At 71.6% G+C, this 112625-nt stretch carries 105 protein-coding genes and 2 tRNA genes (2 of these 107 running past the window's edge); 61 read left to right on the forward strand and 46 right to left on the reverse strand.

The features are described from left to right. On the reverse strand, window positions 1-578 hold the 5' portion of the coding sequence (locus tag FXF65_RS29540; protein WP_148353311.1) for a hypothetical protein. 43 nt of this gene lie to the left of the window's left edge; only the first 578 of its 621 coding nucleotides appear in the window; the start codon lies at window positions 576-578; its stop codon lies off the left edge, out of view. Between the two features lie 95 nt (window positions 579-673). Between FXF65_RS29540 and FXF65_RS29545 the strand changes: the two genes are divergently transcribed. The 8 genes from FXF65_RS29545 to soxR all read left to right on the forward strand — a co-directional run bounded on the left by FXF65_RS29545 (window position 674) and on the right by soxR (window position 8451). Further along, entirely contained in the window at window positions 674-1876 is a 1203-nt protein-coding gene (locus tag FXF65_RS29545) for a nucleoside 2-deoxyribosyltransferase domain-containing protein (protein ID WP_148353312.1), read from the forward strand. A gap of 59 nt (window positions 1877-1935) precedes the next feature. Further along, complete coding sequence (locus tag FXF65_RS29550) at window positions 1936-2337, forward strand: TOBE domain-containing protein (RefSeq protein WP_148353313.1); 402 nt, start codon at window positions 1936-1938, stop codon at window positions 2335-2337. 39 nt (window positions 2338-2376) lie between these two features. Beyond that, complete coding sequence (modA, locus tag FXF65_RS29555; RefSeq protein WP_148353314.1) at window positions 2377-3168, forward strand: molybdate ABC transporter substrate-binding protein; 792 nt, start codon at window positions 2377-2379, stop codon at window positions 3166-3168. Beyond that, on the forward strand, window positions 3165-3965 hold the full coding sequence (gene modB, locus FXF65_RS29560; protein WP_148353315.1) for a molybdate ABC transporter permease subunit: 801 nt from the start codon (window positions 3165-3167) through the stop codon (window positions 3963-3965). Before modA ends, modB begins: the two co-directional genes overlap by 4 nt. 10 nt (window positions 3966-3975) lie before the next feature. Next, the gene (locus FXF65_RS29565) at window positions 3976-5022 is read left to right on the forward strand and encodes an ABC transporter ATP-binding protein (RefSeq protein WP_148353316.1); all 1047 of its coding nucleotides are present in this window, start codon (window positions 3976-3978) and stop codon (window positions 5020-5022) included. Window positions 5023-5200: 178 nt separating this feature from the next. Then, on the forward strand, window positions 5201-7018 hold the full coding sequence (locus FXF65_RS29570) for a phosphoenolpyruvate carboxykinase (GTP) (RefSeq protein ID WP_246199192.1): 1818 nt from the start codon (window positions 5201-5203) through the stop codon (window positions 7016-7018). A 287-nt stretch (window positions 7019-7305) separates the two neighbouring features. Next, window positions 7306-7881 (forward strand): HdeD family acid-resistance protein, encoded by a 576-nt coding sequence (locus FXF65_RS29575; RefSeq protein ID WP_148353318.1) that lies wholly within the window; start codon window positions 7306-7308, stop codon window positions 7879-7881. 39 nt (window positions 7882-7920) lie between these two features. Then, complete coding sequence (soxR, locus tag FXF65_RS29580; protein ID WP_148353319.1) at window positions 7921-8451, forward strand: redox-sensitive transcriptional activator SoxR; 531 nt, start codon at window positions 7921-7923, stop codon at window positions 8449-8451. 32 nt (window positions 8452-8483) lie between these two features. Here the strand turns inward: soxR and FXF65_RS29585 are convergent, their stop codons facing one another. Then, window positions 8484-10886, reverse strand: a complete 2403-nt coding sequence (locus FXF65_RS29585; protein ID WP_148353320.1) for a glycoside hydrolase family 65 protein — start codon at window positions 10884-10886, stop codon at window positions 8484-8486. Continuing rightward, complete coding sequence (locus tag FXF65_RS29590) at window positions 10883-11632, reverse strand: HAD family hydrolase (RefSeq protein WP_148353321.1); 750 nt, start codon at window positions 11630-11632, stop codon at window positions 10883-10885. The genes FXF65_RS29585 and FXF65_RS29590 overlap by 4 nt, the downstream gene beginning before the upstream one ends. A gap of 159 nt (window positions 11633-11791) precedes the next feature. On the opposite strand from FXF65_RS29590, the gene gndA reads away from it, so the two are divergent. Further along, complete coding sequence (gene gndA, locus FXF65_RS29595) at window positions 11792-13216, forward strand: NADP-dependent phosphogluconate dehydrogenase (protein WP_148353322.1); 1425 nt, start codon at window positions 11792-11794, stop codon at window positions 13214-13216. 67 nt (window positions 13217-13283) lie between these two features. On the opposite strand, the gene FXF65_RS44000 is transcribed toward gndA, so the two are convergent. Further along, window positions 13284-13457: a hypothetical protein gene (locus FXF65_RS44000; protein WP_187412547.1), complete on the reverse strand. Its 174-nt coding sequence runs from the start codon at window positions 13455-13457 to the stop codon at window positions 13284-13286. Between the two features lie 141 nt (window positions 13458-13598). On the opposite strand from FXF65_RS44000, the gene FXF65_RS29600 reads away from it, so the two are divergent. The 5 genes from FXF65_RS29600 (at window position 13599) to FXF65_RS29620 (ending at window position 22599) form a co-directional block, all read left to right on the forward strand. Further along, the gene (locus FXF65_RS29600; RefSeq protein WP_148353323.1) at window positions 13599-17765 is read left to right on the forward strand and encodes a wHTH domain-containing protein; all 4167 of its coding nucleotides are present in this window, start codon (window positions 13599-13601) and stop codon (window positions 17763-17765) included. 19 nt (window positions 17766-17784) lie between these two features. Continuing rightward, a complete protein-coding gene (locus tag FXF65_RS29605; RefSeq protein ID WP_148353324.1) occupies window positions 17785-18375 on the forward strand; it encodes an HD domain-containing protein in 591 nt (196 codons plus the stop codon). 290 nt (window positions 18376-18665) lie between these two features. Next, window positions 18666-21173, forward strand: a complete 2508-nt coding sequence (locus FXF65_RS29610) for a DEAD/DEAH box helicase (protein ID WP_148353325.1) — start codon at window positions 18666-18668, stop codon at window positions 21171-21173. An 18-nt stretch (window positions 21174-21191) separates the two neighbouring features. Beyond that, the gene (locus tag FXF65_RS29615; RefSeq protein WP_148353326.1) at window positions 21192-21992 is read left to right on the forward strand and encodes a carbon-nitrogen hydrolase family protein; all 801 of its coding nucleotides are present in this window, start codon (window positions 21192-21194) and stop codon (window positions 21990-21992) included. A gap of 91 nt (window positions 21993-22083) precedes the next feature. Next, a complete protein-coding gene (locus tag FXF65_RS29620) occupies window positions 22084-22599 on the forward strand; it encodes a hypothetical protein (protein WP_148353327.1) in 516 nt (171 codons plus the stop codon). Window positions 22600-22613: 14 nt separating this feature from the next. Here the strand turns inward: FXF65_RS29620 and FXF65_RS29625 are convergent, their stop codons facing one another. Genes FXF65_RS29625 through FXF65_RS29640 form a run of 4 tightly spaced genes read right to left on the reverse strand, consistent with a single transcriptional unit; the run spans window position 22614 to window position 25828 of the window. Continuing rightward, a complete protein-coding gene (locus FXF65_RS29625) occupies window positions 22614-23162 on the reverse strand; it encodes a Clp protease N-terminal domain-containing protein (RefSeq protein ID WP_148353328.1) in 549 nt (182 codons plus the stop codon). 4 nt (window positions 23163-23166) lie between these two features. Beyond that, entirely contained in the window at window positions 23167-23403 is a 237-nt protein-coding gene (locus tag FXF65_RS29630) for a helix-turn-helix domain-containing protein (protein WP_148353329.1), read from the reverse strand. Between the two features lie 59 nt (window positions 23404-23462). Further along, window positions 23463-24482 (reverse strand): CNNM domain-containing protein, encoded by a 1020-nt coding sequence (locus tag FXF65_RS29635; RefSeq protein ID WP_148353330.1) that lies wholly within the window; start codon window positions 24480-24482, stop codon window positions 23463-23465. Continuing rightward, window positions 24479-25828, reverse strand: a complete 1350-nt coding sequence (locus FXF65_RS29640; RefSeq protein WP_148353331.1) for a hemolysin family protein — start codon at window positions 25826-25828, stop codon at window positions 24479-24481. The genes FXF65_RS29635 and FXF65_RS29640 overlap by 4 nt, the downstream gene beginning before the upstream one ends. Window positions 25829-25981: 153 nt before the next feature. On the opposite strand from FXF65_RS29640, the gene FXF65_RS29645 reads away from it, so the two are divergent. Both FXF65_RS29645 and FXF65_RS29650 read left to right on the forward strand, forming a co-directional pair. Continuing rightward, window positions 25982-26941 carry an MBL fold metallo-hydrolase gene (locus FXF65_RS29645; RefSeq protein WP_148353332.1) on the forward strand — a complete coding sequence of 320 codons (960 nt, stop codon included), beginning with the start codon at window positions 25982-25984 and terminating at the stop codon, window positions 26939-26941. Window positions 26942-27036: 95 nt separating this feature from the next. Next, window positions 27037-28041 (forward strand): hypothetical protein, encoded by a 1005-nt coding sequence (locus tag FXF65_RS29650; RefSeq protein WP_148353333.1) that lies wholly within the window; start codon window positions 27037-27039, stop codon window positions 28039-28041. A 10-nt stretch (window positions 28042-28051) separates the two neighbouring features. On the opposite strand, the gene FXF65_RS29655 is transcribed toward FXF65_RS29650, so the two are convergent. The 3 genes from FXF65_RS29655 to FXF65_RS29665 all read right to left on the reverse strand — a co-directional run bounded on the left by FXF65_RS29655 (window position 28052) and on the right by FXF65_RS29665 (window position 30897). Next, complete coding sequence (locus tag FXF65_RS29655) at window positions 28052-29893, reverse strand: CASTOR/POLLUX-related putative ion channel (RefSeq protein WP_148353334.1); 1842 nt, start codon at window positions 29891-29893, stop codon at window positions 28052-28054. A gap of 300 nt (window positions 29894-30193) precedes the next feature. After that, a complete protein-coding gene (locus FXF65_RS29660) occupies window positions 30194-30523 on the reverse strand; it encodes a histone-like nucleoid-structuring protein Lsr2 (RefSeq protein WP_067885554.1) in 330 nt (109 codons plus the stop codon). Between the two features lie 17 nt (window positions 30524-30540). Next, window positions 30541-30897 carry a histone-like nucleoid-structuring protein Lsr2 gene (locus FXF65_RS29665; RefSeq protein WP_148353335.1) on the reverse strand — a complete coding sequence of 119 codons (357 nt, stop codon included), beginning with the start codon at window positions 30895-30897 and terminating at the stop codon, window positions 30541-30543. Window positions 30898-31145: 248 nt separating this feature from the next. On the opposite strand from FXF65_RS29665, the gene FXF65_RS29670 reads away from it, so the two are divergent. After that, window positions 31146-33248: a catalase gene (locus FXF65_RS29670; protein WP_148353336.1), complete on the forward strand. Its 2103-nt coding sequence runs from the start codon at window positions 31146-31148 to the stop codon at window positions 33246-33248. Between the two features lie 52 nt (window positions 33249-33300). On the opposite strand, the gene FXF65_RS29675 is transcribed toward FXF65_RS29670, so the two are convergent. Both FXF65_RS29675 and FXF65_RS29680 read right to left on the reverse strand, forming a co-directional pair. Then, on the reverse strand, window positions 33301-34488 hold the full coding sequence (locus FXF65_RS29675; protein WP_148353337.1) for a zinc-dependent alcohol dehydrogenase: 1188 nt from the start codon (window positions 34486-34488) through the stop codon (window positions 33301-33303). A gap of 84 nt (window positions 34489-34572) precedes the next feature. Beyond that, a complete protein-coding gene (locus FXF65_RS29680) occupies window positions 34573-35025 on the reverse strand; it encodes a YbhB/YbcL family Raf kinase inhibitor-like protein (RefSeq protein WP_148353338.1) in 453 nt (150 codons plus the stop codon). A 132-nt stretch (window positions 35026-35157) separates the two neighbouring features. On the opposite strand from FXF65_RS29680, the gene ctaD reads away from it, so the two are divergent. Next, complete coding sequence (gene ctaD, locus FXF65_RS29685) at window positions 35158-36831, forward strand: aa3-type cytochrome oxidase subunit I (RefSeq protein WP_148353339.1); 1674 nt, start codon at window positions 35158-35160, stop codon at window positions 36829-36831. A 13-nt stretch (window positions 36832-36844) separates the two neighbouring features. Here the strand turns inward: ctaD and qcrB are convergent, their stop codons facing one another. Further along, entirely contained in the window at window positions 36845-38467 is a 1623-nt protein-coding gene (gene qcrB / locus FXF65_RS29690) for a cytochrome bc1 complex cytochrome b subunit (RefSeq protein ID WP_148353340.1), read from the reverse strand. Between the two features lie 80 nt (window positions 38468-38547). Then, window positions 38548-39525 carry a LysR family transcriptional regulator gene (locus tag FXF65_RS29695; protein ID WP_246199193.1) on the reverse strand — a complete coding sequence of 326 codons (978 nt, stop codon included), beginning with the start codon at window positions 39523-39525 and terminating at the stop codon, window positions 38548-38550. Between FXF65_RS29695 and FXF65_RS29700 the strand changes: the two genes are divergently transcribed. Further along, on the forward strand, window positions 39524-40906 hold the full coding sequence (locus tag FXF65_RS29700; RefSeq protein ID WP_148353341.1) for an MFS transporter: 1383 nt from the start codon (window positions 39524-39526) through the stop codon (window positions 40904-40906). The two genes, FXF65_RS29695 and FXF65_RS29700, sit on opposite strands and share 2 nt — an antisense overlap. Here FXF65_RS29700 and FXF65_RS29705 read toward each other — a convergent pair. The 4 genes from FXF65_RS29705 to FXF65_RS29715 form a co-directional block, all read right to left on the reverse strand. Beyond that, window positions 40872-42023: a PrsW family intramembrane metalloprotease gene (locus tag FXF65_RS29705; RefSeq protein ID WP_187412548.1), complete on the reverse strand. Its 1152-nt coding sequence runs from the start codon at window positions 42021-42023 to the stop codon at window positions 40872-40874. The genes FXF65_RS29700 and FXF65_RS29705 overlap by 35 nt on opposite strands. Before the next feature lie 2 nt (window positions 42024-42025). Then, window positions 42026-42589, reverse strand: coding sequence for a hypothetical protein (locus tag FXF65_RS44005; protein WP_187412549.1), 564 nt, complete (start codon window positions 42587-42589; stop codon window positions 42026-42028). A gap of 67 nt (window positions 42590-42656) precedes the next feature. Further along, the gene (locus FXF65_RS29710; protein ID WP_246199194.1) at window positions 42657-43478 is read right to left on the reverse strand and encodes a pentapeptide repeat-containing protein; all 822 of its coding nucleotides are present in this window, start codon (window positions 43476-43478) and stop codon (window positions 42657-42659) included. Between the two features lie 76 nt (window positions 43479-43554). Next, entirely contained in the window at window positions 43555-44265 is a 711-nt protein-coding gene (locus tag FXF65_RS29715; protein ID WP_148353343.1) for a 2OG-Fe(II) oxygenase, read from the reverse strand. A gap of 61 nt (window positions 44266-44326) precedes the next feature. On the opposite strand from FXF65_RS29715, the gene FXF65_RS29720 reads away from it, so the two are divergent. The 5 genes from FXF65_RS29720 to FXF65_RS29735 all read left to right on the forward strand — a co-directional run bounded on the left by FXF65_RS29720 (window position 44327) and on the right by FXF65_RS29735 (window position 46981). Next, window positions 44327-45112, forward strand: a complete 786-nt coding sequence (locus FXF65_RS29720; RefSeq protein WP_246199195.1) for a putative protein N(5)-glutamine methyltransferase — start codon at window positions 44327-44329, stop codon at window positions 45110-45112. Between the two features lie 52 nt (window positions 45113-45164). Beyond that, window positions 45165-45335, forward strand: coding sequence for a hypothetical protein (locus tag FXF65_RS44010; protein WP_187412570.1), 171 nt, complete (start codon window positions 45165-45167; stop codon window positions 45333-45335). Window positions 45336-45484: 149 nt separating this feature from the next. After that, a tRNA-Gly gene (locus tag FXF65_RS29725) sits at window positions 45485-45556 on the forward strand. An 87-nt stretch (window positions 45557-45643) separates the two neighbouring features. Further along, window positions 45644-45714: transfer RNA gene (locus FXF65_RS29730), tRNA-Gln, on the forward strand. A 100-nt stretch (window positions 45715-45814) separates the two neighbouring features. After that, the gene (locus FXF65_RS29735; RefSeq protein ID WP_148353344.1) at window positions 45815-46981 is read left to right on the forward strand and encodes an acyl-CoA dehydrogenase family protein; all 1167 of its coding nucleotides are present in this window, start codon (window positions 45815-45817) and stop codon (window positions 46979-46981) included. Here the strand turns inward: FXF65_RS29735 and FXF65_RS29740 are convergent. Together FXF65_RS29740 and FXF65_RS29745 are read right to left on the reverse strand one after the other, a co-directional pair. Continuing rightward, on the reverse strand, window positions 46974-48395 hold the full coding sequence (locus FXF65_RS29740; protein ID WP_148353345.1) for a sensor histidine kinase: 1422 nt from the start codon (window positions 48393-48395) through the stop codon (window positions 46974-46976). The genes FXF65_RS29735 and FXF65_RS29740 overlap by 8 nt on opposite strands. A gap of 10 nt (window positions 48396-48405) precedes the next feature. Beyond that, a complete protein-coding gene (locus tag FXF65_RS29745; protein ID WP_148353346.1) occupies window positions 48406-49086 on the reverse strand; it encodes a response regulator transcription factor in 681 nt (226 codons plus the stop codon). Window positions 49087-49211: 125 nt separating this feature from the next. Between FXF65_RS29745 and FXF65_RS29750 the strand changes: the two genes are divergently transcribed. Both FXF65_RS29750 and FXF65_RS29755 read left to right on the forward strand, forming a co-directional pair. Further along, the gene (locus FXF65_RS29750; protein ID WP_148353347.1) at window positions 49212-49898 is read left to right on the forward strand and encodes a PepSY domain-containing protein; all 687 of its coding nucleotides are present in this window, start codon (window positions 49212-49214) and stop codon (window positions 49896-49898) included. 110 nt (window positions 49899-50008) lie between these two features. Further along, the gene (locus tag FXF65_RS29755; protein ID WP_148353348.1) at window positions 50009-50803 is read left to right on the forward strand and encodes an ArsR/SmtB family transcription factor; all 795 of its coding nucleotides are present in this window, start codon (window positions 50009-50011) and stop codon (window positions 50801-50803) included. Between the two features lie 3 nt (window positions 50804-50806). On the opposite strand, the gene FXF65_RS29760 is transcribed toward FXF65_RS29755, so the two are convergent. The 4 genes from FXF65_RS29760 to FXF65_RS29775 form a co-directional block, all read right to left on the reverse strand. Further along, on the reverse strand, window positions 50807-52783 hold the full coding sequence (locus tag FXF65_RS29760; RefSeq protein ID WP_148353349.1) for an SNIPE associated domain-containing protein: 1977 nt from the start codon (window positions 52781-52783) through the stop codon (window positions 50807-50809). Window positions 52784-52959: 176 nt separating this feature from the next. Then, a complete protein-coding gene (locus FXF65_RS29765; RefSeq protein WP_148353350.1) occupies window positions 52960-53235 on the reverse strand; it encodes a hypothetical protein in 276 nt (91 codons plus the stop codon). A 342-nt stretch (window positions 53236-53577) separates the two neighbouring features. Beyond that, on the reverse strand, window positions 53578-53766 hold the full coding sequence (locus tag FXF65_RS29770) for a DUF5999 family protein (protein ID WP_148353470.1): 189 nt from the start codon (window positions 53764-53766) through the stop codon (window positions 53578-53580). Window positions 53767-53925: 159 nt separating this feature from the next. Beyond that, complete coding sequence (locus FXF65_RS29775) at window positions 53926-54423, reverse strand: hypothetical protein (protein ID WP_246199196.1); 498 nt, start codon at window positions 54421-54423, stop codon at window positions 53926-53928. Window positions 54424-54903: 480 nt separating this feature from the next. Here FXF65_RS29775 and FXF65_RS29780 point away from each other — a divergent pair, with 480 nt between their 5' ends. From FXF65_RS29780 to fdhA, 4 genes are read left to right on the forward strand one after another with little or no spacing between them, the layout of a single operon-like run. After that, entirely contained in the window at window positions 54904-55599 is a 696-nt protein-coding gene (locus FXF65_RS29780) for a DedA family protein (RefSeq protein WP_148353351.1), read from the forward strand. After that, window positions 55583-56770 (forward strand): sensor histidine kinase, encoded by a 1188-nt coding sequence (locus FXF65_RS29785; protein ID WP_246199197.1) that lies wholly within the window; start codon window positions 55583-55585, stop codon window positions 56768-56770. Before FXF65_RS29780 ends, FXF65_RS29785 begins: the two co-directional genes overlap by 17 nt. Before the next feature lie 7 nt (window positions 56771-56777). Further along, window positions 56778-57449, forward strand: a complete 672-nt coding sequence (locus FXF65_RS29790; protein ID WP_148353352.1) for a response regulator — start codon at window positions 56778-56780, stop codon at window positions 57447-57449. A gap of 55 nt (window positions 57450-57504) precedes the next feature. Next, on the forward strand, window positions 57505-58719 hold the full coding sequence (fdhA, locus tag FXF65_RS29795) for a formaldehyde dehydrogenase, glutathione-independent (RefSeq protein ID WP_222868774.1): 1215 nt from the start codon (window positions 57505-57507) through the stop codon (window positions 58717-58719). Between the two features lie 51 nt (window positions 58720-58770). Here the strand turns inward: fdhA and FXF65_RS29800 are convergent, their stop codons facing one another. Then, complete coding sequence (locus FXF65_RS29800) at window positions 58771-59514, reverse strand: FadR/GntR family transcriptional regulator (RefSeq protein WP_148353353.1); 744 nt, start codon at window positions 59512-59514, stop codon at window positions 58771-58773. A 96-nt stretch (window positions 59515-59610) separates the two neighbouring features. Here FXF65_RS29800 and FXF65_RS29805 point away from each other — a divergent pair, with 96 nt between their 5' ends. Beyond that, the gene (locus tag FXF65_RS29805; protein ID WP_148353354.1) at window positions 59611-60129 is read left to right on the forward strand and encodes a YbaK/EbsC family protein; all 519 of its coding nucleotides are present in this window, start codon (window positions 59611-59613) and stop codon (window positions 60127-60129) included. A 22-nt stretch (window positions 60130-60151) separates the two neighbouring features. Here FXF65_RS29805 and FXF65_RS29810 read toward each other — a convergent pair whose 3' ends face one another. Both FXF65_RS29810 and FXF65_RS29815 read right to left on the reverse strand, forming a co-directional pair. Further along, entirely contained in the window at window positions 60152-61261 is a 1110-nt protein-coding gene (locus FXF65_RS29810; protein ID WP_148353355.1) for an FAD-binding protein, read from the reverse strand. Between the two features lie 52 nt (window positions 61262-61313). Beyond that, window positions 61314-61790 (reverse strand): MarR family winged helix-turn-helix transcriptional regulator, encoded by a 477-nt coding sequence (locus FXF65_RS29815; RefSeq protein ID WP_148353356.1) that lies wholly within the window; start codon window positions 61788-61790, stop codon window positions 61314-61316. Between the two features lie 116 nt (window positions 61791-61906). Between FXF65_RS29815 and FXF65_RS29820 the strand changes: the two genes are divergently transcribed. Both FXF65_RS29820 and FXF65_RS29825 read left to right on the forward strand, forming a co-directional pair. Further along, complete coding sequence (locus FXF65_RS29820; RefSeq protein WP_148353357.1) at window positions 61907-62368, forward strand: DoxX family protein; 462 nt, start codon at window positions 61907-61909, stop codon at window positions 62366-62368. Between the two features lie 321 nt (window positions 62369-62689). Continuing rightward, window positions 62690-64165, forward strand: a complete 1476-nt coding sequence (locus tag FXF65_RS29825; RefSeq protein ID WP_148353358.1) for an alpha,alpha-trehalose-phosphate synthase (UDP-forming) — start codon at window positions 62690-62692, stop codon at window positions 64163-64165. Here the strand turns inward: FXF65_RS29825 and FXF65_RS29830 are convergent. Further along, a complete protein-coding gene (locus FXF65_RS29830; RefSeq protein WP_148353359.1) occupies window positions 64095-64775 on the reverse strand; it encodes an ATP-binding protein in 681 nt (226 codons plus the stop codon). The two genes, FXF65_RS29825 and FXF65_RS29830, sit on opposite strands and share 71 nt — an antisense overlap. A 203-nt stretch (window positions 64776-64978) precedes the next feature. On the opposite strand from FXF65_RS29830, the gene FXF65_RS29835 reads away from it, so the two are divergent. Together FXF65_RS29835 and FXF65_RS29840 are read left to right on the forward strand one after the other, a co-directional pair. After that, window positions 64979-65209 (forward strand): DUF397 domain-containing protein, encoded by a 231-nt coding sequence (locus FXF65_RS29835; RefSeq protein WP_148353360.1) that lies wholly within the window; start codon window positions 64979-64981, stop codon window positions 65207-65209. Between the two features lie 68 nt (window positions 65210-65277). After that, on the forward strand, window positions 65278-66810 hold the full coding sequence (locus tag FXF65_RS29840; protein WP_148353361.1) for an AMP-binding protein: 1533 nt from the start codon (window positions 65278-65280) through the stop codon (window positions 66808-66810). Between the two features lie 345 nt (window positions 66811-67155). Here the strand turns inward: FXF65_RS29840 and FXF65_RS29845 are convergent, their stop codons facing one another. From FXF65_RS29845 to FXF65_RS29855, 3 genes are all read right to left on the reverse strand, one after another. Beyond that, window positions 67156-68700, reverse strand: a complete 1545-nt coding sequence (locus tag FXF65_RS29845) for a DHA2 family efflux MFS transporter permease subunit (RefSeq protein ID WP_246199198.1) — start codon at window positions 68698-68700, stop codon at window positions 67156-67158. A gap of 465 nt (window positions 68701-69165) precedes the next feature. Continuing rightward, window positions 69166-72420, reverse strand: a complete 3255-nt coding sequence (locus FXF65_RS29850) for an NACHT domain-containing protein (RefSeq protein WP_148353362.1) — start codon at window positions 72418-72420, stop codon at window positions 69166-69168. Window positions 72421-72555: 135 nt separating this feature from the next. Continuing rightward, complete coding sequence (locus FXF65_RS29855) at window positions 72556-72903, reverse strand: VOC family protein (protein WP_148353363.1); 348 nt, start codon at window positions 72901-72903, stop codon at window positions 72556-72558. A gap of 187 nt (window positions 72904-73090) precedes the next feature. Here FXF65_RS29855 and FXF65_RS29860 point away from each other — a divergent pair, with 187 nt between their 5' ends. Then, the gene (locus FXF65_RS29860; protein ID WP_187412550.1) at window positions 73091-73891 is read left to right on the forward strand and encodes an MBL fold metallo-hydrolase; all 801 of its coding nucleotides are present in this window, start codon (window positions 73091-73093) and stop codon (window positions 73889-73891) included. A 5-nt stretch (window positions 73892-73896) separates the two neighbouring features. Here FXF65_RS29860 and FXF65_RS29865 read toward each other — a convergent pair whose 3' ends face one another. Beyond that, complete coding sequence (locus FXF65_RS29865) at window positions 73897-74292, reverse strand: ATP-binding protein (protein WP_187412551.1); 396 nt, start codon at window positions 74290-74292, stop codon at window positions 73897-73899. A 186-nt stretch (window positions 74293-74478) separates the two neighbouring features. Here FXF65_RS29865 and FXF65_RS29870 point away from each other — a divergent pair, with 186 nt between their 5' ends. Then, window positions 74479-75327, forward strand: a complete 849-nt coding sequence (locus FXF65_RS29870; protein ID WP_148353366.1) for a helix-turn-helix domain-containing protein — start codon at window positions 74479-74481, stop codon at window positions 75325-75327. Further along, window positions 75324-75539 carry a DUF397 domain-containing protein gene (locus tag FXF65_RS29875; RefSeq protein ID WP_148353367.1) on the forward strand — a complete coding sequence of 72 codons (216 nt, stop codon included), beginning with the start codon at window positions 75324-75326 and terminating at the stop codon, window positions 75537-75539. The genes FXF65_RS29870 and FXF65_RS29875 overlap by 4 nt, the downstream gene beginning before the upstream one ends. An 82-nt stretch (window positions 75540-75621) precedes the next feature. Here the strand turns inward: FXF65_RS29875 and FXF65_RS29880 are convergent, their stop codons facing one another. From FXF65_RS29880 to FXF65_RS29895, 4 genes are all read right to left on the reverse strand, one after another. Then, a complete protein-coding gene (locus tag FXF65_RS29880; RefSeq protein WP_148353368.1) occupies window positions 75622-76104 on the reverse strand; it encodes a hypothetical protein in 483 nt (160 codons plus the stop codon). Window positions 76105-76159: 55 nt separating this feature from the next. Continuing rightward, window positions 76160-77056 carry a phosphotransferase enzyme family protein gene (locus tag FXF65_RS29885; protein ID WP_148353369.1) on the reverse strand — a complete coding sequence of 299 codons (897 nt, stop codon included), beginning with the start codon at window positions 77054-77056 and terminating at the stop codon, window positions 76160-76162. A gap of 35 nt (window positions 77057-77091) precedes the next feature. After that, on the reverse strand, window positions 77092-78300 hold the full coding sequence (locus tag FXF65_RS29890; protein ID WP_148353370.1) for an MFS transporter: 1209 nt from the start codon (window positions 78298-78300) through the stop codon (window positions 77092-77094). Between the two features lie 203 nt (window positions 78301-78503). Further along, window positions 78504-79079: a MarR family winged helix-turn-helix transcriptional regulator gene (locus tag FXF65_RS29895; RefSeq protein ID WP_148353371.1), complete on the reverse strand. Its 576-nt coding sequence runs from the start codon at window positions 79077-79079 to the stop codon at window positions 78504-78506. Between the two features lie 66 nt (window positions 79080-79145). Between FXF65_RS29895 and FXF65_RS29900 the strand changes: the two genes are divergently transcribed. Continuing rightward, window positions 79146-79727 carry a protoglobin domain-containing protein gene (locus FXF65_RS29900; RefSeq protein WP_148353372.1) on the forward strand — a complete coding sequence of 194 codons (582 nt, stop codon included), beginning with the start codon at window positions 79146-79148 and terminating at the stop codon, window positions 79725-79727. Window positions 79728-79762: 35 nt separating this feature from the next. Here the strand turns inward: FXF65_RS29900 and FXF65_RS29905 are convergent, their stop codons facing one another. Continuing rightward, complete coding sequence (locus FXF65_RS29905; protein WP_148353373.1) at window positions 79763-80698, reverse strand: NAD-dependent epimerase/dehydratase family protein; 936 nt, start codon at window positions 80696-80698, stop codon at window positions 79763-79765. A gap of 159 nt (window positions 80699-80857) precedes the next feature. Between FXF65_RS29905 and FXF65_RS29910 the strand changes: the two genes are divergently transcribed. The 4 genes from FXF65_RS29910 (at window position 80858) to FXF65_RS29925 (ending at window position 84510) form a co-directional block, all read left to right on the forward strand. Beyond that, entirely contained in the window at window positions 80858-81304 is a 447-nt protein-coding gene (locus FXF65_RS29910; protein WP_148353374.1) for a MarR family winged helix-turn-helix transcriptional regulator, read from the forward strand. A 98-nt stretch (window positions 81305-81402) separates the two neighbouring features. Next, a complete protein-coding gene (locus tag FXF65_RS29915) occupies window positions 81403-82494 on the forward strand; it encodes an NAD(P)/FAD-dependent oxidoreductase (protein ID WP_148353375.1) in 1092 nt (363 codons plus the stop codon). Between the two features lie 14 nt (window positions 82495-82508). Then, window positions 82509-83453, forward strand: a complete 945-nt coding sequence (locus FXF65_RS29920) for an LLM class flavin-dependent oxidoreductase (protein ID WP_148353376.1) — start codon at window positions 82509-82511, stop codon at window positions 83451-83453. A gap of 4 nt (window positions 83454-83457) precedes the next feature. Continuing rightward, window positions 83458-84510, forward strand: coding sequence for a hypothetical protein (locus tag FXF65_RS29925; RefSeq protein WP_148353377.1), 1053 nt, complete (start codon window positions 83458-83460; stop codon window positions 84508-84510). A gap of 7 nt (window positions 84511-84517) precedes the next feature. On the opposite strand, the gene FXF65_RS29930 is transcribed toward FXF65_RS29925, so the two are convergent. The 3 genes from FXF65_RS29930 to FXF65_RS29940 form a co-directional block, all read right to left on the reverse strand. Further along, window positions 84518-85270: an FkbM family methyltransferase gene (locus tag FXF65_RS29930; RefSeq protein ID WP_148353378.1), complete on the reverse strand. Its 753-nt coding sequence runs from the start codon at window positions 85268-85270 to the stop codon at window positions 84518-84520. Window positions 85271-85310: 40 nt separating this feature from the next. Then, entirely contained in the window at window positions 85311-86129 is an 819-nt protein-coding gene (locus tag FXF65_RS29935; protein ID WP_148353379.1) for an SAM-dependent methyltransferase, read from the reverse strand. A 312-nt stretch (window positions 86130-86441) separates the two neighbouring features. After that, window positions 86442-87269: a DUF4394 domain-containing protein gene (locus FXF65_RS29940; protein WP_148353380.1), complete on the reverse strand. Its 828-nt coding sequence runs from the start codon at window positions 87267-87269 to the stop codon at window positions 86442-86444. Window positions 87270-87801: 532 nt separating this feature from the next. On the opposite strand from FXF65_RS29940, the gene crtI reads away from it, so the two are divergent. Genes crtI through FXF65_RS29955 form a run of 3 tightly spaced genes read left to right on the forward strand, consistent with a single transcriptional unit; the run spans window position 87802 to window position 91164 of the window. Beyond that, complete coding sequence (gene crtI / locus FXF65_RS29945) at window positions 87802-89271, forward strand: phytoene desaturase family protein (RefSeq protein ID WP_148353381.1); 1470 nt, start codon at window positions 87802-87804, stop codon at window positions 89269-89271. After that, window positions 89268-90173: a phytoene/squalene synthase family protein gene (locus tag FXF65_RS29950; RefSeq protein ID WP_148353382.1), complete on the forward strand. Its 906-nt coding sequence runs from the start codon at window positions 89268-89270 to the stop codon at window positions 90171-90173. Before crtI ends, FXF65_RS29950 begins: the two co-directional genes overlap by 4 nt. A gap of 1 nt (window position 90174) precedes the next feature. After that, a complete protein-coding gene (locus FXF65_RS29955; protein WP_148353383.1) occupies window positions 90175-91164 on the forward strand; it encodes a phosphate acyltransferase in 990 nt (329 codons plus the stop codon). 5 nt (window positions 91165-91169) lie between these two features. Here the strand turns inward: FXF65_RS29955 and FXF65_RS29960 are convergent, their stop codons facing one another. Next, complete coding sequence (locus tag FXF65_RS29960; RefSeq protein ID WP_246199201.1) at window positions 91170-91901, reverse strand: spheroidene monooxygenase; 732 nt, start codon at window positions 91899-91901, stop codon at window positions 91170-91172. On the opposite strand from FXF65_RS29960, the gene FXF65_RS29965 reads away from it, so the two are divergent. Further along, window positions 91876-92472 carry a glycerol-3-phosphate acyltransferase gene (locus tag FXF65_RS29965; protein WP_148353384.1) on the forward strand — a complete coding sequence of 199 codons (597 nt, stop codon included), beginning with the start codon at window positions 91876-91878 and terminating at the stop codon, window positions 92470-92472. The two genes, FXF65_RS29960 and FXF65_RS29965, sit on opposite strands and share 26 nt — an antisense overlap. On the opposite strand, the gene FXF65_RS29970 is transcribed toward FXF65_RS29965, so the two are convergent. The 3 genes from FXF65_RS29970 to FXF65_RS29980 are packed head-to-tail and all read right to left on the reverse strand — an operon-like array spanning window position 92423 to window position 95852. Further along, window positions 92423-93547 carry a glycosyltransferase family 2 protein gene (locus FXF65_RS29970; RefSeq protein ID WP_246199202.1) on the reverse strand — a complete coding sequence of 375 codons (1125 nt, stop codon included), beginning with the start codon at window positions 93545-93547 and terminating at the stop codon, window positions 92423-92425. The two genes, FXF65_RS29965 and FXF65_RS29970, sit on opposite strands and share 50 nt — an antisense overlap. Beyond that, window positions 93544-95007 carry a phytoene desaturase family protein gene (locus FXF65_RS29975; protein WP_246199203.1) on the reverse strand — a complete coding sequence of 488 codons (1464 nt, stop codon included), beginning with the start codon at window positions 95005-95007 and terminating at the stop codon, window positions 93544-93546. The genes FXF65_RS29970 and FXF65_RS29975 overlap by 4 nt, the downstream gene beginning before the upstream one ends. After that, a complete protein-coding gene (locus FXF65_RS29980; RefSeq protein WP_148353477.1) occupies window positions 94995-95852 on the reverse strand; it encodes a carotenoid biosynthesis protein in 858 nt (285 codons plus the stop codon). The genes FXF65_RS29975 and FXF65_RS29980 overlap by 13 nt, the downstream gene beginning before the upstream one ends. 457 nt (window positions 95853-96309) lie before the next feature. On the opposite strand from FXF65_RS29980, the gene FXF65_RS29985 reads away from it, so the two are divergent. The 11 genes from FXF65_RS29985 (at window position 96310) to FXF65_RS30035 (ending at window position 109145) form a co-directional block, all read left to right on the forward strand. After that, window positions 96310-97470: an ABC transporter substrate-binding protein gene (locus FXF65_RS29985; RefSeq protein WP_246199221.1), complete on the forward strand. Its 1161-nt coding sequence runs from the start codon at window positions 96310-96312 to the stop codon at window positions 97468-97470. Between the two features lie 5 nt (window positions 97471-97475). Further along, window positions 97476-98204 (forward strand): ABC transporter ATP-binding protein, encoded by a 729-nt coding sequence (locus FXF65_RS29990; protein ID WP_148353387.1) that lies wholly within the window; start codon window positions 97476-97478, stop codon window positions 98202-98204. Continuing rightward, a complete protein-coding gene (locus FXF65_RS29995; protein ID WP_148353388.1) occupies window positions 98201-98914 on the forward strand; it encodes an ABC transporter ATP-binding protein in 714 nt (237 codons plus the stop codon). The genes FXF65_RS29990 and FXF65_RS29995 overlap by 4 nt, the downstream gene beginning before the upstream one ends. A gap of 5 nt (window positions 98915-98919) precedes the next feature. Continuing rightward, entirely contained in the window at window positions 98920-99792 is an 873-nt protein-coding gene (locus FXF65_RS30000) for a branched-chain amino acid ABC transporter permease (RefSeq protein WP_222868775.1), read from the forward strand. Continuing rightward, complete coding sequence (locus FXF65_RS30005; protein WP_148353390.1) at window positions 99789-101051, forward strand: branched-chain amino acid ABC transporter permease; 1263 nt, start codon at window positions 99789-99791, stop codon at window positions 101049-101051. The genes FXF65_RS30000 and FXF65_RS30005 overlap by 4 nt, the downstream gene beginning before the upstream one ends. Before the next feature lie 94 nt (window positions 101052-101145). Continuing rightward, window positions 101146-103227: a hydantoinase/oxoprolinase family protein gene (locus tag FXF65_RS30010; RefSeq protein WP_148353391.1), complete on the forward strand. Its 2082-nt coding sequence runs from the start codon at window positions 101146-101148 to the stop codon at window positions 103225-103227. After that, window positions 103224-104939: a hydantoinase B/oxoprolinase family protein gene (locus FXF65_RS30015; RefSeq protein ID WP_148353392.1), complete on the forward strand. Its 1716-nt coding sequence runs from the start codon at window positions 103224-103226 to the stop codon at window positions 104937-104939. Before FXF65_RS30010 ends, FXF65_RS30015 begins: the two co-directional genes overlap by 4 nt. Window positions 104940-105035: 96 nt before the next feature. Then, window positions 105036-105590 carry a cysteine hydrolase family protein gene (locus FXF65_RS30020; protein ID WP_148353393.1) on the forward strand — a complete coding sequence of 185 codons (555 nt, stop codon included), beginning with the start codon at window positions 105036-105038 and terminating at the stop codon, window positions 105588-105590. Next, complete coding sequence (locus FXF65_RS30025; protein WP_222868776.1) at window positions 105587-106771, forward strand: glycine C-acetyltransferase; 1185 nt, start codon at window positions 105587-105589, stop codon at window positions 106769-106771. The genes FXF65_RS30020 and FXF65_RS30025 overlap by 4 nt, the downstream gene beginning before the upstream one ends. Further along, window positions 106768-107562 (forward strand): SDR family NAD(P)-dependent oxidoreductase, encoded by a 795-nt coding sequence (locus tag FXF65_RS30030; RefSeq protein WP_148353394.1) that lies wholly within the window; start codon window positions 106768-106770, stop codon window positions 107560-107562. Before FXF65_RS30025 ends, FXF65_RS30030 begins: the two co-directional genes overlap by 4 nt. 59 nt (window positions 107563-107621) lie before the next feature. Continuing rightward, window positions 107622-109145 carry a CoA-acylating methylmalonate-semialdehyde dehydrogenase gene (locus FXF65_RS30035; protein ID WP_378233985.1) on the forward strand — a complete coding sequence of 508 codons (1524 nt, stop codon included), beginning with the start codon at window positions 107622-107624 and terminating at the stop codon, window positions 109143-109145. Between the two features lie 316 nt (window positions 109146-109461). Here the strand turns inward: FXF65_RS30035 and FXF65_RS30040 are convergent, their stop codons facing one another. Next, window positions 109462-110232 carry a GntR family transcriptional regulator gene (locus tag FXF65_RS30040; RefSeq protein WP_148353395.1) on the reverse strand — a complete coding sequence of 257 codons (771 nt, stop codon included), beginning with the start codon at window positions 110230-110232 and terminating at the stop codon, window positions 109462-109464. A gap of 107 nt (window positions 110233-110339) precedes the next feature. On the opposite strand from FXF65_RS30040, the gene FXF65_RS30045 reads away from it, so the two are divergent. The 3 genes from FXF65_RS30045 to FXF65_RS30050 form a co-directional block, all read left to right on the forward strand. Further along, window positions 110340-111512, forward strand: coding sequence for a pyridoxal phosphate-dependent aminotransferase (locus FXF65_RS30045; protein ID WP_148353396.1), 1173 nt, complete (start codon window positions 110340-110342; stop codon window positions 111510-111512). Window positions 111513-111996: 484 nt separating this feature from the next. Next, window positions 111997-112137, forward strand: coding sequence for a hypothetical protein (locus tag FXF65_RS44015; protein ID WP_187412553.1), 141 nt, complete (start codon window positions 111997-111999; stop codon window positions 112135-112137). Window positions 112138-112321: 184 nt separating this feature from the next. Next, a protein-coding gene (locus FXF65_RS30050; protein WP_148353397.1) for a hypothetical protein crosses the window boundary here: on the forward strand, window positions 112322-112625 show its 5' portion. 62 nt of this gene lie beyond the right edge of the window; 304 of the gene's 366 nt are visible here — the first part of the coding sequence; it begins with the start codon at window positions 112322-112324; its stop codon lies beyond the right edge, outside the window.

The raw sequence follows: 112625 nt of genomic DNA on the forward strand, positions 1-112625 counted from the left end.
GGCGCCCCGGTCGTGCTGGCGGGGGGCCGCTGGTTCTCCCGGGCGTACCGCCCGTACACGAGCGGCTGCGTCGTGCCCGACCCGGACTTCCCGTCCTCGGCTTCGGCGGACGCGGCGTCCGCCTCGCGGGCGCCGACGACGGCGAACCGTCCGAGCGCCAGCGCCGCGAAGAACACGACGACGACGCCGAGGCCGGTGAACCCGGCGAGCTGTTCGGCGAGCCGCCGTCCCTGTTCGGTGCCGAGCGGGGCGCCGACGCCGTCGACGTCCCACAGCTGGGCGACGGACGGCCCGACGGCGAACCAGGCGCCGCCGAGCGCGGCGAGCCAGCCGCCGAACATCGCGAACGCCCGGTTCGCGGCGCCGAGCACGATCAGCCCGCCGAGCACGACGGCCGCGGCGGGCGCGATGGCGAGCTGGAGCCGGTCGGTGTCGTAGACCCACGTGTCATCCGGGGCGAAGCCGAAGTCGAAGTAGGGGCCCACGAAAGGCAGCAGGCCGCCCCACAGGCCGAGCAGCACCAGTAGCGTCCCGGACAGGCCGCCCCGTGAGCGTGGTGCGCGCATGGTCCCAGTCATGATCATTCCTCCTGACCGGGCGTGTGATTCTGATTTGAATCCCCCTTTACCCCCACCGGACCACTCCACACGGGCCGGACGAGAGGAGCCACGTCATGGAATCCGGATTCGGCGCGAGGGCCGAGGTCACCGTCGTCTACGCGCGGGAGGAGCCCCCGGACCGCTGGGACGCCGCCGTCTTCCTCGCCGGGCCGACGCCCCGTTCGGCGGACGTGCCGTCATGGCGTCCGGACGCGGTCGCCGCCCTGCGCGAACGCTGGCGTGGCCCTGGGCGGCTGGCTGTGTTCGTGCCCGAGCACCGGCACGGCGTCCACGACGACTACACGGGACAGGTCGACTGGGAGGAGCGCTGCCTGCACCTGTCCGACGAGGTGGTGTTCTATGTCCCGCGCGACCTGGACACGTTGCCCGCGTTCACCACGAACGTGGAGTGGGGGATGTGGCACGACAGCGGGCGCGCCGTCTTCGGCGCCCCGCCGGACGCGCCGAAGAACCGCTACCTGCTGCACTACGCGGCCAAGTCGGGCGTGCCGACGGCGTCCGACATCGGCGGGACGGTCGCGGCGGCCCTCGACCGGATCGGCGCCGGGGCGGCGCGGGCGGGCGGCGAGCGGGAGGTCCCGCTGCTGCTGTGGCGGGACGCGTCGTTCCAGAGCTGGTACGCGGGCCAGCGGAGCGCCGGGAACGCGCTGGTCGGCGCGCGGGTGGTGTTCCGGTTCGGCATGCTCTGGGGGCTGCACGTGCGGATGCACGTCGCCTCCGAGGACCGGGTCAAGGACAACGAGGTCGTCATCGGACGGGCGGACGTCTCCGCCGTCGTCCTGCACCGCCCCGGCCGGACGCTCGACGAGACGGAGGTCGTCCTCGTCAGGGAGTTCCGCAGCCCGTGCGTGAACGGGTTCGTCCACGAGCTGCCGGGCGGGTCCGGGGCGGGCACGCCGTCCGAGGTCGCGCTCGCCGAGGTCGCGGAGGAGACCGGCCTGCTGCTGGACGCGGCGCGCCTGCGCGAGCACGGGCCGCGGCAGGTGAACGCGACGCTGTCCGCGCACCGCGCGCACCTGTTCTCGGCCGAGGTCACCGGCGCGGAACTGGCGGCGCTGCGGTCGACCGGCCCGCAGGGGGTCGCGGCGGACGGCGAGCGCACCTACGTCGAGGTGTCGGCGTTCGGCCGGATCAGGCGGGAGCGGCTCGTCGACCACGCCGCCCTCGGCATGATCGCCGAGGTGCTGCTGGACGGCGACGTCGTCGGCGCGGACGGCACTGTCGCGACTGCGAGAGACATCGATCCCGTCGGCTAGCAGTTTCTCCACCTGTACCGGTCTTCTCCTGGTATCTGCGGGTCGTTACGCTGGGCGGCGTGACGACGTTCAAGATCAGTGAGGCGGCGGCGCTGCTCGGGGTCAGCGCGGACACCGTCCGCCGCTGGGTGGACGGCGGGCGCCTCCCCGCGTCCCGCGACGAGCTCGGGCACCGCCGGGTGCCGGGTGCCGAGCTGGCCGCGTTCGTCCGCGACCAGGCGCGCGGGAACGGCCCGTCCGACCAGGGCGCGCGGTTCTCCTCGGCGCGCAACCGGATGCGGGGGATCGTGACGGACGTCGTCCGCGACGGCGTGATGGCCCAGGTGGAGATCCAGGCGGGCCCGTTCCGCGTCGTGTCGCTGATGAGCCGGGAGGCGGCGGACGATCTCGGCCTGCGCGTCGGGGTGGTCGCGGAGGCCGTCGTGAAGTCCACGAACGTCGTCGTCGAGCTGCCGGACTGAAGTTGCCGGACTGAAGGCTGCCGGACCGAGGGAGGAACCGTGCTCAGGTCGATCACGGCGGCGGCGTCCGCCGCCCTGCTGCTCACGGCCGTCGCGGGCTGCGGCGACGTCGACGACGGCGGCGAGGCGTCCGGGAAGACCGCCGCGACGGGGAAGGGCGGCACGCTGACGGTGTTCGCCGCCGCCTCGCTCACCGAGACGTTCGGCGCGCTCGGCAAGGCGTTCGAGGCCGCGCATCCCGGCGTGAAGGTCAGGTTCAGCTTCGGCGGGAGCTCGACGCTCGCGCAGCAGATCACGCAGGGCGCGCCCGCGGACGTGTTCGCCGCCGCGAGCCCCGCCACGATGAAGACGGTGACGGACGCGGGCGACGCCGCCGGGACGCCCCAGGTGTTCACGAAGAACCGCCTGGTCATCGCCGTCCCGAAGAACGACCCGGGCAAGGTGCGCGAGCTCGGTGATCTGTCGCGGCCGGGGCTCAAGGTCGTCCTGTGCGCGGTGCAGGTGCCGTGCGGGGCCGCCGCCGAGAAGGCGCTCGGCGCGGCCGGGGTCAAGGTCAAGCCCGCGTCGCGGGAGCAGGACGTGAAGGCCGTCCTGACCAAGGTGTCCCTGGACGAGGCCGACGCCGGGCTCGTCTACCGCACCGACGCCAAGGCGGCGAGCGGCAAGGTCGAGGGCATCGAGTTCCCCGAGTCCGCGCAGGCGATCAACGACTATCCGATCGTGGAGGTCGCGAAGGCGCCGCGGTCCGCGCTGGCGAAGGAGTTCATCGGGCTCGTGCTCGGCCCGCGGGGGCGGGACGCGCTGACCCGGGCGGGCTTCGAGGCGCCGTGAGGCGGGCGCCCGAGTCCCCGCGGCCGCCGCTGATCCTGGTGGCGCCCGCACTGGCCGGGCTCGCGTTCCTGGTGCTGCCGCTCGCGGGGCTGCTCGCCCGCGCGCCGTGGACGACGCTCGGCACTCGCCTCGCGCAGGACCAGGTGCTCGACGCGCTGCGCCTGTCCCTGCTCACCGCGACCCTCGCGACCTGCCTGTGCGTGCTGTTCGGCGTCCCGCTGGCGTGGATGCTCGCGCGGGCGCCGGTCCCGGGCGTGCGGCTCGTCCGGGCGCTGGTGACGGTGCCGCTGGTGCTGCCACCGGTGGTCGGCGGCGTGGCGCTGCTGCTCGTGCTCGGCCGCCGCGGCCTCGTCGGCGAACACCTGGACGCCTGGTTCGGGATCACGCTCCCGTTCACCACCGCCGGGGTCGTCCTCGCCGAGACGTTCGTGGCCATGCCGTTCCTCGTGATCAGCGTCGAGGGCGCGCTGCGCGCCGCCGACCTGCGCTACGAGGAGGCCGCCGCCACCCTAGGCGCGAGCCGCTGGACGATCTTCCGCCGGGTCACGCTGCCGCTCGTCGCGCCCGGCGTCGCGGCCGGGGCGGTGCTGTGCTGGGCGCGGGCGCTCGGAGAGTTCGGCGCGACGATCACGTTCGCGGGCAACTTCCCCGGCCGCACGCAGACGATGCCGCTCGCCGTCTACCTCGCGCTGGAGACCGACCCGCAGGCCGCGATCGTGCTGAGCCTCGTCCTGCTGGCGGTGTCGGTCGCCGTCCTCGCCGCCCTCCGCGACCGGTGGGTGAGCACGGGCACATGAGAGCGTCCGCATGAGAACGGGACTGGACGCGCGGCTCGTCGTGCGGCGCGCCGCGTTCGACCTCGACCTCGCGCTCGCCGCCGCGCCCGGCGAGGTGGTCGCGCTGCTCGGCCCGAACGGGGCGGGCAAGAGCACCGCGCTGCGGGCGCTGGCCGGGCTCGTCCCGATGACGGGCGGGCACGTCCGGGTGGACGGCGACGACCTGCGCCCGCTGCCGCCCGACCGGCGCGGCATCGGCATGGTGTTCCAGGACTACCTGCTGTTCCCGCACCTCAGCGCGCTGGAGAACGTCGCGTTCGGGCCGCGCTGCCAGGGCGCCGGACGCCGCGCCGCCCGCCGGATCGCCGCCGAGTGGCTCGACCGGGTGGGGCTCGCGGAGTTCGCGTCCGTCCGGCCGCGGGCGCTGTCGGGCGGGCAGGCGCAGCGGGTCGCCCTCGCGCGGGCGCTCGCCGTCGAGCCGGGGCTGCTGCTCCTGGACGAGCCGCTCGCCGCCCTCGACGCGCACACCCGGCTGGAGATCCGCGCCGCGCTGCGCCGCCATCTCGCCGGGTTCTCCGGCGCCGCCGTGCTCGTCACGCACGACCCCTTGGACGCGATGGTGCTCGCCGACCGCATCGTCGTCGTGGAGGGCGGACGGCTCGTCCAGCAGGGGACGCCCGCCGAGGTGGCGCGCCGTCCCCGCACCGGCTACGTCGCGCGCCTGGTCGGCCTGAACCTCTACCGGGGACGCGCGGACGCGGGCCGGGTCGCGGTCGCGGACGGCGCCGCCACCCTCGACACCGCCGACCCGCTCGACGGCGACGTGTTCCTCGCCTTCGCGCCCGCCGCCGTCGCGCTGTACCGGACGCGCCCGGACGGCAGCCCCCGGAACCTGTGGCGCGCCCGCGTCGCCGCGGTCGAACGCCAGGGGGACCGCGTCCGGGTGCAACTGTCCGGGCCGCCTTTCGACGCCGTCGCGGAAGTCACTCCCGCCGCCGTCGCGGAACTCCAATTGTCGGAGGGCAGCGAGATTTGGGCGGCGGTCAAGGCCACCGAGACCCACGTTTACCCAGCTTGAGCACGCCTTGGCGGACGGGTGACCCGGCCGCCCGGACGATCTTCCGGCATGCGTGATATCGGTCACAAAAGCGGGCACGATGCCCCAAAAGCGGACGGGATTGGTCCAGACCAAATGGCAAAAACAGCGGGTCTTGTTCATCATGCAAACATCCTGCGAACAGCTGAAGGAGTTGCCCGTGTCCAACCAGGTCCCCGGCCTCGACCAGGCCCCTACAGGCCACACCGAACTTACTGAGTGGGTGCGCGGGATCGCCGAGCTGACGAAGCCCGACCGCGTCGAGTGGTGCGACGGCTCTGACGAGGAATGGGAGCGCCTGACCGGCGTCCTCGTCGAGCAGGGCACCCTCACGCGGCTCGACCCCGCCAAGCGTCCGAACAGCTTCCACGCGGCGTCCGACCCGACCGACGTGGCCCGTGTCGAGGACCGCACGTTCATCTGCTCGGAGAAGGAAGAGGACGCCGGCCCCACCAACAACTGGGTCGCGCCCGGCGAGATGCGCGCGACGCTGGACGGGCTCTTCGACGGCTGCATGAAGGGCCGCACCATGTACGTGGTGCCGTTCTGCATGGGTCCGCTGGGCGGCAACATCTCCCAGCTCGGCGTCGAGATCACCGACTCCGCCTACGTCGCGGTGTCGATGCGGATCATGACGCGGATGGGCACGGGCGCGCTGCGCCTCATCGAGGAGCGCGGGACGTTCGTCAAGGCCGTCCACTCCGTCGGCGCCCCGCTTGAGCCGGGCCAGGCGGACGTGAAGTGGCCGTGCAACTCCACCAAGTACATCACCCACTTCCCCGAGACCCGGGAGATCTGGTCCTACGGGTCCGGGTACGGCGGCAACGCGCTGCTCGGCAAGAAGTGCTACGCGCTGCGGATCGCGTCCACCATGGCCCGCGACGAGGGCTGGATGGCCGAGCACATGCTCATCCTGAAGCTGACGCCGCCGGAGGGCGCGACCCGCTACGTCGCCGCCGCGTTCCCGTCCGCCTGCGGCAAGACGAACCTCGCCATGCTGGAGCCGACCATCCCCGGCTGGAAGGTCGAGACGATCGGCGACGACATCGCCTGGATGCGGTTCGGCGACGACGGCCGCCTCTACGCGATCAACCCCGAGGCCGGGTTCTTCGGCGTCGCGCCCGGCACCGGCGAGAGCACCAACGCCAACGCCGTGAAGACGCTCTGGGGCAACAGCATCTTCACGAACGTCGCGCTCACCGACGACGGAGACGTCTGGTGGGAGGGCCTCACCGACGAGCCGCCCGCGCATCTCACCGACTGGCGGGGCGACGACTGGACGCCCGGTTCCGACACCCCGGCCGCGCACCCGAACGCCCGCTTCACCACCCCCGCCGGGCAGTGCCCGATCATCGCGGACGAGTGGGAGGACCCGAAGGGCGTCCCGATCTCGGCGATCCTGTTCGGCGGACGGCGCGCGTCGGCCGTCCCGCTCGTCACCGAGTCCTTCGACTGGCAGCAGGGCGTGTTCCTCGGTGCGAACGTCGCGTCCGAGAAGACCGCCGCCGCCGAGGGCACCGTCGGCGAACTGCGCCGCGACCCGTTCGCCATGCTGCCGTTCTGCGGCTACAACATGGGCGACTACTTCGGCCACTGGCTCGACATCGGCAAGGCCACCGACCCCGAGAAACTCCCGCGGATCTACTACGTCAACTGGTTCCGCAAGAACGCCGACGGCAAGTTCATCTGGCCCGGGTTCGGGGAGAACAGCCGCGTCCTGAAGTGGATCGTCGACCGCCTGAACGGCCGCGCCGACGCCGTCAAGACCCCGATCGGCCACCTCCCGACCAGGGACGCCCTCGACACCGACGGCCTCACCCTGGACGACGCCGACCTCGAAACCCTGCTCTCGGTCGACACCGAAGTCTGGAAGCAGGAGGCAGCCCTCGTCCCCGAGCACTTCGAGAAGTTCGGCACCCACATGCCCAAGGCCCTGTGGGACGAGTACCACGACCTGGTACGCCGCCTGGAGCACTGAGTTCTCCCAGGGGGGCGACCCCCTGGAACCCCCGTTGCGCACGGCGGGCCGTTTCCCGATTCGCGTTCGCTTCTCGGGAAACGGCCCGCCGTGCGGCGGTTCGTGCGGCCTCCGGCGCTGGGGCGCCTCCGGCCGCACGAACCGTGGGGTCCGGCTGAGGTTCGAGCGTGGGTGAAGGCCGCGCCGGAACCGAGGCTCGGACTTTGCCGAGTTCTCGACTGGGCTTGGCGGTGTTTGTGGGGGAAAGCGGCTGAAATGGGGAGGGATCTCGGTTTCGGGGAGGCCGCATGTTCGAGTTGATGGCGAGGCACTGGTGGGTGCTCGCGGTACGTGGTGCGTTCGCGATCCTGTTCGGGATCGTCGCGTGGGTGTGGCCGGGTATCACCGTGGTCGTGCTGGTCGCCCTGTTCGGCGCGTATGCGCTGCTGGACGGGGTGATCGCGGTGGCGCAGGCGGTCCGGGGGACGACCGGGGCGCCGCGCGGCGTGCTGCTGGTCGCGGGGGCCGCCGGGATCGCGCTCGGCATCGCCGCGCTCGTCTGGCCGGGCATCACGGCGTTCGTGCTGCTGATGCTGATCGCCGCGTGGGCGGTCGCCACCGGCGTGCTGGAGATCGTCGCGGCGATCGCGCTGCGCAAGGAGCTCCAGGGCGAATGGGCGTACGCGCTGACCGGGGCGATCTCGGTGCTGTTCGGGATCCTGCTGTTCGTGTGGCCGGTGTCCGGGGCGCTCGCGGTCGTCTGGCTGATCGGGCTCTTCGCGATCCTGTTCGGCGCGGCCATGGTCGGCGCCGCGTTCCGGCTGCGGCGGCTCGCCGGAACGGCCGAGCGGCGCGGCGGGGCGGGCTCGGCCGTCCAGTACTGAAAGCCCAGTACGGGCCGCGGTTCGCATAAGGTGCGTGGCATGACGCGGCTTGAGCACCGGGTGCACGAACTGACCGTCGGCCAGCTCGCCGAGCGCAGCGGCGTGGCCGTCTCGGCGCTGCACTTCTACGAGTCCAAGGGGCTGATCACGAGCCGCCGCACGGCGGGCAACCAGCGGCGGTTCAGCCGCGACACGCTGCGCCGCGTGTCGTTCATCAAGGTGGCGCAGCGGGTCGGGATCCCGCTCAGCGAGATCCGCGACGCGCTCGGCACCCTGCCCTGCGAGCGGACGCCCACCGTCGAGGACTGGGCGCGCCTCTCCGAGCACTGGCGCGGCGACCTCGACGCCCGCATCCGCCAGCTCGAACGGCTCCGCGACGACCTCACCGACTGCATCGGCTGCGGCTGCCTGTCGATCAGCAAGTGCGCGCTCGCCAACCCCTACGACCAGCTCGGCGACGAGGGCCCGGGGCCGCGCCGCCTGCTCGCCGGACGGGGCGCGGACGGCGCCCCGTCCCGCCCGGCGGGGGCGGCGGCGTCCGCGCCCGGCTGCGGCGCCTGCGCGAGCTGACCGCCCCCGGCCAACGTCCCCGGCAATGAGCCTCAGCCGCGGCGGCGCGGGTCGCGGCCGTGCGGGTCGATGCGGCGCGGCAGCGGCTCCCGCCCGGCGGGCTGCGCCGGCGCCGGACGCGCCGGGATCTGGTCGATCGGCAGCTCGACGGGCTCGTCCGCGAGCGTGAACTCCTCGCCGTGGTGCGACAGCTTGATCGACGGGCCGTCCAGCAGCTCGTAGAGGGCCGACTCGGCGGTGACGTTGACCCGGACGCGGCTGCCCCGGTACGTCATCCGGAACGCCAGCCTGCTGATGCCGCCCGGCAGCCGCGGCGCGAACCGCAGCTCGCCGCGACCCGCCCGCATCCCGCCGAACCCGGCGACGAGCCCGCTCCACGCGCCCGCCATCGACGCGATGTGCAGCCCGTCGCGGGTGTTGCGGTTCAGGTCGTGCAGGTCCATCAGGGCGGTCTCGCCGAGGTAGTCGTGCGCCAGCTCCAGCTGCCCGACCTCCGCCGCCACGACCGCCTGCGTCTGCGCCGACAGCGACGAGTCGCGGACGGTCAGCCCCTCGTAGTAGGCGAAGTCGCGGGCCTTCTGCTCGTCGGTGAACGAGTCCCCGCACAGGTGCAGCGCCAGGACGAGGTCGGCCTGCTTCACCACCTGCTTCCGATATAGGTCGAAGTACGGGAAGTTCAGCAGCAGCGGGTAGTGGTCGGGCTTGGTGGCGGCGAAGTCCCACCGGTCGTGGTTGGTGAACCCCTCGCTCTGCGGATGGACGCCCAGCCGGTCGTCGTAGGGGATCAGCATCGCGGCCGCCGCGTCCCGCCACGACGCGGCCTCCTCGGCGTCCACGCCGAGGCGGTCGGCCACGTCCGGATGGCGCATCGCCATCTCCGCGGCCTCCTGGAGGTTCCGGCGCGCCATCAGGTTCGTGTAGACGTTGTTGTCGACGACCGCGCTGTACTCGTCCGGGCCGGTGACGCCGTCGATGCGGAACACGCCGCCGACGTCGTGGTGGCCGAGGCTCCGCCACAGCCGCGCCGTCTGCACCAGGATGTCGAGCCCGATCTCGCGCTCGAACTGCTGGTCCTCGGTGGCGTCCACGTACCGGACGACCGCGTCGGAGATGTCGGCGTTGATGTGGAACGCCGCCGTGCCCGCCGGCCAGTACCCCGAGCATTCGTGGCCGCGGATCGTCCGCCACGGGAACGTCGCGCCCTCAAGGCCGAGCTGTGTGGCGCGCTCCACCGCGAGCGGCAGCGTCATGTGCCGCCAGGCCAGCGCGTCCGCCGCCGCGCCCGGCGACGTGTAGGTCAGCACCGGCATGACGAAGGTCTCGGTGTCCCAGAAGGTGTGGCCGTCGTAGCCGGGGCCCGTCAGCCCCTTGGCCGGGATCATCCGCCGCTCGGCGCGCGCGCCCGCCTGGAGGACGTGGAACAGCCCGAACCGGACGGCCTGCTGGATCTCCGCGTCGCCCTCGACCTCGACGTCCGCGCCCTCCCAGAAGTCGTCCAGGTACTCGCGCTGCTCGGCGAGCAGACCGTCCCAGCCGGTCTGCCGCGCGCCCGCGAGCGCCCCGACCACCTGGTCGTGCAGCGCCGGACGGGACCTGCGGCTCGACCACCCGTAGGAGAGGTACTTCACGATCCGGAGCTTCTGCCCCGGCTCCAGCCGCGTCGCGACCGTCAGCCGTCCCACGTCGGCGGAGCTCTCGGTGTCGATCGCCATCGACTTCGGGCCCTCGATGTCGTGCGACATGCCCGCCGCCATCCGCAGGCCGCTGCGCCGCGTCCGGTGCAGGAGCAGGACCTTCGTGCCGTTGGCGACGTGCTCCTCGCTGACGAGGGGGCAGTCCAGGATGGCGGAGGCGCGCGGGTCCTTGCCGCCGCCGGGCAGCGCCTCGTTGGTCACGAGCTCGGACTGCGCCACGACCCGGACCGCTCCATCGACGGGCTCGACCTCGTAGCAGATCGCCGCGACGGCGCGCTGCGTCAGCGACACCATCCGGACGGACGTCACCTTGATGGTCTTGTCGGCGGGGGACGTCCACTCCACGTGCCGGGTGAGCGTCCCCGCCTGCATGTCCAGCACCCGCTCGTGGTGGTGGACGCGCCCGTACCGGACGTCGAACGGCTCGTCGTCCACCAGCAGCCGGATCACCTTGCCGTTGGTGACGTTGATGACCGTCTGCCCCGACTCGGGATAGCCGTAGGCCGTCTCCGCGTGCGGCAGCGGACGCTGCTCGTAGAAGGAGTTCAGGTAGGTGCCCGGCAGCCCGTGCGGCTCGCCCTCGTCGAGGTTGCCGCGCATCCCGACGTGCCCGTTCGACAGCGCGAACACCGACTCGGTCTGCGCCAGCCGGTCGAGCCGGAGCTCGGGCTCCCGCACGCACCACGGCTCCACCGTGAACACGGGCCTGTCGGCCGCGAGTTGCCCGTCCGCGTTGGTCACTTGTCCTCCAGGAGCTCGGACAGGTCGGAGACGACGATGTCGGCGCCGTGCTCGGCGAGCGCCTTGGCGTGCGCCTCGTCGACCCGGTTGACGCCGACTACGTAGGCGAAGCCGCCCGCGCGGCCGGCCTGGACGCCGGCCAGCGCGTCCTCGAACACGACGGCCCGCGCCGCCTGGACGCCCACCTCGCGGGCGCCCTCGATGAACATGTCGGGGGCCGGTTTGCCCGGCAGCCGCCGCTCGGCCGCGACGACGCCGTCGACCCGCGCGTCGAACAGGTCGGTGATGCCGACCGTCCGCAGCACCTGGACGGTGTTGGCGCTGGACGACACCACCGCCGTCCGCAGCCCCGCCGCGCGCGCCGCGCGCACGTAGTCGATGGAGCCGTCGAAGGTCTCGACGCCGCGCTCCTCGATGATCTTCAGGACGAGCGCGTTCTTGCGGTTGCCGAGCCCCCGGACGGTCTCCGCCTCGGGCGGGTCGTCCGGATCGCCCTCGGGCAGCTCGATGCCGCGCGAGTGCAGGAAGGAGCGTGTGCCGTCCTCGCGCTTCTTGCCGTCGACGTACCGGCCGTAGTCCTTCACCGTGTCGAACTCGGTGAAGGGCTCGCCGGTGCGCCGGGCGCGCTCACGCAGGTAGCCGTCGAACATCTCCTTCCAGGCGGCCGCGTGGACCGCGGCCGTGCGGGTCAGTACCCCGTCCAGATCGAAGAGGCACGCAGCCGCCTCGTCCGGCAGTCCCAGCATCCAAACCCCCTGGCCAATGTCACCATCGAAGAGACACGCAAACGCGTCCCGTCCGCTCGGCCGCACCGTGCACACCAGCGGTGTCGCCCGCTCGAACGGGGGGATCATGCCATGCGTACAACCCCTTGATCAGGGTGGCATACGAGGAGGACCGAGCCAATGGAAATGGCGCGTATCGGGGTCACGGGCCTCGCCGTGATGGGCCGGAACCTGGCCCGCAACCTCGCCCGGCACGGGCACTCCGTGGCCCTGCACAACCGCACTTCCGCCAGAACGAAAGCCCTGGTGGAGGAGTTCGGCGGCGAGGGGACTTTCGTGCCCGCCGACACGCCGGAGGCGTTCGTCGCCGCCCTGGAGCGGCCCCGCCGTTTGGTGATCATGGTGAAGGCGGGCGGCCCGACCGACGCCGTGATCGACGAGTTCGCGCCGCTGCTGGAGCCCGGCGACATGATCGTGGACGGCGGCAACGCCAACTTCGTCGACACCCGCCGCCGGGAGGCCGCGCTGCGCGAGCGCGGGATCCACTTCGTCGGCACCGGCATCTCCGGCGGCGAGGAGGGCGCGCTGCACGGCCCGAGCATCATGCCGGGCGGATCCGCCGAGTCCTACGCCGCGCTCGGCCCCCTCCTGGAGGACATCGCCGCCGAGGTCGACGGGACGCCTTGCTGCACCCACGTCGGCCCCGACGGCGCCGGGCACTTCGTGAAGATGGTGCACAACGGCATCGAGTACGCCGACATGCAGCTGATCGCCGAGTCCTACGACCTGCTCCGGCACGCCGCCGGGCTCGCGCCCGCCGAGATCGCCGAGGTCTTCCGGACGTGGAACACCGGCCGCCTGGAGTCGTACCTGATCGAGATCACCGCCGAGGTCCTCGCGCACACCGACGCCGCCACCGGACGCCCCTTCGTGGACGTCGTCCTCGACCAGGCCGAGCAGAAGGGGACCGGGCGCTGGACCGTCCAGACCGCGCTCGACCTGGGCGTTCCGGTGAGCGGCATCGCTGAGGCGGTGTTCGCGCGGTCGGTCTCGGGGCACGCGGGTCTGCGCGAGGCCGCCCAGAACCTCCCGGGTCCTTCCCGCGGCCTGGTCGCGGGCTCCGGCCTCGCGGACGCGGTGGAGAAGGCGCTCTACGCCTCCAAGATCGTCGCGTACGCGCAGGGCTTCCACCAGATCCAGGCGGGCAGCGCCGAGTACGGCTGGGACATCGACCTCGGCGCGATGGCCGCGATCTGGCGCGGCGGCTGCATCATCCGCGCCCGCTTCCTGGACCGCATCCGCGCCGCCTACCAGGCCGACCCGGAGACGCCCACCCTGCTCACCGACGCCCATTTCACCGAAGCGGTCGGCGACGCCCAGGACGCCTGGCGCGAGGTCGTCGGCACGGCCGCGCGGCTCGGCATCCCGGTGCCCGGCTTCTCCACGGCCCTGGCCTACTACGACTCGCTCCGCGCCGACCGCCTCCCAGCGGCCCTCACCCAGGCCCAGCGCGACTACTTCGGCGCCCATACGTATCGGCGTGTCGACCGTGAAGGGTCGTTCCACACGCTCTGGGGCGGCGACCGCACCGAAGTGACCGCCTGACGGTTCCAGGCGCCGGGTGTTGACCCGCCCGGACGCCCGGAGACCGCCATACTGTCGGCGCACTGCGTCACGGTTCGTCGGGGTCACGCTCGACGCCCGCGATCGGGTTGCCTTGGCGGGTGCCGCCCTCCGCGTCCGACTCGTAGCCCTCCTCCGCGCTGTCGGTGCCGGGGACGACGCGCTGATGCGGCTGGTCCTCCAGACCTGAACTGGCTCCGGGTTCTTCGTCCCTCTTGCTCATGCCGTGCCCCTTTCGAGTCGGTTCGCTCCAGCGGGTTGTTGCCGGGCAGCCCGTCCCTAACCGGTCGTCGCGCGATTCTGGTGGTCTGCCGGTCTATGGGCGGTGTAGATACGTTCCCGGGGGCGGCGACGGGAGGCGGACGTGGCGGGCGGGCACCGGATCGATCGCACGGCATGGCCGGAGGACGGCCCGTACCGGCGGCTGCTGGAACTCCTCGACGGCGTCCACAGGGACAACGGCGGAAAGAGCCTCCGCGAGATCGCCGCCGCCATGAACCTGGCCTCGGCCTCGCGCGTCAACGACTTTCTTCGCGGTCGGCGGCGGCCGGTCGACGACCAGCAGTTGGCGTTGCTGGTAAAGGCCCTGGGCGGGGGAGAGGACGACGTGCGCGCGGCCGTCCGGCTGTACGGGCAGGTGCCTGTCGCGAAAACGGTTGCGCGGTCTCCGTGGGCCGAGCACGTCTCCGAACACATCGCCTGGGAACTGGTCGACGAGCAGCGCGATGCCTCCGCCTTCCGGGACGCGACCATCGACATCGCCGAACGCCTGGGACGGCTGAGCGGTACGGCCGAAGCGGCATTGGACGACGATCTCTGGCTCGATGCCGAGCTGGCCGTCCGCTTCGCCAAACGGACGGATTGGCTGCTGCGCACCCCGCTCGCGGAGTTCCTGCGCGATCTCTCCCCGGCCGAGGCCGCGCTTCTGGTGCTGGTTCCGCTGCTGCACCACACCCATATGGTCAAGACGCTTGCCGGGCTTCGTGACATCGCCCCGCTCGACCTCGGCGCGGAGGGTGGCGAGGGAGCGCGGCGCGAATACGAGACCTTTCTCAGAGGGCAGCGTGAACTGGTCGACCGCGCACAGGCCCGGACCTTGCCGGACCGAGACCCAGCCACCACGGAAATCGGCTGGTGGCTGTTCCATCGTTGGGTAGCGCGGTATCCGCAGGCTTACGCCTTGGGCGCCGTGCACGCTCTGCTGAGCGGCATCGAGATCGCCGACCACCGCATGCGGGACGAGGTGCTCGACGCGAAGACCGTCCAGCGATTCCTAGCCGCGCTGCGCCTCGACCTCTCCGAACTCGGCGACACCGATCGGAAGAACGCGCCGCAGTTCGAGACCGTCCTGTTCGCTGGGGAGCCGCATGAGCAGCGCGTGCGGGAACTACTGATCGGACAGATCCTCACGGTCGCCTACGCGCTGACGCTCGACCTCGTCCGGCTCCCGGACATCGTGGTGCGACACCTCGGCATCCCGCATCCGGTGGATCTGGGCGAGCTCCGGGAAACGGTGTCGTCCCGGGCGAAATGGGTGCTCCAGTCGGACTGCCTCGTCCTGCGCGCCGACTGCCATCACGCCGCCGAACTCGAAGGGCTGCGCCAGTACGCGAGCCAGGTCGACGCCCTTCTGCACACGATCCGGCAGGGGTGCGGCGACCATTCCACGATGCAGGTGCTCACGCGGCTGCCGTCCCGCGCGTCCGCCGACGACGTCCGCCCCGGAACCAACGATGACGGCCGCCTCCTTTTCCAACGCGTCAGCCGATTCCGCTTGGACGAGCGCCGCGTGCAGGACCTGCTCATGGGCGAACAGCTCTACCAGGATCGCGGTCTCGCCATTCGCGAGCTGTATCAGAACGCGCTGGACGCCTGCCGCTACCGCCGGGCCCGTCACGCCTACCGCAGCCGAGGCGACTGGCTGGACGAGTGGAACGGCCGCATCCACTTCACCCAGGGCGTGGACGAGAACGGCCGCGCCTACCTGGAATGCCGCGACAACGGAATCGGCATGACCGAGTCCGTCCTCACGGAGGTCTTCTCGCAGGCCGGTGCCCGCTTCACCGACACGACCGAGTTCCTGATCGAGTCGGCCGACTGGAAGAACGCCGACCCACCCATCCCGTTCCACGCCAACAGCCGTTTCGGCATCGGCGTCCTCAGCTACTTCATGATCGCCGACGAGATCGAGGTCGTCACTCGACCCCTGGACCGGGGCCACCGCTCGAACCCTACGCTGATGGTTTCGATCTTCGGCCCGGGTCATTTGTTCCACATCGAGCATCTGCCCACCGACCGCTCTCCAGGCACCTCGGTAAAGCTGTACCTCCGCGAGAGCGAGGACGCTCTGTCCTGCGTGGAAGAGTTGCGCCGCTTCCTCGGCATCGCCGAATTCCGCACTACTGCTGAGCACGAGGCGCAACGTGAGACGTGGGAATCCGGCGTATTGCGACCCCGCGCACGCCCGTCCTGGGAAACTGATGGCCTTGATGCACACGGCAAACTCGTCCCCTGGAAGGACGACGACGGCGGCCAGGTCGTCTGGTGCGAGAAAGGTGGCGGCCTTCTGGTCGACGGCATCTATGTCAAGCCAAGCGTGCGCCGTGGAGTTTTCGCAGGATTGGAAGACGGCACCCTGTATGGCGCGGTCGTCAATCTTACTGGCGCACACGCGCCGGAACAAATCTCCGTGGACCGAAGGAAGGTCCTCTCCGACGTCTCTGACCAGTCTGAGAAATTGCTGGTTTCGGCGCTGAGCGAACTGATTTCAACGGGACGTGATCTGCTGGACGTCTGCTGGCTGAGCAACGTCGCGTGGGCCAGCCCCAGGCTGGGAGATCTTATCAGCGAGGCGTCTGCCGAATCCAGTGCGGGCCTCATGACGCGAGAGGGGACGGTGGATGTCGCCCACACCGGCTGTCTCCTCCAAGACTCCTATCTCGCTTTAGAGGGTGATCGCGTCGAACAGCGTTCCGAAGGTGAAGGGCTCAATTTCTGGAACGTGGATTTTGGTCCATACGTAAGTGACCACGTGGCGATATGGCGTATGGCGGCGCATGGGCGGCTACCTGATTTTATGAAGGAGTCAGTAGTCGGTCGCGGGAGATTGCGGCGTGCCCGGCCATCCGACACTTTTCTCTTAGGGGGTATCTCCAGATATGTTCAGCCGGACCGAAGGGTTAGTCCGAATGACTGGGCCTGGGAGAGGAAGAGTGTCGAGCGCTTTCCGGGTCATGTACTTTGGGTGGCGCTGCTGACTGGAGTAACGCCACGTGAGGTGGCGCAGCGAGCAGTCGACGTGGGCGTCGAGGAAATCCAGCCAGAACGGTTTCCGGCTTCTGGTGGCAACGAGGTCGACCTCACGTTACTCAGCGAGCGACGTACCGGCAGGCCCCAATGGTGGGAAGTGACTGATGTCGTCCCCTATGGACACATAGCTGCAGTGGCACTTCAGTTCGGCTGCGGATTGCGAGACCTGATGAGCCGACTGGAACGATACGGCCATCTGATACCGCCGGGCAGGCCTCCGGAAAAAGCGATCTCTGCTCAGGAACTGCGCATGCTGTGTTGGAGTTCGGATGATGTCAACCCGATCAACAGCAGGCCGCAGCCATTGCCGAGCAGTCATGTCGTGAAAAGTGCGTGGGATCTAGGAATTTCGACCAGTGAGGTGTGCGAATGGATTCGTGAATTCGGCTTCCATGTTGATGATCTTGCTCTGCCAGCTCGGCCATCCGAAGCTGACTATGCGTTGTTCGACTGGAGATTCGGCTATGAAGAGCAAGATGAAATTGATCCCACGCTAACGCTTTCTCCTGCTCATCTAGTCCGCGCGTCACTCGCGCTCAACATTTCGATTCCGGAAGTCGCCGCCCGCCTAGCTGCCTACGGTGTCCCTGTGCCCTCCCCCCGGCGGCTACCTGAGCGTGCCTCTAACGGAGATCTAAAACTGCTCAGCCGAGATGGAGACGGTTTTCCACCCTGGTGGCCGATCGAGCAAGAGATTCCGCTGTCGAATTTTTTGATCGTGAGCAGTCGGGCGGATCTCGAACCGGAGCAGGCAGCGGCGCGTCTTGCTGAATATGGAATGAGAGTCCCGAACGGACCGTTCCCTGCCAAACTCGACGAGCCGCGGATGCGGCTGCTCTCGAAGAGGTTCTTTACCGGTGCGTGGCTCGATCCGAGGTGTGTTGTGCACCGGGCCCATCTGGTCCGAGCTTCTGTCGAGATGGGCATCAGTCCCGGAGAGGCAGCCGGGCATTTGATCGAGTGCGGACTGACCGTTCCGCCTGGTGAGATCGCGAATGCACCCGATCCGGTGGATCTAGTGCTGCTGCGCTATGGCCATTCAATTTCCGACCGATGGCTTGACGTAGAGCAGCCCGTGCCGCTGCTTCATTTACTGCGCGTCTCTCGGCGGCTCGGGATGAGCGTATGGGCGGCGGCTGAGCGACTGCGGTGGCTTGGTATGGACGTGTCCGACGTCGATGACAGCATCGCGGAAGCGCTGCGTCGGGTGCCGTGGGCATAGTTAGCTGTAGAATTGCCGGGTGTGGATTCCGGGGGACGATGAGATCCGGGCCTTGCATGAGCGGTATGCGCCGAGCCCGCAGGCGTTCGATCTCGTCTGGACGCACTGCGTCATCGTGTGTCGCATCGCCGAGCAGGTCGTCGACGGGCTCGACGTGGACAAAGACCTCGTCCGGGCCGGATGTCTGTTGCACGACATCGGCGTCTACCGCCTGTACGACGTCACCGGCGAACTCGACCACAAGCAGTACGTCCGGCACGGCGTCCTGGGACACGAGATCCTGAGCAGCGAAGGGTTCCCCGAGGAGATCTGCCGGTTCTGTTCGCATCACACCGGGATGGGCCTCACCGCGGACGACATCGAGAGCCAGCGTCTTCCCCTCCCCAAAGGTGACTACGTGGCCGAGTCCGACGAAGAGCGGGTCGTCATGTACGCGGACAAGTTTCACAGCAAGTCCATCCCGCCGAGGTTCGTGTCGGCTGACTCGTTCGCGCTGCATGTGAGGCGATACGGCGAGGACAAAGTCACTGCCTTCGAGGCGATGCGCGAGACGTTCGGGGAGCCCGATCTCGCGCCCCTCGCAGTTGAGTACGGCCACGCCCTGGTGTAACCCCACTCGTGCGCCCGCGTACCGCGTCCCACCACGAAGCCCCAGGTCAGCAACAGGCTCCGCAGAGCGCACAACGCACGTCACGCAAGCGCACGCCCACCGGATGCGCGTCCGGCGCAGGCTGCTCTCGTTCGCAGGACGACGGGAGTGGGCCATGCAGACGATCGTGGAATTGGCGCCGGTGATCGGCGGGGTGCTGAACGTGGTGGCGGCCGCTGTCGGGGCCGTCACGGCGCTCACCGTGAAGAGGCGGTGACGCGGCAGTGCGCGAACGGGGGCAGGATGGAGGGGTGAGCCTTATCGATGAGCTTCCCACCGGAAACGACGCCGACGCCGATTCGCTGTTCGAGGCGTTCGAACGGTGGGTGTCGGGACGCGGGATCACGTTGTATCCCGCACAGGAGGAAGCGCTCATCGAGGTCGTGTCCGGGGCGAACGTGATCCTGTCCACGCCGACCGGGTCGGGCAAGAGCCTGGTGGCGGCGGGCGCGCTGTTCGCGGCGCTGGGCCATGACAAGGTCGGCTTCTACACCGCGCCGATCAAGGCGCTGGTGTCGGAGAAGTTCTTCGACCTCTGCGAAATGTTCGGACGCGACAACGTCGGCATGATGACGGGCGACGCCAGCGTCAACGCGGACGCGCCCATCGTGTGCTGCACCGCCGAGGTGCTCGCCAACATCGCGCTCAGGGACGGCGCCGACGCCGACATCGGCGTGGTCGTCATGGACGAGTTCCATTTCTACGCCGAGCCCGAGCGCGGCTGGGCGTGGCAGATCCCGCTGCTCGAACTGCCGCAGACGCAGTTCCTGCTGATGTCGGCCACGCTCGGCGACGTCACGTTCTTCCAGAAGGACCTGACGCGGCGGACGGGACGCCAGACCGCGCTGGTGACGTCGGCGGAGCGGCCCGTCCCGCTGATCTACGACTACCGGGTGACGCCGCTGCACGAGACGATCGAGGAGTTGCTCGCCGAGCAGAAGGCGCCGATCTACCTGGTGCACTTCACGCAGGCGGCGGCGATCGAGCGGGCGCAGTCGCTGATGAGCGTCAACGTGTGCACCAAGGCGGAGAAGGCGCGGATCGCGGAGCTGATCGGGAGCTTCCGGTTCACGACGAAGTTCGGACGGAACCTGTCGCGGTTCGTCCGGCACGGGATCGGGGTGCACCACGCGGGGATGCTGCCGAAGTACCGGCGACTCGTGGAGCGGCTCGCCCAGGCCGGGCTGCTCAAGGTCATCTGCGGGACGGACACCCTCGGCGTCGGTGTCAACGTCCCCATCCGCACGGTCGTGTTCACCGCGCTGAGCAAGTACGACGGGCATCGGGTGCGGCGGCTGCGCGCCCGCGAGTTCCACCAGATCGCCGGACGCGCCGGACGCGCCGGTTTCGACACGGTCGGCTTCGTCGTCGCGCAGGCCCCCGAGCACGTCGTGGAGAACGAGAAGGCCCTCGCGAAGGCGGGCGACGATCCGAAGAAGCGCCGGAAGGTGCAGCGGAAGAAGCCGCCGGAGGGGTTCGTCGGCTGGGACGAGGACGTCTTCGCCAAGCTCCAGAAGGCCGAGCCGGAGATGCTGAGGTCCCGGTTCCAGGTCAGCCACGCGATGCTGCTGTCGGTGATCGCGCGTCCAGGCAACGCGTTCCAGGCGATGAAGCGGCTGCTGACCGACAACCACGAGGAGCCCGCGGCGCGCCGCCGCCACATCTCCCGGGCGATCGCGATCTACCGGTCGCTGCTCTCGGCCGGGGTGGTGGAGGTGCTGGCCGAGCCGGACGAGCTGGGCCGGTACGCGCGGATCACCGTCGACCTCCAGGAGGACTTCGCGCTCAACCAGGCGCTGTCGACGTTCGCGCTGGCGGCGTTCGAGGTGCTCGACCCGGCGTCGCCGTCGTACGCGCTGGACGTCCTGTCGGTGATCGAGGCGACTCTGGAGGACCCGCGGCAGATCCTCGCGGCGCAGGTCAACAAGGCGCGGGGCGAGGCCGTCCAGGAGATGAAGGCGGAGGGCATCGAGTACGAGGAGCGGATGGAGCTGCTCCAGGAGGTCGACCACCCGAAGCCGCTGGAGGAGGTGCTCGACGCCGCGTACGGGATCTACCGGGCGGGCCATCCGTGGGTCGGCGACCATCCGCTGCGCCCGAAGTCGGTGGTGCGCGACATGTTCGAGCGCGCGATGACGTTCACCGAGTACATCGGGTTCTACGAGCTGGCGCGGGCGGAGGGGCTCGTCCTGCGGTACCTGTCGGGCGCGTACAAGGCGCTGCAGCAGACCGTCCCGGAGTCGATCAAGACGGACGACCTGATCGACCTGATCGAGTGGCTGGGCGAGCTGGTCCGGCAGGTCGACTCCAGCCTCCTGGACGAGTGGGAGCAGCTCGCGAACCCCACCGACGAGGAGCTGGACGCGCCGATCCAGGAGCGGATCACCAGGGTGACGGCGAACGCGCGGGCGTTCCGGGTGCTGGTGCGCAACGCGATGTTCCGCCGGGTGGAGCTGGCGGCGCTGGAGAAGTACGCGGAGCTGGGCGACCTCGACCCGGACTTCGGCGCGGCCGGGTGGGCGGACGCCATGGACGGGTACTTCGCCGAGCATGACGAGCTGCTCACCGGCCCCGACGCGCGCGGTCCGAAGCTCCTCCAGATCGAGGAGGTCCCCGAGGACGAGTTGTGGCGCGTCCGGCAGGTGTTCGACGATCCCGAGGGCCACCACGACTGGGGGATCAGCGCCGAGGTCGACCTCGCGGGCTCGGACCAGGAGGGCGAGGCGGTCGTCCGCGTGACCGCCGTCGACCGGCTCTGAAAGAGGAGGGACATTCGCATGGTGCAGGTCGCGGTGGCGCAGTTCGCGCCGGGCGTGAACAAGGACGAGAACCTCGCGACGATCGGCAAGCTGGCGGGCGAGGCGGCCGGACGGGGCGCGGCGGTCGTCGTGTTCCCCGAGTTCGCCATGTTCACCGCGCCGAAGCTCGACCAGCGGTTCCTGGACTCCGCTGAGCCGCTCGACGGCCCGTTCACCACCGGGCTCGCGGAGCTGGCGACCCGGCTCGGCGTCCACGTCGTCGCGGGCGTCAACGAGCGGCTGGACGACCCCGACCGCATCTCCAACACGCTCCTCGCCATCGGCCCCGGCGGCGACGTCGTCGCCGAGTACCGCAAGCTCCACCTGTACGACGCGTTCGGGTACAAGGAGTCGGCGGTGGTCCGTGCCGGTGAGATCGGGGAGCCGCAGACGTTCGCGGTCGAGGGCGTCACGTTCGGCATGCAGACCTGCTACGACGTCCGGTTCCCGGAGGTGACGCGGCGGATCGTGGACGCGGGCGCCGACGTCCTCGCGCTGCCCGCCGACTGGGTGCCGGGCCCGCTGAAGGAGGACCACTGGCGGACGCTCGTCCGGGCCCGCGCGATCGAGAACACCGTCTACGTCGCCGCCGCCGGGCAGTGCGCCCCGACCGGCGCCGGGAACAGCATGGTCGTCGACCCGATGGGCGTGGTGGCGGCCGGGCTGGGCGACGGGACGGGCGTGGCGTCCGCGGAGGTGTCGCCCGAGCGGATCGCGGCCGTCCGGAAGACGAACCCGGCCCTGAGCCTCCGCCGCTTCACCGTCGCGCCCGCCCGCTGAGGAACCGCACGAGACGCTCGCCGGTATCGAGGCGGCAACAGTAGCGGCGTTTCTGCGTGTCCGTTCGGATGCGGAGCGTGACCATCGGTGGGTGCGTCTTTCGTCGAAGGTTCCGCCCGCCGGGTACACCCGCGCCGGGCCGAGGCCGCCGCGCCGCCGTCCGCCGCTCCGGGCGGTCGTGGCGGCGGCGGTCGCGGCCGTCCTGGGAACGGGGGTGCTCGCCGCCGTGCTCGTCACCGTGCACGGGGCGGCGGGCCGCCCGGCTCCCGTCCGTCCCGCCGCGCCGGACACGGTCACGCCGTCGTCCGTCCCGGCGCCGCCGCCCGCCCCGAAGAGCGGCGCGGCGGAACCGGGACGCGTCGGCGCCAAACCGAAACGAGCGGGCGGCGGGTCCGCGAAACCGCGCGGCACCCGGGCGGTTCCGACGCGGAGGCGTCCCACCGCCAGCGGGCGCCCGCGCTCGCGTCCCTCGAAACGGCCGAAGGCCAGGCCGCGGCCGGGCGTGCCGCCGTGGGTGCGGTCCGAATGCGCCCGCCGCTTCCCGGACGACCCGCGCCGCCGGGCCGCCTGCGTCGCCGTCCTCAGCGGCCGGTTCGGCGGACGCTGACCGGCCGCGGGGGGTCAGGCGGCCTTCGACCGCGTCAGCCGCTCGGCCTCGGCGCGGAGCGCGGGGAGGTCGGCGCCGGCCTCGGCCGCGAGCCGCGCCGACAGGGACTTCTCGTCCTGGAGGAGGCCGAGCAGGAGATGGCCGGCGCGGATGTCCCCCGACTTGAGCCGGAGCGACTGCCGCAGGCTCAGCTCCAGGGCCTTCTTCGCCCTCGGCGTGAATGGGATGTGGCCCTTGCGGACGGCGCCGCGCTCGCCCGCCGGGGCGTCGAGGGCGCCCTCGCCGAACGTCCGCTCCGTCGCCTCCCGGACGGCGTCGAGGTCGATGCCGAGCGTGCTCAGCGCCTCGGGGTCGAGGGGGTCGGCCGACCCGTGGACGAGCCGTGCCCGGACGTCGCCCGCGGTCAGCCCGTGCGCGGCCGCGGCCCGCGCCTCCGGGCCGTCCGAGGCGAGCAGGGAGAGCAGCAGGTGCTCGGTGCCGATGTGGTGGTGCCGCAGCCGCCGGGCCTCCTCCTGCGCCCCGGCGACGATCTCCCGCGCGTCGGCGGTGAAGCGCTCGAACATCCCGCTAGTCCTCCTTCTTCAGAATGCGGCGCCTGCCGCCGCCGTGCTTCTTGTGGACGGCCTGCCTGCTCACCCCGAGGCACACCGCGATCTCCTGCCAGGACCAGCCCTGCTCGCGGGCGCTCGCGACCTGCAGCGCCTCCAGGCGCTCGGACAGTTCGCGCAGCGCCCGGACGGCCCGCAGCCCCACCGCGGGGTCCCGGCTGCTCGCCTCCTGGGCGAGCGTCACTCCATCGCTCATGCCTGTCAATGTAGGTTGACGCCTGCCCGAGTGTCAACCCACGTTGACGCGCGCCGTGCCTAGCGGACGGCGATCAGGGTCGTGAGGAGATCGTCGAGGTTGACGAGACCTGCGGCGCGCCCGTCCGGGGTGACGGCCAGGCCGAGATGGCTGTGGTGGCGTTTCAGGATCGCGACCGCCTCGCCGACCGGCGTCGCGATCGGCATCGCGGGCACCGGGTGCGCCAGCTCGTCCGCCGGGGTCTTCCGGCCCCGCGCGCGGGCCAGGTAGGCGTCCCGGACGTGCACCATCCGCGCCGAGCCGGACCGCCTGCCGCCGCGCAGCACGATCCGCAGGCTGCCGGTCTGGACGGAGGCGTCGATCACCTCCTGCGGAGTCGCCGCCGCGGGCACCGACACCACCTCCGAGACCGGGACGACGAGCTCGGCGAGCGGGGCGCGCGGCGCGTCCAGCGCGGCGGTGAGCAGGGTCAGCTCGGTGTCGCCGATCAGCCCGAGCCGCCGCGAGTCCTGCGCGATGCTGCGCAGCTGCTCCGGCGTCCGCGACACCTCCCGCGCGTTCACCGGTTGGACGCCGACGAGCCGCAGCAGCAGGTTCGTCGTCCCGTTCAGCGCGGCGAGCAGCGGCCGGACGACGGTCGCGAACCCGCGGAACGGCAGCCCGAGCACCGCCGCCGACCGCTCCGGATCGGTGATCGCCACCGACTTCGGCGCCATCTCGCCGACGACCATGTGCAGGAACGTCACGAGCGCCAGCGCGATGACGAACGCGACCGCATGCGCCGCGCCGGACGGCAGCCCCGCCGCGTGGAACGGCGGGAGGAGCGTCTCCGCGAACACCGGCTCGGACACGAGCCCGAGGCCGAGCGAGCACATCGTGATGCCGAGCTGCGCCCCGGCGAGCGTGAGCGACAGCTCGTCGATCCCGGCGACCGCCGCGGCGGCGGCCCGGCCGCCCCGCGCGGCGGCGCGTTCCAGCCGCGGCCGCCGGGCCGCGACCAGCGCGAACTCGGTGGCGACGAAGAAGCCGTTCGCGGCGAGCAGCGCGAGCGTGACGGGCGCGCCGAGAGCCAGGTTCATCGCTGCTCCTCCCTTTCGTCCTCCGACGCCCGCACGACGGTGCGGACGCGGATCAGCCCCGGCACGTGCCGCCGGACGGTCAGCACCTCGATCACGGCGGTGCGGGCGGGCTCGTCCAGCCGGTCCGGCTGGAGGTCGATCGTCACGACGTCGCCGCGCCGCGCCACCCGTCCGAGCCGTTTCAGCAGGAGGCCCGCGACGGTCTCGTAGTCGCCCTCGGGGAGCCCGATGCCCGTCTCGTGGGCGACCTCGTCCATCCGGAGGCCCGCGTCGGTCGTCCACCACTCGCCGGTGCGGATCGCGACGTCCTCGTCGGGCTCGTTCTCGTCGGCGATCTCACCGACCAGCTCCTCGGACACGTCCTCCCAGGTCACGATGCCCGCGAAGCCGCCGTACTCGTCCACCACGCAGGCGAACGGCGCGGCGGCGCCCTGCAGCCGGAGGACGACGTCCGGCAGCGGCAGCGAGGACGGCAGCAGCAGCGGCTCCCGCGCGATCGCGCGGACCTCGGTGCGCTCCGCCTCGGCCGGGGCGAGCCGGATCAGCTCCGCGAGGCCGACGACGCCGACGAGGTCGTCGACGCTGTCGCCGACGACCGGGTACCGGGAGTGCCCGCTCGCCAGGATCACCTCGTCGAGCTCGGCGGCGCGGGCGGACGCGGGCACGGTCACCACGTCCACGCGGGGGATCATCACCTCCTCGGCGTCCAGCTCGGCGAACACGAGGGCGCGCTCCAGCAGGTCGGCGTGGCCCGCCTGGAGCTTCTCGCCGGACTCGCCGATGATGTGCCCGAGCTCCTCCAGCGTCGCGCCGTGGTGCAGCTCCTCGACCGGCTCGATGCCGACCGCGCGGACGAGCCGGTTCGCCGCCGCGTCGAACAGCCTGATCAGCGGCCCGGCCACCGTCAGGTACGCGAGCGTGGACGCGGCCAGCGCCCGCGCCATCGGCTCCGCCTTCGCCAGCGCCAGGTTCTTCGGGAACAGCTCGCCCAGCACCATCTGCAGGACGGTCGCGAACCCGAACCCGAGCGCCACCGCGAGCCCGCCGGACAGCGCCGCCGGGACCCCGGCCGCGTCCAGCGCCGGGTCGATGAGGCCGCCCAGCGCGGGCTTCGCGATGAACCCGACGACCAGGGCGGTGACGGTGATGCCGAGCTGCGCCCCGGACAGCATGAACGACAGCCGTCCCATGACCCGCACCGCCCGCTCGGCGGCCCGGTCGCCCTCCGCCGCGCGGGCGTCGAGCACCGGACGGTCCGCCGTGACGAACGCGAACTCCTGCGCCACGAAGTAGCCCGTCGCGACGGTCAGCACGAGGACGGCCAGCAGCCCCAGCCCCGCGATCACCCTGTCTCCCTTCGTCTCCGGTCGATGTGCGAGATCTACCTACCCGTCATGCGTCCCTCTCCCATCGGAAGATCAGGACGGTTATCTACCGCTCTGCGTGGAATGAACCATGAACGAGCAGAGGCCGCGGCCACCGGATGCGAGGGGGCGCCCATGCCCAAGCCGTTCGCGTCGTCCGCAGATCTGGGCGACAAGACCCCGACCCTGGAGATCCTGGCCGACGGCGTGTACGCGCTCACCGCCGAGGGCGACCCGAACATCGGCGCCGTCGAGGGCGAGGACTTCCTCGTCTGCTTCGAGGCCCTCGCCACGCCCGCCGCCGCCCGGGACTGGCTCACGGTGCTGCGGGCGCACACCGACAAGCCGATCCGGTACCTCGTCCTGTCGCACTACCACGCCGTCCGGACGCTGGGCGCCAGCGCGTTCAACGCCCCGGTGATCATCGCCCACGACCGCACCCGCTCGCTGATCGCCGAGCGCGGCAAGCAGGACTGGGAGTCGGAGCTCGGCCGGATGCCCCGGCTGTTCAAGGACCCGGACGGCATCCCCGGCCTCACCTGGCCGACCACGACGTTCTCCAGCACGCTCACCATCGACCTCGGCGGCGACCGCGGCGACCTCGACCTCGCCTACTGCGGACGCGGCCACACCGAGGGCGACATCGTCGCCTGGCTGCCCCGGCACCGCATCCTGTTCGCCGGGGACCTCGTCGAGACGCAGGCCGCCCTCTACACCGGGGACGCCTTCCACCGCGAATGGGCGACGGGCACGCTCGACCACGTCGCCTCGTTCGGCGCGGAGACGCTCGTCGGCGGGCGCGGCGCCGTCGCGCACGGCCGGGACGAGGCGGCCGCCGCCGTCGCGCAGACCCGCGACTTCCTGGACACGATGATCCGCGAGACCGGCCGCGTCAAAGACGCGGGCGGTGCGCTCAGGGACGCCTTCGAGGCCGTCCACGCCGCGCTCGCGCCCGCCTACGGCCGCTGGCCGATCTTCGAGCACTGCCTGCCGTTCGACGTGTCCCGCCTCTGGGACGAGATGGACGGCGTCGAACGTCCCCGGATCTGGACGGCCGACCGCGACCGCGAGGTCTGGGCCGCGCTACAGGACTGACCCGGCGATGGGCCCGCGGCAGCGTCCGATGTCCGGATCCCGTGACATTCGTGGAGCCGGGCCGCCCGCCTGCCTAGGGTCGGTGGGGAGTGCCCATGAATGAGGAGATCCGCCCCCGTCCGGTGTTCGACCCCGGCGTCCCCGGCGACGACCGCGCCGTCCTCGCCGCCGCGCCGGAGCGGCTCGTCCCGGCCTGCCAGCCCGCGCCGCCCCTGCCCCGGCTCCGCCCCGCCACGGTCGTCGCGCGGCTGCTCTGGATACCGGCGTTCGCGTTCTTCTACGGCGTGCTGCCCGGCGGGTGGCTGCGGCTGTTCCTGCTCGCCTCGCTCGACGGGGACGACCTCGTCGGCGGCGCCGCGCGGTGGGGGAGGGCGCCCGTCGTCGCGATGATGGTCACGCCGGCCCTGCAGATCCTCCTGCTGCTCCTCGGGCAGGACGAGGCGGCCCTCCTGCTCGCCGCCGTGAGCTTCACCGGGTGGACGGCCGGCGCGCTGCGGTACGTCCGCGAGCCCGCCGCCGCCCGCGCCGCGCGCGAGCACCACGGCTCCTACCTGCTGCCGGGCGACTTCGACGGGCCCGCGGCGCGGCTGCTCGTCCGGGCGCAGCGGGCCGTCGACGCCGTCCTCGGGTCGCGGTCGCACGGCGCCGGGCTCCTCGACGACGTCAACAACACCGTCGTCCTGCCACGGCAGGAATGGGAGATCGCGTGCGTGCTCGCCGAGCACACCCGGCTGCGCGGGGAACGCGTCGCGCAGCAGCCCGAGCGGCTGTCCCCGCGCGTGCGCGCCCTGCTCGAACCGCAGGACCGGGCGCTGGCGGCGTCCGTCCGCTCCGTCACCGGGCGGATCGAGGCGCTGGAGGCGTACGCGCGGCGGGCGGGGGAGGCCGACGACGCCTACCACGAGTCGCGCGTCCTGCAAGGGCTGCCCGAGCAGAACGCCCGCTACCGCGACCTGCTCGCCGGCACGGTCGGGGACGAGATGGCGGGCGCGGAGATCCGCGGGATGGCCGACGACGCGCACCACGCCGAGCGGGCGCTGCGCGACCGCGTCACGAGCGCCCTGCGCGCGGGCCGCGACCTCACGCTCCCCGGCGAGTGACGCGCCGCGGTCAGTTCTCGGCGAGCACGATCACCCGGTCGTCGGCGGACAGCGTCAGCGGGGCCGTCTTGTCCGGGTTCAGGACGACGCCGTAGCCGGGCGGCTCGTGGAACCGCGCGGTCAGCCGGTACCCGAGCGCGACCTCCCCGCGCCGCCGCGCCGACTCGATCAGCGTCGCGAAGTCGGCCTCGACGCCCGGCGCGAGGTAGTCGCAGGCGGGCTTGAGGTAGATCTCGGACCCGGCCGGGTCGAGCAGGTCGGCGAACACGTCGTACAGGTGCCGGTTCTCGCTCAACTGGGTCAGCATCAGGCTGATCAGCTTCTCGCTGACGACGAAGTCGTCGGCCTTGGTGACCTGCGCGATCTCCCGGTTGGCGTCGTCGTTGATCTCGCTGACGATCGCGAACGGGTCGGGGGACGAGGGGTCGCCCAGCGCGTCCTCCATGTCGCGCAGGTGCAGCAGCGTGACCAGGGTGCGGGCGTCGGCGTGCTCCCGGTCGTAGCCCTCCTCGGACAGGACGATCACGCGCTGGTAGGAGCCGACGTCCAGGGATTCGAGGGACGGCCGCTCGGTCGGCTCGGCGCGGGTGAAGCCGAGCTTGAGGTTCGCGGGCGGGCGCAGGTCGTCGGTCGGGTCCTCGCGCGGCGCGGCGACGACGAGGGCGGAGCCGGGCGCGAGGAACTCGTCCAGCAGCTCGATGATCTTCGGGGCGCGGTGGTTCCAGCCGAGCATCAGCGTCCGCTCGGGCACCGGCGGCCGGACGGTCGCCGTCGTGATCGCCGACTCCCTGACGGGCGGCGCGGGCGTCGCGGCCAGCCGGATCAGCAGGTCGTCCTCGGCCAGGACGATGACCTCGTCGTCCTCCCGGATCACCGTGTCCATCGGCGGGTTCAGCAGGACCGTCCCGTCGGCGCGGCGCAGCCCGGACGGGACGCCCAGCTCGTACGCCGACAGCGACTCGCCGAACGTCGACCCGGTCAGCGCGGGCTCGGCGCGCATGTAGAACTCGTGGCCCGCGAAGTCGAGCAGGTCGGTGCACACCTGAGACAGCCCCGACTGCCGGTGCGACTGGACGATCAGCCGGATCGCGACGTCGTCGGCGTCGATCACGTGCGCGGACGGACCGCCCGCGAGCCGCGCCGCGGGCAGGTTCGCCGAGTCGTGCACGGCGGCGACCACGTGCGGGCGGCTGCGGCCCCACGTCCGGGCGCCGAGCGACAGGAGCACCTTGATGACGCGCGTGTCGGCGTCGTCCGCCTCCGGCGTGACGATCATGATGGAGCGGGCGGTGCCGGGGGAGACGAGCTCCACGTCCGCGACCTTCAGCGGGTCGCCGGTGCGGCACACGATCCGGGTGCGGCCGAGGTCGCCGACGCGGGCGCGGATCGCGTCCTCCATCTCGACCTTGTCGCGGTCGGCGAGGATCGCCACGCACGAGCGGCGCTTGCTCTGGTTCGCCTCCACCAGCTCGGCGACCACCGTGAACACCTGCTCGGACCAGCCGAGCAGCACGGTGTGCCCGTGCTCGACGATCCGCGACCGGCCCTTCCGCAGCTCGGTGATCTTGGCTTCCAGGCCGGTGGTGAGGACGCCGATCAGCGAGCTGACGATGAAGATCCCGCCGATCGTGGACACCAGCATCAGCGCGAGGAACGGTCCGGTGCCGCTGTCGCCGCCCATCGTCCCCGGGTCGAGCGTGCGGAGCAGGCTGCGCCACACCATGCCGGGCCAGTGCCCGTTCTCGTCGCTGTCGCGCGGCGCGACGAGCACCGCCGCCGTCGCCACCACCAGCACGAGCCCCGCCGACGCGAGGGCGAGCCAGCCGATCAGCGCCGGCGTCCCCTTGGACATCGTGGTGTCGAACCAGTAACGGACACGGTCCCGTCGCGTCGCGCCTCTCAAGCCGGTCTGCCCCCTCGGCCGTTCCCCTGCGGCGAGCCTATTGTGTTGTCTCGCACCATTCCCGGCATTCTCCCCCTTCTGGAGCGGTTCGGTGCCGCCGCCGGTTCGCGGCGCGGTCCCGGCGCGGGGAATGCGGTACCGAAAAGGCGATTTGCCCGATGCGCACGCAAGGGGCCGGGGTGCGGAGAAAATTCCCCACCCCGGCCCCTGACGCCCTGCCGGAACTTCGCCCGGCGGCGCGCGCGACCGCTAGTGCGCGGCCTCGTACTGCTCGATCACATTGGCGGGGATACGGCCCCGCTCATTGACCTTGATGCCGCGGCTCTTCGCCCACTCTCGAATCTCGGCGGAGCGCTCGCGGCTGCCCGCGGTGCGGGTGGCGCGGCCACCGCGTCCGGCGGGCCTGCGCGCCTTGCGGGCGCCGGCGACGAACGGCTCCAGGCCGTTGCGCAGCTTGGCGGCGTTCTTCTTGCTCAGGTCGATCTCGTATGCGGTGCCATCGATGGAAAAGCTGACGGTCTCGTCGGCCTCTCCTCCGTCGATGTCATCCACGAGAAGGACTTCGACCTTCTGTGCCATGCGGGGACTCCCTCTAGCTATGCCTCCGGCTTCGCGTCCGGATGTGCCTCGATGAATGCAGCATAGACCTCATCCGATATCTTGCCACGTTCGGAGACTTCGATGTCACTTCGCAATGCCCAAGCCCGGACATCGCCGTTCGTGTAGCCCTTGATCTTCGCGGCGGGCGACTTGCGGCCCTTCCCCGCGGGCTTCACCTCGACGGCGTTCTCGATGAAGGGCGCGAGCGCGTCCAGCGTCCCGTTCAGGCGGCTGAAGTTGTCGTCGCTCAAGTCGATCGTGAACGTCCGGCCCAGGACTTGGAAGTCCCGCTTTGCGACATCGCCGCCTTCGGCGCCGTCGATGTCGTCCACCTTAATGACCTTCTCGGCCATGTGTACTCAGTCTTCCTTCCCCTGGCCTGCGCGGCAGCCCCGACCGTAGCGGATTCCAGCGGAAGGGGGCGGGAAGGGGCGAGGAAGGCGAGGTCGGCCGGTGCGGACGCCGGGCGCGTCCGGCCGCCCGGTCGGCGGCGGACCGCCCGGCGGGCGGGGGGGGAAATCAAAGTCCGGTCAAAGCCCGCATGTCCCCGATTTGGCGGGGTAGCCGCCCCAGTGTCCATTCACCACCGAGGGAGCTGACAATGGCCAACCCCGCCGGCCGGGAGGACCGCAAGCAGGAGCAGTTGCAGCGTCGGCGGGTGAGCCCGGAGGACGCGCGGCTCACCACCGACCAGGGAATCAGGGTCGACGACACCGACAACTCGCTGACCGTGGGCGAACGCGGCCCGACCCTGATCGAGGACTTCCATCTCCGCGAGAAGATCACCCATTTCGACCACGAGCGGATTCCGGAACGGGTCGTCCACGCGCGCGGCGCGGGCGCCTACGGCCATTTCCAGTTGCACGAGTCGCTCGCCGACTACACGACCGCCGAGTTCCTGCGCGACACGTCCTTGTCCACGCCGGTGTTCGTACGGTTCTCAACTGTCGCGGGTTCGCGCGGGTCGGCGGACACGGTCCGCGACGTCCGCGGCTTCGCGACGAAGTTCTACACGGGGCAGGGGAACTTCGACCTCGTCGGCAACAACATGCCGGTGTTCTTCATCCAGGACGGCATCAAGTTCCCCGACTTCGTGCACGCGGTGAAGCCGGAGCCGCCGAACGAGATGCCGCAGGCGTCGTCCGCGCACGACACGCTGTGGGACTTCGTTCAGCTCCAGCCCGAGACGATGCACATGATGATGTGGCTGATGTCGGACCGCGCCCTGCCGCGCAGTTACGCGATGATGCAGGGGTTCGGCGTCCACACGTTCCGGCTGGTGAACGCCGAGGGGCGTCCGACGTTCGTGAAGTTCCACTGGCGGCCGAAGCTCGGTACGCATTCGCTCGCCTGGGACGAGACGCAGAAGATCGCGGGCAAGGACCCCGACTTCAACCGCCGCGACCTGTGGGAGCGGATCGAGACGGGCGACTTCCCGGAGTACGAGTTCGGCGTCCAGCTCGTCCCGGTCGAGGACGAGCACCGGTTCGGGTTCGACCTGCTCGACCCGACCAAGATCATTCCGGAGGAGGAGGTGCCGGTGCGGCCGGTCGGCACCCTGACCCTGGACCGCAACCCGGACAACTTCTTCGCCGAGACCGAGCAGGTCGCGTTCTGCATCGGCAACGTCGTGCCCGGCATCGACTTCACCAACGACCCGCTGCTCCAGGCGCGGCTGTTCTCCTACCTGGACACGCAGCTGATCCGGCTCGGCGGGCCGAACTTCCCGCAGATCCCGGTGAACCGCCCGGTGGCCGACGTCCGCAACCACCACCGCGACGGCTACCACCAGATGGACATCCACCGGGGCCAGGCCAGCTACCACAAGAACTCGCTGTCGGGCGGGTGCCCGGTGGTCGGCGGCGAAGGCTCCTTCACCCACTACCAGGAGCGGGTGGACGGCGACGTCGTCCGCAAGCGGAGCGAGAGCTTCGCCGACCACTACTCGCAGGCGACGCTGTTCTGGAACAGCATGGCCGACTGGGAGCGGGAGCACATCATCGGCGCGTTCCGGTTCGAGCTCGGCAAGTGCGAGCGGAAGCACGTCCGGGAGGGGGTCGTGGAGCAGCTCAACCACGTCGACCACGACCTCGCCGTCGCGGTCGCGGAGGGCGTCGGGGTGGAACCGCCGCAGGCGCCCGCGGGCGCCAACCACGGCCGCAGCTCGCCCGCGCTCAGCCAGGCGCACGCCCGCGCCGACTCGGTGCGCGGGCGCAAGATCGCGATCCTCGCCGCGAACGGGGTCGACTCGGCGGCGGTCGCGGCGGTCGGCGAGGCGCTGACGGACGCCGGGGCCGTGTGCGAGGTCCTCGCCGCGAAGGACGGGTTCCTCCAGGCCGCGAACGGCGGCCAGGTCGAGGTGACGCGGGCGATGCCGACCGTGGCGTCCGTCCTGTACGACGCGGTGCTCGTGCCGGGCGGCGACCAGAGCGTCCAGACGCTCTCGGAGGACGGCGACGCCGTGCACTTCGTCGCGGAGGCGTTCGTCCACTGCAAGGCGGTCGGCGCGCTCGACGCGGGCATCGGGCTGCTGCAGCGCGCCGGGATCAACGGCGTGCAGATCGCCTCGGACGGCGGCGGGACGGTCAGCGACAGCGGCGTCGTCACCGCGACGGGGCCGAGCGGCGACTTCGCGGCCGAGCTGCTCGACGCGGTCAAGGAGCACCGGCACTGGACGCGCAAGAAGGACCACGTGCCCGCCTGAACGGTCGGGTGTGCGAGAGCCCGGGCGCGTCGCGCCCGGGCTCTCGCGTGTGTCAGGTGCTCGGCTGGAGGAGGATCTTGATCGCGCCGTCCTGCTTCTTCTGGAACATCTCGTAGGCGCGCGGCGCGTCCGCGAGCGGCAGCCGGTGGGTCGCGAGGTCCATCACGCCGAGCGGATCGGCGTCGTCGGTCACCAGTGGGAGCAGGTCGCCGATCCACTTCTTGACGTGCGCCTGGCCCATCCGGAGGGCGATGCCCTTGTCGAACATGCGCAGCATCGGCAACGGATCGGTCATGCCGCCGTACACGCCGATGACGGAGATCGTCCCGCCCCGGCGGACGGTCTCGATCGCGGTGGTCAGCGCGGCGAGCCGGTCCACCCCGACGCGCGACATCAGCGGCGCGGCGGAGTTGCCCGGCAGCAGCCCGGTGAGGGTCTGCGCGAACTTCGCGCCCGGCGAGCCGTGCGCCTCCATGCCGACCGCGTCGATCACCGAGTCGGGGCCCCGGCCGCCGGTGGTCTGCCGGACCGCGTCCGGGACGTCGTCCGCGTCGTCGGCGTCGATCACCTCGATGCCGTGCCGCCGCGCCATCTCCAGCCGCTCCGGGACGAGGTCCACCCCGATCACCCGGTGGCCGAGCACCCGCGCGATGCGCGCCGCCATCTGGCCGATCGGGCCGAGGCCGAGGACGGTGAGCGTCCCGCGCTCGGGGAGGTCGGCCCAGTCGACGGCCTGCCACGCGGTGGGCAGCACGTCCGACAGGTAGACGAAGCGCTCGTCGGGCGGGCCGTCCGGCACCTTGATCGGGCCGAACTGCGCCTGCGGCACCCGCAGGTACTCGGCCTGCGCGCCCGGCACCTGCCCGTACAGCCGGGTGTAGCCGAACAGCGCCGCGCCCATGCCCTCCTCGCGGACCTGCGTGGTCTCGCACTGCGCGTAGAGCTGCATGTCGCACATGTGGCAGCGGCCGCAGGAGATGTTGAACGGGATGACGACGCGGTCGCCGGGCCTGACGTGCGTGACCTCGGGCCCGGTCTCCTCGACGACGCCCATCGGCTCGTGGCCGAGGATGTCGCCCTCGCCCATGAACGGGCCGAGCACCTCGTACAGGTGCAGGTCCGAGCCGCAGATCCCGGACGAGGTGATCCTGATGATCGCGTCGTCCGGCTCCTTGATCGTCGGGTCGGGCACGTTCTCGACCCGGACGTCCCGTTTGCCGTGCCAGGTGACAGCCTTCATCGAGCCTCCTCCGACTCCGAACACGCGGAAACACGCGGCCAGGGGACCGCTCCAGGGCCCTACCCGGCCGGGCGGCGCGAAACGTCAGCGGGCGTAGGTGCCGACCAGCTCGGCGGTCGCCAGGACGTTGTGCCGGACGGCCGCGCGCAGCTCGTCGATCGCGAACCCGGACGTCAGCCCGGACGGCCTGCGCAGCGCGTACAGCGTGAAGACGTACCGGTGCGGCGGGTCGCCCACCGGCGGCTGCGGGCCGCCGTAGCCGTTGTCGCCGTAGTCGTTGCGGCCCCGCGCGATGCGCGGGCGCTGCTCGTCGGCGCCGAGCCCGTCGCGCTCCGGCGGGATGCCGCCGAGCGCCCAGTGCAGGAAGGTCCCGCCGGGAGCGTCCGGGTCCTCGCAGGTCAGGACCAGCTCCAGGCAGGCTGCGGGCACGCCGGTCCAGCGCAGCGCCGGGGAGACGTCCCCGGCGGCGTGGGAGTGGGCGGCGGGGATCGGGCCCTGGTCGGCGAACGCGGGGCTCGTGAGCGTCATCTCCTCCATGTCTCCTCCATGCCGCCGTCGTGCCCGGTGACCGGCGAACGATGCCGCCCGCGCCCCGCGCGGGCCCGCGTTTGAAACGGGTCTCCGGGGCAACCGGTCCGATGGGCTCGTGAGCAGGGGGAGGGGACCGGGATGACGGCCGTGCGGGACGAGACCGACACCAGCGCCGCCGACGCGCTCGCGCGGCACCGCAAGGGCACCCGGATCGGGGACGTCCTCGCGACGACCGACCACAAGGTCGTCGGCTACCTCTACCTCGCCACGTCGTTCACGATGTTCCTGATCGCCGGGCTGATGGCCATGCTGATGCGGGCGGAGCTGCTGGAGCCCGGCACGCAGCTGATGGGCGCCGAGCGGTACAACGAGCTGTTCACCATCCACGGCACGATCATGATGCTGCTGTTCGCGACGCCGCTGTTCGCCGGGTTCGCGAACGTGATCGTCCCGCTCCAGATCGGCGCGCCGGACGTGGCGTTCCCGCGGCTCAACACCCTCAGCTACTACCTGTTCCTGTTCGGCGCGCTCCTCGTCCTCGCCGGGTTCCTGATGCCGGAGGGCGCCGCGTCGTTCGGCTGGTTCGCCTACTCGCCGCTCACCTCGGCGACGTTCTCGCCCGGCCACGGCAAGGACCTGTGGGTGATGGGGCTGGTCCTGTCCGGGGTGAGCACGACGCTGACCGGCGTCAACATGATCGCGACGATCGTCGCGATGCGGGCGCCCGGCATGGTGATGTTCCGGCTGCCGATCTTCTGCTGGAACGTCCTGCTCACCGCGCTGATGATCATCATCGCGTTCCCGGTGCTGGCGGCGGCGCTGTTCGCGCTGGAGGCCGACCGGAGGCTCGGCGCGCACATCTACGACGGCGCGACCGGCGGGGCGCTGCTCTGGCAGCACCTGTTCTGGTTCTTCGGCCATCCGGAGGTCTACATCGTCGCGGTGCCGTTCTTCGGGATCGTCACCGAGATCATCCCGGTGTTCGCGCGCAAGCCGCTGTTCGGCTACCTCGGCATGGTCGCCGCGACCATCGCGATCAGCGGGCTGTCGATGACGGTCTGGGCGCACCACATGTTCGCCACCGGGCAGGTGCTGCTGCCGTTCTTCTCGATCACCTCGTTCATGATCGCCGTGCCGACCGGGATCAAGTTCTTCAACTGGGTCGGGACGCTCTGGAAGGGCCAGCTGACGTTCGAGACGCCGATGCTGTTCGCGCTCGGGTTCCTCACGACGTTCCTGTTCGGCGGGCTGACCGGGGTGATCCTCGCGTCCCCGGCGCTGGACTTCCACCTCACCGACTCGTTCTTCGTCGTCGGCCACCTGCACTACGTCCTGTTCGGGACGGTGGTGTTCGCCATGTTCGGCGGCTTCTACTTCTGGTGGCCGAAGATGACCGGGAAGATGCTGAACGAGACCTGGGGGAAGATCCACTTCTGGACGCTGTTCATCGGCTTCCACACGACGTTCCTCGTCCAGCACTGGCTGGGAGCGGAGGGCATGCCGCGCCGGTACGCCGACTACGCCGACCAGTTCGCCACGCTGAACCTCGTCTCGTCGGTCGGGTCGTTCATCCTCGGCGCGTCGACGTTCGCGTTCCTGTGGAACGTCCTGCTCACCTGGCGGCGCGGCGCGAAGGTCTCCGTGGACGACCCGTGGGGCGCGGGCGGCTCGCTGGAATGGGCGACGTCGTGCCCGCCGCCGCGGCACAACTTCACGTCGATGCCGCGGATCCGGTCGCTGCGCCCGGCGTTCGACCTGCACTACCCGCCGAAGGAGCCGCCCGGGCAGGCCGAGCTCGCCCTGCCCGACTGACGCGCTCCGCTCGCTACTCACCGTCCCGGTGGGAGTCGTGGCTCAGGTCGCCCTGGCCGCCGCCGTCGGCCTCGCTCTGGTAGTTGAGGTAGAAGCGGTTGACGCGCGTCCGGATCTGGGTGCGGGCGCGGTCGGGCGTCGGCAGCGGGATCACGTGGTGCGGGTACGGCGCGACGAGCTCGCCGGGCCGCCGCGTCCGCAGCAGGGCCCGCTCGTCGGCGGACGGCCGCTCGTGCCGTTCGGTGAAGCCGCCGTCCGGGGTCAGCGAGACGAGGCCGCTCTCCACGCCCTCCTCGCGCTTGTCCAGGTCGCGGCGTTGCAGGCTGAGGCAGACCCGCCGGGCCACGGTGAACGCCAGCAGCGGGGCGAGGAAGAAGCCGACGCGGAAGAACCAGGTCGTCCAGAAGAGGCGGATGTGGAACACCTCGGAGATGACGTCGTTGCCGCCCGCCGCCCACAGGTTCCCGTACCAGGCGATGACCGCGGCGCCGATCGCCGTCCGGGTCGCGGCGTTGCGCGGACGGTCCAGCAGGTGGTGCAGGCGCTCGTCTCCCGTCGCCCAGCGCTCCACGAACGGGTAGAGCGCGATGAGCGTCAGGAACACGCCCGGCAGGACGACGGCGGGCAGCAGCACGTTCCACGACACCGTGTGCCCGAACAGGGTCGTCGACGCGGGGGGCATGATGCGCAGCGACCCTTCGAGGAACCCGACGTACCAGTCGGGCTGCGAGCCGGTGGACACCTGGTCCGGCTCGTACGGCCCGTACAGCCAGATGGGGTTGATCTGCGCGACCGTCGCCAGCAGCGCGAGCACGCCGAAGGTGTAGAGGAAGTAGGCGGCGCTCTGCGCGGCGAAGCTCGGGAACGTCGGCTCGCCGGTGACCGCCCGCTCGCGGCGTCCCCGCGCGGGCCAGATCGTGTGCGTCTGGTGCCAGAGGATCATCAGGTGCGCGGTGATGAGCACGAGCAGCAGGGCAGGGACGAGCAGGATGTGCACCGTGAACAGCCGCGGGATGAACGTCTCGCTCGCCGGGAACTCGCCGCCGAAGACCCACAGGCTCGCGTACGTCCCGATCAGCGGGATGGACAGCACGATGCCCTGCATGATCCGCAGCCCGGTGCCGGACAGCAGGTCGTCGGGCAGCGAGTACCCGGCGAACCCCTCGGCCAGCGCCAGCCCGAACAGCGTGACGCCGATCAGCCAGTTGATCTCGCGGGGCTTGCGGAACGCGCCGGTGAAGAAGATCCGCATCAGGTGGATCGAGATCGCCGCGAGGAAGAGGTTCGCCGCCCAGTGGTGGATCTGCCGCATCAGCAGCCCGCCCCGCACGTCGAACGACAGGTGCACGGTGGACTCGTACGCCTCGCTCATCCTGATCCCCCGGAGCGGCGCGTACGAGCCGCCGTAGACGACGGTCATGCCGCCCGGCCGGAAGAACAGCGTCAGGTAAACGCCGGTGATGAGCAGGACGATGAACGAGTACAGCGCGATCTCGCCGAGCAGGAACGACCAGTGCTTCGGGAACGCCTTCCGCAGGTTCCGGCGGAGGAACTCGGTGGAGCCGAGGCGGTCGTTGACGCCCCAGGCGACGTCCTGAAGCCGCTCGGCCCTTGCCGCGCCCTTCCGTCCCGCCATCGCGTCCCCCCAGGCCGCGCACTGATCAACGCTGGGCGGGTACCCGGGGCCGGTTGGGGCAAACGCGAGGCGGCCAGGGGTCAGGCGCCGGCCGCGTAGAGCATCTCCCGCAGGTCGGGGAGCGCCTCGCGGTCGGCGCGCCAGACGAGGCGGAGGCGCAGGGCGGGCGCGTCCAGTGCGAGCCTCGCCAGCGTCCCGGCGGCGATCCGGTCGCGGACGGCGAACTCCGGCACGAGCGCCACGCCGAGCCCCCGCTCCGCCCACGCCGCCATGACCGTCACGCTCCCTGCCCCGACCCGTTCGACGGCGTCGCCGAACAGCCGTTCCCCGGCCAGCCAGAACGAGCACGCCGGGACGTTGACCAGCAGCTTCTCGTCCCGCAGGTCGGCGGGCCCGACGCGCGCGGACGCGGCCAGCCGGTGGCCCGGCGCGGCGATGAGGGCCAGCGGGACGTCCGCCAGGTCGACGTGGTCCAGCGGGGCGGCCGGGGCCGGGAAGCCGAGCCCGCCGACGGCGTCGCCGGTGTCGAGGAGGAGCGCCGCGTCCAGGTCCCCGGCGGCGACGGCGGCGAGGAGCTGGTCGCGGGCCGCGTCGGACCGGACGTCCACCCGCAGGCCGGGACGCCGCTCGGCGAGCCGCGCGAGGACGCCGGGGACGTGCGTCGCCGCGATGGTCTCCAGCGCGCCGAGCCGCAGCGCCGGACGCTCTTCGGTCACCTCGCGGCGGGCCTGCTCGGCCTGCTGGAGGAGGCGTCCGGCCCAGGCGTGCATCCGCTCGCCCGCCGCGGTGAGCCGCATGCCCTTCGGGCCGCGCTCGAACAGCGCCACGCCGAGCGACCCCTCCAGCGCGCGGACCTGCTCCGACACCGACGACGGCGCGAGGTCGAGCGCGTCGGCGGCGGCCGTCACGGTCCGGTGGGCGATGACGGCCTCGAACGTGCGGAGCTGGCGCAGGTCCATGCCGGTGCCAACCCGGGCCGGGCGTTCGGCTATTCCGAACGCGGCGTGCGGCGCCGCCGGTGGAGCGGGACGGCGCGGCTTCCGAGACTGGGCGGTCATGAGCGCAGTCCTGTCGCCCACGTCCGTGGGCCCGCCGTCCGCCGCGAGCCGCCGCGGCGCGCTGCTCGGCGTCTCCCTCGGCTACTTCATGGTCCTGCTCGACACGACGGTCCTGTCGGTCGCCGAGCCCGACCTCGCCCGCTCCCTGCACGGGACGATCACCGGCCTGCAATGGGCCGTCACCGGCTACACCGTCGTGTTCGGGGCCCTCCTCCTCTCGGCGGGCGCGGTCGCCGACCGGTACGGCGCGCACCGCGTGTTCCGCGCGGGCGTCGCCGCGTTCGGGATCGGGTCGCTGCTCAGCGCCGCCGCGCCGGACCTGTGGACGCTCGTCGCGCTCCGCGCCGTGCTCGGCGTCGCGGCCGCCGCGTGCGTGCCCGCGTCGATGGCGATGATCGCGCGGCTGTATCCGGACCCGGCGGAGCGGGCGCGGGCCGTCGCCGCGTGGGCGGCGACCAGCGGCGCGGCGCTCGCGGCCGGGCCCGTCGCGGGCGGCGCGCTGGTCGGGCTCGCCGGGTGGCGCGCTATCTTCCTGATCAACGTGCCGATCGCGGCGGCCGTGCTCGTCCTCGCGGGTGGACGGGCCGTCCGGTGCCCGCGCGGGCGGCGCGCCGTCGATCCGGTGGCGCAGCTCCTCGCGTGCGCCGTGGCCGGGCTGCTGACGGACGCGCTGATCGCCCTCGGCTCAGGGGCCGCCGTCCACGCGCTGTGCTCGGCGGCCGGCGCGGCGCTGGCGGGCGCGGTGTTCGCGGCGCGGGAACGGCGGAGCGCGGCGCCGGTGCTCGTCCCGGAGGTCCTGCGGGCGCGCGGCATGCGCGCGGCGCTGGCGGCGGGCGCGGCGGTCAACTTCGCCATGACGGGGATCCTGTTCGTCCTGCCGCTGGTGTTCCGGCGGGAGTTCGGCCTGAGCGCCCTCCAGACGGGCCTCGCGTTCCTGCCGATGACGGTGCCGTTCGCGTTCAACCCGCTGCTCACCGGACGGATCGTCGCGAGGTCGGGCGCCCGGCCGCCGGTGCTCGGCGGGCTCGCGCTGCTGACCCTCGGGGGCGTGCTGTTCGGCGTCGCGCTGCTGGACGGCGCGGGCTACCCGGCGCTCGTCCCGGCCCTGCTGTGCACGGGTTTCGGGGTGTCGTTCGCGCTGCCCGCGCTCGCCACGACGGTGGTCGCCGCCGCGCCGGACGGGACGGCGGGCGCCGCCGGAGGGCTGCTCAACGCCGTCCGGCAGTTCGGCGCGTCGGCCGGGGTCGCCGCGATGGGCGCGTTCGCGTCCGGCGGGTCGGCGGTCGCGCCGTTCCTCGCCGCCGCCGTGTGCGGCGCCGTGCTCCTGGTTCAGGCGTGCTCCTGGTTCAGGCGACGCGCGGCGGCGACGGGCCCGAGATGAGGTGATGGCGAATGCGGCGGACGTCGCCGCGCAGCAGGTCGGCCGTCCGCGGGTCGTGCTCCAGGCCGCCGAGGCCGTCCTCGATCAGCTCCAGCTCGGTGGCGCGGAGGCGGGCGAGGAGGCGGCGCGGCTCGCCGGCCGGGACCTCCCACCGCTCCTTCCGCCGCCACTTGCGGTGCGCGAGCACGTGGCCCTCACCGGGGACGAACACGCCGCGCACCGTCTCGGTGTACGCCGTCCGCCGGAAGTGCGTAAGGTAGCGCCGCCGCGCCAGCCGGTACGTGACGATCGCGGCGAACAGGATCGGCACGCCCTTCAGTACCAGCATCCCCAGGCCCATCAGGATGGGCGCGTCCCACCAGGCGTGCAGCGCCATCGCCAGCAGGAACGCCCCGGCGGCGAGGACGGCGGTCGTCCGGGTCGCGCGGCCGAGCAGGCAGCCGAGCCCCGCGCCGCCGATCGCCGTCATCGCCCAGTGGCTCCACCAGGCGCCGCCGATCACGCGGCCGCCGAACGAGAAGAACGCGGCGTGCAGGTCCTGCGTCGCCCCGGTCAGCACGATCGTGTTCAGGACGTAGAGGAAGTTCTCCGCGATCTGGAAGCCGAACCCGGCGAGCGCGCCGTAGCCCCAGCCGTCCAGCGGGCCGCGGATCGAGGTCGGCGCCATCAGCGCCAGCGTCACCACGCCGAGCAGCTTGAGGGTCTCCTCGTTCACCGGGGCCGCGATCGCCGCGCCCCATTCCGCGTTGAAGCCCGGCCCCGCCGTCTTCGACAGGACCGCCTGGAACGCCGCGTTCGCGGGCAGCGCCAGCCCGAACGCGCCGAACGCGCCCCACGCCAGGGCGACCAGCGAGTACCCGATCGGGCGGGTCCGGACGGGATGCAGCCGCCGCAGCGCCCACACCCCGATCACCAGCGTCGGCGCGAGCAGCGCCGCTCCCGCGACCGCGCCCGCCGGGAACGCGCGGACGGCGGCGTCCAGCCCGGTGACCGCGATCCACCCGCCGATCAGGCAGACCGCCGCCCACAGCCAGAACGCCGGGCGACGGGTCAGCGGCACGCCGCCGCGCGCCGGACGCCGGGTCAGGGCCTCGTCGTCCACGGCCTCGTGGGTCACGGCTAGGGCGCCATGACCGTGACGGTCCGCGCCATCGCCTCGATCTCGGCGGCCGCCGCGCCGAACGCGCGCGGCGGACCGGCCGCCGTGACCGTTGCGCCCAGCGTGTCGGTGGCGAAGACGGCGGCGACTCCGACGCGGTCGCGTCCGATGATGCGCCCGGTCAGCCCGGTCATGCCGTGCGCGGTGACGACGGGCGCGGGCGCGGTCGCGAGCCGCGCGCGGCCTCCGGCGGCGACGATGCGGCCGAGACCGCCCCACAGCTTCTGCGCGTCCAGCGAGGACAGCGGGACGACGACGCTGAGGTTGAACACGATGTCGTCGCTGAGCAGCTTGGCGTTGCTGGTCAGGGACGTGTCCGCCTCGCTGAGCACCCATCCGGCGCGCAGCACGGTCACCGTCACCGGACGGACGCCGTTCTGCTCGGTGCCGATGGACACGATCGTGCCGGGCGCGAGGCGCCGTCCGCCGCTGCCGAGCGCGCGGTTCAGCAGGGGAAGCACCGAGCAGAGGACCAGCAGCGCGAGCGCCACCATCCCCGTGCCCCACCATCTCACCTGCGTCACGCAAGCCCCCCGGATGACGTGCGCTCCGGAAATTCCCCAGGTCGGCGGGGCTAAACCGGCATGTCGGTCAACGGTCGGGATGGTCCGGCCAGTGGGCGGGGCGGCCGAGCGCGGCCGGGAGCCGCGTGGCGGCGTCGCCCCGGGCCGCGGCGAGCTGGGGCCGGGTGAGGAAGATCGCTCCGGTGAGGTCGGCGCCGCGCAGGTCCGCGTCCCGCAGGTCCGCCCCGATCAGGTCGGCGCGCCGCAGGTCCGCGTTGCGCAGGTCCGCGGCGATCAGGTAGGCGCCGCGCAGGTCCGCCCCGCGCAGGTCGGCGCCCTTCAGGTTCGCGCCGATGAGGTCGGCGCCGCGCCGGTCCTTCCCGCGTCGCGGGACGTCGGCGCGGGCCAGTTCGCTGACGCGCAGGAGGAGGACGCTGACCTCGCCCCGCACCTCCCGGACGTCCAGCGCGGCGAGTTCCGCCGGTGCGCCCTCGGTGAGGCGGACGACGCGGTCCAGCGCCTCGCGCAGGTCGTCGCGGACGGGTTCGGCGGCGGGCATCGCGATGGCCTCGTCCAGGTATCGCAGCAGTTCGTGGAGCTGCCGCATCACCGGGAACACCGCGAACATCTCGCGGGCGACGCCCGGATCGCCCCGCCAGTCGCGTCCGCCGAACGTCTCCCGCGACACCTTCTGCCCGGCCCCGAAGCAGTCGAAGACCGTGCAGCCCGCGAACCCGCGCTCGCGCAGTTCGGCGTGGACGCCGCAGCGGAAGTCGGCGCGGAGGTTCCGGCACGGGTCGCCCGCCTTCTTGTCCATCGCGAAATCGGCCGACCGGGCGAAGGGCAGTGCCACGCAGCACAGCCCGAAGCAGTTCGCGCAGTCGGCCTTGAGGTCGAGCGTCGGAGACAACCGGCAACCCCTCGTCTTGGGCGACCCTCCATTGTCGCCGTGCCTTGGGGATGCCGCGAACCGGGTGCGCGGGCCGTCAGGCCGCGTCGTGGAAGACCAGGCCGAGCGTCCGCCTATGACCCGACCGGACGACGCTCACCCCGTGCCGCATCGGCCCCGCCGACCAGCCGCGCCTGGTCCGGACGGGACGCTCCCGCGTCGTGAACACCAGGCCGTGACCGCGGGGGAGGAGCGTCGCCGTCCCCCGGGACTGGGCGCGGGCCCGCTGCTCGACCATCAGGAACTCGCCGCCGGTGTAGTCGACGCCGGGCTCGTCCAAGCCGATCACGACCTGCATCGGGAACACCAGGTCGCCGTAGAGGTCGCGGTGCAGCGCGTTCCATCCCTCCGGGCCGTAGCGCAGCAGGATCGGCGTCGGCTTCGTCTGCCCGGCCGCGTGGCATTCGTCGAGCCATTCGGCGAGCGTGTCCGGCCAGGGCGCGGGACGCCCGAGCCGCGCCGCCCATTCCCGCGCGATCGGCAGCAGGCGCGGATACAGCGCCGCGCGCAGCTCGCCGACCGGCTCCGGGAACGGCTCGGCGAAGTACCGGTACTGGCCGGAACCGAACCGGTACCGCTCCATGTCGATGGTCGAGCGGAAGCGTCCCGCCTCGTCGTAGACGTCGGCGATGTCCGCGCATTCCTCCTTGGTGAGGAGCGGAGGCGTCAGGGCGCTGCCGTAGGCGTCCAGTTCCGTGGCGAGCGCCGTCCAGTCGGCCTCCGCGACTCTGTCCGCGTAAATGCTCATGCCCGGAGAACACCGCGGGCGGGCGGGGCGTTGCGCCGCTCGGATATCGTTTTGGCCGATCATGACTATGCCGCTCACCGAATCCGCCGTCGCCGCCAGGCTGCGCGCCGCCGGATGCGTCTTCGCCGAGGACGAGGCCCGCCTGATCCTGGAGACGGCCGCGACCCCCTCCGATGTACCTGGGATGGTGGAGCGGCGCGCCGCCGGGCTGCCGCTCGAACACGTCCTCGGCTGGGCCGAGTTCTGCGGGCTCCGCGTCGCCGTCGATCCCGGCGTGTTCGTCCCGAGGCGGCGCACCGAGTTCCTCGTCCGGCGGGCCGCCGCGCTGGACCTGCCCGGCCGTCCCGTCGTCGTCGACCTGTGCTGCGGCTCGGGCGCGCTGGGCGCGGCGCTCGCCTCCCACCTGGAGGAGTACGAGCTGCACGCCGCCGACGTCGAACCGGCGGCGGTGCGCTGCGCCCGCCGCAACCTCGCGCCGCTCGGCGGGCACGTCCACGAGGGCGACCTGTTCGAGCCGCTCCCGGACGCGCTGCGCGGCCGGATCGACGTGCTGCTCGCGAACGTCCCCTACGTCCCGGCCGGGGAGATCGCGCTGATGCCGGTCGAGGCGCGGGTGCACGAGCCGCGCGTCGCGCTCGACGGCGGCGCGGACGGCCTCGCCGTGCTGCGCCGCGTCACCGCCGGGGCGTCAGGATGGCTCGCGCCGGGCGGGCGCCTGCTCTTCGAGACGAGCGAGCGCCAGGTCCCGGACGCGGTCGCGGCCGTCGAGCGCGGCGGCCTCCGCGCCGATGTCGCGTTCTCCGACGAATTCCACGCCACGGTCATCGTCGGCGCAAAATCCGTGTAAATCCCTGGGGCGGGGTATGGGCGAGTCAGGACGACTCGAAGGAGTGAATCCCATGCGCCGCATCAGTGCAGCGCTCAGCGCCATCGCCGGAACCGTCGCGGGCGTTCTCGGCGCCGTGGCGGGCGCGGTCATCGCCGTTGTCACACTGCCGTTCCGCGTCCTTCAGCGTTTGCTGATCCCTGGGCGCGGACGCTCCGCGCGAACCCGCCGCAGGACCATCTGACATCCGCCGACGCCGCATCGGGGCCGCCCTGGGAACGGCCCCGGTGCGGCCCCGCGGCGTAATTCGATTGCGCGCCTCCTGACCTGTCGCGCACCATATGGGTAACGCAAAGCGAATGGCACGAATTCGTGTTGCCCGTATTGTGTTGCGCCGCACAGGTCGAAGTGGTGAGATTCCTGGCTTCCAACCAGGCGGACCGGGTTCGATTCCCGGGTGCGGCTCTGGACTGGACCGGCGGGAGTAACGACCCCCGGCCGGTCCGCCGTGCCCGAGCGGGCGGACGCCACCGCCCGCCGGCGGGCACCCGGTGCTGGATCATCCAACGGCAGGATGCGTGGCTCTGGACCACGTCATGCAGGTTCGAGTCCTGCTCCAGCAGCGTGTCCGCGGGCCGCGCCGACCGGCGCGGCCTTGACGCGTCGGGCCGCCCTCGTTTATTTTGGCGTTCAAATATTGGTCGTCAAACTAAATGGGGAGCGATGAGCGACTATCCCGCGTACGCGCCGTCGGATGAGCACGAGTTGCTGCGGGGGACGGTGCGTGAGTTGGCCGATGCCAAGATCGCTCCTTTCGCGGCGGTGGTGGACGAGGAGTCGCGGTTCCCGGCCGAGGCGCTTGGGGCGCTGGTGGCGGCCGGGTTGCATGCGGTGCACGTGCCCGAAGCCTACGGCGGTGCGGGGGCGGACGCGCTGGCCACGGTGATCGTGATCGAGGAGGTGGCGCGTGCGTGCGCGTCGTCGTCGTTGATCCCGGCGGTGAACAAGCTGGGCACGGTGCCGGTCCTGTTGTCGGGGTCGGAGGAGTTGAAGCGGCGGTATCTGGGGCCGGTGGCGCGTGGTGAGGCGATGTTCTCCTACGCCCTGTCGGAGGCTGAGGCGGGGTCGGACGCGGCGGGGATGAAGACCCGCGCGGTGCGTGACGGTGATTTCTGGGTGCTGAACGGCACGAAGATGTGGATCACCAATGCGGGGGAGTCGGAGTATTACACGGTGATGGCGGTGACGGATCCGGGTGCGGGTGCGCGGGGGATTTCGGCGTTCGTGGTGGAGAAGGGCGATGCGGGTGTGTCGTTCGGGCCCAAGGAGCGCAAGCTCGGTATCAAGGGCTCTCCGACCCGCCAGGTGATCTTGGAGGATGTGCGGATCCCGGCCGATCGGATCATCGGGGCGGAGGGGACCGGGTTCAAGACGGCGCTGGCGACGCTGGACCATACCCGGATCACCATTGCCGCGCAGGCGCTGGGGATCGCGCAGGGGGCGTTGGATTTCGCGCTGGGGTATGTGAAGGAGCGCCGTCAGTTCGGCAAGCCGATCGCTGATTTCCAGGGTGTGCAGTTCATGCTGGCGGATATGGCGATGCGGTTGGAGGGTGCGCGGCAGCTGACCTATCACGCGGCGATCAAGTCCGAGCGGGCCATGCACGGCGAGAAGATCCGGGACCTGACGTTGGTGTCGTCGGCGTGCAAGGCGCTGGCCTCGGATGTGGCGATGGACGTCACGGTCGACGCGGTGCAGTTGCTGGGCGGGTTCGGGTATACGCGGGAGTTCCCGGTGGAGCGGATGATGCGCGACGCCAAGATCACCCAGATCTACGAGGGCACCAACCAGATCCAGCGCATGGTCATCGCCCGCCAACTCCTCAAATAGCCGGAAGCCGAACCTCGAACAGCGCGCCGCCTTCCGGGGCGTCGCCGACGATGAGTTCCCCGCCGTGCGCGACGACCAGGTCCCGGGCGATGGCGAGGCCGAGCCCGGCACCGCCCTCGTCCCGGCTGCGCGCGTCGTCCAGCCGGACGAACCGCTCGAAGATCCGCGCGCGGTCGGCGGGCGGCACACCGGGCCCGTCGTCGGCGACGCGCAGCACCACGGCCCCGGCCTCCGCGCGTAGCGACAGCCGGACGGCCGCGTCCGCGTGCCGCTCGGCGTTGTCCAGCAGGTTGCCGACGACCCGGGACAGCCGTCCCGGCACGCCCATGACCCGCGGGTCGCCCTCGATCGACGCCTGGACGGGGATGCGGTCGCCGGGCGCTCGCCGGTCCAGCTCGTCCCGGACGAGGCGGCCGAGCGCGACCGGCCGCTCCGGCGGACGGTCGCCAGCGTCGATGCGGGCGAGCAGCAGCAGGTCGGCGGCGAGGTGCTGGAGCCGGACGACGTCCGCGATCAGGCCCGGCACGTCCAGCAGCTCCGGATGCGCCGCCGCGACCTCCAGTTGCGTGCGCAGCGACGCGATCGGGCTGCGCAGCTCGTGCGAGGCGTCCGCGACGAACCCGCGCTGCCGCGCCACCGAGTCCTCCAGCGCGGCGAGGGTCTCGTTCGTGGTGGCGGCGAGCCCGGCGATCTCGTCCCGCGCGTCCGGGACGGGCACCCGCCGCGCCAGGTCGCCCGCCGCCGTGATCTCCGCCAGCTCCGCCCTGACCGCCTCCACCGGACGCAGCGCCCGCCGTGTGACCAGCCACGTCACGCCCGCGACGACGGCGAGCAGCAGCGGCAGGCCCGCGAGCATCGCCCGGGTGACGGTGCCGACCGCGTCCCGCGCGGCGGCGAGGTCGGCGCCCGCGTAGACGGTGACGGTCTCGTCCCGCGGCGTCGTCACCTGGACCGCCGCGAACCGGTAGTCGGCGGTGCGGCCGTCGACGGTCGCGCTGCCGGTGGTGAGGCGCGGATCGTCGTCGGACACCTCGCCGCGTCCCGGATCGTCGCCGCCGTGCCCGCCGCGCCGCCCGCCGTCGTCCCCCGGCTCGCCGGTCGGGCCGGGCCGGACGTTCGACGACCCCGTGCCTGTGATCTTCCGCAGGTGGTCGCTGGCCGCCAGCACCCGGCCGCGCTCGTCCACGACCTGGACCGGGTGCTCCTCGCCGTCCGGCAGATCGAGGCTCCCGAACGACGCGCCGGTGGCGAGCTGCGACGCGATCTCCCGCGCGGTCACCTCCGCCTGCAGATCGGTCTGCCCGCCGAGGTTCGCGCGCAGCAGCAGGACGACCGCGAGCCCGGCCGCGACCAGCGCGCCCGCGACGACGGCGGTCGCGCCGAGCGTCGTCCGCGCCCGGACCGACGACGGCATCCGCGCCATGTCAGGCGCCCCCGTCCCTGGCCAGCCGGTACCCGGCCCCGCGCACCGTCATGATCGACTTGCGTCCGAACGGGACGTCCAGCTTGCGGCGCAGCGCGCTCACGTACACCTCGACGATGTTCGGGTCGCCGCCGTAGGCGAAGTCCCAGACCGCCTCCATGATCTGCGCCTTGGACACGACCTGGCCCGCGTTCGCCGCCAGGTGCTCCAGCACGGCGAACTCCTTGGCGGTCAGCTCCACCTCCGCGTCCCCGCGGAAGACGCGCCGCGCCGCCGGGTCGACGGTCAGGTCGCCGAGCACGATCGACGGGGCCGCGCCCCGCGTCCGGCGGCGGAGCAGCGCGCGGATCCGGGCGACGAGCACCACGTACGAGAACGGCTTGGTCAGGTAGTCGTCGGCGCCCGTGTCGAGGCCCTCCGCCTCGTCGTACTCGCCGTCCTTCGCGGTCAGCATCAGGATCGGCGTCTCGTCGCCCGCCGCGCGCAGCGCCGCGCACACCCGGTACCCGTTCATGCCGGGCAGCATGATGTCGAGGACGATCAGGTCGAACTCGCCGCCGAGCGCCCGGTCCAGCCCCCGCGCGCCGTCGTGGACGGTCTCGACCACGAACCCCTCGGCGGCGAGCCCGCGGGCGAGGGACGTGGCCAGGCGTTTCTCGTCCTCGACGATCAGCAGGCGCATGCTCTCAGCGTGCCAAATCCTCCCTGAAGAAGGCTTCAGGTTGCTTCAGCCGGGCCACAGGAAGCCGCGACAGCCTTCGGAACTGCGGCGGCGGACGGTCCGCCGGCGCGACACAGGGAGGTTCGATGAAGATCGACGCACGGCGTCTGGCCACGGGACGCGGGCTGCTGGTGACGGTGGTCGCCGCGGGCGTCCTCGCGGGCGGGGGAGCGGCCACCGCCTTCGCCGCGTCCCACGACGGGTCCCCGTCACCGTCCGCGTCCCCGTCCGAGCGGGCCGACAGCCCGCCACCGGCGACGGCGGTCACGGCGTCCCAGGCGGTGGACGCGGCGCTGAAGGCCGTCCCCGGCAAGGCTGGGGAGGTCGAGTTGGACGACGAGCACGGCAAGCCCGTCTGGGAGGTCGACGTCCTGGCGGACGGCGGCGGATGGCGCGACGTGACGGTCGACTCCGGCACCGGCAAGGTGCTCACGAACCGCGCCGACCGTCCGGACACCGGCGCCCGCGACGACGACGGTCACGGCGACGACCGGGGCAATGGCCGGGGCGACGACCGGGGCGACGACCGGGGCGGCCACAAGGACGACGACCAGGCCGAGGCCGCCGCGCTGCGCAAGGCGACGGTCTCCGCGTCGGGCGCCGCCGACGCCGCGCTCAAGGCCGTCCCGGGCCGTGTGACGTCCGCCGAGTTCGAGCAGGAGCACGGCCAGACCTACTGGGAGGTCGACGTCACCGGAAACGACGGCGCCGAGCACGAACTGCACGTGGACGCCGCGTCCGCCAAGATCCTCAAGTCCGAGACCGGCGACTGACCCGACGCGCACCGAGGCGCGCCGACGCGCGCTGACCGCGTTGACATGCAACCGTCCGGCTGCCTATGGTGAAAAGGCAGCCGGACGGTTGCATGTCAAGGGGACGACGCATGGACGAGGTCTTCAAGGCGCTGGCCGATCCCAGCCGCCGCCGCCTGCTGGACGGCCTGAACGCCCGCAACGGGCAGACGCTCCGCGAGCTCTGCGCCGGGCTGGACATGACCCGGCAGTCGGTCAGCAAGCACCTCGCCGTGCTGGAGGCGGCGGGCCTCGTCAGCACGTCCAGGCGGGGCCGCGAGAAGCTGCACCACCTCGACGCCGCCCCGATCAACGCGATCGCCGACCGCTGGATGAGCCGCTACGACCGGCAGCGGGCGAGCGCGCTCGCCGACCTGAAGACCGCACTGGAGGAGGAGCACGACGCCATGACCGACAGTGAGTTCGTCTACACCACCTACATCAAGACCACGCCGGAGCGACTCTGGCAGGCGCTGACCGACCCGGCCTTCACCCGCCGCTACTGGGGCGTCGCCTTCGAGACCGACTGGAAGCGCGGCTCCACGATCACCTGGGTCGAGGACGGCGCCACCACGGCCGACCCGGAGCAGGTCGTCCTCGAAGCGGAGCCGGGACGCCGCCTGTCCTACACCTGGCACACGTTCACGCCGGAGTGGGCGAAGGCCGTCGGCGTGGACGAGGAGACCCGCGCCGCCCTCCTCGCCGAACCGCGCTCGAAGGTCACCTTCGAGATCGAGCCCGCGGGGGAGACCGTCAAGCTCACGGTCGTCCACGAGGGGGGAGAGACGCTGCTCGGCATGTCGCGGCACGGCTGGCCGCAACTCCTGTCCGGCCTGAAGACGCTCCTGGAGACCGGCGAGCCGCTGCCCGCGCCCACCGCCGGCTGACCGTCACCTCCGGCTGTTCCGGTACTCCACCGCCTCCGGCAACTCGGTGTACTGGAGCAGGTGGTTGCCCGCGATGCGCTCCAGGACGGCGCGGACCTCGGCGGGCGTCGCGTAGAAGAACTCCCGCCGCGGGTTGACCAGGTTGACGCGCTGGTCGGCGAACTCCTGATGGAGCCGTCCCTCCAGGCCGACGGCGTCCTCGCTGAAGATCAGCGCGTGCACGTCGAACTTGAAGGGCACGGACGCGTCGCCGAGCTCCCGGACCCGGTCCATCGGCTCCAGCCGCCGCGTCATGCCGATCTTCACCATCCGCTCGCCGAACGCGCCGATGTTGGAGATCACGTAGACGTAGCCCGCGCGGACCTTCGCGGCCCGTCCCTCCACGTCGGTGATCGCGGACTCGACGTCGGACAGCTTGGCGCGCAGCTCCGCCGCCCCGGCCGCGTCCCCGTTGGCCTCCAGGCGGGCGAGGGCCGTCTCGACGTGCGACCGCTCCTTGAGCAGCCGGGCCTTCTCCCGCTCGAACTCCTTGCGCGCCTTGTCCTCCTCGCGCTGCCGCTCGCGCTCGGCCCGGACCCGCTCCTTCTCCTCCTCGGCCTTGGCGAGGTGGTCGGCGGTGAGCCGCAGCTCGCGGACGCGGACCTCCCGGTACCGGCCGCTGACCCGGATGTCCATCGTCTTGCCGAGCCGCTCGATGGTCTGCGCGGTCTTGTCGAGCCTGTCGATCGCGGACTGGAGCTTGTAGGGGCGCATCGTCCTGACCAGGTTGTCCGCCTCGGCGTTGTAGGCGCGCAGCATCAGCTTGGAGAAGTCGCGGACCATCCTCGTGCCCTGCGCGGCGGAGCCGTTCACCGTCCAGTTCGTCGCGCCCACGACCGCCTTTCCGCCGCTCGCCATGGACTTGATGCGGTCCTTCACGCGCGCCAGCTCCGCCTTGTAGGCGACGACGTCCGCGAGCGGATGCTGGTACTCGTAGATCCCGGCCTCCTGGAGCAGCGCCAGGTCCTGCGTCTCGACGATGCCCTCGCGCAGCTCGGCCAGCTCCCTGCGGGCCTCCTCCGCTTCGCGCCGGACATCGGCGGCGTTCGCGCTCAGGCGCTCGATCTCGGCGGCGACCTGGGGCGCTTCGAGCCCGCCGAGCCGTTCCAGCCAGTGCCGCAGCTCCGCGTTCTCCGCCTCCAGCTCCTCGATGCGCTGCCGCTTGCCGCCGAACACCGGCCGCGGCTGCCGCCCCGCCCCGGCGGGCGGCTGCACGGGCGCGGCCTGAGGCGGCGGCGGTGCGGCGGGCGGTGCGGCGGGCGGTGCGGCGGGCGGCGGGACGGGCGGTGCGCCGGGAAGCCAGAACTGCCAGCCGGGCGGCGGAGGCGGCCAACCGGGATCGGGCCGCCAACCAGGCGGCGGGACCCAGCCCGCGGGCGGCGCGGGCCAGGTAGGCGGCGGGTTGTACCGCCACCCCGCCGGGTCGACCGGCTGCGCGAACCCCACCGCCTCCGGCTGCTGTCGGTACAGCGGTTGAGGCTGCGGCGACGGGGCCGGGTGCTGCGCCTCCGGCTGTGACGGGGCCGGAGCAGGGTGTTGGGGCCGTGGTGGGTGGAGGAGGTTTTCGATGATCTCGCGGAGGCGGGGCGCGTCCTGGTCGTGGACGTCGCCGAAGTCGGTCTCGGTCCCGGCAGCGTCCCGGACGACCAGGAACCAGCGCCCCTTGTACGAGGCGCGCGTCTCGGCGGCGGCGAGGCCCGCGAGCGGGGCCTCCTGCCGGAATCCCTCGCGCGCCAGGTCCGCCGCCGAGAATCCGGCGATGCGCCGGTCGGTGACGGCGACGTGCGTGAGGGTGGGGAGCGCCTTGACCGTGGCGGCCAGCGCCAGGAGCGTCTCGCCGTCCTTCAGGTAGAGCCCGACTAAGCGCACCAGGCGCCCGGACTCGCCGGTCTCGACCTCGACACCCACATAGCCCGGGCGGGGTGTGTCCTGCACCGTCATCGCGTCCTCGCAGACAGGCTCCGGGCGGAGCGGGGCAGGACCCGGAACGGGCGAGCCGCTCCCCGCGCCGCCGACTTCAGCGGTGGTCGAGGGGAGCGCTCGACGTCTCTGGGACGGGTCGGCGCTCCGCGCGGTTTACCTCGCGGCCACCCGGCCGTGCCTGGATCGGGACGCGGTCAGAGGAGCATGCCGCTGCCGCCCGACTCCTCCTCGCCGTCGGTGCTGGGCTCGGGTTCGAGGTACTCGTCGTCGGGCCACAGCTCGTCGGCGAGGAACGCGAGGTACTCCTCGTCGACGGGGTCGAGCTCGGCGGTCATCGACTCGGGATGGACGACCGGCACGCCGCCCGGCGGTGGATCGTGCGACGGTCCTACGGGCATGGGGCGGAGCAGGTCCGGCACGCACAGACCGAACAGGGCGACCAGGGACACGAGGACCAGGACTGTGATCACACCACACCGTCCTTTCGCGGTCGAGTTCCACATGATTCTTGCGTAAGTAGCGAAACAAGTGAACGCTACCGGGGGACTCCGCCGGATGGGAGCCCGATACGCGAATCGCCGGGCATACCAGACCCCCGAAGCCTCATGTGGACGCGCGTACGACACGGGCCCGGCCAGGTTCGGCCAGGGCTTCCGGTGTGAGGCCCCTCTCCCAGGCTGGACGTGATCGTCCCGCGGGGGCGCCGCGACACGCGGGCAGGGGCGAGCTCCGGCGTCCGGACCAGGTGTTTCCGGGCACGCCGGGCATACCGGGCCAGGCCCGGCGAAATGATCAGGTGGTCGTCGTGGAGCCTAGGCGGCGGTGCCCGGACGGTGCGGGGCGATGACCCGGCCGTCCGGCAGCAGCTCGCCCGTGTCCTCGAAGACGACTACGCCGTTGCAGAGCAGGCTCCAGCCCTGTTCCGGGTGGCTGGCGACGGTGCGCGCGGCCTCGCGGTCGAGGTCGTCGGGAGCCGGGCAGTGCGGCTGGTGGCAGCAGATCGAGTCGGGTTGAGCGGTCACAGGGTCCTCCACGTGTCCCCAGTGATTAAGGACATAGATGCAGCCTGCCGCTGCTCGTCCGAAATATGCAAGTGGATGAGGGATTCTTTACCGTACTTAACGTGTGAAGCCGGACAAGATGGGGCAACTTCCGCGTTTTCAGCGCAAGAGACCCCCGTCAGGCTCGTCGCCGTGGTCCACGTCCAGGCCGACGACGGACGTGCAGCCCGTGCAGATCCACTCGGCGATGACCGCGTCCGAGCTGGTGGCGTGGGTGCGGTACGGGCGCTGGACCTGCCGCCGCCGCATCCCGTGCCCGCAGGACGAATGCAGCAGCCGGCCGCAGTTCGGGCACGGCCAGACGTCCTCGCGCCGGAGGTTGCACTGTGGGCACAACGGTGAGACATAACACCCGGGTGTCTCGGCGTGTTCCAGTTCCTCCGCCCATTCGTGCTCCAGGTCGAGGTACTCGTCGCCAGGCCAATGGTGGTCGGCCAGCCATGCGAGGTACTCCTCGTCACCCGGGCCGAGGACGGCCGTCAGCGACTCGGGGTGCCCGTCGTGGGGGCGTTCTTCGCGCAGGCCGCGCCGCGTTGTGGCCAGGAAGGTCAGCAGGCCGAGGAGCGCGGCCGCGGCCAGGCTGGTCGCCATGGGCATCGCGGCGTCCTTATACGATCTTGTGGCGGGAATGTCCGTTCACGAATTCGCTTCACAAAACGCTGCGAACGCTACAAGAAAGGGTCTTAACGGAAAAGTCGATCTATAAAGATTCTTTACAGGTCGGCTGACCCGGCGCGATGTCCGAAACCGGCGTCCGCAGGGCCCGCTGCCTGCGACAACCGGGGTTCCGGGCGTCCAGGGACACCCGTCCCGGGCGGGCCGGGTTTCACTCTCCGCTGAATCCGGCTCGGCCGCCACGGCCGGGAACGGCCACGGTCCGGGGTGCGGCGGCCACCGTCCGGGGGCGCGACGGCCCGTCCGGACGCGGGCGGGGCGCACGGCTCCGCGCTTCATCGGACGGCCCGTCCAGAACCGCGCGGGGTGTGGTTTTCCGCAGGTGCGGGGTGCGGCGCGCGGCCGGACGGTCCGGCGGCGCACTCCATGGCCGCGGGCCCGCCCCGTTCCTAGCGTCGAAGCATGATCGAAACGGTGTACGCGGCGTCCGGAAGCGAGCCCGCGGGCGGCGTCGCGGGCTGGGCGACCGACCTCATGGACAGGCTCGGCGCGCCCGGCGCGGGGCTCGCCATCGCGCTGGAGAACCTGTTCCCCCCGCTGCCGAGCGAGGTGATCCTCCCGCTGGCCGGGTTCACCGCCGCGCAGGGCCGGATGAGCCTCGCGGCGGCCCTGCTCTGGACGACCCTCGGCAGCCTCGCCGGAGCGCTCGCCCTCTACGGCATCGGCGCGCTGATCGGGCGCGACCGCGTCCGCGCGCTGGTGGCGTGGCTGCCGCTCGTCAAGCTGTCCGACCTCGACCGGACGGAGGCGTGGTTCGCGCGGCACGGCGCCAAGGCGGTGTTCCTCGGCCGCATGATCCCGATCTTCCGCAGCCTGGTGTCCGTCCCGGCGGGGGTGGAGCGGATGCGGATGACGACGTTCCTGCTCTACACCGGCCTCGGCAGCCTGCTGTGGAACACGGCGTTCGTCCTCGCCGGGTACGGGCTCGGCGACAACTGGCGGACGGTCGAGGAGTACGCCGGCGTGTACTCCAAGGCGGTGCTGGCGCTCGCCGCCGTCGCGGTCGCGGCGTTCGCCGCCGTGCGTATCGTGAGGGGACGGCGGACCGGAGAGCATCGGGCGGGGACACGAGAGATCGAACGTGATCGCATCCTCTGACGCCCGGAGCACCCGCCGACGACCCGCGCGGACGGTCGCGCGGGTCGCGGTGGGCCTCCTGCTGGGCGCGGTGACGGCGGGCGCGGAGATGGTCCTGCTGGCCGCGGCGGCGCTGCTGATGGCCTATTCGCTGGCCTTCTCGCGCGGCCGCCGGACGGTCCCGGGGATCGTCGCCGGCGCCGCCCGCGCCGCCGCCGAGCTGGAGCGCCGGCGCCTCGGGAGGTTCCTCGGCGAGCGCGGCCCCGCCGACTACGGGCCGCCGCGGGCGCTGGCCTACCTCGTCCTGCGGGTGCCGGTCGGGCTGCTCGGCGGCGTGATCATGTTCCTGATCGCCTACGGCGCCGCGATGGCGGCGGAGCTCGCCGCGAGCTGGTGGATCACCGGCGACTACATGGACGGCATCCCGCCGACCCCCGGGATCGTCGTCTACACGGCGGTGTTCGGGCTGGTCCTGCTGTTCCTGGCCGTCCAGGGCCTGGTCGGGGTCGCGGCGCTGGAGCGGACCGTGGCCCGCCGCTGCCTCGGCCCGAGCCCGCTGGAGGAGTACGAGCGCCGCATCGCGCGCCTTTCGGTGACCCGGGCGCAGGTCGTGGACGCGGTCGACGACGAGCGCCGCCGCATCGAGCGCGACCTGCACGACGGCGTCCAGCAGCGGCTCGTGGCGCTCGGCATGCTGATCGGCCGCGCCCGCCGCGCCGGGGACGCCGACCGCGCGTCCGACCTGCTGGGGCAGGCCCACGAGGAGTCGGCGCGCGCCCTGGAGGACCTGCGGGAGGTCGCCTGGCGCGTCTACCCGGCCGCGCTGGACGGCGAGGGCCTGCGCGCCGCGCTGGAGACGGTCGCCGAGCGTTCGCCGCTGCCGGTGGAGATCGGCTACGCCGTCCCGGGGCGTCCGCCGCGCGCGGTCGAGACCGCCGCGTACTTCGTCGTCTGCGAGGCGGTCACGAACGCCGCCAAGCACTCCGGGGCGAGCCGCGTGAAAGTGGACGTCACCGGGTCGGCCACAATGATCGGCGTGCGCATCGAGGACGACGGTTCGGGCGGAGCCGATCCGGCGGGCGGCGGGCTCGCCGGCCTCGCCCGCAGGGTCGCCGCGCTGGACGGCGAGTTCGCCGTGTCCAGCCCGCCCGGCGGCCCGACCGTGATCACCGCGGAGCTGCCGTGCGGGTGATGCTGCCGTGCGGGTGATGCTGGCGGAGGACTCGACGCTCCTCCGCGAGGGCCTCGTCCGGCTGCTGGCCGAGGAGGGGCACGCGGTCGCGGCGGCGGTCGGGGACGGCGACGCGCTGCTCGCCGCGGTGGCCGCCGGTCCGCCGGACGTCGTGGTCGTGGACGTCCGCATGCCGCCGACCCACACCGACGAGGGCCTGCGCGCCGCGCTGGAGATCAGGCGGCGGTGGCCGGACGTGGGCGTGCTCGTCCTGTCCCAGTACGTGGAGAAGCGCTACGCCGCCGAGCTGATCACCGCGGACAGCGGCGGGGTCGGCTACCTGCTGAAGGACCGGGTCGCCCAGGTCGACGAGTTCCTCGACGCGCTCGACCGGGTCGGCGCGGGCGGCGCGGCGTTCGACCCGGAGGTGGTGCGGCGGCTGCTCGCCGCGCACGGCGCGCGGGACGACCCCCTCGCCCGGCTGACCCCGCGTGAGCGGGACGTCCTCGGCGCCATGGCGCAGGGCCACACCAACGCCTCGATCGCCGCGAGCCTGCACGTCTCGCAGAGCGCGGTGGAGAAGCACGTCAACGCGATCTTCGACAAGCTCGACCTGTCGCACGCGACCGGGTACAGCCGCCGCGTCCTCGCCGTCCTGCGCTGTCTGGGCTCGGAACCGCCCGCCAGAGAATCGGACTAACGGCAATAAATCGGGTAGGGGTTCCGGACGATCCTCAATCGCGGAGGGAGGGGTCGTGGCGGACACCAACCGAGGGGTCGTGTACCAGCGGCCCGGCGAGGTCACGGTCGAGGACCTGGACTTCCCGAAGCTCGAACTGGCCGAGCAGAACGGCCGCAAGCTGGAGCACGGCGCCATCCTCAAGGTACTGGCCACCAACATCTGCGGGTCCGACCAGCACATGGTGCGCGGTCGGACGACCGCGCCCGCCGGGCTCACGCTCGGCCACGAGATCACCGGCGAGGTGATCGAGACCGGCAGGGACGTGGAGTTCATCAAGGAGGGCGACCTCGTCAGCGTCCCGTTCAACATCGCCTGCGGGCGCTGCCGCAACTGCAAGGAGCGCCACACCGGCGTGTGCGAGAACGTCAACCAGGACCGTCCGGGCGCCGCCTACGGGTACGTCGACATGGGCGGCTGGCACGGCGGGCAGGCGCGGTACGCGGTCGTCCCGTACGCCGACTTCAACCTGCTCAGGTTCCCCGCCGACCGCGACACGGTCATGGCGAAGCTCGAAGACCTCGCCATGCTGTCGGACATCTTCCCGACCGGCTACCACGGCGCCTACACGGCGGGCGTGACCACGGGCTCCACCGTGTACGTGGCGGGCGCGGGCCCGGTCGGGCTCGCCTGCGCCACCGCGTGCCACGTCCTCGGCGCCGCCGTCGTGATCGTCGGCGACATGAACGAGGGACGCCTCGGGCAGGCGCGCGGGTTCGGCTGCGAGACGATCGACCTGTCGCAGCACGCCGACGTCTCCGAGCAGATCGAGCAGATCCTCGGTGTCGGCGAGGTGGACGCGGCCGTCGACTGCGTCGGGTTCGAGGCGCGCGGCCACGGGCCGAAGGGGTCGGCGGGGGAGCAGCCCGCGACCGTCCTCAACACGCTGATGGACATCACCCGCGCCGCGGGCGGGCTCGGCATCCCCGGCCTGTACGTCACGGGCGACCCGGGCGCGGAGGACGAGAACGCGAAGGTCGGCCAGCTCGGCCTGCGGATCGGCCTCGGCTGGGCCAAGTCGCTGTACTTCGTCACCGGGCAGTGCCCGGTGATGAGCTACAACCGGCAGCTCATGATGTCGATCCTGTACGACAAGGTGCAGATCGCGCGGAACGTCAACGCGGCGGTCATCCCGCTCGACCAGGCGCCCGAGGGGTACGCCGCGTTCGACAAGGGCGCGGCGCGCAAGTACATCCTCGACCCGCACGGCGTGGTCGCCGCCGCTGCCTAGCGGACGGCCGACCGGCTCCGCTTCGTCCTGCGCGACGGGACGAAGCGCGGGCTAGCCGCGTCCGCCGCCGGGGCGTCGCGGTCCCGCGATCATGATCGCCTCGGTCTCGGTGAAGTAGGCGGCCGCCGCCTCGCGGGCGCGGCCGGGGTCCCCCGTGCACACCGCCTCGACCAGCGGCGCGATGCGCGCGGCCGCGACGGCGGGGTCGGCGAACGCGTGCGCGAACCCGTCCCGGACGGCCAGGTAGGCGTTCAGCAGGGCGTTGATCATGAACCCGTAGACCCGGTTCCCGGTCGCGGCGGCGACCACCCGGTGGATCTCGCACTCGGTGAGCTGCGCGGTGGAGGCGTCCTCGGCGTCCCGCAGCACCGCCGCGAGGCGCCGCAGCCGGTCGCGGTGCTCGGCCGTGGCGTGCGCGGCGGCCTTCCCCGCGATGTGCGCGCCGATCTCCCTGCGGACCTCGAAGACCTCCCGCATCCAGGCCGGGCCGACCGTGCTGACCAGCATCGGCAGCAGTTCGGGCCCGCCGAGCCGCTCGTAGTCGCGGACCCGCGTGCCGACGCCGTGCCGCGTCTCCAGCAGCCCCGCCTGCGCCAGCCGGACGATCGCGTGCTTCAGCGACGTCCGCGTCACCGCGTACCCGGCCGCGAGCTCCCGCTCCGGCGGCAGGTACGAGCCGGGCGGGTAGCGGCCGCTCAGCACGTCGTCGCGGAGCCGGTCGACGAGGGCGTCGACGACGGTGTCGCGGGGGATGGGCGAGGGCGGCACAGTGCCTCCAGAGGTCCACTGGCTCATCCACTGGACCATATCGCCTCCGCGAGATCCGTGGCAGGGTGGGACCCTGACCACAGGCTCGGGGAGCCTCCGGCCGAGTTCAAGAGGGGGACGTCCATGCTCGGCACGCTCGACTGGCGACCGGCGGGCGACCGCCTGGACCTGCTGGCCGACCCGGTCGCGGCGGCGATCGCGGCGGCGCCGGACGCCGAGACCGCCGAGATCGACCCCGAACTGGCCGACACGGCGGCGTTCTGCGAGCGGTACGACGTCCCGCTCGAGGCGAGCGCCAACTGCGTGGTCGTCGCCGCCAAGCGCGGCGGCGAGGTCGGCTACGCGGCCTGCATGATCCTCGCCACCGGCCGCGCGGACGTGAACGGCGTCGTCCGCAAGCGCCTCGGCGCCCGCAAGGCGTCGTTCGCGCCGATGGCGGACGCGACGTCCCTCACCGGCATGGAGTACGGCGGCATCACCCCGGTCGGCCTCCCCGCGGGCTGGCCGATCCTGGTGGACGAGGCCGTCGCCGCCGCGTCCCGCGTCGTGATCGGCAGCGGCCTGCGCCGCTCGAAGCTCCTCGTCCCGGGCAAGGCCCTGACCGCCCTTCCCGGCGCGGAGGTCCTCGCCCTCGCCCTGTGACTGGATCGCGTGACCCACGCGCTCAGGAGGGGACCGAGTCGACCGGGTACCGGGCGCCGCCCACGGCGCGGGCGCGGTCGAGCAGCGTCCGGTTCGCGGCCAGCATCGCCTCGACCGGCGCGCATCCGGGCGACGCCGCGCGCAGCACGCTGAACAGGACGGCCTCCCCGCCCGGCACCGGAGCGCGCCCGGACCGCAGCGCCTTGATCAGGGTGACGCCGCTGAGCCCGAGGTCGTCCGCGGTCGTCTCCGCCATCGTCGCCCCGATCACCTCCGCCGCCCGTGACACCGGCAGGAACACCATGCCGAGCGGATGCGGGCGCGCCCACTCGCCGAGCGCGATCAGCTCCTCCACGTCGGGACGCATCCGGTCGCAGAAGTCGAAGTACGCGAGCTCCTCGGTCTCGGCCGTGCCGGGCGGAGGCTCGCCGCCGTCCCCGTGCAGGACGGCCTTGACCTCGTACGCCCACCCGACGTCCGTGGGCTTGATCTGGGCGGACACCTCCTCGGCCCGCACATCGCGCTGGACGCGCAGCACGTCCGCCGCGTCCCGGCACGGGACGGTGCAGGCCAGCACCCGCTCCGGCGCCGGGACGAGCCGCAGCTCGGCCGCCGTGATCACGCCGTGCCGCCCGAGCCCGCCGAGCACCGCGTCGAACACCTCGGGAAGGACGCCGGACGAGCAGCGCACCGCCTGCCCGCCGACGACGACGTCCAGCGCGCGGACGTTGTCGGCCTGCGTCCCGTACCGGTGAGACGTCCCGCCGACGCCGCCCGCGGAGAGCGTCCCGCCGACGGTCAGGTCGAGGTAGTCGGTCAGCACCGGCGGCGTCAGCCCGTGCGGCAGCGTCGCCGCGAGGACCTCCCGCCAGGTCGCCCCGGCCCCGGCCACCGCAGTGCCTCCGCCGTCCGCCGCGCCCGTCTCGACCACGTCGACGCCGTTCAGGCCGCGCAGGTCGAGCGACACGCCGGACGTCAGCGACTGGCCGTACGTCGAGTGCCCGAGGCCGCGGGGCAGCGCCTCCAGACCGCTCGCGGCGGCGTCCCGGAGGGCGGCGGCGACCTCGTCCGCCGACCCCGGACGCACCACCCGGACGGGCGTCCGCTCCACGATCCCACCGAAGTCGCGCATGCCCCCACCCTCTCGCGAACCCGCACCGGGCCGCCCCCGACCCGCCGGGCGCTCAGGGGAAGCGGTCAGCGGGGGCGCGGAGGCGGTCGGTGACGCGGCCGAGGGCGTCGCCGAGCACCGCGAGCTCCTCCGGCGTCAGCACCTCGATCAGCGTCTCCCGGACGACGCGCCGGTGCCCCGGCCTGGCCCGGGCCAGCCGCTCGGCGCCCGCGTCGGTCAGCTCGGCCCAGACCGAGCGCCGGTCGTCCTCGCAGCCCGTCCGCCGGACGAGCCCGGCGCGTTCGAGCTGGGTCACCTGGTAGGTCAGCCGGCTCTTCGACACCATCACCTTGCGCGCGAGGTCGGACATCCGCAGCCGGTGGCCCTCCGCCAGCGACAGCCCGACCAGCACCTCGAACTCGGGATGCGAGAGCCCGCCGTCCCGCTTCAGCTGCCGCTCGACCTCGTGGTCGATCAGGTGGCTCGCGGCGAGGAAGGCCATCCAGGCGCGCAGCTCATCCGGTCCCAGGGCGTCCGCACCGTCGCTCATATGGGGATTCTAGTTGTCTTGAATGGATTTCGAAGTTTCTAAATGGTCTGGATTTGAATCACCCTGCTAGCGTCGGGAAAGTTCATATTTGAATCTTCAACCGAAGGAGACGAGGCATGCTCCCACCCCGCGGTCACCCCGCCATGCCCGACGCCGGACTCCTCCTCGGACGGCTCGCGGTCGGCGTGATCTTCGTCGCGCACGGCTGGCAGAAACTCGTCGACGAGGGCCACGCGGAGGTCGCGAGGTCCTTCGACCACCTCGGCATCCCGGTGCCGAGCCTGTCCGCGCTGTACTGCACCTGGGTCGAGCTGCTCGGCGGCCTCGCGCTCATCGCCGGGTTCCTCGTCCCGCTCGCCGGGGTGCTCATCGCGCTGAACATGGCCGGAGCGTTCTGGTTCGTCCACATGGACAACGGCCTGTTCTCGGAGAAGGGCGGCTACGAGTACGTGATGGTCCTCGCGGCGGTCTCGGTGCTGTTCGCGCTCACCGGCGCCGGCCGGTACTCGCTGGACGCCCTCCTGTGGACCCGCCACGGCGAGGGCGCCGGACGATACCGGGAGTCCGTCCGCGCCTGACCCGCCCCCCCGGCTCGCCTGACCCACCCCAACCAGCCCGTCCGCGCCCGTGCGGCCCGGTCCTCGCGACCGCCGCCGCCCGCGCGGGCGGGCTGGCGGCGTCTACGGGCGAAATGTGATGTATGTAACTTTTTGTCCGACTATCCGGCTCGTGACTCGTCCACCGTGACCGGACGATCAACAGCGGTCACCTGCCGGGAAAGGAATCTGGTCCGCTCCAATCCCCGGCGGGGGCGTCCCCACCCTCCTGACACCGACCTTTTCCGGACATCAGCCCTTAACGTCGAAGTGACAGGATGTTCCTGATGACCGTTTCTGGGCATGGTGATCACTGAATGTTCCTGGAGAGGCAGGTCGCAGGTGTCGCGCGGTAGTGAGTTCGTGGTGGTGGCCAATCGGCTTCCGGTCGATCGGAACGTCGGGGCGGACGGGGTGCCGCGATGGCGGCGGAGTCCAGGGGGCCTGGTCAGCGCCATCGCCCCGGTGATGCGGCGCAGGAAGGGGACCTGGATCGGCTGGACGGGCGCCCCGGACGAGGAGCTGGAGCCCTTCGAAGAGGACGGCATGGCCCTCGTCCCCATCGCGCAGTCCGCACGCGAGGTCGAGCTGTACTACGAGGGCTTCTCGAACGCCACGCTGTGGCCGCTCTACCACGACGTCGTCGCCCCGCCGGTCTACGACCGCGCGATGTGGGACGCCTACGTCGGCGTCAACCGGCGGTTCGCGGAGGCGGCGGCGAAGGTCGCGGCCGAGGGCGCGATCGTCTGGGTGCAGGACTACCAGCTCCAGCTCGTCCCGCGGATGCTGCGCGAGCTGCGCCCCGATCTGCGCATCGGGTTCTTCCTGCACATCCCGTTCCCGCCGCTGGAGCTGTTCTGGCAGCTTCCGTGGCGGCGGCAGATCCTGGAGGGCCTGCTCGGCGCCGACCTGGTCGGCTTCCAGCTGCCGGGGGCGGCGGCCAACTTCGTCCGGCTCTGCCGCCGCCTGCTCGACGCCCGGTACGTCAAGCAGGACGTGTACTGGGACGACCGCGTCGTCCGCGCCCGCGCGTTCCCCATCTCGGTGGACGTCGGCGAGCTGAACGACCTGGTCGGACGGTCCGACGTGCAGGAGCGCGCGAAGGAGATCCGCAGCGACCTCGGGGAGGCGACCATCCTCCTCGGCGTCGACCGGCTCGACTACACGAAGGGCATCACGCAGCGGCTCCAGGCGTTCGGCGAGCTGTTCGAGGACGGCCGCCTCAAGCCGGGCCAGGCGGTGTTCGTGCAGATCGCGACGCCGAGCCGGGAACGGGTGGAGCAGTACCAGCTGCTCCGCGAGGAGATCGAACAGCTCGTCGGTCGCATAAACGGCGAACACGGCGAAATCGGCTTTCCGGTCATCCACTATCTGCACAGTTCGTACGACCGGGCCGAGCTGACCGCGCTCTACCTGGCCGCGGACCTGATGGTGGTGACCCCGCTGCGGGATGGCATGAACCTCGTCGCCAAGGAGTACGTGGCATGCCGCAAGGACCTGCGCGGCGCGCTCGTGCTCAGCGAGTTCACCGGCGCCGCCGCCGAGCTGCGGCGGGGCGCGTTCATGGTCAACCCCTACGACATCGACGGCCTCAAGGGCACGCTGCTCGCCGCGCTGGACGCCGAGCACGCCGACCAGGCGCGGCGGATGCGGTCGATGCGCCGCCGCGTGATCGAGCACGACGTGGACCGCTGGGCCCACGAGTTCCTCAGTGAGCTGGAGAATCCGGTGCGGTCGTCGGAGCCGGCCGAGTCGCTTCCGGCGGCGATGGAGGGCTGACCCGCAGGTCGAAGGCCGCCCACACGGCCTTGCCGCCGGTCGCGAGCCGCGCCCAGCCCCAGGCGTCGCTGATCGCGCCGACGACGAGCAGGCCGCGGCCGCCCTCGAAGAACCGGTCGGGATCGCTCGGGACCGGCTCGGGCGCGCGTCCGCCCGGGTCGGTCACCGAGACGACGAGCCGCCTCGGGTGACCGACCAGGACGAGCTGGATCGGACACAGCGGTAGCGGTTGGGGAAGTCCCTCCATACCGTGCCGGAGTGCGTTCGTCACCAATTCGGACACGGTGACGACGACGTCCCCGGTCTCCTCGGACACGCCCCAGGCGTCCAGCGTGAGCTGCGTGAACTCGCGTGCCGCGCGCGGCGCGGTGATCTCCGCGGGGAACACGCGGCGGGCGGTGCGCGGGGTTCCGGCGTGCGGCGCGGGCCAGCGCCCGGCCAGGCCGGGCACGGCGACCGGGGCGTTCGCGGGCACCGGAGCCGGGACGTTCGGGCCTTGCGGCGCGGCGGCGGGAGAGTCGGGCCATGGATGAAGGGCCGCGGGGCGCCGCGACCGTCCGCTTCCCATGGCGGCGGGAGCAGCGACGTCGTCTGCCTGGTCAACGGTCATGGTCATTAACCTCAGAGGCGTGCGGGGTGGTCACCGGCGAGCGTTCGCTATCTTGCTCCTCAAGTCGTGCAGATGCAAGACCGTCTGCATGAACGGATGCAAGAACGAATGCACGTGCATCTCGTACCATTTGTGTGGGGTGGGGCGAGATCGCGGCCTTCCGGGTTCGGAAGGCTGAGACGCCTAGAGGGGGCAGACCAACGATGGACGGCCATCAGATGCTGGACGTCTTGCGCAGCGAACTCGTCTGGCAGAAGAGCCGGCGGAGCAATCCGTCCGGCAACTGCGTCGAGATGGCGGAGCTCCCCACCGGGGACATCGCCGTGCGCAACTCCCGAGACCCCGAGGGGGCGGTGCTCGTCTACACCCGCGAGGAGGTGGAGGCGTTCGTGGGCGGAGCCAAGGACGGTGACTTCGACCACATGCTCGTCTGACCCGGCGGACGTCGCCCGGTAGACCGAATCTCATTTCATCCGGCGGTCCCGCCAGGTAGCGTGCGGCCATGCACCTGGGGCAGAACGCCGGGCTGACGCCCGACAAGCCCGCCGTCATCATGGCGGGCTCCGGGACGGTCGTGACCTACAGGGAACTGAACGAGGAGTCCAACCGGCTCGCTCAGTTGCTCCGCGCGGAGGGACTGCGCCCGGGGGACCACATCGCGTTCATGCTGGAGAACCATCCGCTCTACCTGGCCATAGCTTGGGCCGCCCAGCGGTCCGGGCTCTATTACACGGCAATCAGCAGTCGGCTCCAGCATGACGAGATCGCCTACATCGTGGGCAACTGCGGGGCCAAGGCGTTCATCGCCGACGCGGCGGTCGAGAACGCGCGTCCCGCGCCGGACGTGCCGCTGCGCTTGATGCTCGGCGGCACGTCACCCGGCTACTCGTCCTATGAGGAGAGCGTCGCCCGGTACCCGTCCACGCCCATCGAGGACGAGTGCGAAGGCTCGGACATGCTCTACTCGTCCGGGACGACCGGTCGTCCCAAGGGAGTGAAGCCGCCCCTCTCCAAGGGCCCCATGGGCAGCCAGAACATCCTCCACGGGCTTCTTTCGCTGCTCTTCCAGCCCGACGCCGACTCGGTGTATCTGTCCCCGGCGCCGCTCTACCACGCGGCCCCGCTCCGCTACTGCCTCACCATGCACCGCTTCGGCGCGACGGTCGTGGTGATGGAGAAATTCGACGCCGAACAGGCCCTCGCCGCCATCGAGAAGTACGGCGTCACCCACAGCCAGTGGGTCCCCACCATGTTCATCCGGATGCTCCAGCTCCCCGAGGAGGCCCGCGCCCGGTACGACCTGTCGACGCTGCGCGCCGCCGTGCACGCGGCCGCGCCGTGCCCCGTCCCGGTCAAGGAGCGGATGTTCGACTGGTGGGGGCCGATCCTGCACGAGTACTACGCGGGCACCGAAGCGAACTGCTTCGTCTACGCGGGCCCCGACGACTGGCTGGCCCACCGCGGCACGGTCGGACGTCCCATCCTGGGCGAGGTCCACGTGTGCGACGAGGACGGCCGCGAACTCCCGCCCGGCACTCCGGGGACGCTCTACTTCGACAAGGGCCCCCGTTTCGAGTACCACGGCGACGAGGCCAAGACCGCCGCGTCCCGCGACCCGATGGGCCGCGGCTGGACGACCCTCGGCGACATCGGCTACGTCGACGAGGACGGCTTCCTCTACCTCACCGACCGCCGCGCCTACATGATCATCAGCGGCGGGGTGAACATCTACCCGCAGGAGGCGGAGAACGTCCTGGCCGTCCATCCCGAGGTCGCGGACGTCGCCGTGTTCGGCGTCCCGGACGAGGAGATGGGCGAGGCGGTGCGGGCCGTCGTCCAACCGCACTCCATGGACGACGCGAGCCCCGCACTGGCGGCCGAGCTGATCGCCTACTGCCGCGACCACCTGGCCCACTACAAATGCCCCCGCGCGATCGACTTCCGCCCAGACCTCCCGCGCCACCCCACAGGCAAGCTCTACAAACGCCTACTCCGCGACGAGTACTGGCCCGCCAAACACCCCACGACCCCCTGAGCACACGCCTCAAGCGGTGCCTTGGGGCGACATGAAGAGTCGAGCCGAACGGCGCGGCGGTGACTGTGCTCGCCTTTAGTGGCGCGCTGGGACGACTTCAGGGTGCCTTTAGCCAGGGCGGCCACCCTGAATTCGGGACCGCGACGCCTAGGCGGGAACGCACGGGCTGGGCGGGACCACGATGGCTGAGCGGACGTGCCGGAGAGGGCCGGAGGCGCTTTGGAGGGGTTGGCTCGTGGGGCGCTGAGACGGCCCTGGACGGCGAAGGCCCCGGCCGGCCCCGAGTGGGGCCAGACCGGGGCTTGGACCGCGCCAGAAGCGTCCTGCGAGCCGTCCCGCGGCGGCTCAGTGCATCGGCATCGGGGCGTCGGCCTTGGTCGCGGCGGTGGTGTCCGGCCGCCGGCGCGGCAGGAGCAGCGCCGGGATGAAGGCCAGGGCGATCAGCCCGAGGGCGTACAGGTAGGTGTGCTGGAACGCGTCCGCCATCGGTCCGGCGATCTTCGCCATCACCTCGGGCGGCGGCTTCTGCGTGCTGCCGATCTCGCCGCCGCCACCGCCGCCGAGCTCGCTCGTGAGGCGGTTGGCGAGCAGCACCGACATCCCGGCGGTGCCGATGGACGCCGACACCTGCTGGATGATGTTCAGCATCGTGCTGGCCCGCGGAACCTCGTCGTGGACGAGGGTCTGGATGGCGGCCGCCATGGTCGGCATCATCGTCATGCCCATGCCGAGGCCCATCACGAACAGCACGGAACCGAGCACCCAGTAGGACGTGTCGGCCCCAAGGACGGTAGCGAAGCCCGCCACCGACAGGACCACCACGACCAGGCCGAACAGGACGACGCGTCCCGGCCCGATCCGGTCTGTGAGCTTGCCGCCGATCGGCATCGTGACCATCGCGCCGAGGCCCTGCGGGGCGAACAGCAGGCCCGCCGTCATCGCGCCTTCGCCGCGCACGGTCTGGTAGTACAGCGGCAGCAGCAGCATCGCGCCCATGAAGGCGGTGATGAACAGCACCATCGTGCCGGACGCCGCAGCCACCGACCGGCGCCGCAGCAGCCGCAGGTCGATCAGCGGGTTCTGCGCGGACAGGGCCCGGAACACGAACCCGATGACCAGCACCGCCCCGACCACCGTGAAGATCAGCGGCTGGGTCTGGAGGAAGTCGCGCTCCTCCGCGCCCTTCGCCACGCCGTAGATCAGCGAGGCCAGGCCCGGGGACAGCAGGAGAAGCCCGATCAGGTCGAGCCTTTCGGCCGGCTTGGGCTCGTCCCGCTTGAGGACCCTGCCCGCCAGCAGCAGCGCGACAATGCCGATCGGCAGGTTGATGAAGAAGATCCAGCGCCAGGACACGTCGTCGACGAGGTAGCCGCCGATGATCGGCCCGAGGATGGGGCCGAGCAGCATCGGCACGCCGACGATGCTCATCACCTGACCGACCCGCTGCGGCCCGGCCGCCTGGGTCATGATGGTCATCGCCGCGGGCATGATCATTCCGCCGCCGAGCCCCTGCAGGACCCGGAAGAGGATCAGGCTCTCCGCCGACCACGCGAGACCGGCCAGCGTCGAGCCGATCACGAACAGCCCGATCGAGGCCATGTACAGGCGTTTCGTGCCGAACCTCGCCGAGGCCCAGCCCGTGATCGGGATCACGGTGGCGAGCGCCAGCGTGTAGCCCGTGGCCACCCACTGGATCGTGGCCAGCGAAGTGTTGAACTCCTTGGCCAGGTCGTTGATGGCCACGTTGACGACGGTCACGTCCAGGATGGACATGATCGCGCCGAGGACGACGACCCCGGCCACCACGAGCACGCCGCGGTCTAGGCCACCGCCTGCGTCGGGTTCCTTGAGTGGGCCGTCCGCCGTCTTCTGAGACGCGGGAGCGGTCAAGAGAGACTTCCAATCGTCGAGGCCCGCGCACGCGGGCACGCAGGGACCATGGGTCGTTCAGGGGGTACCGCCGCAAAATTACTGCAGCGACTGACACTTTCGCGAACGGTTAAACTCCGCAGGATCCGGGAGTATTCCAACGGGGTACGACAGAACCGCCCAGCTCCAGGCATCCAAGCGTCCGACCTCGACCAACCTTGAGGTCAACGAAGTGTGACAGACGCGACATCCCGCCCTCCCTCCGCCCACACGCACCCACAGCCAGACCGCCCGACCACCCCAAACTCATCGCAACCCCCGACTCCCACTCAGCGACCACGCCCCCAGCGCGCCCGCAACCGTCCTTCACCCACAAGACGCCACGGAGCCCCAATGTGTGACGCGTGCGGGTTGGATCTGGGCGAGGGCTTGCGGGCTTACTCGCCCGTGTCGAGAGGTCGCAGCGCAGGCGGGGCCAGGGGCGGATTAAAGGATCTTCAGTCGGCTGCCGAGCGCCTCGGCGTTGCGGACGTTTTGGCCAGGCTTGATGTAGACGGCGAGTGTGCGGCTGGCTGCGAGCGGCGCAAGATCGAGTCCGGGCGAGGCGCCACCGATGTGCAGGGTCTTCAGCCTGGGCAGCGATGCGAGCGGCTGTAGATCGTTGAGTCTCTGACAGTCGTGTAACCACAGAGTCTTCAGCTTTCGAAGGTGTCGCAGTGGTTCGAGATTACTGATGCTGCTGCCGCCCATCGACAGGATCTCCAGCCCGGTGAGAGGCGAGAGCGCATCGAAGTCGCTTGCATGTTGGCAGTCGTCCATGTAGAGGGCGGTGAGCGGAAGGCTGGAAAGGGGACGAAGAGACATCACCCAGTCGCATCTATTCACGCTGAGGGTGCTCAGCCGGGGTGTCTCCCGAGAGATCTCGTCGAGACCCCCACTGAGCCTCGAACCGCTGATACTCAGGCTGTGCATAGGCCGTAACGGGGGGAGTTCTTCAAGACTGGTCAGGTTAGTGCAGTTAACGAGCCACAAGGTGGTCAGGGCGCACTGGCCTTGTAATGGTGAATAGTCTGTAATTGTGCGACATTCGCGAAGCCAGAACGTCCTCAGTTGGGGAAGGCGTTCGAGGAAGTCGACTTCGCCCACATGAGGAGCGTTCAGATAGAGGGATCGCAACCTGGGCATGATCGGAAGAAGCATGGCGTTCGCCATCGACTCATATGCGGTAAGTTCCAGCAGCCTTAAGGTCTCTGCGTGGTGGTAGAAAAAGCCGAATTCATTGATCTCATCCCTTCGTACTACCAGCCCGCCGAGATGCGGTACCAGGTCCAGGGCGTTGAGTCGTTGTTGTTGGGTCATCTTAAGGCAACCGCCGGCAGGAAGATGTGTGAGCACACGTTCCGTGAACTCGGTGGAGTCGAAGTATTTCCATCCTTCTGACAATTCCCGCTGTACAGGCCAGCGCGGATCGGACGCGTACCGAGCCAGCACTCCAAGGGCGTCCGGGCCGTTGACCAGCCAGGCCGTTCGCACTGTTGCCTCGGCGGCGGCCATGGTGAGGCCGTCGAGAGTGTGCGGTAGGCGAGCCAGGACGGGGTCCCCGGCGGCGGCGAGGGAGCGGGCGGACGCTCCGTCGCGAGGCGGGATGAGATCATCGAGGCACTGATCGAGCCTCAGACGGAGATCCCCTGGGATGGATGGCAGTGTCTCAAGGCAGGCGACCGCCTGGAGTTTCAGGGCGCGGGCGTGCCGTGTCTCCGTACGGGCGCGGGTCAGAATGCCGGTGAGGAGTTCGCGTCGTAGCGGCTCATTGGCGTGTCCAGCGGCCATGATGACCGTCTCGCGCCAGGTGTCGCGGTGGGCGTTCTTCACGAGCAGGTCCATGTCGCCGAGGTCGGCGGCATGTTTGGCGGTTAGGTATTCCTGGACGGTCCGGTGCACGAAGTCAATGCGTCCTGGTACCGGCTCGCGCAAGATGCCGCTGCGCTGGAGCAGTTCGTCTAAGACGGCGTCCGCTTGAACGCGGAGTTGTGGCATCGAAGCCAATCGCTCGCCGACCAGTCGCTCGACCATTGGCTTGGGTAGCTCCACGCGAGCACTGGTCGAGAGATGCCACGCGATGTCCTGGAGGGTGCGGACCTTCTGCTCGCGTTCGAGGTCGCTTGGGATGCCGCGCTTGGTGTCACGTGTTTCGAGGAGCATTTCTAGGGCGGCTGCGTAGAGTCCCATGCGGTTGCGGGGGAGTGCCTCGCGGTCGAGGTTGAGGGCGCACAGCATGGCGGCCAGCAATGGGCTGGACGCGAGCGTCCGCAGGTGTGGAGCCGCCTCGAAGCGTGCCAGTAGACGTGCCTCGTATGAGGGGATGCGCTCTAGGGCGCACGGCAGGTCGGGGCAGTCGCGGATGGCGTTGTGCCAGTGCTGGACGAGCGTCCGCAGGTCTGCCGGGGAGAGTTGTTCGAGGAACGCTGTTCTGAATCCCTCGGCGCGTAGCCAGTCGGACCCGGCCGCCGCGGGACGCGACGTGACGACGATCCGGATGTCACGGAACTCGGCGACGATCGCCTTGAGCCATTGCCGGACCGTCTGGCGCTGGGCGGTCGTCACCTCGTCAACGCCGTCGACCAGGAGGAGTGCACGGCCGGACGTCAGGCGCCGGTGCGCCCATCCCCGTGGCATCAAGCCCGCGAGGTTCCCGGCGACGTCATCGAGGAATTCCTCCGGACGCGGCAATGGCCCGCCCGCATGGCTGCGCAGCTTGATGACGAACGGGACGCATCCGTTCCACTCACTCAATGGCCCGCTGAACGAACCGCGTGCCGCCGTTATGGCGAGCCAGCGCAGCAGCGTGCTCTTGCCGCTCCCCGCCTCTCCGCGCAACAGCATTAATCGCTGATCGCTGAGTGCTGCCTCGACCCGAACGGTGCCCGTACTCGCCTCGTCCCGCCAATCGCTGACTGGGACGGCCTGTGGAGCCAGGCGGTGGCGGTCGCGTCGGCCTTCGTCGGACACGTTCAGGCTTATGTAGGCGACGCTCAGCGTCGTCTGCGGACGGGTGAACCGCTCGAATCGCACGCCAAACAGTTCCAGTGTGTCGAGCGATTCGCTGATGGAAGCCAGATAGCGGCGGGTGAACTCGTCGTCCTCGGATTCGCCTTCGGGTGCGTCCAGCGTCCGGACGGGGAGCCGTGCCAGGACGGCCCCGACTTGCTCGGACACACCGCTCAGCCGCCCGAGCATCTCCACCGACGCACGCGGCCCGAACTGCGGAAGATGGACGATGATCCGGGCCAGGCAATCACAGCACTCGTCGAGCGTGACCTCATAGAGCCGTGCTCCCGCCTCGCCCAGCTCGAATTCGGCTCGGCGCGCGGGCAACCGTGAACGCAGGCCGCGTGCCAGTTTCACCGCATCGGCATCGGCTGCGAAGAAAGCCTCGTCTGAAAGGTCGGCGGCTTCCAGCGTGCGTGTCACCTCGTGCAGGGCGGCTATGCGATCGCCATCGTTGAGGCCGCGGAACTCGTGCGGGACGAACGTCAATATCCGCTTGGCGACCGAATCGGCGATCCCGTCGAGCTGGCGTTGCGCGTCGCGCCGCCTGATCTCGTCCGGGAACCCGGTCCTGATCAATTCGACCAGGTCCTTGCCTGCGGCGTCCCTCCCGGAACGTCCGGCGAGCCACCGTCCGACGGCTAACTGCGCCACCGATCCGCCCACCCGTATCGCGGCCACCTCGACGGACACTAGACCCCCATTCGCTAGAAGTCATTATGTCGAGATGGAACGGAATGCGTTTACCAACGGCGATATAGCATTTTCCGGCGCGTCCAGAATTGGAGGCGCCGCAGGGGCGTAACTCGGTGAGGGCGCCGCGAGAGGTTAGAGGTGGGTCAGGATGTTGATCACGCGGCCGTTGGGGTCGCGGACGAAGAAGCGGCGTACTCCCCACTCCTCCTCCTGCAGCGGGTGGACGATCTCCGCGCCGCGCTCCTGCATCAGCGCCCAGACCGCGTCGACGTCCTCCACCTCGACGCTCATGTCGGGCACGACCGGTGCGGTCTCGTCGCGGGTCATGAAGGTGACCTGGGCCGTGGGGTTGGACGGGGAGGCGAGCGTCATGACCCAGCCGAGGTTCATGACCTCCTCGAACCCGAGGAGGCCGTAGAAGTCGCGGCTCTCCTCCATGGCCTCTGAGCGGATGTCGGGCATGACCCTGCGGATGGACATAGAGGTCGGCTCCTCAACGGCAGAAGAAGGTGAACTCGGCTCCATCCTCTCCTGCGTGGGTGCGGTGACCCGTCGTTGCGGGGGTGGGTGTCGGTGGTTGGGGATTCTTTGCGGGGTGTTGGACGGCGCGGGAGGGTACGCGGCCACACGCGGTGCATATGTCTCAAAAGCGACTCTTGGGGACATCATGCACATCTCTCGTCCCGCGCCGGACATCGCCGAGCTGACGGACGTCATCGCGATACCCGGGCTGGGGTTTCTGCCGGTCAACGCCTACGTCGTCTACGCCCGGGAACCAGTGCTCATCGACACCGGGCTCCGCGCGTCCAGCCCCGATTTCCTGGACGAGCTGTGGTCGCTGGTCGAACCCGACGACCTCCGTTGGGTCTACCTCACCCACCCCGACCACACGGGCAGCATTTTCGAGATCCTTGCCACGGCGCGGGACGCGTTGCTCGTTACGTCCCTCTCCGGCCTAGGGCTGTTGTCGCTGGAGCATCGTGTGCCGCGCGAAAGGGTGTTCGTGCTGAATCCCGGCGAGCGGCTGGACGTCGGCGACCGGCGGCTCATGGCGTTCCGGCCGCCCCTCCGCGACAACCCCGCGACGACCGGGCTCATCGACGAGCTGACCGGGGCCTGCTTCGGCTCTGACTGCTTCGGCGCGCCGATGACGTCCGGCGACCTCGTCCAGAGCGAGGACGTCGCCGCAGTCCCGGACGACGAGCGGGTCGCGGGCGAGCGCCTCTGGACGGCCGCCGACACCCCGCGACCGGCCGACATGGACCGGGACGCCTACCTGTCCGGCCTGGCCTGGCTGCGGGACGTCGACCCGTCCGTCGTCCTCGGCGGACACCTGACACCCGCGCATTTCAGGGTCGAGGCGGTCTTCGACACCCTCGCCGACGCGCGGGACGCGCCGTCCCATATGGGCCCCGACGAATTGGGATTCCGCCGGACGCTCGCTGGTATGGAGCCCACCCGCATCTGACACGCTCAGCGCGAATGAATCTCGAACCACACGGCGTGGCCTTCGCCGCGCCGCTCCACGCCCCAGTCCGCTGTCAGGAACGAGACGAGCAGCAGGCCCCGTCCGCACACCGCCGTCTCGCCCACCAGCGCCAGATGCGGGACGGACGCGCCGCCGCCGTCGTCCACGACCTCCACCCGGACCACCCGCTCCGAGTGACCCACCTCCACGCGGACCTGCCCGTCCGGCCCGGAGTCCGTGTGCCGCAGCGCGTTCGCCACCAACTCGCTCATGCAGAGTGCGGCGTCGTCCAGCGCGGGGTGGTCGCCCAGGACGTCGTGGAGCCATTGCCGCGCATGCCCGGCCGCCCGATCAATCCCGGGCAGCAGAAGCGTGTCGAACCTCAGGGTCGGCACCGTCACCAGTCCACTCCTTCCGGATCACCGTCGCCGAAAAGAATGGGCTGGACGCTCCCCGCCGAGTGATGCGTTCACCCGCGTCGTCCCGAGGTCCCGGGGCACAGTGCCCCGGTCACATTTGACCGAGTCACTTTGGCCAACTTGGAAAACGACTTCCACGATCACGGACAGTCGGGTCATGATTACGCTATGGATGATCAGCGGCGCCCGACCATGCGAAGCCGGAAGCTCGGCCAGCGTCTTCGTGCCATCCGCGAGGAGCGCGGCCTGACCCTCCAGAAGGCCGCGCGCCTGCTGAACCGCACGCCGTCCTCGCTGAGCAAGCTTGAGACCGGCAAACGCGGCATCCGTCGGCCCGCCTTGGAACACATGCTCGACCGCTACGGCGTCACTGACACACGCGAGCGCGAGTACCTCTTTGAACTAGCCCAGAATGCGGCTGAGAGAGGGTGGTGGCACCGTTACGAGGGCGACCTACAGCCCAGCACGCTGGATTACATCGCGCTTGAGGCCGAGGCGACGATGGTGAGGAGTTTCCAGCTTCATCTGGTTCCAGGGCTTCTTCAAACGGAGGATTACACCCGAGCCGTCATCAGGTCGCAAATTTCCATGGGGGAGTCCCTCGATATTGAGAAGCTGGCAGCCATTCGCCTGCGTCGACAGCGAGTCCTCGCCAAACCTCGGCCCGCGCTGTTGAATGTGGTAATCAGTGAGGCGGTGCTACGTCAGCAAGTGGGTGGGGTGAGTACCATGGATGCGCAACTTCGGCGCTTGAGCGATGCTGCCCAGTTGTCGAATGTTGAAATTCGGGTGCTGCCCTATTCGGCCGGGGCTCAGCCTGGTCACAACGGCTCCTACCACATCCTGACGACGCGGGATCTCTCTGTCGTGCTGATAGAGAACCTCACAACGGGGTGGTACCTCGAAGAGGATGAAGACGTGCGCCGACATGCGCTGGCGTTCGACCACCTGGTCACGGCTTCGTTGTCGCCTAGCGACTCCTTGGACCTGATCGAGAGACTAAGGTCAGGGGCATGACCTATCGAATGGTTCTTCGCACGGGATGGCGCAAGAGCAGTTACAGCGATGGTGGTGGAGGCCAGTGCGTCGAGGTAGCCGCGCTGATGGTGCAAGGCGTCGCGTTGCGTGACTCCAAGGACGTGAGTGGCCCTGTGCTCTCTGTCGCGCCGTCCGAGTGGGCGTCCCTCCTCGGCGGAATTAAGGACGGGTCGTTCGACCTGACTCACTGACCCATGGCTTCTTGAGGGGATGACTGCACCCGCGGTCGTCCCCTTTTCCTTGTAGCTCTATCAGTGATTGAGGACACCTGGGTTAGGCGGTCTTTGCCTTGGTGATGGCGGTGCGTAGTTCGGTGAGAAAAGCGTTGCCGTCTGGGTCGTCGCCCAGGGCGATGTGGAAGGACGAGTGTTCCGGCGTTCCCGACCACGGGCCCGTGGCGGAGATGCCCGTGTCCAGGCTCGCGGGCAGAGCGGAGTCGAGGCTGACGTCCTCCAGGCGAATCGAGCGGACGTGGATTCCGCGCTGGGCCCCGGTTACGGCCACCACCAAGTAGCGCGGTAGGAGAAGGGTGATCGTCGTGTGCTCGGTGTCGGGGTCGCCCGACTTCGTCAGCCTCGCCAGCAGCCCTGGCCGCTTGAGCCGGACGCTGCGCGTCACGCAGCACATCCGCGCGGCCGTGGCCACGTCGCCGAGTTGATGCGCCTCGCCGTGCTCCATGAGCGCGTCCCGCACCGCCGGATCGAGCGCGTCCGGCTCGCATCGCCTGCTGGAACGTTCGTACAGCCGGTCCATCATCCATGACCTCCCAGAGATCGCCCCAGCGTACGGTCTCGTATCGAGCCGCGGGAGGTCACTTCAGTTGGAAGAAGGCTGCTACTCGGCGTTCGTGGTAGGCGATGTCGTCCTGGTCGAATTCGGTTCCGCGTTCGCGGGCGAGTTCGAAGTAGGCGGCTTCGCGGCGCAGTTTGTGGCGGATGAGCTGGGCGGCGGTCCGGTCGTCGATGGGTCCGGCGGTGCCGCCGGCCTGGTGGTAGTCGGTGATGAAGCGGCGACGCTCCTGCTCGGCGTCGCCGAATTCGTCCGACCATTCGAGTGCGGCCGAGGCGACCTCCAGCTCTGGCGGTCCGATGAAGATCTCGTCCCAGTCCAGGACGGCTACTAGGCGCCCGTCGTGGGCCAGCGTGTTGCCTGCGTAGAAGTCGCCGTGCAATACCTGGCGCGCGGGGTTGTGTTCGGCGTAGTCGGCAAGCCAGCGGTCCAGATCCGGGTCGGCGAGGTAGGGCGCTTCCACGGGCGGGTCGCCGTTCAGGCCGACTTCGGCGAAGGCCGTCTCTCGGCGCGGCGGCGGGCGATAGGAGGCGAGGGCACGATGCAGGCGCGCGAGCGTCCGCGCGGCCTGGGTCCGCATGCGGGGATCGCGGTCGTCGGGCCATTCGCCTGCGACGTACCGCCACAGCGACACGGGACGTCCGTCGGCGCGGACCGTCGTGGTTCCCGCCCGCGTCCGAAATGGGGCCACGGCTTCGGGAATGGCGGACGCAGCGTGCTCGGCGACCGCGTTGCACCATTCCGCCATGGCTGTGCTCCGCCACTCGGGGCCGACTCGCACCAGCAGATCCCCGATCCGGTAAGCGGCCGACTCCTCCCCGCCGTGCAACCTCTCAGCCGGGCCCTCGACCTCCCGCCCCCAACCGTCCTCAATCGCTGCCCGAATGGACTCGGTCAAAGGTATTTCGGCATACGTCACGCCAGATCTCCTCCATGACGACTGATACCAGATGTTCAGGGAGCAGAGGCGCTTCCCAACGCGCGCCAGGACGCAAGGACGACCGCGGCGGTCAGCGCACCGGCGAGCCAGAACGGGGTGGTGATGGTGACGGCCCGCGCCGCCAATCCGCCCAGCAGCATGCCGGTCGCGGCACCGGAGGCGTCGATCAGCGAATAGACGCTGGTGACCCGTCCGAGCAGGTGATTGGGAGTCGCGCGCTGCCGGACGGTGGCGGAGATCACTCCCCAAACCATCGTGTGCACTCCGAAGACCACGAGAATGGCTGCCGCCAGCCAGGCCCGCGTAGTGAGCGCGAGGGTCAGATGGGTCGCCGCTTCGACGACCAACCCGCCCCGGAGAAGCGCGGCCGCGCCGAAGCGTCGCCGCAAACGGTCCGCGACAGCGGTTCCGACAAGGCCCCCGATGCCGAACGTGGTGAGCAGGAATCCATATCCCACGGGGGAGAGCCCGAGGCGCTCTTCGGCGTAGAGGACGAAGACCGAGAACGCGCCGCAGAACGCCAGGTTCGCCACGCCCATGGCGACAGCCAAGGTGCGTAGCAATTCGTGCGACCAAAGCCAGCGCACTCCTTCGGCGATTTCGGTCCGCAGCGCGCGTCGCGTCCGCTGGACGGGCTCGACGGGCACCGGGCGCATCGACGCGACCAAGAGCGCCGCGACGACGAACGTGACGGCGTTGACGCCGAACGGAATCGCGGCGGCCATGGCGAACAATGCCGCGCCCAACGGCTTGGAGAGAAACTGGTTGCCGACCGTGAAGGTGGCCATCAGCAGCGCGTTCGCCGATGCCAGCCGTTCGGGCGGCACAATGGTGGGCAGCCGGGCGACCGATGCCGTGTCAGCCAGGGTCTCGCCGGTGCCGAGTAGGAAGAACACCGCGTAAAGGAGTGGGATGTTCACCACTCCGACGGCGATCATCGCGGTGAGGCAGGCGAGCGTGGCCCCGCGCGCGACATTGACCGCGAAGATCAGCCGTTGCCGGTCGACCCGGTCCACGTGGGCGCCGCTGACCAGGGAGAACAGCAGCCAGGGGAGGGCCTGGACGAACGCGGCGCCCGCGACCAGCGCCGGGTCGCGGGTCAGGGTGGCGGCGAGCAGCGGACCGGCCACCAGGGTGACGCCGTCGCCGATGTTGGAGACCGCCGAGGCGGCCCAGAGCTTGGTGAACTCCGCGCCCAGGCGCGTCGAACTGAGGGCAGGCAAGAAGAGCTCCTCGGGAAAGGCGGAATACGGGTGATGACCGCTGTCCGCCCTGTCACCGGGAGTCGTGACGCCTTAGCGGCAGGTGGGCTCCGGGTGCGAGGCGGCGGCCGTGTTCATCCCGAGTCGCATGTGATCCCCTCTCGCGGTCGGGTCGACTTACCCGCCGGACGGTAATCGTCCGGCCGCCGCTCCCGCAATCCGGTTTACGCGGAGAGATGCTCCGGGCAGTTGACACGCAGGTCGGCGGTGCCGAGGCGCGTGTTCAGGAGCGTGCAATGGTGGCCGTTGTCGTGCATTTCGTGGAACCGGCAGGTCAGGCACGTCCGGGCGACGGTGATGACGCCTTCGCGGTGCAGGTGCGCGATGAGGAGCAGCAGCGAGTTCAGCACGGTCTCGCGTTCGCCCTCGGGGAGCGTCTCGACTATGGAGACCAGTTCGCCGCGCTGGGCGGCGATGGAATCGGCGGTCTCGCGTCCGGCCGGGGTCAGCGAAAGCGCGAACCTGCGCCGGTCGGACGGGTCGCGCCGCCGGGTCACCAGGCCCTTTCCGATGAGCGCGGTAACGGCGTCGCTGACCGTCGGCTGCGTCACCTGGAGTTCGCGGTGCAGCGCGTCGACATTCGCGGCCGGGGGCGGCCCGGCCGCGAGAACGGTCAGCAGTTGGAGTTGGAGCGGGCTCAACCCCTGGGCGCCCGCCATCTGCTGGCTGAAAGCGCGGTAGGCGACGGTCAGCCGTTCCAGCGCGTCGACCGTCTTCGCGGCGACATCCCGTCCACCCATGCTTGACACCCTATAGGACTCCTCTCTATAAACACATAGGAGTCCTATAGATGAAGGGTGGCTCGCATGATCACGCAGGTTCCGGCCGGATACACCTATGGCTCCACGGCGCCGAGTCCGGTCTCGGCGGAGGAGCTGGCGCAGCTTGAGGCGAGCGTCCTGTTCACCGCCGACGACCGGGAGGCCCTTCGAACGGCGGGGGACGTCCTCGAAGACCAGGTCGAGGACGTCCTGGACGTCTGGTACGGCTTCGTCGCCGCGAACCCGCATCTCGTCGCCTATTTCTCGACCCCGGACGGGACCGTCCTGAACGACTACCTGGGACGCGTCCGCGGACGGTTCGGCCAGTGGATCCTCGACACCTGCCGCCGCCCGCACGACCGGGAATGGCTCTCCTACGCCCACGAGATCGGCCTGCGGCACACTTTCGAGAAGAAGAACAAGACGGACGACGCCCCGTCCATATCGCACATTCCGCTCCGCTACATGGTGGCGTTCATCTACCCGATCACGGCGACGATGCGTCCGTTCCTGGCGAAGAAGGGACACGGCGAGGAGGACGTCGAGCGCATGCACCAGGCGTGGTTCAAGGCCGTGACGCTGCAGGTGATCCTCTGGCTGAGGCCGTATTCGTCCGACCGCTGGTGAGGTCCCTGCCGGAACGACCGCTGGTCAGGCGCGGCTCACCCGGAGGTCCAGGCGCGGAAGCCGTCCCGCCAGCTCGGGTAGCGCGGTTCCCAGCCGAGTTCCTTCTTGGCCTTCTCGTTCGAGTATCCGCGCGAGCCGGTCATCTGGCCGACGACGAGGTCTCCGGCGAGCAGGCGTCCCAGCCACGCGGGCACGCGCAGCGGCGGCTTCGCGCCGATCGTCTGGGCCAGGTAGGGCAGCCAGTGCGCGACGGGCGCGGGGTCGTCGTCCACGATGTTGTAGACGCCGGGCTCGCCGCGCTCGACCGCCGCGACCGTGGCCGCCGCGGCATCGGTGACCTCGACGAACGACCAGACGCCCATCCCGCCGCCGACCAGCGGAATCATCCGTTTCCTGACCGCGCCGAGCATGGCCTCCGAGGCGCCGGGGCCGTAGAAGCCGCCGTAGCGCAGCACGATCCCCTCGGCCGCCTTCACCGGGACGGTGGCGTCCACGTAGGCGATCGCCGCCGGGCCCCGCACGGCCGTCCGGAGCGGACGCCAGTCGAGCGGGTCGTCGTCGGTCTTCAGCCCGCCGCCGGGACGCGCGTCCGGCCCCGGCCCGGCGTAGCTCTGCGCGACGACCCGGCGCGTGCCCGCCCGCTCGGCGGCGGCCAGCAGGTTGTCAGTGCCGCGGGTGCGCAGCTCGTTCGTCGCGGCGAACATCCGGTCGAAGTTCCGGAAGCCGCGCGTCCCGCCGGACAGCGCGGTCATCTGGTGGACGATCACGTCCGGCGCGGCGGCCGACACCGCCGCGATCACCGCGTCCCGGTCCAGGCCGTCGAGGACGACCGGCTCCGCGCCCGCCTCCCGCAGCCCGGCGGCCTTGCCGGGCGTCCGCGTGGTGGCCGTGACGTCGTGACCGGCCGCGATCAGGGCGTGAACGAGGTGCCTTCCCAGCGCCCCCGTCGCCCCGGTGACGAAGACTCGCATTGCGTCTCCCTCCTAGGGTGCTCTCCCATGAAGACCCCGGAACGCCCGCGGGTGTGACATCGCCGGGCCGTGTTTTAGAGCCCCTTTGCCGTGAGGACGGGGTGCGCACGGCCCCTGGCCGGTAGTTCGTTCCGCGAACTTCGCGGCTAGGGTGGACGTGTGGGAGCGCAGGGTGATGGGGAGATCGGCGTCGTCAACGCGCTCGTGCGCGGCGCGTTCCTGGTGAACGCGGTGTACGCCGAGTCGGCTCGCGAGCACGGGATCACGTCGCAGCAGGGCGTCCTGATGTGCGTGCTCATGGCGCAGCCGCGCGGGATGGGCGAGCTGGGCGGCATGCTCGGGCTGGCCAAGTCGAGCCTCACCGGGCTGGTCGACCGCACCGAGCGCCTCGGCCTGGTCCGGCGCGAGCCCGACCCCGCCGACATGCGGGCGGTGCGGGTCGCGCTGACCGCCGACGGCCGGGCGCTCATCGACGGCTTCTATCCGGAGACCTGCCGCCGGGTGGAGAAGCTCGCGGCGGGCCTCGGCGACGACGAGCGCGCGGCGCTCGCCGCCCTGCTCGGCCGCGTCGTCATGGACAACGACGTCCCGGTCATCTTCATGTGACGTCCTCCGTCGCGGAACAAGCGCCGCCTCCATGAGTTGAAGTTCGTAGCACGAACTAATACGGTTCGTTCTACGAACTTTAATCATGAGGAGTGCTTATGAGCCGGACAGTGGCGGTCATCGGCGGCGGGTACGGCGGCGCGTCGGTCGCCAAGGCCCTCGACGCCGAGGCCGACGTCGTCCTGATCGAACCGCGGGACGCCTTCGTCAACGCGGCCGGGACGCTGCGTGCGCTGACCCGTCCCGACTGGGCGGGAAACGTCTTCTTCCCCTACGGCACGCTGCTGGCGCGGGGCAGCTTCGTCCGCGACCGCGCGGCGTCGGTCGACCCGGGCGGCGTCACCCTGGCCTCCGGACGGCGCGTCGACGCCGATTACCTCGTCCTCGCATCGGGCTCCAGCTACAGCTACCCGGCCAAGCCCGAGGCCGACTCCACCGACGAGGCCCTGGACCACCTGCGCCGGACCCACAAGGAACTGGCCGCCGCCGACCGCGTGTTGATCGCCGGAGCCGGTCCGGTCGGGCTGGAATTGGCCGGTGAGATCAAGACGGTGTGGCCGGACAAGCGGGTGACCGTCGTCGACCCGGCCGAGCCGCTGATGCCCGGCTACCATCCGGAGCTGCGTCGCGACCTGCGCCGACAGCTCGACGAGCTGGGCGTCCGCGTGCTGCTCGGCGTCGGGTTGGCGGCGCCGCCGGAGCCGGAGTCCGGTGTGGCCGGGACGTTCACCGTCACCACCACGGGCGGCGAGGAGATCACCGCCGACATCTGGTTCCGCGCGCACGGCGTCAAGGTCAACAGCGACTACCTCGCCGACGGGCGGCTCGTCGGCAGGACGGCGCGGGGCGAGGTGCCCGTGACCGAGACGCTCGCCGTCCGCGGATACGAGCACGTCTACGCGATCGGGGACCTCACCGACGTCCCCGAGGTGAAGCGCGCCGGGTGGGCGATGCGGCACGCGGAGATCGTCGCGGAGAACATCCTCGCCCAGCTGCGCGGCGAGCGGCCGGAGGCCGTGTACCGGCCGACGCCCGACCCGATGATCCTGCTGCCGCTCGGGCCGACCGGGGGAGTCGGGCAACTGCCCACGCCGGACGGGCCGTCCCTCCTCCAGCCCGCCCAGGTCGCCGAATACAAGGGCGCCGACCTGTTCACCGGACGTTTCGCCGACCTGTTCGGCACCGCCTGAAAGGACGCAGGAAAATGACTCTTCCGGACGTCGTCTTCGGATTCGGCACGCATCCGCGCGTCGACGAAGCGCCGGAACTGCTGCGGATGGCGGAACGGGCCGACCGGGACGGCCTCGACGTCTTCTCGCTGTCCGACCATCCCTATCTCGGTGAACGCCTGGACGCCTATGCGGCTCTCGGGTTCGTCCTCGGACGGACGCGGCGCCTTTCCGGGTTCGCCAACGTCACCAATCTGCCGACCCGTCCTGCGCCGATGCTGGCGCGGGCCGTGACATCGCTGTCGGCGGTGTCCGGCGGACGGGTCGTCCTCGGCATGGGCGCGGGCGGGCTCTGGGACCGCATCGCCGACATGGGCGTCGAGCGGCTCTCCCCGGCCGCCGCCGTGGAGGCGTTCGAGGAGGCGATCGTCCTGGTCAAGGAGCTGTCCGGCGGCGGGCCTCCGGTCACCCACCACGGCCGCCACCACCGGGTGGACGGGATCGCGCCCGCGCCCGTCCCCGCGCCGCCGGTGTGGACCGGATCGGTCGGCCCGAAGTCCCTCGCCGCCACCGGGCGGGTCGCGGACGGCTGGATCCCCGGCCACGCGGCGGACTGGCTCAGCGAGCGGTACCTCAAGGGGCGGGCCGTCATCGACGCTGCGGCGGAGGAGGCCGGACGCGACCCGCGTGAGATCCGCACCGTCTACAACCTTCCCGGCCGCATCACCGGCCAGCCGCTGGACGCGACGCGCGACCGCGCCGGGCGCTGGATCGGCGGCTCCGCCGCCCAGTGGGTCGAGGAGCTGACCGGGGCGGTGCTGGAGCACGGCGCGTCGGGCTTCATGCTCTTCTCGCCGGACGGCGGGACGCCCGAACCCGCGTCCGTCGAGCGCTGGGCGGGGGAGATCGTCCCGGCGGTGCGCGAGGCGGTCGGCGCGGCGCGAGGCGGCGCGGGGCCGAGCGGCGAGGCACTAACATGATCAAATGCTGCGCACTCCGGGCATCGCCGCCTTCACCGGGCAGCCCAGCGACCTCGCCGAATGCCGGGCCGGGACCGACCTGATCGGACGTCCCGAAGTGCAGGAGTTCCTCCAGTCCATCACCGACCCCGACGCCGCCCTCGGCGAGCTGACCGGGGTGCTGGACGGCGGCGACGCCTTCCGCGCCGGGATGATGGCGTTCGTCTGCGGGGTGCTGGTCGAGCGCGGCGGCTCCGCGGCGATCCCGGTCGACGCCGTCCTCGCGCTGATGGAGCGCCACCTGCTGCTGGCGAAGGAGCGCGCGGACGGCGGCGCGGACGGTGGCGCGGGCGCGGACGACGAGTTGTTCGAGCGGTCTCCCGACCTCGTCCGGGCGCATCACGCGCTGCCGTTCGTGCTGCTCGCGGCCATGACGATGCTCAGCCGGGACGAGGCGGCGCGGCGGCGGCTGCGCGCCCGTCCCGGGATCGCCGCGCTGGTGGACGCGCTCCAGAAGCACTACGAGACGCTGTACTACCTCCGTGAGGTGCTGTCGCTCGTGGACGGCCGCGACGTCCTGCTGATCGACGTGCGGAACCGGCGCGGCTTCGCCCTCGGCCTGACCGGCGTGCGGGACCGCATGTACCACTTCTTCGCCCTCGCCCAGGACGCCCTGCTCCGCCACGCCGGGCCCGGCTACCTCGACGCCGAGCCGGCCGACCCGGCGGCCGTCCGCTACGCGCGGAACCGGGGGCTGACCGCCGACGACCACCGGACGGCGGCGGACCTGCTCGACCACCAGCTTCTCGGATTCTTCTATCCGGGAGTGAAGAGGCCCGCCGGAGAAGCCGTCACCGGACTGTTCTTCCCCGGGTCCGCGCCATTCGAGGCCATTCCGGTCATCGCCGGGGTCCCGACCCTCTTCCTGGCCGAGAGGTCCTTTCACGCCCAGTGGTCACCCGGGAACATGTACCCCGTTCTGCATGAGGCACTGGAATCGCGGGTCAGCCTCCGCGAACTGCCGTCCGAGGACGTCGAGGCGTGGCTGGCGGAATTCACCAAGCCGCCGTCCGACTGACCCGCCCCTATCGCTTCAAACGGGCGTAGACGTCGCCTGACCGGCCGCGCGGCCGGATGCGTTCGAGCCGTTTCTCCAGAGTGGCCGCGTCGAGCCAGCGCTCGCTGGCGAGCCGCATCGTCTCGACGGGCGAGTAGTTGTAGACGTAACCGCCCGCCTCAGCCCCGAGCCGCTCGACGATGCGCAGCACCTCAAGCCCGGCGTCGTGCGCGGACGGGACGTACTCGAACGACAGCGCGGGCACGGGCCGCGTCAGGCCGCGCAGGACGTCCGCCTCGAACCCCTCCACGTCGATCTTGCAGAAGGCCGGGACGCCGTGCCGCGCGATGAGGTCGTCCAGCGTCGTGACCTCGACCTCGACGGACTCGTCCCAGCGGACGCGGGCGAAACTCCGGTCGGACGCGACCGACGAGATCCAACCGGGCGACATCGACGAAACGGTCGGCGTCGCCGACGACACGGCGAGCCGCGCGTGCCCGGGCTCCGCTCCGACCGCCTCCGGCACGATCGCGGTCCCGTCGTCGCGGCCGTAGAGGAGGCGCAGGACGCGCAGGCAGTCGGGCTGCGGCTCGACCGCCACGACCCGCACGCCGAGACCCCGCCAGACGCGCACCCTCCCGCCGACGTGGGCGCCGATGTCGAACGCCACGTCGCCGGGCCCGATGAACTCGCCGTACAGGCGGCGCGCCCGCCGGTGCTTGCCGGGGACGCCGTAGTACATGACCAGCGAGCGGGCGATCCCGTAGGCGCGCAGCAGCATCCGCCGACCCTACCGCGCGGGGCCCGGCGGGCCGTGGACCTCAGGGCTTGCGGCCGAGGCCGCCGTAGATCGAGACCTGCGAGTCGTCGATGCGGCGGGCCTCGTCGTCCGGCCGCCAGTGGTGGGCGGGGACGATCCCGGGCTCGACCATGTCGAGCCCGCCGAAGAACCGCGTGATCTGCTCCGTGGTGCGGCCCTTGGACTTGATCCCGTGCTCGTTGTGCTTCTTCACGGCGGCGACCGGCCGCGCCGCGCTGTCGAGGTTGATCGTCGACAGGGCCAGGTAGCTGCCGGACGGCAGCGGCTCCATCAGCCGCCGGACGATCCGCAGCGCCTCGTCGTCGTCGTGGATGAAGTGGATGACGGCGATCAGGCAGAGCGCGACGGGCTTGGTCAGGTCGAGCGTGTCGCGCACCTCGCGCGCGGTGATGATGGCGTCCGGGTCGCTCAGGTCGGCCTCGATGTAGCGGGACCGCCCCTCCGGGGTGCTGGTGAGCAGCGCGCGGGCGTGCGTGAGGACGATCGGGTCGTTGTCGACGTACACGACGCGCGCGGCGGGGTCGACGCTCTGGACGACCTCGTGCAGGTTGGGGGAGGTCGGCAGGCCCGTCCCGATGTCGAGGTACTGCCGGACGCCGCCCTCGATGGCGAGGTGGCGGGCGACCCTGACCATGAAGTTGCGGCTGGCCCGCATGGACGTCCGCATGTAGGGGGCGACCTTCACGACCTCTTCGGCTGCGGCGCGGTCGGCGGCGTAGTGGTCCTTTCCACCGAGCAGGTAGTCGTAGACCCGGGCCGAGTGGGCCACGTCGGTCCGGAGGTCGAGCGAGGTCGGTTCATGGTCGGTGGCGTCGGCCACGGGATGCCCCCTTGGTCGGTGCGGTGGCACATCTCACAGGCTAGCCGGACTGCGCGTCCCACCGGATCACGTTCGCGGAGGTCGTGGAGTCGGACGCGGCCGGGAGCGGCCCGACCGCCGGGGGAGCTACTCCCGAAATATGATCATTTGCTGTGGTAGGGGGCGAAATCTCCTTGGAACGCGCCGATTTCGGGCGCCGGAGAATCGGCGCCGCGCAGCCGCATTCGGCCAGATCGACTTGGGACGGGTGGGCATGGGCGATGAGCCCGTCCCGGGGGGGACGGGCTCATCGTGTGGTCATGGGTCGGGAGCTCAGCGGGAGTCGAGGGCGACGGCGACGTCGGTGATGGGGAGCGGGAACTTGCCCACCGCCGTGGCCGCGCCGGTGAGCAGGTCCACGGTGTAGAAGGTGGAGGCGCCGTTCGGCGCGACGAAGGTCCCGAAGGCCGAGTTCGAGACCGTCTTGCCGTTGCTGAGGACGCTGTGGATGTCGAGACCGGCGTTGGGCGCGACGTTCACGCCGAGCGCACCGGTCGCGACCAGGAGGCCGTTGTTGGTCGGGGATTGGATGACGACCTGGTCGGTGTCGGCGTTGATGTCGAACAGGGTGGTCGCGGTGTCGTTGTTGAGGTCGTTGTTGGTGTAGGCGGCGGCCGCGACATTGTTGGCCGACAGCGGGCTGTCGATGGCCGTGGTGTTGGTGTTGAGGTCGTGCCGGAGGTTCTGGCCGGTGTCGCTGATCACCCGGAGCCGGTCGAGCGCCGGGTTGAAGTCGACTCCGAAGTTCGTGCCCTTCAGCGCTGCGGTGAGCTGGGAGACCTTCGTCAGGGTCGATTCGGATCCCGCGTCCAGCGAGACCGTGTAGATGCCGCCGGCGTTGCCGACGACGTAGAGCTTGCCGTCCTGTACCCGGAAGTCGATCCCGATCAGCGATGTGTCGGTGACCAGCCCTGTCGGGTTCTTGACCCAGTCGAGGACCTGCGGGGCGTCGGTCTTGAACGCCGCCACCAGCGTGCCGTCGGCGGAGATCCCGAACGCCTGGATCTTGGCGTTCTGGGCTGAGCCGCTGCCCGGGAAGCCCGCGACCAACGCCGCGGAGGCGGCCAGCGCGGCCATCCCCCACTTGATGCGCGTCTTCATCGACTTTCTCCTTTCTTGGACCCTGCCAAATGATTCCGGGTACGATTGCCGGGTCGGCAGGGTTGGCTTGGCGGTAACTGCCGAAAGCGCGACCGCTGATCAGGATGATCTGCGTTTTCGCGCACGCGGAATTAGCCGATCGGTACGTGGTACCGGATTCGGAGAAAAGCGCGACCATACGTGACGGGAGCGCGGAGGGCCGCTTTTAGCCCTCCGTCGGCTCATCGTGCCCCAGGAGGCGTGGCCGGGCCATCGCCGACGTCTGGCCGCAGATGGTCACGCCAGAGGTGACCTGCGGGTTCCACCCGCGCGGCCGCACCAGGACACCGCCACCCGCCTCACTCGCGCCCCACCGGCCCGTCCAGCCCCGCCAGTCGAGGGCCGGGAGTTCGCGGGCCGATCGCCGCCCGGATGCAACCAGCCGACCATCGGGTCCCGAAGGAATGGACAGCACCTATACGGACGGCGATGGAGAAACAGTGCGCTCCCCACACCATGTGGCACAGGACGGCAGTCAGCGCGGGCGGCGCTGATGGCGCGGCGGGATCCGGTCGTCGTGGTCGGGGCGGGCCTGGGCGGCCTGTCCGCGGCGATCCACCTGGCGGGCCGGGGCCGCGAGGTGGTGGTGGTCGAGGCGCGGGACGAGCCGGGCGGATGCTGCGGGACGGCCCGCACCGGCCCCTACCGGTTCGACACCGGCCCGTCCGTGCTGACCATGCCGGAGGTGCTCGCCGAAACGTTCGGCGCGGCGGGCGAGGATCTGGAGAGCGTCCTGCCGCTGCGCCGCCTGGACCCGTTCTACCGGCTGGCCTTTCCCGACGGGTCCCGCCTGGACGTCGTCGCCGGCGCGCAGCGGATGGCGGCCAACGTCCGGGACCTGTGCGGCCCGGCGGAGGCGGCGCGGTACCTGCGGTTCCGGCGGCGGCTCGGGAAGCTGTTCGAGGCGGAATGGTCCTCGTTCATCGACGCGGACATGACCCGGCTGCGCGGCATGGCACGTCCGTATGCGCTGCTCAAGCTGGCGGCGGCGGGCGGCTTCCGGCGCCTGGACCGGTACGTGAGCGCCCACCTGACCGACGAACGGCTCATCAAGGCGCACACCTTCCAGGCTCTCTACGTGGGTCTGCCTCCGCAGAAGGCGCTCGCCATCTACGCCGTCATCGCGCACATGGACACCGTCGGCGGGGTGTACTTCCCGTCCAGCGGCGGCATGCACGCCATCCCGCGCGCGATGGCGACCGTGGCGGAGAAGGCCGGAGCCTCGATCAGGTACGGCGTCCGCGCCGAGCGGGTGGAGGCCGGTGCGTCCGGGGTGACGGCGGTCCGGCTGGACGGCGGGGAGCGGCTGCCCGCGAGCCGTGTCGTCATCGCCTGCGACCTGCCGCGAGCGCATGGCGGGCTGCTGCCCGAGGCGGCGGGCGACTGGCGGCTGCGCAGACCGCGGTACTCGCCGTCCTGCCTGGTCATGCATTTCGGGATCGCCCGGCGGCCGCCGGACCACGCGCACCACACCCTCCACTTCGGCCGCCAGTGGGCCGAAACCTTCGACGCCCTGGCGGCCGGACGGCCACAGCCCGACCCGAGCCTGCTCGTCACCTCCCCGGAACCCGACGACACCGCCGCGCCGGGGGACCGTCCGACCCTGAGCGTCCTGGAACCGGTGCCCAACCTGACCAGCGGAGCCGACTGGGACCTGCTCGGTCCGCGACTGGAGGAGCGCCTGCTGGGGCGCCTGGCCGACCTCGGCTACGAGGACCTGCGATCGGTGCCGCGCATGACCTTCGACCCACCGGCGTGGGCGCGGCTCGGCCATTCGGCGGGCACGCCCTTCGCGCTCGACCACCGCTTCCGCCAGACGGCGTGGCTGCGGCCCGCGGGCCGCAGCCGCCGCGTCCCCGGCCTGCACTTCGCGGGGATGCACACCGCGCCCGGCGTGGGCGTCCCACCCGTCCTGATCTCCGGGCGGCTGGCCGCCGCCCGGATCCTGGAGGACAGCAGATGACGCTGACCGCGAGCTACGAGCACTGCCGCCGCCTCAACGCCCGGCACGGCCGCTCGTTCTACCTGGCCACGCTGCTGCTGCCGGCGTGGAAACGCCGGCATGTGCACGCGCTGTACGGGTTCGCCCGGCATGTCGACGACATCGTCGACGAGTGCGGACCCGCGGGCGCGGCGGGACGGGCCGCGGCACTCGACGCCGTGACCCGCCGGCTGGACGCCGCCACGGCGGGCGAGCCGGTGGACGACCCGGTGCTGCCCGCGTTCGCGCACACCGTGCGCTCCTTCGACGTCGACCGCGCGGACGTCGACGCGTTCCTGACGTCGATGCGCAGCGACCTGACGGTCACCCGGTACGCCGCCTACGAAGACCTTCTCGGCTACATGGAAGGGTCGGCCGCCGCCATCGGACTCATGATGCTGCCCGTCCTGGAGACCGTGCCGGGCGCCGAGAAGGCCGCGCGGGAGCCCGCCCGGGAGCTCGGACGCGCGTTCCAGCTCACCAACTTCATCCGGGACGTCGCCGAGGACCTGCGGCGAGACCGCATCTACCTGCCCCAGGAGGATCTGGCCGCCTTCGGCGTGTCCGAGGCCGACCTCGCCGGCGGCGCCTGCACCCGGGCCGTGCGGGAGCTCGTGGCCTTCGAGGCCGACCGGGCCCGCGGCCACTACCGCCGCGCCCTGGACGGGGTGATGCTGCTGGCGCCGTCGTCCCGGCCCTGCATCCGCGCCGCGTACGAGCTGTACGGCGGGATCCTCGGCCGGATCGCCGCGGCCGACCACGACGTGCTGACCGCCCGCGCCCGCGTGCCCCGCCGGCGGCGTGCCGCGATCTACGCGCGGCACCTGCTGGCGGCGTCCGCCGCGGGCCGGGCCGAGCGGCGCGTCCCCGCCGGGGCGCGCTGAGATGGCCGCTCGCCGGGCCCCGGTGATCCTGGACGCGATGGGCGGCGATCACGGACCGGACCGGACGGTGCCGGGAGCGCTGGCCGCGTGCCGCGAGCACGGGGTGCCGGTGATCCTGGTCGGACGGGCCGACGAGATCCACCGGCGGCTTCGGCGACACGGCGCCTCCGGGGAGGTGGAGGTGCGGCACGCCGACGACGCCGTCCCGATGACCGAACGGGGCGGGCGCACCGCGTTCCGGCGGACGTCGAGCCTGATGGTGGGCTGCGAGCTGGCCCGGCAGGAGGGGCTGCCGTTCGTCTCGGCCGGACCCACCGGGGCGGTGGTGGCATGCGCCGTCCGCGCCCTCGGGCGGCGCGAGGGGGTGCGGCGTCCGGCGCTGGCCGTGGCGCTTCCGACCCTGTCGGGTTCCACCGTGCTGATCGACGCGGGCGGGACCGCCGACCCGACGGCGGAGATGCTCGCCCAGTTCGCGACGCTGGGCGCCGCCTACGCGCGCGACGTCCTCGGCGTCCGCGACCCGTCGGTCGGGCTGCTGTCCATCGGCGCCGAGCCGGGCAAGGGCAACCGGCTCGTCCGGGACGCCGCCCGGCTGCTGCCGGACCTGCCGGTCCGTTTCCACGGCAACGTCGAAGGTGACGACGTGCTCGCGGGCACCGTCGACGTGGTCGTGACGGACGGGTTCACCGGCAACATCGTGCTGAAGAACATCGAGGGCTGCGTCCGCACCGTCTTGGGGCTGGCGGCCGATGCCGGGATCGCCGACTCCGGGCCTTTGGAGGAGGTCGCGCGGTTGTACGCGGCCGACACCCACGGGGGCGCCGCGCTGCTCGGACTGACCGGGACGGTCGTCGTCGCGCACGGCTCGTCGAGCCCGGCCGCCATCGCTCGCGCGTGCGCGGTGGCGTCCGACCTGGCCGCCGGGCAGGCGCCCGCCCCCGTGCACGGTTCTCGCTTGAACGGTCGCCGCGCGTCGGGGCGGGGCGGGTGAACGGGTCAGGCCCGGCCGGGGCGCAGCGGGTCGCGGCCGTCCCAGGACCCCTCGCTCCCGAACGGGCTGAAACGCGCGAAGAGCTCCTCGCTGTACCAGTCTTCGCGGCGGACGCGGCCGATGACGTCGCGGTGCGCGGCCGCCCGGTAGGCGAAGCGGCCGATGGCCTGCTCGTCGTCCCACAGCGAGAAGGTCGCCTGCCGGGCGAGCGGCCACTCGCCCACCCCGATCGAGGCGACGCAGCCGTCCTGGCGGCGCAGCAGGCGGTCCACGTCGGGGATCGAGCGGTAGAACGCCGCCAGCCGCCACGGGCGGATCGACGCCCTGGTCAGCACGGCCACCGGCCCGTGCGGCGGCGCGTGCGGCGGCGCGGACGGGCCCGGCGCGGCTCCGGCGAGCGGGTCGCGCCCGCCCCAGCCGCCGCGCGAGCTCAGCGGGACGAGGCGGACGTGCCAGGACTCCACGGCCTCGTCGCGCCAGCGCGCCGCCACGGGGGAGCGCTCCAGGAAACGGTCCAGCGCCCGCTCGCCGTCCCACACCGCGAACAGCGCCCAGCGGCGCAGGTCGGCGCTCAGGCTCATGGACCGGCCCCTCCCCGTGCCCAGGAGCCGCCAGAACCGCAGGCCGCCGGTGCCGCGCAGCACCGGGCGGTCGAACGCCATGTGCCGCATGGCGTCCAGGCCCGTGTACCTGATGAGGTGAAACGAGGCGATGATCCCCGTGCTGGTGGCGGTCATCAGCGGCTATCTGCTCGGCTCGGTGCCGGTGGCGGTGCTCGTCGGACGCGCCCACGGCTTCGACCCGCGCGACGTCGGCGACCGCAACCCGGGCTTCTGGAACATGATGGACCAGCTCGGCTGGAAGGCCGCCGTGCCCGTCTTCGCCGGCGACATGCTCAAGGGGACGCTGGCCGGGCTGGCCGGGCTGCTGGTGAGCGGGGCCGGGACGGGCACGCTCGGATCGGCGGCCGGGGCGAGCGTGCTGCCGGTGTACGCGGCGGTGGCCGCCGCGATGATCGGCCACGCCTGGCCGCTGTTCGCCGGTCGGCGGGGCGGACGTTCCATCCTCACGTTCGCGGGAGGGTTCGCCGTGATCTGCCCGGCTGCCTTCGCGCTCGGTGTCGCGTTGCTCATCGCGGGTGGCCTGGCCTTCCGCTCGTTCGCCTGGGGCGCCCGCCTGGCGGTGTTCTCCCTGCCGGTGCTCCAGTTGTTCTTCGCGCCGGTCGGGCAGGTCGCGGGCACCGGGGCGCTGATGTGCCTCATCGGGCTGCGCTTCGGACAGGCCGCCGTGACGGGCCGCCGGGCCTGACCGCCGCGCGGCCGTAGCGGCGGCCGCGCCAGGTCCGTGCCGGCAGCAGCGCCGACCGCGTCAACCGGACGGCCGCGGCCACGTCCAGCAGCGGGGACACCGCGAGGCCCGCGCCCGGACGCGCGTAGCTTCCCCGCAGCGCGGCCACGAGCAGGAACCGCTGCGCCAGCAGGGCCAGGTCGAGCGGGGCGGGACGTCCCGCCGCCAGCCGCAGGACGGGAAGCGCGGCGGCCAGCCAGACCACGGCCAGGTCTCCGGACAGGCGGGCCGCCGAGGTCACGTCCCGCAGCGAGATCGAACGGCCCCACTGGCGCCACACGTCGGCGACCGACTCGTGCATGTCGACCTCCAGCAGGGCGCCCGCGTCCCGGAAGGCGACCCGCCAGCCGTCCCGGGCCAGCAGGCGCCCGAGCGCCACGTCGTCGGTCAGGTGGCGGCGGACCCGCGCGAACCCGTCGGCCTCGACCATCCGAGCCTTGCGGAACGCCAGGCACTGGCCGTTGACCAGCAACCGGTCAACGGACGCGGCGGGCGGCCCGAGCGGGCCGAACCGGTAGACGAGCGTGGCGAGCAACGACGCGTGCAGCGCCTGCTCGGCCGCGCCGCCGCAGACGAACCTCGGTCCCGCGGACACCAGGTCGTAGGCGTCCAGGAGGGCCGCCAGCTCCGCGCACAGGCCGGGCTTGGGACGCGTGTCGGCGTCCAGCAGGACCACGATCGGCCCGGCCGCCGCGACCACGCCCTGGTGCAGCGCCCACTGCTTGCCGACCCACCCGTCCGGGGGCGGCGCACCGGCGACGACCTTGGCGCCGAGCCGCCCGGCCAGCTCGGCGGTGCCGTCGCGGGACTCGTCGTCCACGACGACCACCTCGCGCACCGCCGGGTCGGCGAGCAGCGGCGCGACGCAGCCCGCGAGGCGAGACTCCTCGTCCCGTGCCGGGATCACCACCGAGACCGGCTCGGGCGCGGGCCTGGACGGATTCGGGGCCAGCGCCGCGGGCCGTGTCCGTCCGCGCGCCAGCCGCACCGCCACGACCGCGGCGGCGACCGCCTGCGCCACGGTCAGCGGCCTCACCGCCGCCACCCTCGTTCGGCGCGGGCGCGGTCCCCTGTGAAGTCCTCCTCGACCAGGGACGCGACGATCCGCCCGCCCATGGCGACCAGCGGCAGCCCGCCACCGGGATGCGCCGACCCGCCCACCAGGTACAACCCGCGGCGCGGGCCGCGGTTGCCGGGCCTGCGGAACGGCGCGAACCGGCCCTGGTAGGCGCTGCCGTAGATCGCCCCGCCCCACGCTCCGTACCGGTCCCGCAGATCCGCCGGGGTGAAGGTCTCCACGAACCGGAGCCGTCCCGACAGGTCGTGCCCGCGCCGCGCCAGCAACTCCAGCACCAGGTCCCGGTAGGACTCGACGGACATCGGCCACCCGCCCGGATCCCGGGCGGGGACGTTGACCAGCATCACCCAGTTCTCGGCTCCGGCCGGCGCCTGCGAAGGGTCGTCCACCGCCGAGCAGCCGATGTAGACGGTGGGGTCCGCCGCCGGGGTCCGCCGCCGGAAGACGGCGTCGAACTCCCGCCGGTAGTCGGCCGAGAAGACGACGGAATGGTGCGGCAGCCCCGGAGTCCGGCCCTCCACGCCGGCCAGCAGCAGCAGCGCCGAGGACGACAGGCCGAGACCGGCGATCCGGCGCAGGCGGCGCCGGTCCGGCAGCAACCGGCCGTACAGCGCCGCCGCGTCGGCGTTGACCACCACCGCGTCGGCCGTCACCCGCTCACCCGAGGCCAGCCGCACACCGGACACCGCCGCGCGGTCGGCGACCACCTCGGTCACCTCGGCGCCGGTGCGGACCTCGACGCCCGCCGCCGCGAGCGCCCCGGCGAGATCGTCGGCGATCCGCGGCAGCCCGCCCGGCACGTACCAGCCGCCCTCGTCGTGCTCGATCGCCGGGACGCAGCCGAGCGCGGCCGGGGCCCGGTACGGGCTCGACCCCGCGTAGGTCGCGTACCGGCCGACGTACTGGCGCAGCCGCGGGTCCGCGAAGAAGCGGCGCGCCAGCCCGTGCAGGGTGCGGCCCGGCGCGACGGCGAGCAGATCGCCGATCCGGGCGTGCTCGGGCGGACGGCCCAGCGGCCCGGCGAAGAACGTCCGGCGCGACGCCGCGAGGCACTCCCGAGCCCAGCCGTGGAAGGCCCGCCACGCCGCCCCCTGGCCGGGCGCCAGCGACTCCACCTGCTCCTCCATCCGGGCCGGATCGCGGAACGCGCGCAGCCGCGACCCGTCGGCGAAGCGGTAAAGGCACAGCTCCTCCGGCTCCACCATCGCGCGTCCGATTCCGAGCTCCCTGAACACCCGGGGCATGGTGAGCAGGGACGGGCCGAGCGAGAACACGAACCCGTCGCGCTCGTACTCGGCCAGCTTCCCGCCGAGCCTGTCGAGCCGCTCGAACAACCGGACCGCATGCCTGTTGCGCGCCAGCAGCAGCGCGGCGACCATCCCGCCGACCCCGCCGCCGACCACGATCACCTCCGCCATGCGGGCCACCTCGATGCCCGCCTGCGCGCCCGCCTTCTCGCAGGCCGTGGACTCGCGGCCTGCCGCCGCCTGATCGCGAGCACCGCCGCCGGGACGGCGAACACGCCCATCGCCGCCCCGCCGGTCACCGCGACGAGCCGGTCCGGCGGATCGAACACCGCCGCGAACGCGAGCGTCTCCATCCCCGCCATCACGCCATAGGCCCCCACGAGCCACCCCGACGGGTCCGGCCCCCACTCCACGATGGGCTCCACCACGGCCATCAGCAGAGCCGACACCCCAAGCCACCCGGCGAAGTTGCTGACGGGCACGCCCCGGTACATCCCGCCGTCAGCCCACGTCCACAGGCCCTGCCGCACCATCTGCGGATCCAGGAACAGATCCCACGCCGTCAGCGCCGCCGCGCCCACGGCCACGCGCGCCGCCCTCCGCCCGGCCGGGACGATCGCCGCCGCGACCGCGTGCGACGCCAGCCCCATCCCGGCCCACGCCCCCAGGACCGCCACCGGAACACCGCCCAACTGGGGCCGCAGCACCGGTGTGTACGCGTACCTTCCGAACGGGACGCCCGTCCGCATCCCGACCGACTCCGCCGCGTAGCCCACCGCCGCCGCCGCGCCGACGGCCCCGGCGGCACGCCCGAACCCCCGCCGCGACGCGACGAAGCACGCCGTCCCCGCCGCCAGCAGACCCACCACCGGACCGGTCAGCGGCACCGGATCCGAGACCACCCCCGACGCCACCTGAGCCGCGACCATCCCGGCCAGGCACCCGGCACCGGCCACCACCAGCCCGTCCACCCCCGGACCGCCCCGCCCGGGTTCCACGGCGCGGCGCCCGCGCATCAATTTCACACTTCACCTTCGGAGCGCGCCCACGCCCCGGATGCCCGCCTCCCCGAATACCGCCCCCGATCGCCGCCCGTCTTGGCGGACGCGGCGGGCGGACGGCCTGCAGCCACGGCCAGGTCGCATCCCGGTGCGCTTCGAGCGGGGCGGGATCAGCCGGGAGCCACGGGGACAGAATCTCTCAGGGGTAGACGGACAAGGCGTCGAAGACCTCCATGCCGCTGAAGTGCATGAGGCTGCCTCCTCCATCGCCGACTGAACCTCCGCAAGATCGGCCAGGTCAGAGCAAGGTGCATGTGTTGATCTTTCAGGTGGTGGTGTTGAGATATCTAAGTCTGGACATTGAGATTTCAGTGCCCTAGGTTTGCGACGACACGCTGGCCATCGAGATCAAGGGATTAGCGAGATGCGCCGAACCGCCCTCCTTCTGACCGCAGGGATCCTTGGTGTGACCATGGCCGCCGGCTGCGGCGGCCACGACGACGACTCGGGGGCGTCGTCCGCGAAGGCGAAGCTGCCGGACGGGCCGATCGTCATCGGGATGGCGGTCGCGCGTTCCGGGTTCGCCGCGGCCTACGACCTCGGTCCGTCCCGCGGCGCCGAACTCGCCGTCGCGGACATCAACGCCCGCGGCGGCGTCCTCGGCCACCGCCTCGAACTCAAGTACGGCGACACCAAATCCGACCGGGCGCTCGGGACCACCGTGGGCCTCGACCTGCTGTCGCGCGGCGCGAAGGCCATGTTCGTCACGTGCGACTTCGACCTCGGCAGCCCCGCGGCCATCGCGGCGACCGGCAAGAAGGTCGTCGCGGTGTCGCCCTGTGCGGGCTCCTCGCAGTTCGACGTGCCCACGCTGGGTCCGCTCGCGTACTCCATGGGCACCAAGAGCGCGGCCGGGGCGACGAACGTGGCCCGGTTCGCCTACGACAAGGGCTACCGGAAGGCGTACCTCTGGCGCGACCCGAGCATCACGCACACGAAGGAGACCTGCGCCGCGTTCGAGTCGACGTTCGGCGCCCAGCCGGAGGCCAAGGTGGTCGGGAGCGACACGATCCAGCAGAAGGACACGTCCTTCGCCGGTCAGATCGCGCGGCTGCGCGCGTCCGGCGCCGACGTGCTGGAGCTATGCAGCTACAACCCGGGAGCGGGCACGGTGCTGCGCCAGCTCCGAGCCGCGGGCGTCGACATCCCGGTGATGTCCAACATGTCCATGGACGGCGACTACTGGCTGAAGGGCGTCCCGGACCTGAAGAACTTCTACTACGACGCCTTCGCGTCGCTGTACGGCGACGATCCGCGCGCGGACGTGAACGACTTCTTCGCGCGCTACAAGGCGAAGTTCGGCGAGCGCGCCGTCACGTCCTACGCGCTCACCGGCTACGCGACCGTGCAGGTGATCGCCAAGGCGATCGAGACGGCGCGGACGACCAGCGGACCCGCGCTGGCGAAGGCGATCGACGGCCTCGGTTCGTACGAGACGATCGCCGGCCCCACCGGGTACGGCGCGAAGCAGCACATCGTGACCGAGCGTCCTTCGACGATCCTGAGCGTCGAGGGCGGCCGGACCAGCGTGGTCGCGACCTACGCCGGCGGACGCAAGATCAAGGAAGGCTGAGCCGGATGCGTCGACTGCTCCGCACGAGCCACGTCACCGTGCGCTTCGCGGGACTGTGCGCGCTGGACGACGTCGACCTCGAACTGGGCGACGGTGAGATCCTCGGGCTGATCGGGCCGAACGGCGCCGGGAAGACGACGCTGCTCAACGTGCTGTCGGGCTTCCAGCGCCCCACCGCCGGCGAGGTCGAGCTCGACGGCCGCCGGATCACCGGCTGGGACGCCCCGCGCCGGGCGAGGGCGGGCATCAGCCGGACGTTCCAGGACGTCCGGCTCTTCCCCGACATGACCGTCCGCGAGAACTGCGAGGCGGCCGTGATCGGCTCCGGCAGGACGCGGTCGGCCGCGCGCGCACGGGCGGGCCAGGCGCTCGGCTGGTTCGACCTGGACGAGAGCGCCGACGTCCTCGCCCGCGACCTGCCGTACGGAGTGGAGAGGCGGGTCGGCATGGCCCGTGCTCTGTGTGCTCGGCCACGGGTGCTTCTGCTCGACGAGCCGGCGGCGGGCCTCAACGACGACGAGAGCGCCGCGATGGCACGGACCGTGCGGCGGATCCACGAGGAGATCGGCTGCGGGATCGTCGTGATCGAGCACGACGTGCGCGTGATCCTCAGCCTGTGCGACCGCGTGCACGTCCTCGACCACGGCGTCACGCTCCGGGTCGGCAGCCCGGACGAGATCCGGACGGATCCCGAGGTCGTGTCCGCCTATCTCGGGGCGGAGGCGATGGAATGACGCTGCTCGAAGTCTCCGATCTGCGCGTCTCGTACGGGCCGATCGACGCCGTGAAGGGCGTCTCGCTCAGCGTCGAGCGGGGTGACGTGGTCGCGATCGTCGGTCCGAACGGGGCCGGCAAGTCCAGCACCATGCTGGCGATCCAAGGTCTGGTCCGAGCGCGGAGCGGATCGGTCCGCTGGCGTGGCAGGGACATCACGGGCTGGGCGCCCGAGCGCAGGGCGCGGGCGGGGATCTCGTTCGTCCCGGAGTCGCGCGGCGTGTTCCGCACGCTGTCGATCGGCGAGAACCTCCGCCTCGCCGGCTGCGCGTTGGCCAAGGGCGCCGACGTCGCCGAACGGGTGGGGCTGGCCCTGCGGCACTTTCCCGCGCTGGCGGATCGCCTCTCCGAGCGGGCGGCGGTCCTGTCCGGCGGCGAGTGCCAGCAGCTCGCGATCGGCCGGGCCCTGGTGGCCGCGCCGGACCTGCTCGTCCTCGACGAGCCTTCGCTCGGGCTCGCCCCGGTCGTGCTCGACGAGCTGTTCGCCGCGCTCGCCGCGCTCCGCGACGAGGGCCTGACGATCCTGCTCGTCGAGCAGAACGTCGGGCGCGCGGTGAAGCTCGCCGACCATCTGTTCTCGCTGCGAGGAGGCGTGATCGAACGCGTGGACGAACCCGCCGAACTGCTGCGCGACCCCGCCCTGCGGGCCCGGCACCTGGGCATGGGGTGAGCGCGGTGGCCCAGAACCTCGTCAACGCGCTGAGTCTCGGCAGCCTCTACGCCCTGATCGCCCTCGGCGTCGCGCTGCTGTTCAGCATCATGGGACTGATCAACTTCGCCCATGGCGAGCTGATCATGATCGGCGGGTACGCGCTGCTGTGGTTCGCCGCCCTGCCGTTCGCCGTGACGGCGGTGCTCGTCGTGGCGGTCGTCATCGGATGCGGGCTCGCGATGGAACGGCTCGCCTTCCGCTCCGTGCGCGGGGCGAGCGGGGAGACGCTGCTGATGACCTCCTTCGCCCTCAGCCTGTTCGTCCAGGGCGGCGCGCTGCTGTTCGAGGGCGCCGATCCGAAGAGCGTCGACGTGCTCGGGAGCCTCGGCACGAGTACGGAGGTGGCGGGACTGTCCGTCGGCCGGCTCGACATCGCGATCATCGGTGTCACCGCCGTGCTGCTGGCGGGCCTCGCGTGGTTCCTGCGCGCCACGCCGCTCGGCGTCCAGATGCGCGCCGCGGCCGAGGACTTCAGGACGGCCCGCGCGCTCGGCGTGCGCGCGAACCTCGTCGTCGCCGCCGCGTTCGGAGTGAGCGGCGCGTTCGCCGCGATCGCGGCGATCTTCCTGGTGGCGAGCACGGGCACGTTGACGCCGGGCATGGGCCTGCGGCCGGTGCTCGTCGGCTTCGTCGCGATCGTGCTCGGCGGGCTCGGACGGCTGTGGGCGGCGGCCCTCGGCGCGTACGTGCTCGCGCTGCTCACGGTGATGCTCCAGGCATATCTGCCGGGTGGTGTGGTGCCCTACCAGGACGCTCTGGTGTACCTCGGAATCGTCGTGATCCTCATGTTCCGCCCGCACGGCATCGCGGGCCGTCCCGGGGCGGTGCGCGTATGACCGGCCCACGGCCCGACCCGCAGACGCCCGACCCGCAGACGCCCGACCCGGAGACGCCCGGAGCGCGGGTGACCGGAGCACAGGCGACCGGTGCACAGGCGACCGGTGCTCGGGCGGGCGCGCGTCGCTCGGTGCTCGCGCGCAGCGCACCCGCCGTCGTCTGCAGCCTGCTGGTGCTCGCGGTCAGCGGCCTGGCCCTGCTCGGTTCGGAGACGACCCAGCGGACGGCCACCCAGATGCTCGTGATGGGCGTCATCACCGTCGGCACGTACATCTACGTCGGCAACTCGGGCGTGCTGTCCTTCGGCCACGTCGTGTTCGTCGGCGTGGGCGCCTACACCACGGCGCTGACGACCCTTCCTCGGGGCCTGAAGCAGGCGTTGCTGCCTGCCCTTCCCGGCTGGCTCGCGGAACTCGAACTCGGCCTGCCCGCTGCGCTGCTCGTCTCCGGTGTGCTCTCGGTGCTGGTCGCGGCCGTCTTCGCGCTGCTGACCCTGCGCCTGGACGGGATGGCGGCCGGAATCGCGAGCCTGGCGCTGCTGATCAGCGTCAACGTGGTGATCAGCAACTGGGACGCGGTCACGCGCGGCTCGCAGGGGATCGTGGGGATCCCGGCCGACCTCACCATCGGGACCGCCGTGCCCTGGCTCATCGGCGCGATCGTCGTCGCGCTGACCTACCAGTCGAGCCGGTCCGGCTTCCGGCTGCGAGCCTCCCGCGAGGATCCCGTCGCCGCCGCCGCGCTCGGGATCCGCATCCGCCGCGACCGCTCGGTCGCGCTCGTCATCAGCGCGTTCGTGTGCGGCGTCGGCGGCGGCCTGTACGCCCGCTTCCTCGGAGCGCTGACACCGGGCGACGTCTACCTCCAGCTCACGCTTCTCACGTTGCTCATGCTGATCGTCGGCGGGATACGGAGTCTGAGCGGGGCCGTCGTCGGGACCATCTTCATCTCCGTCCTGGCCGAGCTGCTGCGAAGGATCGAGGCCGGAGGCGGCGTGGGCCCGGTCGAGATCAGCCCGCATCCCGGCGTCCAGCAGTTGATCCTCGCCCTCACGCTGCTGCTGACCTTGCTTCTGCGTCCCGGCGGGATCACCTCGGGTCGTGAACTCGGCTTCGCGCCGTCCGGCTGGCTCGGCGGCCGCCGAAAGGGTCCGCGTCCCGGGACGGCGGTGGACGAACCGGCCACACGCTCGGACGCGGCGCCGCCGCGCGCCGGGCGGGATAACGTCCCTGCGGCGAAACAAGGTCATCCCCAGTAGGCGCATCGTGTGCCTTCGAAAGAATGCCAACGCGGCTTGCTGATATCTCAACTTACCCATACTGTAATCTCAAGCTTGAGCGAAGGAGATCTCCGTGCCCCTCAGTCCCGATCTTCGACCGGCCGGCTGGCGGGTCGGCGCCGACATCGGCGGGACCTTCACCGACGTCATCGCACTGGGGCCGGCCGGAGAGGTCGTCCCGGTGAAGGTTCCGTCCACGCCGCCGGACTACGGCTCCGGCGTGGTCTCGGCGACCACCGACGTGCTCTCCTCGGCGGGTGCCCGGCCGGAGGCCGTCGTCGCGATGCTGCACGGCACGACCGTGGCCACCAACGCGATCCTCTCGATGAGCGGCGTCCGCACGGCGGTGGTCACCACCCGCGGTTTCCGCGACGTGCTGGAGATCGGACGCCTCCGCCGACCGGTGCTCTACGACCTCTCGTGGTCCAAGCCCGAGCCGCTCGCCCGGCGGCGGAACCGGTACGAACTCGGCCAGCGGATCACCGCCGACGGACGTCTCGACCCGCCGACCGACGAGGACGAGGTGCTCGCCCTGGCCGCCCGGCTGCGTGCGGACGGTGTCGAAGCGGTGGCCGTGTGCCTGCTCAACTCCTATGTCCGCCCTGACGAGGAGCGGAGGGTCGCCGAGCTGCTGCGAGCCGAACTGCCCGGCGTGTACGTCACGGCGTCGGTCGATGTGTCTCCGCAGCCGCACGAGTACGAACGCACGAGCACGGCGACGGTCAACGCCTACGTCGGTCCCGCCGTCCACGGCTACCTGACCCGGCTGGAAGCGGGTCTGCGGGACGCGAAGGTGAGCGCCCCGCTGCTGGTCATGCAGTCCAGCGGCGGACTGCTCGACGCGGCCTCGGTCGCGCGGCGCCCGGTGCAGATCATCGAGTCCGGTCCCGCCGCCGGCGTCACCGCCGTGCAGAAGCTCGCGCAGCTCATCGGCCTGTCCACGGTGGTCGCGTTCGACATGGGCGGGACGACGGCGAAGGCGTCCCTCATCGAGCACGGCGAGCCGTTCGTCTCGGTCGACTACGAGGTCGGCGGCGGCATGAACGTCGCCCGCGGCCTCAGCTCCGGCGCCGGGTACCCGGTGCGGGCGCCGTCGATCGACATCGCCGAGGTCGGCTCCGGAGGCGGCAGCATCATCTCCGTCGACGCGGCGGGCGCGCTCCACGTGGGCCCGTCCAGCGCCGGGTCGCTTCCCGGCCCCGCCTGCTACGGCAAGGGCGGCGAGCTGGCGACCCTGACGGATGCCAACGTGACGCTCGGATATCTCAGCCCGGAGGCGCTGGCGGGCGGCCGGGTGGCGATCCACCCGGACCTGGCCGAGCGGGCGCTGGCGCCGGTGGCAGAGCGGCTCGGCGCCGACGTGCCCGCCGCCGCGCGCGGCGCGTACCAGGTGGCGGTGTCCAGCATGACGACGGCGGTCAAGGCGGTGACCAGCGAACGGGGCCGCGACCCGCGGGAGGCCACCATGGTGGCCTTCGGCGGCGCCGGTCCGCTCTACGCCGCCGCGCTGGCCCGCGAGCTCGGCATCTCGACCGTGATCGTCCCCGTGTACCCCGGGCTGTTCAGCAGCCTGGGCCTGCTCGTGGCCGACACCGAACACCACGAGCTCACTCCGTACCGGTCCGAGTTCGCCGAGGTGAGCGCGCTCGCCGCGGAGTTCGCGCGGCTGTCGGCGAAGGTGCGCGCCGACCTCGGAGCGGACTGCGTCGTGGACCGGCTCCTGGACGTGCGCTACCGCGGCCAGCGATTCGAACTGCGGATCCGGGTGCCCGACGGCGACCTCACCGAGGACCTGCTCGCCGAGGTGCGCCAGCGGTTCCACGCCGAGCACAAGCGCACCTACGGCCGGGCCGGGACGGACGAACTGGTGGAGCTGGTCAACCTCCGGGTGCGCGGCCGCGTGCCCACCCCGGTGTCCATCGCGGACGTGCTCGGCCTTCCCGCCGCCGCCGGGTCCGGGGGGCCCGCCACCCGCGACTGCCGGTTCGCCGAGGTCGTGCCCACGCCCGTCGTCGGACGCTCCGACCTCGGCGCCGAACCCGTCGAGGGACCCATGGTCATCGAGGACATGGACGCCACCACGCTCGTCCCGCCCGGCGCCCGGGTCCACCGCGACCGGTTCAACAACATCGTCATCACCTGGGGTGCCTCATGATCCGCGACGCCGTGACCTTCGAGGTCTTCCGCAACGCCGTCACCGGCCTCGCCGACGAGATGGCGATCACGATCGTCCGCACGGCGCACTCGCAGCTCGTCGCGTCGAGCATGGACTTCTCCGCCGCCCTGTGCGACGCCCGGGGCAGGGTGATCGCGCAGGCCAACACCCTGCCCGTGCACCTCGGCTCCATCCCGGACGCGATGGAGGAGATCCTCGACGAGTTCGGCGGCGGGATCCAGCCCGGAGACGTCTACCTGCTCAACGACCCGTCCCGGGGCGGCATGCACCTGCCCGACATCTTCGCGGTCGCGCCGGTGTTCACCGAGGAGACCCTCCTGGGCTTCGCGGTCACGGTCGTCAACCACACCGACGTCGGCGGCTGGGCGGCCGGGTCCATGGCAGTGCAGTCAACGAGCATCTTTGCCGAGGGCGTTCAGATACCACCGTCGCGCCTGGTCGAGGCGGGCACCCTGAACGAGACATTCCTGCAACTGATCCTGCGCAACGTCCGCGAACCCGAGCTGCTGCGCGGCGACCTGGAATCCCAGCTCGCGGCCTGCCACACCGGGGCCGAGGGCCTGCGCGCCCTCGCGGCGCGGCACGGCGTCCGGCGGCTCGCCGGCCTCGTCGACGAACTGCTCGACTACTCCGAGACCCTGCTGCGCGCCGCGCTCGCCGAGGCCGTCCCCGGCACCTACGAGTTCGTCGACCACATCGACGACGACGGCCTCGGGTCGGGGCCGATCCCGATCCACGTGCGGGCCACGCTGTCGGAGTCCGGGATAGAACTCGACTTCACCGGCTCCGCGCCGCAGGTCGACTCCGCGCTCAACGCGACGTCCTCGTTCACCCGATCCGCCGCCTACGCCGCCCTCCAGGGCGTCCTCGCCGCGGACATCCCGGCCAACAGCGGCTTTTACCGGCCGTTCAGCTTCGTCATCCCGGCGGCCTCCATCCTCAACGGGCGGCGGCCCGCCGCGCGCGGCGCCCGCGGGCTCGTCGGCTTCCGGATCATCGACGCGGTGCTCGGGGCGCTCGCCCCGGTGTTCCCGTCCCGGGTGCCCGCGGCCGGGGAGGGCGGACCCGACGGGATCGCGATCGGCCTCGTCGGCCCGGACGGGGAGTCCATGGTGCTGTGGGACCCCCTGGCCGGAGCGTGGGGCGCCCGTCCCGACCGCGACGGCGTGGACGGGATCAGCTCGCTCGGCGCGAACCTGACCAACACGCCGGTCGAGGAGCTGGAACGCTCCGGGCACATCCGCATCGACGGTTACGGCTACCTCCCCGACAGCGGCGGAGCGGGCCGCTGGCGCGGCGGCCTCGCGACCTTCCGCGACATGACGCTGCTGGCGCCGGAGGCGAGCGTGCAGATCAGGTCCGACCGGCGGAAGTTCCTGCCGTACGGGCTGGACGGCGGCGCGCAGGGCACGCCCTCGCTCAACGTGCTCGACCTCGGCGGGCCCGGCGAACGGGTGCTGGAGTCCAAACCGCATTTCGCGATGACCGCCGGAGCGCGCCACCGGCATGTGACCGCGGGCGGAGGCGGGCACGGCAGCCCGTTCCAGCGCAGCCCGCAGCGGGTGCTCGAGGACGTCCTCGACGGCAAGGTGACCCGCGAGGGAGCCGAACGGGACTACGGCGTCGTCATCAGCGAGGACGGCGTGATCGACGCATCCGCCACCGCTGGCATACGCAACCGGGCGCGCTGACATGCCTCTCAGCGGCGACCGGCGGTTTCACCTGACCGCCGCCGGCCATCACGATCACCATGGCCGCCGGACGCGGCGGCCGGACGGGAGCCTGTCATGACCACCGCACTGATCATCGGCGACATCCAGCGAGGCATCACGGGCGGCTACCCGTTCGCCCAGCGGGTCCGGCCGCCGCTCGCCGACCTGCTCCCGCGCGCCCGCGCGGCCGGCGCCCTCGTCGTGTTCGTGCACTTCGGCTTCCGCGGCAACGGGGCCGACCTGCCGCCGGGCAACGCGCTGTACCGGACGTTCTACGAGGCGGGCGACGCCTTCCACGAGGGATCGCCCGGAACCGAGATCGACCTGCCGGTCGCCGCCGAGGACGTCGTCGTGCTGAAGCGGCGCGCCAGCGCGTTCGCCGGCACCGATCTCGACCTCGTGCTCCGCGCCCGCGACGTCGACAGGATCGCGGTCGCCGGCGTCGCGACCGCCGCCATGGTCGCGGCGACGTGCTACGACGCGTCGGACCGCGGCTACCACGTCACCGTGCTGCGCGACGGCTGCGGCGACGGCGACCAGGCGGTCCACGACTTCTTCATGGACGCCGTGTTCCCCGGCCGCGGATTCGAGGTCGTGCCCTGCGCCGACTGGCCCGGCGGGACGGCGTGAACGTCGCGTTGCTCGACCGGCTCGGGACGGAGCTCTACGGACGCCGGACGACCACCGGGCTGCGCCGCGACCTCGTGGTCTCCGGCGCGCAGGGCCCGACGCTCGGCGTGGACGGCGAGACGCTCGTGAACCTCGCCTCGAACGACTACCTCGGGCTCGCCGGTGATCCCGAGGTCCTCGACGCGGCGCGGCGGGCGCTGCGCGACGGCGGGCTCGGCGTCGCGGCGGGACGCGTGCTCTGCGGCACCAGGGAGGTCCACCGCGAGCTTGAGGCGAGCATCGCCGACCTGGTCGGAGCCGAGGACGCCGTCCTCTACGGCTCGTGCTTCGACGCGAACCTCGGCGTCTTCGACGCCCTTCTCGGGCCGGACGACGTCGTCCTCAGCGACGCGCTCAACCACGCCAGCCTGATCGACGGCATCCGCCTGGCCCGGGCCCGGCGGCGCGTCTTCGCCCACGCCGACCTCGACGACCTCGAACGCCGCCTCGCCGAGTCCGCGGACGCGCGCCACCGGCTGATCGTCACCGACGGCGTCTTCAGCATGGACGGCGACGTCGCCGCGCTGCCGCGGCTCTGCGAGCTGGCGCGGCGCCACGACGCCGCGCTGCTGGTCGACGACTCGCACGCCACGGGCGTGCTGGGCGCGACCGGCGCGGGCACCGCCGAGCACTTCGGGCTCGCGGGCCGGATCGACGTGCTGACCGGGACGCTCGGCAAGGCACTGGGCGGCGGGGCGGGCGGTTTCGTCGCCGGTCCTCGCCCGGTCGTGGAGACGCTGCGCCAGGTCTCGCGTCCGTACATCTTCACCAACGCGATGTCCCCTCCGCTGGCCGCCGCGGCGCTGACGGCGATCCGCGTCGCGCGCGAGCGTCCCGGGCTGCGGGAGCGACTGGCCGCCAACACCGCCCGGCTGCGCGCGGCGTTGCGCGACCTCGGCTACGAGGTGCCGCCGGGGGAGCACCCGATCGTCCCCGTCATGCTGCGCGGCGGCACGCTGGCCTGCGACGTGGCGGCCGCGCTCCGCCGCGAGGGCGTCCTCGCCTTCGCGCTGTCGCATCCGGTCGTCCCGCTCGGCGAGGAGCGGATCCGGGTGCAGGTCTCGGCTGCGCACACGGCCGACCAGCTCGAACTCGCGGCGGCCGCCTTCGGGCGCGCGCGTGCCGGCGCGGCCGGCTCGTGACCGCCGTCGAGGGGCTCCGGGCGCCCACCGGCGCCGACAGCCGCGAGCTCGACGGCCGGGTCGCGGTCGTGACCGGCGGCGCCAGCGGCATGGGCCTGGCGGTCGCGCACGCGCTCGCCCGCCGCGGCGCGACCGTCGCGGTGTTCGATCTCGCCCCGCCGGACGCCGTCGAACTGGCGTCGACGCTGGCAGTGGACGTGGACCACGTCCGGTCGGTCGCGGTGGACGTGACGGACGGCGACCTGGTCGACCACGCGTTCGCCGCGCTGCTGGAGGAGCGATCGCGGCTCGACATCCTGGTCAACGCCGCGGGTATCGCGCCACCGACCCCGTTCGAGGACATCACCGAGGCCGAGTGGAACCGCGTGCTCGCGGTCAACGTGCACGGGACGTTCCTGTGCTGCCGGCGGGCGCTGCCCGCGATGCGCGACGGCGGCTGGGGCCGCGTCGTCAACTTCTCCTCCACCGCGGGCAAGACCATCAGCACCGCGGGCGGCGCCCACTACACGACGGCGAAGCACGGCGTCCTCGGGCTCACCCGGCACCTGGCGAAGGTCAGCGGACCCGACGGCGTCACGGTGAACGCCGTCTGCCCCGGCCTCATCGACACGCCGATGGCCCGCGGCCTGCTGCCCGAGGACGAGCTCGAACGCGCCGCCCGGTCCTTCCCCGTGCCCCGCGTCGGGCAGCCGTGGGAGGTCGCCGAACTCGTCGCGTTCCTCGCCTCCGACCGCGCGGCGTACATCACGGGCGCGGCCATCGATATCAACGGCGGCGACCTGATCGTCTGACGCCGGCGCGGCGGACCCGCCGACGGACCTACCTGGAATCCCATGAAAGAGAGCAGCCTGTGAGCACAGTGAGTACCTCGGCGGTCAGGACGATCCGGCACGTCATCGGCGGCCGCGAAACCGCCGGCGAGTCGAGCCGCACCGCACCGGTGTGGAATCCCGCGACCGGCGAACACCAGGCCGACGTGCTGCTGGCCGAGCCCGGCGACGTCGACGCCGCGGTGCGGGCGGCGCGCACCGCCCTGGCGGACTGGGCCGACACCTCCCTCATGCGCCGGTCGCGGCTGATGTTCGCCTTCCGCAACCTCGTTGAGAAGAATCTCGACGACCTCGCGCGGATCGTGTCCGTCGAGCACGGCAAGGTCCTCGACGACGCCAGGGGCGAACTCGTCCGCGGCCTGGAGGTGATCGACTTCGCCTGCGGGATTCCGCAGCTCCTCAAGGGCGAGTACTCCGACCAGGTCTCGTCCGGCGTGGACCTCTTCTCGTTCCGGCAGCCGCTCGGCGTCTGCGCCGGGATCACGCCGTTCAACTTCCCCGCGATGGTCCCGCTGTGGATGCACCCGATCGCGATCGCGACCGGCAACACGTTCGTGCTCAAGCCCTCCGAGCGCGACCCGTCCGCGTCCAACCTCATCGCCGAGCTCTACGCCGAGGCGGGTCTGCCGGACGGCGTCTTCAACGTCGTCCACGGCGACAAGGCCGCGGTGGACGCGATCCTCGACCACCCGGACATCGCGGCGGTGTCGTTCGTCGGCTCGACGCCGATCGCGCGGTACGTGCACGAGCGCGCGACCGCCGGCGGCAAGCGCGTGCAGGCCCTCGGCGGCGCCAAGAACCACGCCGTCGTGCTGCCCGACGCCGACCTCGACCAGGCCGCCGACCACCTGGTCGCCGCCGGGTACGGCTCGGCGGGCCAGCGCTGCATGGCGATCTCCGTCGCCGTCGCGGTCGGCGCCGCGGCCGACCCGCTCGTCGAGCTCGTGCGCGAGAAGGCGCGCGCGATCAAGGTCGGGCCCGGGCTGGACGCCGGGTCCGAGATGGGCCCGGTCGTGTCGCCCGATGCGCTCGCCCGGATCACGGGCTACATCGGCTCCGGCGTCGCCGCGGGCGCCGACCTCGTGGTCGACGGGCGCGAGCCGGACGTCAAGGGCGACGGCTTCTTCGTCGGCCCGACGCTGTTCGACCGCGTCACGCCCGAGATGGACGTCTACCGCGACGAGATCTTCGGCCCCGTGGTCGCCGTCGTGCGGGTCGGCTCGCTGGAAGAGGCGATCGACCTCATCAACGGCAACGACCTGGCCAACGGCACGGCGATCTTCACCAGCAGCGGCCACGCGGCCCGCCTCTTCCAACGCTCCGTGCAGGTCGGGATGATCGGCGTCAACGTCCCGATCCCGGTGCCCATGGCGTTCTACTCGTTCGGCGGCTGGAAGGACTCGCTGTTCGGCGCCCACCACATCCACGGTCCCGAGGGCGTCGCGTTCTACACGCGCGCGAAGGCCGTCACCAGCCGCTGGCCGGACGACAAGCCGGAGGACGCGAAGCGCGGCCCCGACCTCCGCTTCCCGACGGCGGTCTGACCGAACGGCCAGGCCCCTGGACCGGCACCACTCCCGGCCTAGGGGCCTGACCGCATTTAGAAGCGGTCGCCCAGACCCCGACCACAGGGCCCCCGCCGTGGCCCCTGGGCGCTGGAAGTGACGCCCCTGGCCGTGGCAATGGCCGCTGGCGGGCGGCATGCCCGGCCATGCCTTGGCCCAGTGGGAGCGATGTCTCCGGTCGTGGCAATGGGCCCAGGGAGTGACGGCTGCAGTCGCGGCGCTGGGTTGAGGGGGAGTGGCGTCACTGGGGCTGGGCGTGCCCTGAGCAGGCGGGAGTGGTGTGCCCGGTCGGGTGTCAGGTCGGCGGGAGTGACGTGGGCAGTTCGATGTGGGCTCTGCTCACGGACGTGCTCTTCGCCAGAACCTGCAGCAGGTCGCGGCGTACGCGCTCGCATCGCGTCCGCATCGCGTCCTGGACGCCGTCCGCGTCCCGCTCGCGCAGTCGTTCGAAGACGGCTCCCAGTTCGCCGGGCGGGCTCGCGATGCCGGGATCTATCAGCGCGGCCATCCGCAGCACCCGCTCCAGTTCGTCGAGCACGTCGACGATCGTCTTGCCGAGACGAGGGTTGCCGCAGAAGTTGGCGATGATGGCCTCGAACTCGATTCCGGCCCGCAGCGACTCCTCCTGCTCCACCTCGCCCGCCGCGAGCGCGAACGGCACCAGGGACAGCACTTCGAGCCGTTCGAGCGCTGGTGCCGTGACGCCGAGGCGCGCCGCGGCGGCGGCCGCCTCGCCGGACAGGAGCGTCCGCAGGCCGCAGAGGGCGTCGGTGTCCTGGAGCGTGATCGGGCTGACGACGTAGCCCGCGCGCGGAAGCGCGGTCACGAGCCCGTCGCGCCTCAACCGCGCGAGCGCCTCGCGAACCGGAGTCTTGCTGATGCGCCATTGCTCCGCGAGCGAAGTCTCGGTGAAGCTGCTGCCGGGCGGTAGCGTCAGGTCGATGATCTGGCGCCGGATCGCCCGGTAGGCCTGGCTCGTGCGGTCGAGGCCGGTCTCGTCCCTGCCGACCAGCAGCAGCGCGGGAATGTGCGGCGTTCCTGGGACCACGCCATGGATGTCGGACACCCGGCCAGCATACCAACTCGAAGCGTTGATACAGCAGGGAACTCCTCAATGGAAGGTGAGAGATATTTATCCTTGTCATTGATATCTCAATGTGCCAAGCTCTCTTCATGCAGCGAGGCACCTCGAAATCCTGGGCCCTTCCCGCTGAGAGCGACTTCCCGCGGCTGGGCGCGATGAGCACGCTCGCCCGCGCGGCGCGAAGCGCGCGCGACGGCGTGCGGATCCTTCCGCTCGTCGGAGCCCCGGTCCTCCCCATGCCCGAGCACGTGCGGCGGGCGGTCGCGGAGGCGATGAACCGGCCCGATCCGCGCGACACCCGCGGCCTCCCGGAACTCCGCGCCGCGATCGCCGCCGAGCTGGCGCGCGAGCACGGCTTCCGCGTCGATCCCGAGCGCCGCCTGCTGATCACCCACGGAGCGATGCAGGGCCTCTCCCTGGTGCTCCGCACGGTGCTCGCGCCGGGCGACGAGGTGATCGTGCCGACGCCCACGTACTTCTTCGACGGCGCCGTCCGCGAGGCCGGTGCGACGCCCGTCCGCGTCCCGTCCCGCGAGCGCGACGGCTGGGCACTCGACCTCGCCGGCCTGGAGGCCGCCGTCACGTCCCGCAGCCGTGCCGTCCTCCTGTGCAACCCGACCAACCCGACGGGCTACCTTCCCGACGCCGCGACCGTCGAGGCGGTGGTCGACATCGCGGCGCGCCACGGGCTGCTCGTCATCTCCGACGACTCATGGCAGCACTTCACGTTCGACGGCCGCCGCTACCACCCGGTGGAGACGTTCGCCGATCGCTGGCCCCATCTGATCACCGTCACCAGCCTCAGCAAGTACTACGCGCTCGCGAGCTGGCGGCTCGGCTACGTCCTGGCGCCGCCGTCGATCGTCGACGCGCTCAACCGTCGCTTCGAGTGGGAGGCGGTGTGCTGCGGAGTGGTCCCGCAGCGGGCCGCGGTCGCCACCCTGACCGGGCCCCGCGACTGGCTGGACCAGGCGCTCTCCACATACCAGGCGAAGCGCGACCTCGTCTGCGACGGCATCGCCGCGAGCGGGCTCGCCCGGCCCGCGCGACCCGCCGGCGGCGCCTTCCTGCTCGTCGACTGCTCCCGCCTCGGCGACACACCGGCCGCCATCGACCGCGCCCTCCTGCGCAACGGCATCGCGACGGTGCGGGGCGCCGACATGCACGCGCCAGACACACACGTCCGCCTCACGTTCGGCTCGGACGAGCAAACACTCAACGAACTGATCCGCGGCCTCGCACGAGCCTGCCAGGAGTCCTGAACGCCCATTTGTCGCGCGTTACCGGCCTTTCCAGAATTTCCGGGACGAGGGGCGTGCTGCCAGGGACGCTTGTCGCGATGATCTACACGGCGCTCTACCACTAAGAAGGATCTTCGTCCCTGGCCTCCCCGGACCATTACGAGCACTGCCGGGTCAGTCTCCGACCTTAGGATCAGCCGCGGCGCCGCGTTGTCCAACCCTCGGCCAGTCGTCCGGCACCTCGGCTTCAGGTCGCCGCCCTGGACTCCCCCTCCCGCGACTTCGCCGCCGCGCCACGCTGGGGCCGCCCCGTCCTGCGCTCCAGGACACCGGCCTCGAGGCCCCGGCCGCCCTCGGGACGGTCACCGTCCTGGTCACCCGAGAGGACAGGCGGATCGATTGGCTGCTCGCCGTGCCGGTGCTCATCGCCGCGGTCGCGCTGCTGTTCACGGCGCGCCACCCCTGAGCGGCCCGGCCGAGGTCGGGCCGCTCCCTGATCCGGCTCATGATCACCGCGCACGTGCCCGGCCACGTCGATCGTGACCGTGAGCTGATCGTGGGCCTGCAGACCGACATCGAGGTCACGGCCACCGGGCAGCTGGTCCGCGATCGAGCGCCGCCGCCATCGTTCCGGCTAACCGGTTGATGACCGGCTGGACCCTCGCCTCCCGTCACTGATCCCGAAACGGCTGAAATCACCGTGAACTCGTCCCCTCTATCGGTCGTAGCTCTGGGCGAGTCGATCGCTTCCACATATGGGGAGGGTGTGTCGGATGAGCTGCGAAGGGCGCGGAGGGATTCTTCGTCGCACGAAACGGTATTGCGTCACCGTGCTGATCTTCGGATTGGCCGTGGGCTGTTCCTCTGATCGCGGTTCGCGGGCCCCGGCGGGTCCGCCCGCCGGGGCGCCCGCCGACATCGAGGAACTGGCCTCCAAGATCGGCTGCACGCAGATCACCGGAAAACGCAATGTCAGGGATCTGCGCCAGGGCGCCTGCAGGACATCGCAGGGCCGCTACACCATGGTGACCTTCGGTACGGATCGCAACAGGGACGCCTGGCTGAGCGAGGCCACCAAATGGGGAGGCGCCTATCTGGTCGGCTCTCGTTTCGCCGTCGTGGGGACGCCGCAGT

The organism is Actinomadura syzygii (assembly GCF_008085905.1).
GTDB lineage: Bacteria > Actinomycetota > Actinomycetes > Streptosporangiales > Streptosporangiaceae > Spirillospora > Spirillospora syzygii.

Bases quoted from the DNA above. Each gene is read 5' to 3' on its own strand.
- FXF65_RS29740 (WP_148353345.1), bottom strand. From the start codon at position 48,395: ATGCCGTCGTCGGTCCGGGCGCGGACGACGCTCGGCGCGACCGCCGTC.
- FXF65_RS29920 (WP_148353376.1), top strand. From the start codon at position 82,509: ATGACTCTTCCGGACGTCGTCTTCGGATTCGGCACGCATCCGCGCGTC.
- FXF65_RS29840 (WP_148353361.1), top strand. From the start codon at position 65,278: ATGCACCTGGGGCAGAACGCCGGGCTGACGCCCGACAAGCCCGCCGTC.
- FXF65_RS29975 (WP_246199203.1), bottom strand. From the start codon at position 95,007: ATGGCGGAGGTGATCGTGGTCGGCGGCGGGGTCGGCGGGATGGTCGCC.
- FXF65_RS29905 (WP_148353373.1), bottom strand. From the start codon at position 80,698: ATGCGAGTCTTCGTCACCGGGGCGACGGGGGCGCTGGGAAGGCACCTC.
- FXF65_RS29955 (WP_148353383.1), top strand. From the start codon at position 90,175: ATGGCCGCTCGCCGGGCCCCGGTGATCCTGGACGCGATGGGCGGCGAT.
- FXF65_RS29695 (WP_246199193.1), bottom strand. From the start codon at position 39,525: ATGACCGCCCAGTCTCGGAAGCCGCGCCGTCCCGCTCCACCGGCGGCG.
- FXF65_RS29805 (WP_148353354.1), top strand. From the start codon at position 59,611: ATGCTCGGCACGCTCGACTGGCGACCGGCGGGCGACCGCCTGGACCTG.
- FXF65_RS29635 (WP_148353330.1), bottom strand. From the start codon at position 24,482: ATGAACCTGGCTCTCGGCGCGCCCGTCACGCTCGCGCTGCTCGCCGCG.
- FXF65_RS29615 (WP_148353326.1), top strand. From the start codon at position 21,192: ATGGTGCAGGTCGCGGTGGCGCAGTTCGCGCCGGGCGTGAACAAGGAC.
- FXF65_RS29590 (WP_148353321.1), bottom strand. From the start codon at position 11,632: ATGCTGGGACTGCCGGACGAGGCGGCTGCGTGCCTCTTCGATCTGGAC.
- FXF65_RS29745 (WP_148353346.1), bottom strand. From the start codon at position 49,086: ATGCGCCTGCTGATCGTCGAGGACGAGAAACGCCTGGCCACGTCCCTC.
- FXF65_RS29990 (WP_148353387.1), top strand. From the start codon at position 97,476: ATGCGTCGACTGCTCCGCACGAGCCACGTCACCGTGCGCTTCGCGGGA.
- FXF65_RS29880 (WP_148353368.1), bottom strand. From the start codon at position 76,104: ATGATGGACCGGCTGTACGAACGTTCCAGCAGGCGATGCGAGCCGGAC.
- FXF65_RS44000 (WP_187412547.1), bottom strand. From the start codon at position 13,457: ATGAGCAAGAGGGACGAAGAACCCGGAGCCAGTTCAGGTCTGGAGGAC.
- qcrB (WP_148353340.1), bottom strand. From the start codon at position 38,467: ATGGCGGGACGGAAGGGCGCGGCAAGGGCCGAGCGGCTTCAGGACGTC.
- FXF65_RS30005 (WP_148353390.1), top strand. From the start codon at position 99,789: ATGACCGGCCCACGGCCCGACCCGCAGACGCCCGACCCGCAGACGCCC.
- FXF65_RS30020 (WP_148353393.1), top strand. From the start codon at position 105,036: ATGACCACCGCACTGATCATCGGCGACATCCAGCGAGGCATCACGGGC.
- FXF65_RS29965 (WP_148353384.1), top strand. From the start codon at position 91,876: ATGATCCCCGTGCTGGTGGCGGTCATCAGCGGCTATCTGCTCGGCTCG.
- FXF65_RS29995 (WP_148353388.1), top strand. From the start codon at position 98,201: ATGACGCTGCTCGAAGTCTCCGATCTGCGCGTCTCGTACGGGCCGATC.
- FXF65_RS29860 (WP_187412550.1), top strand. From the start codon at position 73,091: ATGCACATCTCTCGTCCCGCGCCGGACATCGCCGAGCTGACGGACGTC.
- FXF65_RS29675 (WP_148353337.1), bottom strand. From the start codon at position 34,488: ATGAAGGCTGTCACCTGGCACGGCAAACGGGACGTCCGGGTCGAGAAC.
- FXF65_RS29565 (WP_148353316.1), top strand. From the start codon at position 3,976: ATGAGAACGGGACTGGACGCGCGGCTCGTCGTGCGGCGCGCCGCGTTC.
- FXF65_RS29915 (WP_148353375.1), top strand. From the start codon at position 81,403: ATGAGCCGGACAGTGGCGGTCATCGGCGGCGGGTACGGCGGCGCGTCG.
- FXF65_RS29700 (WP_148353341.1), top strand. From the start codon at position 39,524: ATGAGCGCAGTCCTGTCGCCCACGTCCGTGGGCCCGCCGTCCGCCGCG.
- FXF65_RS29815 (WP_148353356.1), bottom strand. From the start codon at position 61,790: ATGAGCGACGGTGCGGACGCCCTGGGACCGGATGAGCTGCGCGCCTGG.
- FXF65_RS29715 (WP_148353343.1), bottom strand. From the start codon at position 44,265: ATGAGCATTTACGCGGACAGAGTCGCGGAGGCCGACTGGACGGCGCTC.
- FXF65_RS29810 (WP_148353355.1), bottom strand. From the start codon at position 61,261: ATGCGCGACTTCGGTGGGATCGTGGAGCGGACGCCCGTCCGGGTGGTG.
- FXF65_RS29825 (WP_148353358.1), top strand. From the start codon at position 62,690: ATGGTGATCACTGAATGTTCCTGGAGAGGCAGGTCGCAGGTGTCGCGC.
- FXF65_RS29750 (WP_148353347.1), top strand. From the start codon at position 49,212: ATGAAGATCGACGCACGGCGTCTGGCCACGGGACGCGGGCTGCTGGTG.
- FXF65_RS29630 (WP_148353329.1), bottom strand. From the start codon at position 23,403: ATGAGCGATGGAGTGACGCTCGCCCAGGAGGCGAGCAGCCGGGACCCC.
- ctaD (WP_148353339.1), top strand. From the start codon at position 35,158: ATGACGGCCGTGCGGGACGAGACCGACACCAGCGCCGCCGACGCGCTC.
- FXF65_RS29960 (WP_246199201.1), bottom strand. From the start codon at position 91,901: ATGACCGCCACCAGCACGGGGATCATCGCCTCGTTTCACCTCATCAGG.
- gndA (WP_148353322.1), top strand. From the start codon at position 11,792: ATGGAAATGGCGCGTATCGGGGTCACGGGCCTCGCCGTGATGGGCCGG.
- FXF65_RS29575 (WP_148353318.1), top strand. From the start codon at position 7,306: ATGTTCGAGTTGATGGCGAGGCACTGGTGGGTGCTCGCGGTACGTGGT.
- FXF65_RS29930 (WP_148353378.1), bottom strand. From the start codon at position 85,270: ATGCTGCTGCGCGCCTACGGGATCGCCCGCTCGCTGGTCATGTACTAC.
- FXF65_RS29660 (WP_067885554.1), bottom strand. From the start codon at position 30,523: ATGGCACAGAAGGTCGAAGTCCTTCTCGTGGATGACATCGACGGAGGA.
- FXF65_RS29870 (WP_148353366.1), top strand. From the start codon at position 74,479: ATGGATGATCAGCGGCGCCCGACCATGCGAAGCCGGAAGCTCGGCCAG.
- FXF65_RS29900 (WP_148353372.1), top strand. From the start codon at position 79,146: ATGATCACGCAGGTTCCGGCCGGATACACCTATGGCTCCACGGCGCCG.
- FXF65_RS29650 (WP_148353333.1), top strand. From the start codon at position 27,037: ATGAATGAGGAGATCCGCCCCCGTCCGGTGTTCGACCCCGGCGTCCCC.
- FXF65_RS29925 (WP_148353377.1), top strand. From the start codon at position 83,458: ATGCTGCGCACTCCGGGCATCGCCGCCTTCACCGGGCAGCCCAGCGAC.
- FXF65_RS29645 (WP_148353332.1), top strand. From the start codon at position 25,982: ATGCCCAAGCCGTTCGCGTCGTCCGCAGATCTGGGCGACAAGACCCCG.
- FXF65_RS29835 (WP_148353360.1), top strand. From the start codon at position 64,979: ATGGACGGCCATCAGATGCTGGACGTCTTGCGCAGCGAACTCGTCTGG.
- FXF65_RS29665 (WP_148353335.1), bottom strand. From the start codon at position 30,897: ATGGCCGAGAAGGTCATTAAGGTGGACGACATCGACGGCGCCGAAGGC.
- FXF65_RS44010 (WP_187412570.1), top strand. From the start codon at position 45,165: ATGCGCCGCATCAGTGCAGCGCTCAGCGCCATCGCCGGAACCGTCGCG.
- FXF65_RS29940 (WP_148353380.1), bottom strand. From the start codon at position 87,269: ATGAAGACGCGCATCAAGTGGGGGATGGCCGCGCTGGCCGCCTCCGCG.
- crtI (WP_148353381.1), top strand. From the start codon at position 87,802: ATGGCGCGGCGGGATCCGGTCGTCGTGGTCGGGGCGGGCCTGGGCGGC.
- FXF65_RS29625 (WP_148353328.1), bottom strand. From the start codon at position 23,162: ATGTTCGAGCGCTTCACCGCCGACGCGCGGGAGATCGTCGCCGGGGCG.
- FXF65_RS29855 (WP_148353363.1), bottom strand. From the start codon at position 72,903: ATGTCCATCCGCAGGGTCATGCCCGACATCCGCTCAGAGGCCATGGAG.
- FXF65_RS29895 (WP_148353371.1), bottom strand. From the start codon at position 79,079: ATGGGTGGACGGGATGTCGCCGCGAAGACGGTCGACGCGCTGGAACGG.
- FXF65_RS29780 (WP_148353351.1), top strand. From the start codon at position 54,904: ATGATCGAAACGGTGTACGCGGCGTCCGGAAGCGAGCCCGCGGGCGGC.
- FXF65_RS30015 (WP_148353392.1), top strand. From the start codon at position 103,224: ATGATCCGCGACGCCGTGACCTTCGAGGTCTTCCGCAACGCCGTCACC.
- FXF65_RS29760 (WP_148353349.1), bottom strand. From the start codon at position 52,783: ATGACGGTGCAGGACACACCCCGCCCGGGCTATGTGGGTGTCGAGGTC.
- FXF65_RS29755 (WP_148353348.1), top strand. From the start codon at position 50,009: ATGGACGAGGTCTTCAAGGCGCTGGCCGATCCCAGCCGCCGCCGCCTG.
- FXF65_RS29670 (WP_148353336.1), top strand. From the start codon at position 31,146: ATGGCCAACCCCGCCGGCCGGGAGGACCGCAAGCAGGAGCAGTTGCAG.
- FXF65_RS29775 (WP_246199196.1), bottom strand. From the start codon at position 54,423: ATGCCCATGGCGACCAGCCTGGCCGCGGCCGCGCTCCTCGGCCTGCTG.
- FXF65_RS29820 (WP_148353357.1), top strand. From the start codon at position 61,907: ATGCTCCCACCCCGCGGTCACCCCGCCATGCCCGACGCCGGACTCCTC.
- FXF65_RS44015 (WP_187412553.1), top strand. From the start codon at position 111,997: ATGATCACCGCGCACGTGCCCGGCCACGTCGATCGTGACCGTGAGCTG.
- FXF65_RS29985 (WP_246199221.1), top strand. From the start codon at position 96,310: ATGGCCGCCGGCTGCGGCGGCCACGACGACGACTCGGGGGCGTCGTCC.
- FXF65_RS29545 (WP_148353312.1), top strand. From the start codon at position 674: ATGGAATCCGGATTCGGCGCGAGGGCCGAGGTCACCGTCGTCTACGCG.
- FXF65_RS29655 (WP_148353334.1), bottom strand. From the start codon at position 29,893: ATGTCCAAGGGGACGCCGGCGCTGATCGGCTGGCTCGCCCTCGCGTCG.
- FXF65_RS29735 (WP_148353344.1), top strand. From the start codon at position 45,815: ATGAGCGACTATCCCGCGTACGCGCCGTCGGATGAGCACGAGTTGCTG.
- FXF65_RS29680 (WP_148353338.1), bottom strand. From the start codon at position 35,025: ATGGAGGAGATGACGCTCACGAGCCCCGCGTTCGCCGACCAGGGCCCG.
- FXF65_RS29800 (WP_148353353.1), bottom strand. From the start codon at position 59,514: ATGAGCCAGTGGACCTCTGGAGGCACTGTGCCGCCCTCGCCCATCCCC.
- FXF65_RS29720 (WP_246199195.1), top strand. From the start codon at position 44,327: ATGACTATGCCGCTCACCGAATCCGCCGTCGCCGCCAGGCTGCGCGCC.
- FXF65_RS29830 (WP_148353359.1), bottom strand. From the start codon at position 64,775: ATGACCGTTGACCAGGCAGACGACGTCGCTGCTCCCGCCGCCATGGGA.
- FXF65_RS29875 (WP_148353367.1), top strand. From the start codon at position 75,324: ATGACCTATCGAATGGTTCTTCGCACGGGATGGCGCAAGAGCAGTTAC.
- FXF65_RS29980 (WP_148353477.1), bottom strand. From the start codon at position 95,852: ATGCGCGGGCGCCGCGCCGTGGAACCCGGGCGGGGCGGTCCGGGGGTG.
- FXF65_RS29950 (WP_148353382.1), top strand. From the start codon at position 89,268: ATGACGCTGACCGCGAGCTACGAGCACTGCCGCCGCCTCAACGCCCGG.
- FXF65_RS30045 (WP_148353396.1), top strand. From the start codon at position 110,340: ATGCAGCGAGGCACCTCGAAATCCTGGGCCCTTCCCGCTGAGAGCGAC.
- soxR (WP_148353319.1), top strand. From the start codon at position 7,921: ATGACGCGGCTTGAGCACCGGGTGCACGAACTGACCGTCGGCCAGCTC.